Raw genomic sequence first — 115,343 nt, 5'->3', positions numbered from 1 at the left:
CAATAAGATTAAGAAAACGAACCATGGCTTCTTTACCATCGATTAATCCGTCGTCAAAATTGATATCGATTATTTGTGCGCCTCCATCTACTTGATGACGTGCAATATCTAAAGCCTCATCGTACTTCTCTTCTTTAATTAATCGAAGAAATTTACGCGATCCAGCCACATTAGTACGTTCACCTACGTTTATAAAATTGCTATTTTCGTTTAAAACCAATGGTTCTAAACCAGACAATTTCATGTATTTAGATTGGTTGATGGTTACTCGTTTTTGGTTATTGGTTTCACTCATGCCGATAATTTCTTATAGTAATTGATAAATCCATTTAGTAACTTTTTACAAGTTTCTATCTGATTTATTACAACATTTAATTTTTCTTCTGAAATAAATTTCAGATCGTTAATCGTATTCTATTTTTGAAAACGACTCCTAAGAATCTTTATTTCTTTATAGCTTTCTCTTTTCAGACCCTTCAGGTTTTAAAAACCTGAAGGGTCTTTGCCGAGGACTAACAATTACTGCTCACCTTGGCTCCTACAGCTCTGCTTAATGTGATGCTGAAACAAGTTCAGCATGACGGCGTGGTTTATACTTCGCAGCCAAATTTGCAATAACACTGATATGTTCTGGCGATGTTCCGCAGCAACCACCAATAATATTTATTAAATTCTTCTTTAAATACTCTTCTATTTGTTCTCCCATTTCCTCAGGTGACTCGTCATACTCACCAAAAGCATTCGGTAAACCAGCATTTGGATGGGCAGAAATAGCAAAATCTGTTTTATTAGCAATCGCTTCTAAATGCGGTTGTAATAAATTTGCTCCTAAAGCACAGTTAAATCCAACAGATAATAACGGAATATGTGATACTGAAATCAAAAAAGCTTCGGCTGTTTGTCCTGAAAGGGTTCTTCCAGAAGCATCAGTAATCGTTCCACTCAACATGATAGGAATATCAATACCTCTTTCCTCCTTCACTTCTTCAATAGCAAATAAAGCGGCTTTAGCGTTTAACGTATCAAACACGGTTTCAACTAGCAATAAATCGGCACCTCCATCCATTAAAGCTTCCACTTGTTGTTTGTAGGCGACACGCAACTCATCAAAAGTTACAGCACGGTATCCAGGGTCGTTCACGTCTGGCGACATACTTGCCGTACGGTTTGTTGGCCCTATTGAACCCGCTACAAAACGTGGTTTGTGTGGTTCTTTAGCTGTAAATTCTTCTGCGACTTCTTTAGCAATTTTAGCCGATTCATAGTTTAATTCATAAACCAAATCTTCCATTTGATAATCGGCCATAGCGATGGTCGTTCCTGAAAAGGTATTGGTTTCTACAATATCTGCTCCGGCTTCAAAATATTTGGCATGAATGGTTTTGATGGCTTCAGGCTGCGTGATAGAAAGCAAATCATTATTACCCTGTAATGGTGTCGGGTAATCTTTAAAACGCTCACCACGAAAATCATCTTCAGTGAATTTATAGGCTTGTAGCATGGTACCCATCGCACCATCTAAAACCAAAATTCGCTCTTTTAAAGCCTGCTGTATGTTTGACATTTTTTGATATTATTTTTTAAGTATAATATCATCAAGAAAAGTAAAATCACTCTTCGTTATCTTTCCAATAATTTTTAATTATCAGTAGAACGTAGCACCTTCTTTACAAGATAAAGGGTTGCCAAGGTTTCACCGGGTCTAATCCCTCTACCTTTCTTGATAACATTAATACGTTAATGAACAAAAAATCAATAATTTAATATCTATTGATTTGGTGCGCAAAAATACTAACTATATTCCTTTATTCACAGTAATTTTATAAAAATTGCTGCCTTTACTCAAATAGGGTTGATGACAGATAACGATCACCTCTGTCGCAAATTACAGCGACAATAACCCCTTCTTCTAAAGTTTCGGCTATTTTTAAGGCACAAAATACTGAACCACCGCTACTCATTCCAGCAAATACGCCTTCTTCTTTAGCTAAATTAATGGTCGTTTGTTTGGCATCTTCTTCCGAGACATCGACAACAATATCCACTTTTTTAGGATCGAAAAATTTAGGCACGTATTCTGGTGACCATTTTCTAATCCCTGGAATTTTTGCACCATCGGCAGGTTGTGCACCAACAATAGTGATATTTTTATTTTGCTCTTTTAAAAATGTAGAAACCCCTGTTATGGTTCCTGTGGTTCCCATAGCCGATACAAAATGTGTGATTTTATGATTGGTGGCTTCCCAAATTTCTGGCCCAGTTGTTTGGTAATGCGCTTTCCAATTGTCTGGATTTTCAAACTGATTTAAAAGCATAAAGCCTTTTTCATGACGCAGTTTAAAAGCCAAATCGCGAGAACCTTCTATACCCACATCTGAAGGTGTTAAAATCACCTCAGCACCGTAAGCACGCATGGTCTTCACACGTTCCTCGGTAGAATTCTCAGGCATAATCAGCACCATATTTAAGCCCAACAACTTGGCAATAAAAGCTAAGGCAATACCTGTGTTTCCACTTGTGGCCTCTACTAAAGTGCCTCCTTTTTTAATGTCGCCTCGTTTTAAAGCTTCATTAATCATATGAAAGGCAGGACGATCCTTAACGCTTCCGCCAGGGTTATTCCCTTCTAGTTTTAAAAACAAACGCACCCCTTTTTTCGAGATGAGGTGTGTGGCTTCAACGAGTGGTGTGTTACCTATTTGACCAATAATGCTGTTTTTATATTCCATTCTTCTTAGGTCTAATTTTTATTTCGGTTTGATAAGTTACCAACGAATTTTCGGGAACCGATTCTGTAATCCAAACATTCGCTCCAATAATACTGTTTGCTCCAATGACAATATCACCTCCCAAAATAGTTGCATTTGCATAAATGCAAACATTATCCTCAATAGTAGGATGACGTTTTGTAGACGCTAAATTTTTTGACACAGAAATACCACCAAGTGTTACCCCTTGATAAATCTTTACATTTTCACCAATAATACTTGTTTCACCAATCACAATACCTGTACCGTGGTCAATATAAAAGGACTTTCCAATGGTTGCTCCTGGATGAATATCAACCCCTGTAATACCATGAATGTATTCACTCATCATTCGTGGTAAAATATGCACACCGAGTTCATAAAGCGCATGACTTAATCTATAAATTGAAATGGCATGAAACCCTGGATAAGCCATGTAAATTTCCTCTAAGCTATGTGAAGCTGGATCATTACTTTCAAAAGCAATAGCATCTAAATCTAATGTTTTTCGGATTTCAGGCAACTCAGCTTTAAATTTCTTCCAAATTTCCTCTCCATTTTCTACATCTAACTTAGATACAATTTTAAGGAATTTTTTCTCTAAATATTTACCATGTGCTTTTTCTTGTTCACAGTCAAATAAAGAATAAAACAATCTTTTAGTAAATGTTTTTGCGGTGTCTTTAAGGCAAACGTTATAACTTTTCATATAGGTTATATGCTTTATTAATTTTGATAATTTTAGATTATAAATGTAAAACTTATCCTTTTAAATCCCTCCTGTTTTAAACACTAAATCCTACAAGGTTTTTACAAACTTTGTAGGATTAGAATATTATTTTAACAGCCTTTTAAATTCAAATCTAAAAGGTTTCTAGTATGTTAATTAATAGCTTGTACAACTGCTTTTGGAGCCTCTTTACGAGAACCATCAAAACCATCAACACCAGAAACTGTAGTATACTTTAAAATGTTTTTCTTCCCTGGGTGTATAATTTTATATGCTGCTTGACACATGATCGTAGCCTCATGAAAACCACACAGTATTAATTTTAATTTTCCTGGATAGAAATTACCATCACCAATAGCAAATATCCCTGGAATATTCGTTTGATAATCTAAAGCATTATTAACCTTAATAGCATTTTTTTCAATTTCTAATCCCCAGTTAGCGATAGGTCCTAATTTAGGTGACAACCCAAATAAAGGTATAAAGTGATCTGTTTCTAAAGCAAAAGGCTCTTCTCCTTTTTTTGTAACTTCAATAGCTTCAACTTTACCATCTCCTAAGATATTTGTAACCTCAGCAGGTGTAATCAAATTAATTTTACCAGCATCTTTAAGTTCTTGAACTTTTTCAACAGAATCTAAATGTCCTCTAAATTCATTACGTCTATGTATAAGGGTCACACTTTTTGCTACATCAGCTAAAAATATAGACCAATCTAAAGCAGAATCTCCACCACCAGCAATGATTACGTTTTTATCACGATACACCTCTGGTTCTTTAATCATATACTCAACACCTTTGTCTTCATATTGAGCCAGGCTCTCTAGTTGTGGTTTTCTAGGCTCAAAACTACCTAAACCACTAGCAATAGCTACGACTTTAGCGTGATGTTGTGTCCCTTTATTTGTAGTCACTATAAAAGTACCGTCCTCTTGCTTTTCAACCGTATCTGCACGTTCACCTAAAGTGAAGCCAGGTTCAAATTGTTTTGCCTGCTCGAGTAAGTTTTTAGTTAAATCTCCAGCTAAAATTTCAGGAAATCCTGGAATATCATAAATTGGTTTTTTAGGATATAATTCTGAACACTGTCCACCTGGTTGAGGCAACGCATCAATTAAATAGCATTTCAGTTTTAATAATCCAGCTTCGAATACTGTAAATAGTCCTGTTGGCCCCGCGCCAATTATTAGTATATCTGTTTCAATCATTGTATGGTACTTTTACTTATTTTTCAATTAATCCTTTGGTGAATTCATTCAGTTTCTCAACTTTTTGTTCAAAATCACCTTTTATTGTTTTTCTATATTCATTTAGGTTCTGCACGAGGTCGTCTACATTTTCAGGAATCACATCCTCAAAAAACTGACGTAAACGCTTGGCTGTAGTTGGCGATTTTCCGTTTGTTGAAATCGCTACTTTCACGTTTCCTTTGGTTACAATACCCCCCATATAAAAATCGCAATACGGTGGATTATCGGCAACATTCACCAAAAGACTCCTCTTTCTACAGTGTTTATGAACTTTAATATTTACCTTAGGCTTATTGGTGGTTGCCACCACAATATGTTTGCCCTTTAAATATTTTTTCTTGTACTTATCTTCTATTAACGTAACATTTCCTGTTTTGGCTAAGGCTACGGTATCTTCTCTAAACATTTTAGAGACCATAGTCACATTGGCATTGGGACTTGATTTCAGAAGAAAGGTTAATTTCTCTTCGGCCACATAACCACCGCCAACTATAAGTATATTTAAACTTTTAGTTTTAAGGAAAATGGGATATAAATTATTTCTTTCCATACCCTATTCTTCTTGAACTTCAGAACAAATTGAACTTAAAACAGCACGTTCTTTAACCACATTACCAATCACAATAATAGCTGGAGATGACAGGCCTTTTTCAGCAACAACCTGGTGAATCGTTCCAATAGTTCCTATACCTACATTTTGATTGTCTCGTGTTCCGTTTTGAACAATAGCTATGGACATATCTTGTTTATTTTCAGCAGAAAAAATCTTTACAATCTCATCCAACTTACTCATACCCATTAAAATCACCACAGTAGCAGTTGACTTAGCCGCTAAGGCCACATCACCTGATATTTGATGTTTTTTGGTAGTCCCCGTAATCACCCAAAAGCTTTCTGAAGCCCCACGTTTTGTTAATGGAATTCCTTGATAAGCCGGAGCCGCTATAGAAGAAGATATACCTGGTACCACATAAGTTTCTAAACCAAATGGTCTCACATAATCAATCTCTTCAGCACCACGACCAAAAATAAAGGGGTCACCACCTTTTAAACGTACAACATGTCCTTTTTCCTTCGCTTTGGCAACAATCAAATCGTTTATTTGCTCTTGTTGAAATGCGTAACACCCCTTGCGCTTCCCTACAAAAATAAGTTCGGCATCTTTTGAAGCATACTTCAGTAAGGCTTCATTAATAAGTGCATCGTACAGGATAACATCGGCAGACTCAATCGCTTTAATTGCTTTAAGCGTGATTAAGTCTTCGTCGCCCGGACCAGCACCTACAACCGTTAATATGGGTGTTTTTATCTTCATTTATTAAATTTATATTGCTTTTAAACTATTAAGCAACGGTTTCTGATTCTCTGAATGCTCTTACCTTAGTTAAAAACGCGTTAGCATTTTCAATATATTTTGCAGCAAAATCTTCAGTTGGTGCAAATTTATTGATTTGGTAGATCAATTCAGAAAAAGTAGATCCTAAATTAATTTTTTCTGTTTCTACAAATAAGGCATCAAAATCTTTAATGATACCCGCATGTGTATTTGTTTTCTTGTTCTCAGCTAATAATAACGCTTTCGCTGAATTTACTAAAGACTGGTATGCGTAATAAATAGCCCCTGAATACACTTTGTTTTCAAATGATTCTTTCGCATTATCTATTTTCTCTTCACTTTCTAAGAATAAAGTTGCGATTAAATCAATCACTACACCAGCACACTCACCAACTCCAATTTCTTTAACATACTCTTCATTAGTTCCCCAGTCGATAAAATCTTCTGGTTTTAAATCACTAACATCTTGTAGATCTTGTAAGAAATCGTAGAAATACTTTTGTCCTTTTTCTTTATAATAATCTACATAAGATTTTCCACCTGCATTAGCCTCATAATCATCAAGCACACGTCTTAAAGCTTCTGGACCTCTTTTACTAGGTACTTTTACTACTTTATCGGCAAAAACACCGTTTCCATCACCTATGTTACCACCACCTAATAATACTTGTAAAGCAGGCGCTACTAATTTATCTGGCGTACGAACAGACATCCCTTGGAATCCAATATTGGCCATGTTGTGTTGTCCACAAGCATTCATACAACCACTAATCTTAATCACTAAATCTTCATTTTTAAGATATTGTGGATACTCTGCTTTAATCACACGTTCTAACTCGTCAGCTATTCCTGTACTACTTGCAATACCTAAATTACAAGTATCGGTTCCAGGACAAGCTGTAATATCTACGGCTTTATTATATCCCGCTTCCACGAAACCAAGTTTTTCTAATTCTTGGTAGAAAAGTGGTAATAATTCTTCCTTTACAAAAGGAATAACAATATTCTGACGTAACGTCAAGCGTACTTCTCCCGCAGCATATTTATCGACTAAATCAGCTAATAAACGTGCTTTATCCGTATAAAAATCACCTAATAAAACTTTGATTCCGATCGCTACATAACCTTCCTGTTTTTGAGGAATAAGGTTTGTAGATTTCCATAATTCAAAAGCTTCTTGATCTTTAATGCTTACTTCTGGCACTTCAACCGAAACAGGTTTTGAAGGTACATAAGCATCAGCATCAATAGCTACGCTTTTAAATTCGATGGCTTTTTGTTCTTCAGTAATTAATTCTTTAAAAGCTTCTAAACCAATATCTTTTAATAAGAATTTCATACGTGCTTTGGCACGACTTTTACGCTCACCATAACGATCAAAAATTCTTAAGATCCCTTCCATGATTGGAATGATTTTATCAGTTTCAACAAAATCATACAGCACATCAGCATGACGTGGCTGAGAACCTAATCCACCAGCTACAACAACTTTAAATCCACGTACGCCATTTTGTACTTTGGCGATATAACCGATATCATGTAAATAAGACAAGCCTGTATCTTCATCAGTTGAAGAGAAAGACACTTTAAATTTACGTCCCATTTCTTGACAAATTGGATTACGTAAAAAGAATTTATAAAGCGCATCGGCATAAGGTGATACATCAAAAGGTTCTTTAACATCGATTCCAGCCGTTTCAGAAGCCGTTACGTTTCTTACTACGTTACCACAAGCTTCACGAACCGTTACTTCATCTTTTTCAAGTTCAGCCCATAACTCTGGCGTTCTATTCAAATCTACATAGTGGATTTGAATATCCTGACGCGTAGTAATGTGTAAACGACCACGAGAATACTCATCGGAAACCTCAGAGATTCTTCTTAACTGATTCGTTTTAAGTTTCCCGTAAGGCACTTTAATACGAATCATTTGCACGCCTTCTTGACGCTGACCGTAAACCCCACGGGCTAAACGGAGACTTCTAAATTTTTCCTCATCAATTTTACCATTGTTAAAAAGCTCAATTTTATTGGCTAATTCAATGATATCCTTTTCTACAATTGGATTCTCTATTTCTGATCTAAATGTTTGCATGATATGCCCCTCCTAACCTCCCCGTGAGGGGAGGAATTCTTACTCGGGTAGTGCAAGAATATTGTTGTTAAATGCCCCTCCTAATCTCCCCATAATGGAGAAATAATTACTCTAGAGGAGCAAACTCGTTTTATTTTTCAACACTTTACAAAATTTAAATTTTTGTAAGGCTGTTTGGTTTTTTTCACAACCTAGTTAATTCCCCCTTCGGGGGCTAGGGGGCTTCCTTACTGGATAAATCCAGCACCCACCGTATTATTGGTTTGCGGATCGATTAAAATAAAAGAACCGTTCGTTCTGTGGTTTTTAAACTGATCGTAAAAAATTGGTTTGTTCAATTTAAAAGTTACCGAAGCAATATCATTTACGCCTAAAGACGTAGCACCTTCTTCGATTCCAGAATAATCAGGGTGAATTTTATGATTGATTTTATCAACCTTTGCTAATACTTTATTCACACCATGTTGTACTAAGTACTTTCCACCTGCTGTTAAGTTAGAAGCATCCATCCAACATACATTAGCAGTAAATTGCTTTTCAATAGTTGGAAGATCATCAGCCTTGACAATCATGTCTCCACGACTTACATTGATATCATTTTCTAAAGTAATGGTCACTGATGAACGTCTTGAAGCCGTTTCATACTTCTCATCGTAGAAATAGATATCTTTAATTTTCGATTTTGTTTGTGATGGTAAAACAACAATATCATCTCCAACACTTAGGTTTCCACCGTAAACTTTCCCGGCGTATCCTCTAAAATCGTGAAATTCTTCTGTTTTAGGACGAACCACATACTGTACAGGAAAACGTGGTGTACCAACATTAAAAATATCTGACTTATCTAACTCTTCTAAATGCTCTAATAAAGTTTGACCTTTATACCAAGACATTTTATCAGTCTTATTTACAACATTATCACCTTTTAAAGCACTAACAGGAATAAATGTGATGTTCTGATCTTGATAATCTCTCTTCCCCATTAATTCTGAAAAATCAGCTTTAATTTGGTTATAAGTTTCTTCAGAGTAATCAACTAAATCCATTTTGTTAATCGCGACAACAACATCTTTAATTCTTAATAAATTATTGATGAAAAAGTGACGGTTAGTTTGCTCAATCACTCCTTTTCTAGCATCAATTAAGATGATAGAAGCCTGTGATGTTGAAGCTCCCGTTACCATGTTACGTGTATATTCTACGTGACCAGGCGTATCGGCGATGATATAACTTTTCTTTTTAGTTGAGAAATAGATATGCGCCACATCAATGGTGATCCCTTGTTCTCTTTCTGCAACTAAACCATCAGTAGCTAATGAAAAATCTAAGTAATCATAACCACGTTGCTTACTTGTTTTTTCAATAGCCTCTAACTTATCTGTTGTCAATGATTTTGTATCGTAAAGAATACGTCCGATTAACGTACTTTTTCCATCATCTACACTTCCTGCTGTTGCAATTTTTAATACTTCCATAATGAAGCCCCTCCTAACCTCCCCTTGGGAAGGAATCCTTACTCGGGCGTAGTAAGAATATTGTTATTATTTTTTACTTAATATCGATACTTGTAATGGTATCAATTATAAGTTTTTTGTTTAATCTTTTTTATTCGCAAACTTGCTCATTCCCCCTTCGGGGGCTAGGGGGCTTCTTTCTAGAAATACCCTTGTTGTTTACGTTTTTCCATCGCTGCTTCTGATCGCTTATCATCGATACGAGCACCACGTTCTGAAATGGTTGAATCTCTAATTTCTTCTACAACTTTAGAAATGGTTGAAGCTTCAGATAAAACGGCTGCTGTACAACTCATATCACCCACGGTTCTAAAACGTACCATTTCTTCAATCACTTGCTCATGGTCATCTCTGTAAACCACCTCATCTTCTGCAGACCAAATCATACCGTCTCTTAAAAAGACTTTACGTTTGTGTGCAAAATAGATTGAAGGGATTTCAATATTTTCTTGTTCGATATACGACCACACGTCTAATTCTGTCCAGTTAGAAATAGGGAACACACGTACATTCTGACCGTGTTCAATATCACCATTCAACATATCAAACAACTCAGGACGTTGGTTCTTTTCATCCCATTGTCCGAAATCATCACGTACAGAAAAAATACGTTCTTTAGCTCTTGCTTTTTCTTCATCACGACGCGCGCCACCAATACATGCATCAAACTTGAATTCTTCAATAGCATCTAAAAGCGTGGTAGTTTGCAACATATTTCGACTTGCATAACGGCCAGACTCTTCTTTCACCTTTCCTTCATCAATAGAATCCTGAACGTTTCTTACAATCAACTCTAAACCTAACTCTTCACACAAACGATCTCTAAATTCTATCGTTTCTGGAAAGTTATGCCCCGTATCGATATGCATTAATGGAAAAGGTACTTTTGCAGGGTAAAATGCTTTAACCGCTAGACGTACTAGGGTGATCGAATCTTTTCCTCCTGAAAATAATAACACAGGTTTTTCAAACTGTGCCGCTACTTCTCTCATAATATATATCGCTTCGTTTTCTAGCGAGTTTATATTTGATGTGTCTTTTTTCATAATTAAAAGCCCCCTAACCCCCGAAGGGGGAACTCTTACTCGGGCGGGTTAAGAGTTTTGTTATTATTAATTTATTTTTTTACTAGCCAGTTCAACTGCAAACTGTGACTGTGACTGTGACTGAAAACTAAACTAGGCGTGTAAACCACACTCTCTATTTTCTAATGCTTTTGTAGGGTCGAAATATTTAAATTCGTTTGGCAAATTATTATCTTTTAAATAGCCATCTAATTTTTCATCAGACCAATAGTAAAACGGACTCACTTTTAAAACGCCATCTTTACTTAAACTAAAAATGCCGATACTATTTCTAAAGGCTGTTTGCCCCTGACGTAAATTTGTAAACCAAACCTTAGGTTTGTGTTCAGCCATAGCACGTGCAAACGGTTCTAACTTTACTTGCTCTGTAAATAATGCGTGTTCTGGCGCATTTACAGAAGGGATTCCCATAACCACATCACGATGTGCCGAAGTTTGTTTTGGCACATATAAAAACACGTTTAAAGCCAAATCTTTAATTACTTGTTCAGCATGTCTGTAAGTTTGTGGTGTATTATATCCTGTATCACACCAAACCACAGGAAGCTCAGACTTTACCGTACTTACCGCATGTAAAATAGCCGCTTCGTATGGTCTAAAATTAGTTGTAACTACCGCTTCATCATTAAGCGCTATGGCTTTTTTAATGATTTCTGCTGGCGCAGCATCTTTATATGCTTCGTTTAAGGCTTCTATTTGATTTTCTGTAAACATAATTCTTTCTTTATTTTCCCCATTTAATAGAATTCCATGCTCTTTCATGGAAAAAATACAATACCATTTTAGTTACTAATTCAATTCCTCCAATAGAAAAAGCTAAATCTAACTTCCCTGTTACTAAGTAAGAAATTACAATAGTATCTAAAGTACCTATAGTTCTCCAGCTAAGTGATTTCACAACACTTCTAATCGGCTTTTCACTAGTACTATCCTCTTTGTATGTAGACTTTTCTTTATTTTTAATTAACATCTGCGCAATCATTTGTTCATGTGTTATATTATTCCTATCAATTTAGTAGGGATTACAAAAGTAATACATTTTAGCACATAATAAAGTAATTTTCAAACTTTTTAGCATATCGGAATTTTTATAGAGATAAGCCTTAATTTTTATAAGGAAAAGGAAGATATATTAAGAATTTTTCACCCTTTTGGATGAGACAAATCGGCTAACGTCGTATTTCTGAACACATTAAGTGTACTATCACGCACTTGAAGCATCAATTTATTGACACTACAAAGTTCTTCATCCACACAGTCATCACACTTTTCGTAGTAATTTAAGCTCACACAAGGTACCATAGCAATAGGACCTTCCAAAACACGCATTACATCAGTCATTAAGATATCTTCTGGGGTTTCTCTTAAATAATAACCGCCGTGTTTTCCTTTCTTAGAGCCTAAAATACCCGCTTTACGAAGCGTTAATAAAATACTTTCTAAAAATTTTTGAGGAATTTGTTCTTGTTTGGCTATTTCAGCAACCTGCAGTGGCAAATCGCCTTCACTTCTGGCAATAAAGGTGAGTGCCTTTAATCCGTATTTTGTTTTCTTAGATAACATCCCGCTAAGATAGCCTTTTTATTAAAGTGCTAAAATGAAAAAACACCATAGAAAAGAATTCTACGGTGTTTTGTTATCTTAATGAATCGCTGTGACTCAGTAATTAATAGGTTGTATGTGATTTTTCTAATGCATAGAAAGTAGCTTGTACATAATCATCAGCATCACCTGAATTATTTTGATTATACACACCAGCTTTAAAATACATATACTGTCCAGAAACATTAAAACCACTATTTGTCATGTCTACGGTTTTTATCACATCAGCTTTGCCTTCTCTAGAGATAGTCACTGTTAATAAATCACCTTGCACATTAATGGTATAGCTAAATTTCTCACCTAGTGCGATACCATCGGTAGGGTTAGAAGCACTGTTACTTCTAGAACCGATCATCTCATGCCATTGCTCATCGCCATTACCATCGGTTGGTTCGTGCGCAAAATAAATAGATCCTAAGTCATTATTTTTTAATTTCCTGTAGTAGATACGCACAGGCTCATCATCATTAGCGTGAATCTGACCTACAATGACACGACCAATATGACTATTACTCCCAGTAGTTGATACATGGTTTACCGCTAATGTTGCAGTCATTTCACCGTCAAAACCAGCAGCTGCTTTTTTATCAGCTTCTGGCGCTGTACCAAACACCCAGTTGTTTTTGTTCACACCTTGTGTCTTTATACTAGTGTTCGTACCACGCAACATTTCACGAAGTTCCACACGGGTATATTTTGTGTTTTCAGAAGTTTTTGGCCCACTATTCGGACATTTAAAAACCATACCACCGTCATCGGCAGTATAGAAAAAGGCCGAAGTTTCAAAATCATCATTCAACGCAGCAACACCTACAGTAAGCGCGTTTCCTTCACCATTGTCTATAGGAATACTTAAATTCCAGGTTGATAAATCAAAATTTTCAGAAGGGGCTTTTGCTGGGTCCAGTTCGCCATCATTTTCAGGTTCCGGCTCTGGCTCTGGTTCAGGTTCAGGCTCTGGTTCAGGCTTAGGGTCAGTTGGTATTTCTTGCTCAACATCCTCCACATCATCGCTTGAACTGCAACTATAAGTTGTAAAACTTAGAAATAAAACAATAAATAAATATGGTAGTCTCTTCATAAATAGCGCTTTTTAAAATTAAATTAACGCGCTACAAAGATACTTATAACTGGTTAACCAGTTTCTCAATATTCTGTTAAATCTCAAAACTGAGCACCACTTAACCGATTTATCTTCAATAATAACGGTTAATATTTAAACAAATACTAGTTTTCTTAACTCAAGAAAGTAACATCATAAACCAAAAAAAAAATACCTTTACAAACCAATAGTAAAGGTATTTATAAGATTTAAAATAAACTTCAAACCTTTGGTTTAGCCGAACCTAAACCTGAATTAGTAACAAAAAACTAACAAATTAAAATTAATGCCTAGGCAGTCTCTCTTAAGAATTCTTCTTTTATTTGAGCAATCCATGTTGTTAAACGATCATCTGTAAGTTGCGATTCATTATCATGATCTAAAGCTAGTCCATAAAACAAATCCTTCTGCTCGTCAACGATAGCAACCGAATCGGTAAACCGATAGCCTTCAGTTGGCCAATACCCAACAACTTTTCCGCCTTTTTCTAAAACCACTTTCGCCAATAAGCCAATGCCATCAACAAAATATTCAGCATAACCAATTTGATCACCCAAACCGTAAATCGCCACAACTTTATTGCTAAAATCTATCGTTTGGAAATCATCGAAAAATTCCTCCCAATCACTTTGTAAGTCACCATCATACCAAGTGGATAAGCCAAATAACAGCATTTGATACTGCTCTAAATCATCAACCGTCGCATCACCAACTTCCATCACCTCCAAATTATCATCTGCCCAAAAGCTGATTAAATCTCGTGTAATATCATCTGTTACACCAGAGTCCGAACCGTAAAACACACCTATCTTATCATTCATACTTCACACTTTATAAAGATTTCTATTACAAAGTTAAATATTATTTTTATTTATTCTAAATAAAAATAATTAATATATTTGAAAAAATTAAATTCATGTACCTCCTAGAACCCCTCCACAGCAATTTTATAGGTCAAACTTTTGTGTTAAGAAGTTTGGAAAGAAAAACTAGAAAAATACAATTGCAAGTCGCAGACATTGCCATAATACTGAGTATACCCTAATTAAAAAACTTAATCGAGGTCATTTCATCCTACAAAACCAAAAATCATTGCGACTGTGAGAAATGCAACAACGAAGACCATTTACAACCTATAAAATGCACAACAACATACAGCGAAGTCGTATTCAGAATAAAAAAAGACCGCGTTAATCAATTTGAAGCCTTGTTAAGCGAAACCTTATTTAATTTTGAAACACACGATTTACTAGAAGTAAACAATATTAAAATATAGTGCAAAAAAAAGCCCTCACAAACCAGTTGTAAGGGCCAATACTACAGTATTATAATCTCTTAAATATTTTCTAGTGCTTGTTCAATATCAGCAATCACATCATCAACATGTTCTAAACCAACTGACACACGTACTAATCCATCTGTAATTCCTGCAGCAGCCTTCACTTCTGGCTCTACTTTAGCATGAGTTGTACTCGCTGGGTGGGTTACAATAGTTCTAGTATCTCCTAAGTTGGCAGACAACGAACACATTTTAATCGAGTCAAAAAAGGCTTGACCACCTTTAATTCCGCCTTCGACTTCAAAAGCGATAATATTTCCACCCAATTTCATTTGCTTTTTAGCCACTTCATATTGTGGATGCGATTTCAAGAAAGGATACTTCACCCAAGTCACTTTAGGGTGTCCTTCTAGAAAAGTTGCTAGTTTTAAAGCATTTTCACAGTGCTTATCGGTTCTTACCGCTAAAGTCTCTAAAGATTTAGATAACACCCAAGCATTAAAAGCACTCATTGCAGGCCCTGTAAGTCTCGAAAACAAGTAAATTTCACGAATCAATTCCTTATTACCAACCGTAACACCACCAAGCACACGGCCTTGACCGTCCATTAATTTGGTAGCCGAATGAATGACTAAATCGGCACCATGTTTAATTGGATTTTGTAAATACGGCGTCGCAAAGCAATTATCAATCACTAACAACAAACCGTGTTTTTTACAAATCGCGCTCAATAAATCTAAGTCTAAAACATCCACACCAGGGTTAGTAGGCGTTTCAGCATAAATAAACTTCGTATTTGGTTTGATTAAGCTTTCAATCTTATCAACTTCATTTACATTGAAATACGAATACTCAATATTCCATTTCGGAAAATATTTGGTAAACAAACCATGAGTTGCGCCAAAAACCGAACTACAAGACACCACATGGTCTCCGGCATCCAGCAAAGTTCCAAAAGTTGAAAACACCGCTGCCATACCACTCGCGAAGGCAAAACCTGCCTCTGCGCCTTCCATCAAGCACACCTTATCAACAAATTCATTGACATTCGGGTTGCTGTAACGGCTGTATAAATCGCGTTGCTTCTCTTCTGCAAACGAGGCTCTCATTTCCTCAGCATCGTCAAAAACAAAGCCTGATGTTAAGTACAAAGGCACTGAGTGTTCTGAGAATTGAGACGTTTCTGTCTGCGTTCTTACTGCTAAAGTTTCAAATTTCTTGTTATTGCTCATAGTTCATTATAATAATTCTTATTCTGGCATTCCCCTATCGGGTCGGGCTTTATGCTCTATCTGCCTGACGGCAGGCAGTTTTTTTTCGCCTTTTAAAGAGGCAAAAAAAGGATGCCGCTTCAATCCCTAATGCGCTTATCTACAAAGTTAGTTTTTTATAACCCAGCTTAATGTTTATCTAGTTAACCTTTGATATTTTCTAAACCTACTTTGGACTTATATTTTTTACACTTCTTGAGATTCCCGCCTTCTCGGGAATTTTAGTTTATATGTTTAGACAATCTTAATATATCACCAAATACACCTCTAGCCGTTACTTCGGCACCTGCTCCAGCACCCTGAATCACGATAGGCTGTTCGCCGTAAGATTCTGTGAAAATTTCAAAAATGGCATCAGAACCTTTAACATGTCCTAAAGTACTATCTTCTGGAATAGATACCAATTTCACTTCTAGTTTTCCTTTATCTTGAGACAAATCGCCCGATAAATCACCTACATAACGTAAAACGTGATCAGGTTTCTGATTGTCTTTCAACTTTTGGTATTCTTCATCTAAAACATCCAGTTGTTTTAAAAATTCTTCTACCGAAATATCACGATACTGCTCAGGAATTAAATTCTGAACTTCAACATCTTCAAACTCATTATGCAAATCTAACTCTCTTGCTAGAATTAACAATTTTCTAGCCACATCATTTCCTGAGAAATCCTCACGCGGATCTGGTTCTGTAAACCCTTTGTCAATCGTTTCCTGAATGATTTCGCTAAAAGGCTTGTCTTCCACAGAAAAATTATTAAATAAATAACTCAAAGTTCCAGAAAACACCCCACGAATTCTAGTGATATTCTCACCCGATTCATGTAATAATTTAATAGTATCAATTAAAGGTAAACCTGCCCCAACCGTAGTTTCGTATAAATATTGCTTATTGTTTTCATGCAACTCAACACGTAAGTCTTTGTAAAATTTATGTGATACGGTATTTGCTACTTTATTTGAAGACACCAGGTCGAAACCGGCTTCAACTAAAGGCACGTAATTTTCATAAAAATTCGGGCTTGCCGTATTATCAACTGCTATTAAATTCTCTAAATGATGTCTTTTCGCGAAAGCGATAATGTCTGGAAGCGAACTTGCATGATCGGTTGTTTTAATATCATCTTCCCAGGTTAATTCCACACCATCTTTATTTAACAATTGCTTTTTAGAATTGGCAATGGCAAAAATATTGAGGTTAATCCCTTTACGAGATTCAATATCACCTTTCGATTTTAAAATCTGATTGATTAAAGCACCACCAACACCACCATGACCAAAAACAGCAATGTTTATCTTTTTTGAAATCCCGAAAACCTCACCGTGAATCACGTTTACGGCTTTGTGAAGCTGGTCTTTTTTAACCACCAAACTCACATTCTTTCCAGTAACCGTATTGTTAAATAACAATGGTGTAATTTGGTTTTTAATAAGCGCGTTAAAGGGTTTATGGAATGAACTTAACTCAATTCCCACAATAGAAATCACTGTCACATCATCAACCACATCAATTTTATTCACATCTTGCGAATAGAAATCACCTTCAAACTCACGTTCTAAAGCAATCACCGCTTGTGTTGCTTGGTCTGAATCAATAATTAACCCAATACCACGTTCTGATGAACCTTGCGATACAATGCTCACACTAATGCCGTAATTACTTAATGCTTTAAATATTCTGGCATCCACACCAATTTTACCTAGCAACCCACGGCCTTCAAAATTTAAAAGCGCCACATTATCTAAAACCGATAAAGAGGTCACCTCTTTTGTGCTTGGTCTAGCCGTAATTAAAGTCCCTTCATCATCTGGATTAAAGGTATTTAATATACGAAGGCTGATATTTTTCTCCACTAAAGGAATAATGGTTTTAGCGTGTAAAACCGAGGTTCCAAAGTTAGCTAACTCATTCGCTTCACTAAAGGACAACTCTCTAATTTGCTGCGCATCAGCAACCATGTTTGGATCGGCCGTATAAATACCGTTCACATGCGTGTAATTCTGAAGCTCTTCAGCATCTAAAAAATTCGCGATTAAAGCGGCTGTATAGTTGCTTCCGTTTCTTCCTAAAGTCGTCGTTTCATTCTTTAAGTTGGAGGCTATAAAACCAGTAACCACATTTACGGTATCTTTATGCTTTTTGAAATAAGCCTGTGTGTTTTCTTTGGATAATTTCGATAAAGGCTGTGCATTTCCAAATACCTCATCGGTTTTAATAAGCTCACGAGAATCGGTGGCATTAGCCTTAATACCGCGCTCATTTAAAATACCAGTAATTAACTTCACCGAAATCAATTCGCCTTGCGCTAAAATATTATCCTTGGTTTTACTGCTGTAATCTCCCAACAAACTCACCCCTTCAAAAAGTTTGTCTAAGGTTGAAAACTCCTGGGTAAAATCAACGTCTTTAGAAGGCGCGCTTTGGTAAGCTTTAAAGGCTTCTAAATCTTCTTTATAAGGCTTCCCTTTTAAGGCTTTGTTTAAAATAACTTCTAAATCATCGGTCGCGGTGCCTCTTGCAGAAACCACTACACTAATGCGTTCGCCTGCAGCAACTTTATTTTCTATTATGGAAAGTACGGTATTTAAACCTTCTCCGTTTGCTAAAGATTTACCTCCAAATTTTAATACTTTCATTCTTTTTCTTTTAGAATTTGGCACAAAAATGCCTTCTATTATTTTTTCCAATTGGTCATACTCCATTAGAAAGGCATCATGACCGTGCACGGAATTAATTTCGTTATATGTGACATTATGATGTGTTAATGCCAGTTGTTTTTGAGTTTCTCTGTTTTCTTCAGCCGTAAAAAACAAATCAGAATCTACACCTATAATATGGATATTGGCTTCTATGTTTTCTAAAACATTAAAATTCTCAGTGCGCCCTTTGGTCACATCAATGGTTTTAAGCAGCTGATTCATCAATTTATAAGCCGAAAGCTGAAAACGTTCCTGCAGCTTATCGCCGTGATGTAGCAACCAACTTTCCACATTGAAAATCTCTAAATCGTCATTTTTAGAACGCTGAAAACGCTCTTTAAACGACTCTGGTGTACGGTAGCACAGCATGGCATGCATACGCGCATCGTGCACTGGGTGCTTAGAATTCAACAAAAACTGTTCTTGAATTTGGCAGTTGGCAATGAGCCAGTCTGTAGATTTCCAATCGGTTGCAACCACAACTAAATGTTCGGTCAAATCGGGCTTTATTACCGCCATTTCCCATGAAATACCGCCACCTAGCGAACCACCAACTACAGCAAATAATTTTCCTGTGTTTAATTCTTCTAGGCCTATTAAAAATATTCTAGCAATATCTCGCGCTACAAAATCTTTGTAATTATCAATCACAAAGCCATCGTAGCCATTCCCCGGAATGTTAAAAGCTAAAACGGTGTAAAGCTTGGTATCAATAACTTTATCGTCTCCAATTAAATCGCTCCACCAGCCGCCGTTTCCAGCCACATGACTATTCCCCGTAAGTGCATGATTAACCAAAACAACAGGGGCTTCACCAATAGGTTTACCAAAAACTTGATAACTTAAATTGATTTCTGAATTAAGCGTTTGATTTTCCGTTAGGAAATCTTTAATGATGATATGTTGCAATGATTGCTCCAAATTATTCTTCTTTTTTACTTTAAACTAAATAAAAAGTCAAAATACACGATTGTAAACCGTGTGCTTAATAGAAAAATGTTATAAAGAATTTAGAAACTACAGAAAGTAATTTCGTTTCGTTATCTATCCAATCAAGGGTAGAATTTAGCACCTTCTTTACTGGTAAAGGGTTGCTAAGGCTTCATTGGGTCTAATCCCTCTGCCTTTCTTGATAACATTTCAGTAAGTTTTTGAACTTTATGAATGCAAATATTCGTTCAGAAAAAGTTAATATCCAAATTTTTTAGCGGTTATTTTTAAAATTCAAAATAATTAATGAATTATCTCACAAACTAACGCAACCTTATTAAATTTAACGCATCTCCTAAAAAAACCAAACAAATGACACAAAAAGTCCAACTTAGTTTCGCTTTTTTAGCCTTAATTTTAGCTTTCAATTGTAGCAAAAATAACGACGCAGACATTGAAACATCGATACTAGGAAGCTGGCAGGAAACCGGAGGTTACACTAGTGCAGGAGGCCCTCAATTTTATGTTGAAGATGAAAACGGAGAAACCATAACTTTTTCTGAGGACGGCTCCTTTACCTCTAACGCTTACCCAGAATGCAGTACAGGCACATATACTTTAAATGAAAATGATTTAAAACTAACATATGATTGTGAAGATTTTACTTCCCAATTTCAAAACCCTGAAGGCGATGTAACATACAAAATCACCTTTAAACCTGGATATTTCCTTCTCGAATCTACAGTACTTATTTGCACAGATGGCTGCAGTTCTAAATATATAAAACTTCCTTAACAACCTAAATAAAATCGTCCTTTACGATATAGCACGATTCTCCATTAATACAAACTTATTTCTAATGACCTCGCCAATAGGTTTATTTTCAATTTTAGATTCTAACCAAGAAATAATATCTAAATATAAAAAAGCACGACTTTGGTAAGGATCATCTTCAAATTCCTTTAATTTCTTGTGAAGTTTAATGAATTCATTTTTCACCTCATGCGGATAAATATCACCCAAGCCACGTAAAAACTTAATGAACTCTTTTTGCACCTCATATAAATCTTCCATTTTAATTAAGAACTTATAGGTGCTTTTTATTAAGATATCAAGGTTGTAGTCTAAACCAGCTTCATAGTGGGCTACAAGATTTAAAATTCTTGAAAAACACAATAAATCTTCACGCATTTGAAGTGATTTATTGCTTATTATTTTCTCTAAATAATAAATACATTTTCTGTTATCACCAGCACCAAAATAGACGCTCGCTACCTTATAATAAAACACCATAATATGATGTTCATCAATGCGGTCTTTATAATTTTTTAAACGTTCTAAAACCTCATCAACTAAAGGTAGGCCTTCCTTAAAACTTCCTTCTATGAAATGCAGGTTGAACTTATTATTATAAATAAATAAAAAGGTTAAACCTTCAATATTATCATCTACAGGAAACCATTTTTCTTTAGTGATGTCTTCAAAACGTATTAATGCGGCTTTAAATTTCTTGTAATGTCTTAGGTAATAAAGTGATTCTAACAAATAGTTATTCCCTTTAAGGAAAAACACCGGATTTAAAAGAATCATATCCTTATTCTCATAAAATAACTCCACCCATTTTCTAGAGTATTTATAACAAGCCAAAAAGTCCTGGGTTAAAAAGCTATACCAAAGTCTAGATTTATAAAGCCATAATTTCTCACGAAAGCCTAGTTCACTAATGTGAAATTGAGGCAATCTAGCATTAAAATAGTCGGTAATTCTCTTCGTTTCGGCTTCGTTTTTAACATAACCTGTTTTTAAAAACTGACCATATAACTGAAGAGATAAATTAGAAAGCTTACTCGCTAATACATTTTGACGACTTAACTCCTTAGCTTCAATCGATAATTGATCGGCCCTGTTGTTCATACTGCGCGTGATGTATTGCGATTCTATGACTTTTTCAAGATCAACAATCTCATATGCAGCATTCTTTTCTTCATTAGCAATTGCTAAATTCTTGGCTTTATCGAGAATTTTTAAACTCTGCTTATATAAACCCTTATGATAAAGAATGGTCGCAAAATCTAACTGTTCGCGAATTTGAATACGCACATCTTGATGCGATGGGTTTAGACGTAAACTGATTAAGATTTGCTTATAAAGGTGCGCTTTTAAATTCGATAATTGTTGTTTCTTAACAATGCCTTTTTTTAGAATCACGGCCTCATCATAAGTGGTTAACTTATCCAAAATATTGAACAACATTAAAAACTTAGAATCTTCATTCACCCCCAAACGGCCTACGTAAAGCTTAAATTGGCGTTTTTCAGATTTGGATAAGGACTTAATTAAAACAAATAAATTATCTTTTTGATCTCTTGTCATAGTTACAAAAACAGATGTAATTTTCTGTTTTACAGCATTTTAACTGTTATATCAATGTGTTTAACATCGTAAAAAACAAATGTAGAACTGAATTTTTACAAAACCAAAATATACATTCGTAAAACAATACGAAAATATATTTTAATAAATGTCTGATAATAAAGTCCAAATTTTTGATACAACGCTTAGAGACGGCGAGCAGGTCCCTGGCTGTAAACTGAATACTGAACAAAAAATAATCATTGCTGAACAGCTGGATTTTTTAGGTGTTGACATTATTGAAGCTGGTTTCCCAGTGTCTAGCCCTGGAGATTTTAAATCGGTTGTAGAGATTACTAAAATTGTAAAAAATGCTACAGTTTGTGGTTTAACACGTGCCGTAGAAAATGATATTAAAGTTGCTGGTGAGGCCTTAAAACTGGCTAAAACCGGACGTATTCATACAGGTATTGGAACCTCAGAATCTCATATTAAATATAAATTCAATTCTACTCAAGATGCTATTATAGAACGCGCGGTAAAAGCCGTTTCTTATGCTAAGACTTTTGTAGAAGATGTTGAGTTTTATGCTGAAGATGCTGGAAGAACCGATAACGAATACCTTGCACGTATTTGTGAAGCTGCGATTAAAGCCGGAGCTACAGTCTTAAACATCCCTGACACCACAGGTTACTGTTTACCAAGTGAATACGGTGCTAAAATCAAGTACTTAAAAGAAAATGTAAAAGGCATTGAAAAAGCGATTATTTCATGCCACTGTCATAATGATTTAGGGTTAGCGACTGCTAATTCTATTGAAGGCGTTATCAATGGTGCGCGTCAAATTGAGTGTACTATTAACGGTATTGGAGAGCGCGCAGGAAACACTGCCCTTGAAGAGGTAGTTATGATCATGAAGCAACACCCTTACCTAAACTTAGACACAGGAATTAAAACTGAAATGCTTTATGGTTTGAGCCAATTGGTTTCAGATAGTATGGGTATTTACACGCAACCAAACAAAGCGATTGTTGGTGCTAATGCTTTTGCACATAGTTCTGGAATTCATCAAGATGGTATGATTAAAAACCGTGAAACTTATGAAATCATGGACCCTAAAGATGTTGGTGTTACCGAATCTGCTATTGTATTAACAGCACGTTCTGGTAGAGCTGCCTTAGCTTATAGAGCTAAAAAAGTGGGTTATGAACTTACAAAAATTCAATTGGATGAAATTTACAACCTCTTTTTAGATTATGCAGATAAAAAGAAAGAAGTTGATGATGATGACATCCATAAAATAATAGAAAGCAGTAAAGCTTACAAAGAAATTATTTCTGCTTAACTTAGTAGCAACGTTGTTGTTATCGCTTTCGCGGAAGTATTCACTATAAAAAAGTAAGATATGAAGTTAAATATTGGCGTTTTACCCGGAGATGGCATTGGACCAGAAGTTACAGCTCAAGCCGTTAAGGTACTGAAAGCTATTGCCATGGAATTTAATCATGTTTTTACTTTTGAAAAGGCTTTAGTTGGTGGTGTAGCTATTGAAAAGACAGGTACAGCTTTACCTGATGAAACGGTTGAAATCTGTAAAAGAGCGGATGCGGTTTTATTTGGTGCAATAGGTAACACAAAATATGATGAAGATCCTGATGCTGAAGTACGCCCGGAACAAGGTCTATTAGGGCTGCGTAAAGCTTTAGGCTTACATACTAATATCAGACCCGTAATTGCTTATGAAGATTTATTAAACAAATCTTCTTTAAAAGTAAAAGCGATTAAGGATACCAATTTAGTGATTTACAGAGAATTAACCGGTGGTATTTATTTCGGAAAAAGACATCTTAGTGACGATGGCAACACCGCTTCCGATGTTTGTGAATACCAACGTTTTGAAATAGAACGCATTGCTCACGCTGCTTTTAAAGCCGCTCAATCTAGAAAACGCAAATTAACCTTAGTTGATAAAGCGAATGTGCTTGAAAGCTCTAGACTTTGGCGACGCGTCGTTAAAGACATTGCCAAGCAGTATTCTGATGTAAAAATAGAATACACCTATATTGATAATGCCGCGATGGACTTAATCATCAACCCGAAACAGTTTGATGTGATTTTAACTGAAAACATGTTTGGAGATATTCTTTCGGAAGAAGCTAGCGTTATTGTAGGTTCTATCGGCTTATTAGCCTCAGCGTCTATTGGTGACGAGCACGTGATGTTTGAGCCTATTCACGGAGCTTATACTAAGGCCGCTAACAAAGGTATTGCAAACCCTATTGCTTCTATTTTATCGGCAGCTATGTTGTTAGACCATTTCGGATTAGATGAAGAAGCTAACCGCGTGAGAGAAGGTGTAGATAAGTCTTTAAAATTACATATCACCACACCAGATTTGAACAATAAATATGATCATATCAGTACAACAAAAGTGGGTGATTTTATTGAAGATTTCATTCACAATCCTGACGAGACCAATCTAAACTTTACTAATATACATTTAGGGCAATCCACGATTATTTAATTATTTGAGTTAGTCAACAAACCAATTAAACTAAACTAGAAAGTCCTTAAAAGCGTATCTAACCGATACGCTTTTTTAATGGATTGCGGACACCCCAGTGATGCCCTCACAAGGGTATATTGTTTCGTTTATTTAATACGCACAGCTTGGGTTGTAAACGACAGGCCTTGCTGTCCAACGGTTGAATTCATAACGCCATCAAATAGCGGTTCTGAACAGTTGTGAGGAATTTTCCAATCAAAGATAAAATTAGAACCCGTGCCACCTGTGGTATCAACTTCGTCGATTATGATTTCAGCAGTTTCTAGAGGCGCTAAAAAAATAGTATGATCAAAGTAGGTTCTCACTAATTTGCCATGGGTATCGTAGTAATTTGCTTTTTCAATATAAATAGTATCTTCTGTACTGGTATTTCTTAAACTCACCATAGCGGTTAAATTATGCGTTTTCTTTTCAGAAATGCTATAAATTTGAGAGTATATCGAAAGGTATGATTGACCTGACTCAAGGCTGTCCTTTTTACTAATATCAATAGCCCGTTTTGACCAGTTTTCAGGGTGAATTGAACTCATCGGCTTTTGCTCATTACAAGCCAATAAACTAAAAAATAGTACGATGATAAGCAGGTTTCGCTTCATAAATCCAAAGGAAATAAAATGATAATACTGATTGTTATGATATAAAAGCGTTGAGTCTCCTAAATTTAGACGTTCAATTTCGCCTTTAAATTTTCGATTTCAGTATCCTTATCATCAATACTCATTTTATAGTACTTTAAACTACTTACCAAGTAAATGAGTACGAAAATACTTTGTATTTCCACGGTGTTAAAATCAAATTCAACACTGAACTTATTTAAAACCCATAGAACTAAAAATCCAAAAATTGAGACAAGTGAAATAACTTTTAATGCTTTTTTCATATATGAAGGTTTTCTATTTGGTTAAACGCCAATTTACAAAATAAAAATTACACAAATTCTTAAATTATTTTCAACTGGAGTAAGTCCATTTAGTGGCTTGCTAAGCTGTTAAAGTAATTAAGCTCTAAATCTAATCTAAGTACTTTATCCAGGAAACTTATCGCGAATTTTATCTAAACATAAGTTATGAATACTTCCGGCATGAGTATGCTTCTTAGAGGTATCTGGAATATAAGTGCCATCTTGAACTTGCCCGCCAATTTTTTGGTAAGCCTCTCTAAAGGTTTGACCTTCTACCACTAAAGTATTGATATTATCAACGGTAAATAAATATTTGTATTTATCATCGTTAATATCGATATCCTTCACGATAATTTGTTCAATCGAGTAATTAAAAATATCAAGGATATCTTTCATTTCTTCAAAAGCTGCAATGATATTTTCTTTTAACAACTGAAAATCGCGGTGGTAACCACTTGGCAAGTTATTCGTTATCAAAATCATTTCACCTTGTAAAGCCTGAATTTTGTTACACTTACCACGAATTAACTCAAAAACATCTGGATTTTTCTTGTGTGGCATGATGCTGCTTCCTGTTGTTAATTCATCTGGAAAAGATATAAACCCGAAATTCTGGCTCATATACAAACAAGTATCCATAGCAAAACGCGCTAAAGTATTAGCTAAACTTCCTAGAGCGGCTGCAATGGTACGTTCATTTTTACCACGTCCCATTTGAGCTGCAACCACGTTGTATTTCATGGTGGCAAAATCCATTTCTTGAGTTGTAACATCACGGTCAATTGGGAACGAACTTCCGTAACCAGCTGCAGAGCCTAAAGGATTTTGATCTACTGTCTTGATGGCGGCATCTAGTAAAAACACATCGTCAATCATTAATTCTGCGTAAGCCGAAAACCATAATCCGAAAGAAGATGGCATGGCCACTTGTAAATGTGTATAACCAGGAAGCACTTTGTCTTTATAAGTTTCAGCTTGTTTTAAAAGCGTATCAAAAAGTGTTTTAGCTTTAGATTTTACTACGGCCAATTCTTCTTTAAAATACAGATGAAGCGCGACTAAAACTTGATCATTTCTAGAACGTGCGGTGTGTATTTTTTTACCCACATCGCCTAAAGCTTTGGTCAATTCAAATTCTATTTTAGAGTGCACATCTTCAAACTGGGCATCGATAACAAAAGTACCGTCTTCAATCTGGTTGGCTAAAACCTGAAGTCCAGAAAGTAATTTTTCTAATTCAATTTCAGAAAGAATACCAATTTTTTGAAGCATAATCGCATGCGCACGCGATGCGATTACATCATATTTTGCAATGTGAATATCTATTTCTCTATCGTTACCTACTGTAAATTGTTCGATTTTTTTATCGATTGATATGCCTTTATCCCAGAGTTTCATTTTTAAAAATGTTTATGTGTTGAATCGTTGAATTGTTTATACGATAGCACGATTTAACAATTCAATATATATTTTAATACCTTCTTCTATTTCGTTGATGTAAATGAATTCATCTGCTGAATGCGAACGCGTGCTATCCCCTGGTCCTAATTTTAAGGACTTACAGGTTAAAACCGCCTGATCTGATAAGGTTGGTGAACCATAAGTTGATCGCCCCATGGCAATACCTTCTTGAACCAAAGCATGATCCATTGGAATGGATGATGAGTTTAAACGTAAACTACGCGGTGTAATGCTAGTTACCGGCGCATTTTTTTGTAAAATCTCGGCTATTTCAGCATTGCTATATGCATCGTTCACACGAACATCAATAACCAAATCCACATGACCAGGCACTACATTATGTTGTGTTCCAGCATTAATTTGAGTGACTGTTAATTTTACATCGCCTAAAGCTTCAGAGCTCTTGTCGAATTTTAAATCCTTAAACCATTGTAACGCCTCAATACAATTATAAATCGCGTTATTATCATTTGGATGCGCAGCGTGACTAGGCGTCCCTGAAATCACGGCATCAAAAACAACTAAGCCTTTTTCGGCCACGGCCAAATTCATCAGGGTTGGTTCGCCTACAATAGCCACATCAACCTTCGGAATGATAGGAAGCATACTATTCAGTCCGTTTGGACCACTGCTTTCTTCTTCCGCGGAAGCGACCATTACTAAATTGTATTTTAAGTTTTCTTGCTTATAATAGTATACAAAAGTTGCCAAAAGCGACACCAAGCAACCTCCAGCATCATTACTTCCTAAACCGTATAATTTACCGTCTTCAACAATGGCCTTGAACGGATCTTTAGTGTAAGCCGAATTCGGTTTTACCGTATCGTGATGTGAGTTCAATAACAAGGTTGGTTTGCTTTCATCAAAATGCTTATTAAGCGCCCAAATATTGTTTTTTGTACGTGTAAAATCTATATTGTGTTCTGTAAACCAGCCTTCAATAAGTGCTGCTGTATGCTCCTCTTCTGAAGAAAAAGACTGCGTTTCAATTAGCTTTTTTAATAAAGCTATGGCCTTGTTTGTTAGCTGTTCTATCATAAAAATAAGGTGGTAAACTTTTGCTCTTTATTACTTATAATGGTTGGATTCCCGATAAAAACACGAGAAACGCCTTCACTGATCGCGTGATAACAATTTTCTAGTTTTGGAAGCATCCCATCATGAAAAACACCTTTGTGTTTTAAGATTTCATAAGTTCCAGAATCCATGAAATCGATCACCGAATCGTCATCATCAACTTCCATAAGCACACCGTTTTTCTCAAAACAATACACCAATTCCACTTTATATAAGTTGGATAACCCAATAGCTAATTCTGAAGCAATCGTATCTGCATTGGTGTTGAAAAGTTGTCCGTTTTCATCATGGGTAATCGCGCAAAATACAGGTGTAAAATCAGCTTGCATTAATTTATCAATGCTTTTATAATTCACCTTTTTTACGTCACCAACAAAACCATAATCGATGTCTTTTACCGGACGTTTTTTAGAGGCGATGCTATTAATATCAGCCCCCGTTAAACCAATGGCGTCTGTGTTTAAACCTTGTAACTGCGCTACAATGTTTTTATTTACCAATCCGCCATAAACCATTGTAATCACTTCTAGGGTTTCGGCGTCAGTCACACGTCTACCGTTTATCATATTAGATTCAATACCCAATTTTGAAGCGATGTGTGTGGCACGTTTTCCACCACCGTGTACTAATATTTTTTTGCCTTCCAATTTAGAGAATCCCTCTAAAAAAGATGCTAAAGCGTCTTTATCTTCAATAACGTTTCCGCCAACTTTTACTACCGATAATTTCTCTTTAGCCATTTTCTAATATTTTTTTAAGCACCAATTGTGCTGCATAGGTTCTATTGTTGGCTTGCTGAATCACTAAAGAACTGTCACTATCTAAAACCGCATCTTCCACAATTACATTACGTCTTACTGGTAGGCAGTGCATGAATTTAGCGTCGCCTAGCTTTTCTTTGGTAATCATCCAACTTGGGTCTGTGTTTAAAACTTTCCCATAATCGTCATACGAACTCCAGTTTTTCACATAAACAAAATCAGCGTCTTTAAGGGCTTCTTCTTGATTATGAATTATTGGGGTGTCTTTAGTGATTTCTGGACTCAAATCATATCCTTCAGGATTTGTAATCACAAAATCAACATCCATTTTCTGCATGGCTTGTGTAAAGCTGTTTCCAACCGCGTGAGGCAGTGCTTTAACGTGAGGTGCCCAACTTAAAACCACTTTAGGTTTTGATGTTTTGGCGTGTTCAGAAATGGTCAAAGCATCAGTTAACCCTTGTAGCGGGTGTCCTGTAGCACTTTCCATGTTTACAACAGGTACTGAAGCATACTCTACAAAAGCTTTTAAAACCTGTTCGCTTTCATCTTTAGCCTTATCGGTTAAGGTTGGAAAGGCTCTTACGGCGATAATATCACAATACTGAGACACTACTGCTGCAGCTTCTTTAATATGTTCGGCAGTGTTACCATTCATAACAGTTCCATCACCAAACTCGATACCCCAAGCATCACCAGAAACATTCATTACGATAGGATTCATACCCAAGTTTAAAGCGGCTTTTTGCGTGCTTAAACGGGTACGTAAACTCGAGTTAAAGAACAATAGTCCTAAGGTTTTGTCCTGCCCTAGGGCTTTATGTTTTAGAGGGTTTTCTTTTATTTCTTTTGCTTCGGAAATCCAAGTGTCGATGTTGTCGATATCGTTTATGGATGTATAATTTTTCATCTGAACATTATTTTATTTTAGTAAACGGCACTTTGTTTTCCATGGCATTGACTATGAAATGGTCTTCTAGTCCGTTTACAATCCAAGTTTCAATATTGGCATTTTTGGCTAAGGCTGCTGCTTCAATTTTAGAAGCCATACCTCCACTGCCGTGTGAAGACTTGGTATTTACTACTTCTGTTTTTAAGGCATCAAAATCTACGACTTCTGCAATGGTTTCAGGCTTGTTATTTTGAATGGAAGCTTTGGTGTAAATGCCATTGGTGTTGGTGGCAATTATGTATAAATCAACTCCCAAAAGCGCCGCCGTTAAAGCGCCTAGTTTATCATTGTCACCAAATTTAATTTCATCGGTGGCAACGGTATCATTTTCGTTGATGATAGGGATGTAGTTGTTATTTACCAAGACATTGATGGTATTCACAATGTTTGTTTTACTTTCCTGTTTTTCAAAATCTGAATAGGATAACAAACATTGTGAACTCAACAAACCGTATTCTCTGAAAATTTCCTGATAAATACGTATTAAATGCGGTTGTCCAATAGAAGCTAAAGCTTGTTTTACAAAAAGTTCTTCACGTTGACTTTCCAGCTTTACAAACTGTTTAGCCACCGCAATGGCCCCTGAGCTTACAATAATAAACTCGTATGAATCTTGAAGTTGCGCAATTTGATTGGCGATATCTTCAATTTTACCTCTGGAAATATTATCGGTTTCCTTGGTAAGTGTATTAGACCCTACTTTTAATAAAATGCGTTTTTTCTTCATGTATTGAAAACCTCACTAACAATAATCAGTTATTGTTATTAGCAAGTACTCGCTTAATTATCTAATTTGTCCATTTCCATGAACATACCACTTGTTTGTTACTAAATGCTGTAAACCAATTGGTCCACGTTGGTGTAATTTATCAGTACTAATCGCTAATTCACCACCTAAACCTAATTGACTACCATCGGTAAAACGTGTTGAAGCATTGTGATAAACGGCAGCTGTATCAACATTTTCCATAAAGGTTTTTGCTACAGCGTCATCAGTTGTTATGATTGATGAAGAGTGTCCGCCAGAATATTTATTGATCATAGCAATTGTATCTTCAACTGAATCAATCTCACCAATCACAATTTTATAATCTAAGAACTCTTCGTACCAAATATCATCAGATTCAAACTGAGAAATCCCATCATATTTAGAAGTTTCAGCGTCTCCTAAAATTTCAACATCAAATTCTTTTAATTTTGAAATTAAGCGTTTTATGAAATCTTCTTTGTTTGGAAGATTTTTATCGATTAAGACTTTATCAAGGGCATTACAAGCGGAAATTTTTGCCGTTTTCGCATTAATAATCACCTTCATAGCAAGATCTAAATCGGCTTTAGGATGTACATACACAAAGTTATTTCCACGACCACTAATAATCACAGGGCAATTGGCGTGTTTTTTCACGAAAGCGATTAAACGCTCACCACCTCTAGGCACCATTAAATCCACTTGCTGTGTAGGATTTTCAAGGAAGGCTTGTGTTTCTTCTCTGTTGAACTGTAAATATTCTACCCAATCAGTAGACGCACCATGCGCTTCAAGCGCTGCGTGCCATAATTCAACAATTTTTAAGTTTGACCTTAAAGACTCTTTACCTCCTTTAAGCAAAATTTTATTTCCAGACTTAAAAGCAATTCCAGCCGCCTCAACAGTTACATCAGGACGTGATTCATAAATAATTAAAACCGTACCAAAAGAGGCTGTTTTATTATATACCTGCATCCCATTGTCGTGCTTAAACGCAAAGCGCTCAACACCAACAGGGTCATCTTGAGAAGCTAAGTGGGTTACCGACTTAATCATTTCATCTACTTTTGAATCGTCTACTTTTAAACGATCGTACATAGATTTATCGTCACCATTATAAGCGTCTAAATCTTCTTTATTGATATTAATTATAGCTTCGCGTTCTGCTTCTAATAGCTCTCCCATTTTAAGCAATACGGCATTTCTTGTTTCTATAGTTAATAATGTGTTCATTGTAATTTTTTTTTAAATGTTTTGTGTCTGCAGTTCTTCTGCAGCTTCAACCTCAGGTAATGCTTCTATTAGGGCTTCATAAAACATATTGATATGCTCTTTTCTAACAGTTAACGGAGGCAGAATTCTTAATAATTTTTTATTTGAAGCGCCACCAGTAAAAATATGATTGTCATAAATAAGGCGTTTTCTTAAGTCGCCAACTTCAAAGTCAAATTCTAATCCGAGCATTAAACCTTTTCCTTTAATCTTTTTGATATGCGGAATGGTTTTAGCAATTTTTACAAAATACTCAGACATCACTTTGGCATTTTCCATCAGTTTTTGGTCTTCTATAACCTCTAAAACCGATATACCTGCTGCACATGCTAGGTGATTACCGCCAAAAGTGGTACCTAACATACCAAATTTAGCTTCTATGTTTGGGTGAATTAAAATGCCTCCAATCGGAAAGCCATTACCCATGCCTTTTGCCATCGCAATAACGTCTGGTGTTACATTATAATGTTGATATGCAAAAAACTTACCTGAACGCCCGTACCCCGATTGTACCTCATCGGCGATAAAAAACGTATTGTTTGCTTTACAAAGTGTATCGACTTTTTCAAAAAACTCAGCGGTTCCTTGATCTAGGCCTCCTATGCCTTGAATAAACTCTACAATAACCGCACAAACATCACCTTTTTCTAGTTCAGCTTGAACACCTGCGATGTCGTTCAATTCTAGAATCGTGACTTTCTGTTGTGCATTAATTGGTGCAACAATATTTGGGTTATCGGTGGCTGCAACAGCTGCCGATGTACGTCCGTGAAAACCATTTTTAAACGCTACAACACGTGATTTCCCTGTTTTAAACGATGCTAATTTTAAAGCATTCTCATTAGCTTCAGCTCCAGAATTACATAAAAACAATTCGTAATCTTTACAACCTGAAAGCGCCTCTAGTTTATTGGCTAACTTCACTTGCAAAGGATTTTGAATCGCGTTTGAGTAAAATCCAAGTGCTTCAACTTGTTTTGAAATCGCTTTCACATACTTAGGATGTGAATGTCCGATGGAAATTACAGCGTGCCCCCCGTACAGATCTAAATATTCTGTACCATTCTCATCATAGACGTAAACACCTTTTCCTGAAACTGGCGTTACATCATAAAGCGGGTAAACGTTAAATAATGGCATAATTATTACTTTAATTAATTAGTTAGATATCTATCAAAAGCAGCCGAGACCACTTTTAAAGTGAGATTTTGGCTAAAATCCCGAATTTTATTTAGTTGTTGTACAAAAATAACCATTTTTGATACCTTTATCGCTAAAAGACTGTGTTTCCTTATGTTAACATTATCAAAAATCATTATTTAAAACCTTAAAAGCCTCTTAAAAATAAGTCGCTTTTAAAGCTAATCCTGTGGTTTCTTCTAAACCAAACATTAAATTCATGTTCTGAACCGCTTGTCCAGAGGCCCCTTTTAAAAGGTTATCAATAATGCTTGTTACTAAAAGTTTCCCGTTGTGTTTATGCAAATGAATTAAACACTTCGTTGTATTCACCACTTGTTTAAGGTGTAAAAAATCATCTGAAACAAAGGTAAAAGCCGCATCTTTATAATAGGCATTAAACAAGTCTTTGGCTTCTTCAACCGAGCCTTCATAATCGGTATAAACCGTTGCAAAAATTCCTCTTGAGAAATTTCCGCGATTTGGCATAAACAGGATTTCCGATGAAAAATTGCTTTGTAATTGTTTCACCGACTGGTTAATTTCCCCTAAATGCTGATGCGTAAAAGGCTTGTAATACGAAAAATTGTTATCACGCCAGGTGTAATGCGTTGTAGCAGATAATGACGTTCCTGCGCCTGTAGCACCAGTAACCGCATTAATATGCACATCATTGTTCAACTTATTAGCTTCAGCCAGCGGTAAAAGCGCCAACTGAATAGCTGTTGCAAAACAACCAGGATTTGCTAAATAATTAGCTTCTTTAATCGCTTCGCGTTGTAATTCTGGCAATCCATAGACAAAGGTTTTCCCTTTGAAAACCTTATCGGCTTCCAATCTAAAATCGTTTCCTAAGTCAATAATTTTTGTGTTTTCAGAAAAGGTATTAGCTTCTAAAAACTTCACAGAATTTCCATGACCTAAACATAAAAACAGCACATCAACATCTGGATTTACGGTGTCTGTAAATTTTAAATCTAAATCGCCTACTAAATCCTGATGTACTTTGCTTATTTGGTTTCCAGCGTTACTGGTACTAAAAACAAAGTTAATTTGAGCTTCTGGATGATTGATTAATAATCTAATCAATTCTCCTGCCGTGTAGCCTGCGCCACCTATGATACCAACTTGAATCATTATTTTGAATTTACTTGTTGATAGATTTTATTTTGATTACCTAAGATTTTGATAAATCCTTTAGCGTCATCTGCAGTCCATGCTTTGTTTTCTTCACCATAGGTACTAAACTTACTAGACATTAAATCATGACTAGAAACAATACCGTCTAATGAAAAGTGATATGGTTTTAATGAAACCGTCACATCACCCGAAACCATGTTTTGAGAACTCTGTAAAAACGCTTCCATATCTCTCATTACTGGGTCTAAATACTGGCCTTCATGTAAATGCATGCCGTAAAAACTAGACAAATATTCTTTGTGTTGTAGTTGCCATTTTGTTAGAGTGTGTTTCTCTAATAAATGGTGCGCTTTTACAGTAATTAACGCTGCAGCAGCCTCAAAACCGACACGTCCTTTAGTTCCAACAATCGTATCACCAACATGAATATCTCTACCAATTGCATATTTAGAAGCGATATCATTTAGTTTTTCAATATTTATTTGAGGTTCATTTTCACCCCCATTTAAAGCCGTTAACTCACCGTTTTTAAAAGTCAGCACAACTTTTTCTTCCCCTTCTTTTTCTAATTGAGATGGGTAAGCTTCACTTGGTAATGGTTTTTCAGATTCTAAGGTTTCAACACCTCCAACACTGGTTCCCCAAAGTCCTTTATTTACAGAATATTTTGATTTCTCCCAAGGCATATCAATACCTTCAGATTTTAAATAATCAATTTCTTCTTGTCTTGTTAATTTTTCATCTCTAATTGGGGTGATAATTTTAATACCAGGTGCCAATGTTTGAAAAATCATATCGAAACGTACTTGATCATTCCCTGCTCCTGTACTCCCGTGAGCAATATATTCTGCACCAATGCTTTTTGCATATTCTACGATTTCAATCGCTTGAATAATACGTTCTGCACTTACAGAAAGTGGGTAAGTACTGTTTTTTAATACATTTCCAAAAATTAAATACTTCACAACTTTCTGATAAAAAGTTGCTACCGCATCAATACTTTTATAACTTGTAACCCCCATTTTATAAGCGTTACTTTCTATGTGCGTAATTTCTTCTTTAGTAAAACCGCCTGTGTTTACACTTACCGCATGAACGTCGTACTCCTTTGATAAACTTACTGCACAGTATGAGGTATCTAATCCACCACTGTATGCTATTACTAATTTTTTCATTTTACTAACTCTATTTATATAACTTATTTTTTATTTTATTTGTCCTATTTCTGCTGCAAAGCAAGCATTAACATAATACCTGTAATTGAGTTCATCTCTTAATTTCCCTAATTTCTCAAGCTCTTCAACCAAGACTTTAGACATTTTAGATAGCGACACATGGGTCATTCCTAACAACTCATTGTAATGATGTACCTTGGTTGTTTGCGCAATTGATATTAGAAATGTATCGCTAAACAACTCGGTCATTTTATACATTAATAATAAACCAAGGTTGCAGCTTCTATAGATATTGTCTACCCATAGCGATGAACGTTCGTATACAAAATGCCCTTTAACCTGGTGCTCATGAACAAAAATATGGCCATAAATTACTCCAGATTTTTTTAAAACAAAACACCCATTCCCAACTCGTTTTCTAAGCATTTCTACATTTACATAATATAATGTAGGCAACTCTTTAGATCGTTCTGAAATCGTTTCTAATGATTTATTTGAAAGCTTGTAAACAAGTTCTATTTCTAGTCCTTCCTTTTCGCAGTAAGCTTCCGCTTCTTCAATCACGCCTTCTAGTTCAATGTCCAATATTGTCTCCATTTTTAATTCATGCTTACTACAGCACAATTACATAATTAGTAAAACACGAGCCAATCAGCTCAATATGGGGCTAAATAACACACTAAAACACGCAGGTTTCAACATAAAAACTTAACCAAAATTACACTTTAATAAATAACGAAAATCCGAAAGCGAACCGCTTTCTTAAACTGACTAGCCCCTAGGGGCGGTTTTGAGGAATACGCGCAACAACTGGTTTAGTAAACATGACTAAAACACAAGAGATAAGAGATATGTTGCTTCCTGTTTTCACTGAATAACTACCTTAACTATTAACTCTAAATCGTCGGCAAAAGCCCCTTTCGTTAATATAAGGCGTAAAATTACAACTTATTATGAACAATGCAACAAAAAAAAGATGAAATTGTATAATTATTACTAATTGAATGCGTCATCCATAATAAGTCAAAATTTTGCAAGACTTTTTTATCATTTACAAATTATAGCTTTAAGGAAAATACACCTTATAAAATATAATCTGTACTGATAAAATTAGAGGTCTTTTTCTCTAATAATTCTGTAAGAATGGCATTATTATATTCGTTGTCTTTTGATGCTACAAAGGTTCTAATTGAAAAAGAACGCAAAGCATCATGCACACTTAAAGTTCCTGATGCCGAATCTTTACGCCCTGTAAAAGGATAAACATCTGGGCCACGTTGGCATGAACTGTTTAAGTTTACACGACATACTAGGTTAACTAAAGTGTCAATTAATGGAGACAAAGTATGAATGTTTTTACCAAACAAACTCACTTGCTGACCATAATCTGATTCTGCCATATCGTCTAAAGGCTCTTCAATATCTGAAAATGGAATCACAGGAATTACCGGTCCGAATTGCTCTTCCTCATAAACACGCATATCTTTAGAAACAGGATATAAAACAGCAGGGAAAATATAGTTCTTGCATGTTTCACCTCCTTTTTTATTTAAAACCGTTGCACCTTTTTCTAAGGCATTATCAATTAATTCTTGAATGTACGCCGGTTTATCTACTTCTGGAAGCGGTGTTAATTTTACACCTTCTTCCCAAGGGTTACCAAATTTAAGTTGATCTACTTTATAGGCAAAACGTCTGTTAAATTCTTCAACAACAGATTCATGAACATAAAGTACTTTTAAAGCTGTACAACGTTGCCCGTTAAAAGACAAGGTTCCTGCGATACATTCATCAACGGCTAAATCTAAATCGGCATCTGGCAATACAATCGCTGGGTTTTTAGCCTCTAGACCTAAAACCATGCGCAACCTATTTCCTTTTGGGTGTTGGGCTTGAAGAATGTTAGCGGACTTACTATTCCCTATTAAAGCAAGTACATCGATGGCTCCAGATTTCATTATTGGCGCTGCTAATACACGTCCGCGACCATAAACAATATTCACAACACCTTCCGGAAAACTGCTTTGAAAAGCTTCTAAAAGTGGAGATATTAATAACACCCCATGTTTAGCAGGCTTAAAGATTACAGGGTTTCCCATAATTAAAGCTGGAATTAACAAGGCAAACGTTTCGTTTAATGGGTAATTATATGGTCCTAAACATAAAACCACCCCTAATGGCCCGCGACGAATATGTGCATAAACACCAGCTGATTTTTCAAATTTAGCTGAAGATCTATCTATTTGCTTGTAAGCTTCAATCGTATCGTAGATATACTCTACCGTTCTATCGAATTCCTTTTCTGAATCTGGTAAATTCTTGCCAATCTCCCACATTAAAAGTTTTACAACTTCTTCTCGCTTAAGTTTCATTTGCTCTACGAAAGCTTCCATACACGCAATTCTATCGGCTACTTTCATAGTTGGCCATAGTCCTTTACCATTATCATAGGCAGCTGTCGCAGAATCTAAAACTTCTAAAGCTTCTTTCTCCCCTAACTGCGGAATCGTTCCTAAAAGTGTTGGCTTATACTCTGGAGTTGATGAAATGGTTGAATATACTTCGGCCGTATCGCCTTCCCAAGCTTTTAGCTCTCCATTAACGAGATAGGTATTTTGATGAAATAGTGATGTTATTTTGTAGGCTTCTGGAATTTCCTGGAAACTGGTTTTCATGATATTTTATGTTTAGCATGCCTGATGGTGCTCTATTAATTTAAATATAATAGCAGACATTACATTTAACCCAAAGTAACTGAAATTTGCCTTAAATCGACAGATAAACCTTTGATATTTTGAAGGAATGAAACGAAAACGTTTTCGAGGAATTGAAGCTTTTTAAACCAAAAACTGAAACAAGTCGGGCTTATCATTGAGGTAATCACCAAAAAAATTACGCTGTTTCATTTTAGCAATGAGCGGCTCTAAATCTGCTGATGATTTTAACTGCACACCAACTACTGCCGAACCGTTTTCTCGATTGGTTTTTTTAGCATATTGGAAGTAGGTAATATCATCATTTTCACCTAAAATATCCACCACAAATTCTTTTAAAGCTCCGGCACGTTGCGGAAAATTCACAATAAAATAATGCTTTAAATTGGCGTATAATAAAGCGCGTTCTTTAATTTCTGGTGTTCTGGTGATATCATTATTACTACCACTTACCACGCACACAACGTTTTTACCTATAATGTCTTCCGCATAGAAATCTAAAGCAGAAATACTCAAAGCACCAGCGGGTTCAACCACAATAGCATCTTTATTGTAAAGCTCTAATATAGTTTCACAAACTTTACCTTCCGGAACAGTTAGCGTCGCATCTAAATTTTCTTTACAGATGGTAAAATTTAAATCACCAACTCGTTTTACAGCAGCTCCGTCAATAAACTTTTCGATATAATCCAGCTCGGTATTCTTATTATTTTCGATAGAAACCGTCATAGAAGGCGCGCCTTGAGGCTCTACTCCTACAATTTTTGTGTTTGGAGAAAGCTCCTTAAACACGGAAGATAATCCTGAAGCCAAACCGCCACCACCAATGGGAATGAACACATAATCGATAGGTGTTTTAGCTTGCTCTAAAATTTCTAAAGCTACTGTAGCCTGACCTTCAATGACTTTTTTATCATCAAAAGGATGGATGAATGTTTTGTTTAGAGCGTCACATTCTTCAATAGCTGCCTTACTCGCATCATCAAAAGTGTCACCAACTAATTTGATTTCAACAAAATCATCACCAAACATCGCTACCTGCTCTACTTTCTGTTTAGGCGTTGGTGTAGGCATAAAAATGGTGCCTTTAATTTGAAGTAATTTGCATGACAAAGCCACACCTTGAGCATGATTTCCGGCGCTGGCACATACCACTCCATGTTTAGCTTGATCTTTAGTAAGCGAACTGATTTTATTATAAGCGCCTCTAATTTTATAAGAACGCACTTGCTGAAGGTCTTCACGCTTCAAATAAATGTTTGCGTCAAACTGTTTAGAATACCTTAAGCTATGCCCTAAAGGCGTAACTGCCGATACGTTTTTAATCGTATCGGCAGCTACCTTTATATCACTTAACTTAGGAAAATATGTGTTTTCCTTGTTCATAAGTTGAAATTTAAACTATTGGCTTCATAGCCGTCATAGAAGATCTTAAGAACTCACCTACTTTTTCAACTGGGTGATTTCTTAATGCTTTGTTTACTGCAATAAGTTTAGCGTTATCTACAGCTTCACCGTTATCTTTAGCGTAAGCTTTACCAATAACATCTGTACTCACTGTTTTCATGAAATCAGCTAATAAAGGCTTACAAGCGTGATCAAATAAGTAACATCCGTACTCAGCAGTATCAGAAATCACAGCGTTCATTTCGTATAATTTCTTTCTTGCAATCGTGTTAGCAATTAATGGTGTTTCGTGTAAAGACTCGTAGTAAGCAGAAGCATCAATAATTCCAGAATCTACCATAGCTTCGAAAGCTAATTCAACACCAGCTCTTACCATAGCAACCATAAGCAATCCGTTATCGTAGTACTCTTGCTCTGAAATCTCAACATCTCCAGCAGGTGTTTTTTCAAATGCTGTTTCAGCTGTAGCAGCTCTCCATCCTAATAAATCTTTATCATCATTAGCCCAGTCTGCCATCATTCCTGCAGAAAAACGACCTTCAATGATATCATCCATATGCTTTTGGAATAACGGACGCATGATATCTTTTAATTCTTCTGATAATTCAAAAGCTTTAATTTTTGCTGGGTTAGAAAGACGATCCATCATGTTAGTTACCCCACCATATTTAAGACCTTCAGTTACAGTTTCCCAACCATATTGAATTAATTTAGAAGCATAACCTGGCTCGATACCTTCTTCAACCATTTTATCGAAACATAAAATAGAACCAGTTTGTAATAAACCACAAAGAATAGTTTGCTCACCCATTAAATCAGATTTCACCTCAGCAATAAAAGAAGATGCTAATACACCAGCTCTATCACCACCAGTTGCAACTGCATAAGCCTTCGCTTGTGCCCAACCTTTTCCTTCTGGATCGTTTTCTTCGTGAACCGCGATTAATGTTGGTACACCGAAACCTCTTTTATACTCTTCACGAACCTCTGAACCTGGAGACTTAGGCGCCACCATAATTACAGTTAGGTCTTCACGAATTTGCATCCCTTCTTCAACAATATTGAAACCATGAGAATAAGCTAAAGTCGCTCCTTTTTTCATTAAAGGCATAACGGCCTTTACCACATTGGTATGTTGCTTATCTGGCGTTAAGTTTAATACTAAATCAGCTTTTGGAATTAACTCTTCGTAAGTTCCTACTTCAAAACCGTTTTCTGTTGCGTTAACAAAAGAAGCACGTTTTTCAGCAATAGCAGCATCACGTAAAGTATAAGAAATATCTAATCCAGAATCTCTCATGTTTAAACCTTGATTTAAACCTTGCGCCCCACAACCTACAATGACAACTTTCTTGCCTTTTAAAGCGTCTACTCCATCAGCAAACTCTGAAGTGTCCATGAATCTACACTTCGATAGTTGATTTAATTTATCTCTTAACGATAAGGTGTTAAAATAATTTCCCATTTTTAATTTAATTGTTATTATTGATTATTGAATGCGCTAAGCAATTCGGTTATTTTCATTTCATCTTTAGTTACAGCAATACGTCCTGAACGTACAAACTGCATAATACCAAACACATTTAAATCGCGACGTAAAGCTTCTATTTCGTTTCTTCTTCCTGATTTTTCAAGAACAAAAAACTCTTTGTTTACGGTTACAATACGTGTGTTACTTTCTTTGATTATATTTTGAATTTGAGGCTCCTCAAATAACAACTCTGATTTTATTTTGAACATACAAGATTCTGTAAAGATAGTCTCTTCATCGGTGTGATAATATGCTCTTATAGTCTCAACTTGTTTTTCAATTTGCTTTACAATTTTCTCTGCTCTTGATTTTGTTAAATTCACTACAATAACAAAACGGTTTACCCCATCGATTTCTGATTGCGATGTGGTTAAACTTTCAATATTGATATGTCTACGCTGAAAAATTGCTGAAATACGATTTAATAAACCGATGTTATTTTCGGTGTAAACAGAAATCGTAAATGTTTTTATATCTTCACTCATGTCTTTTCTTTATTTAGCTTAATCGTACATCTGAAACGGATGCTCCAGAAGGAATCATTGGAAATACATTATCTTCCTTTTCAACACAAACTTCTAAGAAATAAGAGTCTTTTGAAGCGATCATTTCTTTCACTGCAGCTTCCATATCCTTACGATTGGTCACGCGTTTTCCTTCAATGTGATAGCCTTTGGCGATGGTTACAAAATCAGGGTTGGTCATTTCAGTAGAAGCATAACGCTTATCGAAAAACAGTTGCTGCCACTGACGCACCATTCCTAAAAACTCATTGTTTAAAACCACAACTTTCACTGGTACTTTCTGTTGAAAAATGGTTCCAAGCTCTTGAATGTTCATTTGAAAACCACCATCACCAATAATTGCAACAACCTCACGGTTAGGCGCTGCCATTTTAGCACCAATAGCTGCTGGAAGCGCAAAGCCCATAGTTCCTAATCCGCCGGAAGTAATATTACTTTTAGATACATTAAAATCGGCATAACGACAAGCAATCATTTGGTGTTGTCCTACATCAGAAACAATAGCCGCATTCCCTTCAGAAGCGATATTGATTTGTTTGATCACCTCACCCATGGTTAAACCTTCTTTGGTTGGGTTCACATCTTTATCAATAACCGCATCATATTCTATTTGATACAAGTCTTTAAATTCTTTTAACCAAGATTCATGGCTTTTTTCCTCTAAAGCTTCAGCTAACATGGCTAAACTTTCTTTAGAGTTTCCTAAAACAGCTACATCAGACTGCACATTTTTATTAATCTCAGCAGGGTCAATATCAAAGTGAATTACTTTAGCCTGCTTCGCATAAGTGTTTAAATCGCCAGTAACACGGTCGTCAAAACGCATACCGATGGCAATTAATACATCACATTCATTGGTTAATTTATTTGGCCCGTAGTTACCGTGCATCCCTACCATACCTACGTTTAAAGGATGAGTTGATGGTAATGCAGAAGCTCCTAAGATGGTCCATGCAGAAGGAATCCCTGCTTTTTCAACCACTGCTTTTAATTCTGCTTCAGCTTCACCAAGAATAACACCTTGCCCCCAAACAATCATGGGTTTTTTAGCACTATTAATTAATTCCGCGGCAGCGTTAACAGCATCTTGACTTGTTTTTGGAATTGGGTTATAACTTCTAACCCCTTTACATTTTTCGTAGTTGAAGTCTAACTCACCAAACTGTGCATCTTTAGTAATATCAACTAACACAGGCCCTGGTCTTCCGCTTTTAGCGATATAAAAGGCTTTAGCAATAGCTGCTGGAATATCTTCAGACTTAGTAACTTGTACGTTCCATTTTGTAACTGGTGTAGAAATACCAACAATATCCGTTTCTTGAAAGGCGTCGCTACCTAATAAGTGCGAAGCCACCTGCCCTGTAATACATACTAAAGGCGTAGAATCGATTTGCGCATCGGCAATTCCTGTAATTAAATTTGTTGCTCCTGGACCTGAAGTTGCCAAAGCCACACCTACACGTCCTGAAATACGCGCAAAACCTTGAGCAGCGTGTGCAGCTCCTTGTTCATGACGCGTTAAGACATGATGAATTTGATCTTGAAATTTATATAATTCGTCATAAACCGGCATAATAGCACCTCCTGGATACCCGTAAAGAATATCAACACCTTCGGCTATTAAAGACCTTACAACTGCTTCGCAACCTGTAATTCGTTGTGTTTTATTTGCCACTTCTTCTTTGTTTAATGTTTTTGTTTCCATAATTCACAATTTTTAATTTGTGAGATTCCCGATGACTCGGAAATGAAAATATCTTTTTATGCGTCTGTAACACAGCCTTTAGATGCTGAAGCTACAGATTTGGCATACTTATATAGAATTCCTTTTTTATGTTTTAATTCTGGTTGAACCCATTGTGCTTTTCTTTCAGCTAATTCTTCATCAGAGATAAGTACATTAATTGAATTATCTTCAGCACTTATTCTAATTTTATCACCTGTTTTCAAGATACCAATAGTTCCTCCATTTTGTGCTTCTGGCGTTATGTGACCTACAACAAACCCGTGTGTTCCTCCAGAAAAACGACCATCTGTAATTAAAGCTACAGATTTCCCTAAACCAGCACCCATAATTAACGAGGTTGGTTTAAGCATTTCTGGCATCCCTGGACCACCTTTAGGACCAACATAACGGATGACGACGACATCTCCTTTTTCAACTTCCCCGTTAGAAATTCCTGTATTTGCAGCTTGTTCACCATCATAAACCACCGCTTTTCCTTCAAAAAGCAAACCTTCGTTTCCTGAAATTTTTGCTACAGCGCCTTCTTCAGCCAAGTTTCCGTAAAGGATTTGTAAATTCCCTGAAGATTTTAAGGCCTTATCTTTTGGATAAATAACGTCTTGATCATTTTCAAATTCTAATGGTTCTACATCTTTCAAGTTTTCAGCTAAAGTTTTACCAGTAACCGTCATACAATCACCATGTAAATAGCCATTATCTAATAGATATTTCATAACCGCTGGCGTTCCACCAATACCGTGAACATCTTCCATCAGGTATTTACCACTAGGTTTTAAATCGGCTATTAACGGTGTTCTATCACTAACACGTTGAAAATCCTCTAATGTAAATTCAATATCTGCCGCATGAGCAATCGCTAAAAAGTGTAGTACCGCATTGGTAGAACCTCCTAAAGCGTTTACAATAGCAATAGCGTTTTCAATAGACTTTTTAGAAATGATATCTAAAGGCTTTAAATCTAACTCTAATAGATTTTTAACCGCTCTTGCTGTTCTTTCACTTTCAGAAAGTTTGTTTGGGTTTTCAGCAGGAATCGATGAGTTATACGGTAAAGCAAAGCCCATACATTCTATCGCCGAAGCCATCGTGTTTGCTGTGTACATCCCTCCACAAGCTCCCGCTCCTGGAATGGCACTTTTTATAATTTCTCTGTATTCCTCTTCATCAATTTCTCCAGCCACTTTCTGACCTAAAGCTTCAAAAGCAGATACAATATTTAATTTTCTTCCTTTATATTTTCCTGAAGCAATCGTACCACCGTACATCATAACAGATGGACGATTTAAACGCAACATCGCGATAACTGCTCCTGGCATATTTTTATCACAACCTACAATAGAAATTAAGGCATCGTAGCTTTGCGCATTCATGACCGTTTCAATAGAATCGGCAATGATATCACGAGAAGCCAATGAATAATTCATTCCTGAAGTCCCCATAGAAATACCATCACTAACACCAATAGTATTAAACCCTAAACCAACGAGTCCTGCAATGTTACATTCAATTTTGACCTCATCTTTCAACCCGTTTAAGTGCATGTTACATGGATTTCCATCATAACCGGTACTTGCAATACCTACCTGCGCTTTATTCATGTCTTCATCAGTCAATCCTACCGCATATAACATGGCTTGAGATGCTGGTTGAGATTCATCTTGAGTAAGCCTTCTACTATGTTTATTAAGTTCTTTCATGTTTGTTGCAAATAATTTTATGCTTTTTCTTAATTTATATGATTATTCTAAGTTTTATCAACTTATCAATACATATTCTTTAAAATCTTAAATAAGATTCGAAAGTAATTTATTAAGGCGTCATCAGCCCTTATATTTATTATTTCTGGTTAAATTCACAATCATAAAAAACAATTCAACGAACTGATATTCAGCTATTTAAACCGATATTTTTATGATGTTCAAAAATGAAAAAAAATGGCATAAAAAAAGCCTTCCATTTTGGGAAAGCCTATAAAGTTTATTTCAATTAAATTATAGCATTCCCTAGCCTTGTGAGATAATCACAATGACAATAATAGAGATGACTTGGATAATTTGATTTTTCATATTGAAGCGACAAATATTCGTAAATTAAATTTAAATAGCAATTATTTCTTAAAAAATAAAAAAGCCCTGTTCATTTTCTTTATTTTTTTTACTTTTGCGGCACAAAACAACAGAGGAAAGATTTGACTGATTGCAACCTCTTTATGTTGAGCATGTTTCAACATAAATAAAAATGCTAAAGGCAGTGTAAACTTCCTTCGACGTATTCGTCAAATCTTACTGTAATTTAATATTTTATGGCTTATTTATTCACTTCGGAAAGTGTTTCTGAAGGGCACCCAGACAAAGTAGCAGATCAAATTAGTGACGCTTTAATAGATAATTTTTTAGCTTTTGATACCGAATCGAAAGTGGCTTGTGAAACTTTAGTAACTACAGGGCAAGTTGTTCTTGCAGGAGAAGTAAAATCGACCACTTATTTAGATGTTCAAAAAATTGCTAGAGACACCATCAACAAAATTGGTTACACCAAAGGCGAGTATATGTTTGATGGCAATTCATGTGGTGTATTATCGGCAATTCACGAACAATCGGAAGACATCAACCAAGGTGTAGACCGTGGCAGTAAAGAAGAGCAAGGTGCGGGTGACCAAGGAATGATGTTTGGTTACGCGACCAACGAAACTGAAAACTTCATGCCTTTAGCTTTAGATTTGTCGCACTTAATTTTACAAGAACTTGCTGAATTAAGAAGAGAAAATAAAGACATCACCTATTTAAGACCAGATTCTAAAAGTCAGGTGACTATTGAATATGACGATAACAATGTACCTCAGCGCATAGAAGCGATTGTTGTTTCAACCCAGCATGATGATTTTGACGAAGATGAAGCGATGCTTGCGAAAATTAGAAAGGATATTGTTGATATTTTAATTCCTCGTGTCATCTCAAAACTTCCTGAAAGTTTGCAGAAATTATTTAACGATGATATTAAATACCACATCAACCCTACAGGGAAATTCGTAATTGGAGGTCCTCATGGTGATACCGGTTTAACGGGACGTAAAATTATTGTAGACACCTACGGTGGAAAAGGTGCTCATGGTGGTGGTGCTTTCTCTGGAAAAGACCCAAGTAAAGTAGATAGAAGTGCTGCTTATGCTACAAGACACATTGCCAAAAACCTTGTTGCGGCAGGTGTTGCCGACGAAGTTTTAGTACAAGTAAGTTATGCAATTGGTGTTGTTGAACCTATGGGAATCTTTATTGATACTTATGGAACTTGTCCGTTTAACATGACCGATGGTGAAATTGCTGAAAAAGTAACTCAAATTTTCGATATGCGCCCATTTGCTATTGAAGAGCGCCTAAAATTACGTGCTCCTATATATAGTGAAACTGCGGCTTACGGACACATGGGTCGTAAAAATGAAACGGTTACTAAAACCTTTTCTCAACCGTTTGGTGAAACCGTTACTCTAGATGTAGAATTATTTACATGGGAAAAACTAGACTATGTTGATCAAGTAAAAACTGCTTTCGGATTGTAATTCGGAATGTTTTAAAAATAGATATTAAAAAAAGCCTCACATTTTTGTGAGGCTTTTTTCGTTTTATATATGAGTTGAAAAATTCACTAAAACCATCAATCTATTAATAATGGAATTATATTCTAGAATTTGAACAATGCTACAGTACCATTAATCATCTCTAGTTAAAACATTAAACAACTCTTGTTTGAATTCATGTTTTCTAAATATCTCAAACCCTATTCTCTAAACGAACGAATACTCTAAGTGAAATTCTTTTAAATTATTCAAAATGTTATCTAAATTCAATTATTCATCTTTACTTTAATGTATTAAAAATTATTAATTAGTCTAGATCTGTTATTATATTAAAAACCCATCAAATAAATGAATATATTTGTTTAGACCTACTTAAAAGAATTTTATAAAAAATCATATTAAATCATCTGTGATTTTTAAAAACGACTTCAAACCTACATAAACACAACGACAAGTTGGTGCTGAACTAGCTTTAATATTAATTAAATTTAATAACTACTAACACTCTAAACTAGAATAAATATAAATCCAGTGAATATGAAAACCAAAAACTTCTCTTTAGTAACCCTCATGATGCTATTGAGCTTTTTAAGCCTAGAAGCACAAGAGAAAATTAACCGTGAAATCCTTCCTGTAGTGCCACCAGAAGCAAAGACCTATACAGAGTTGGATGTACGAAATACAAAACCTCCTAAACCATTCAATGTAGCTGCCCCCGAAGGCGCTCCTAACGTTGTAATCGTATTGATTGATGATTTAGGTTTTGGTGCAACTTCTTCGTTTGGAGGTCCTATCAAAACACCAACTATGGACAAACTAGCCAATAACGGTTTGCGTTACAATAATTTCCATACCACATCCTTATGTTCACCTACAAGGATGGCAATAAAAACAGGAAGAAACCACCATACTTGTAACACTGGGTCTATTATGGAATCTTCAACGGCTTATCCTGGTAATACAGGCTCTCTACCTAAAAGTGTAGCGCCGCTAGCTGAGATGCTTAGACTGAATGGCTATAGCACTGGTGCTTTTGGAAAGTGGCACGAAACTGCAGCTTGGGAAACTTCTGTATCTGGACCTTTTGACCGTTGGCCAACATACCAAGGTTTTGATAAGTTCTATGGATTTATTGGTGGAGAAACCGATCAATGGGCGCCACTAATTTATGATGGGTTAAAAAAAGTAAACCCTCCAAAAACGGAAAATTACCACTTTACTACAGACATGACCAACCAAGCGATCAACTGGGTAAAAGCACAGCAGTCGATGACGCCAGACAAACCTTTCTTTATGTACTTTGCAACGGGGGCTGTTCACGCACCACACCATGTGTCTAAAGAATGGTCTGATAAGTATAAGGGACAGTTTGATAAAGGTTGGGATGCTATCCGTAAAGAAACAGTAGCAAAAATGAAGCGTACAGGAATGATTCCTGAAAACACCAACTTAACTCCAAAACCAAAAGATATTAAGGATTGGGATAAGTTAACAGCAAACGAAAGAAAATTATTTGCACGCCAGGCAGAAGTATTTGCTGGATTTATGGAAATGACAGATTATGAAGTAGGTCGTTTAATGAATGCCGTGGCCGATATCGGTGAATTAGATAATACCTTATTTATTTTTGTTGCAGGAGATAATGGAACTAGTGCCGAAGGCGGAATGGTTGGAATGTATAATGAGATGACCTACTTTAATGGTGTAGAAGAAAAAGTAGAAGACTTATTACCTCTAATGGATGAATGGGGTGGCCCAGGAACATTTCCGCACATGGCAGCTGGTTGGGCGGTAGCTTTTGATGCGCCATTTAAATGGACCAAGCAAGTGGCTTCAGACTTTGGTGGTACGCGAAATGGTATGATTATCCACTATCCAGAAGGTATAAAAGACAAAACAGGTTTAAGAACGCAATTCTCTCACGCCATTGATATTGCCCCTACTATTTTAGAAATCGTTGGACTTCCAGAACCAAAAGTAGTAAACGGCGTACCGCAAATCCCGATTGAAGGAACCAGTTTTGCCTACTCATTTAACGATGCCAAAGCAGCTGAAAGACATACCATTCAATACTTTGAAATGTTTGGTAATCGAGCCTTATACAACAATGGTTGGTTTGCACGAACCATTCACAGAGCGCCTTGGGAGATGACCAACTTACCTAATTTAAATGACGATGTTTGGGAGCTATACAACGCAAGAAAGGATTTTAGCTTATCAAAAAATTTAGCAGCTCAATATCCAGAGAAAGTAAAAGAGATGAAGAGCTTGTTTATGGCTGAAGCCGAAAAATACCATGTATTACCAATTGACGACAGAACCATCGAAAGAATGAACCCAGCTCTAGCTGGACGTCCAGACATTATGGGTGGTAGAAAATCGTTAAAGTTATATGAAGGTATGGAAGGTATGATGGAGAATACCTTTATTAACATCAAGAATAAATCATTTTCAATAACGGCTGATATCGAAGTACCAAAAGATGGTGCTAACGGCGTTATTCTTACTCAAGGTGGTCGTTTTGGAGGATGGTCTATGTACATGAAAGATGGCATACCTGAGTTTACCTATAACTTCCTCGGACTAGAACGTTATGTAATTTCAGGAAAGAACAAGTTAGCACCAGGGGCTACTACAGTTAAAGTTGACTTTAACTATGATGGAAATGGTTTAGGTAAAGGTGGTGTCGCTACTATTTTTGTTGACAATAAAGAAGTTGGAAATGGGCGTATTGAAAAAACGCAACCTAACATATTTTCGGCAGATGAAACAGCAGATGTAGGTCTTGATAACCAAACTCCAGTAGCTTTAGGTATTGGTTATGGTCCAGAGGAAACTACTTTTACAGGTAAAATTAAAGAAGTGATAGTTAGTGTAGAGTAGTTATATATTTAGTCACTTATAACCAAAATTGTAATTGAATAAAAACTAGAAACAAAAGCAAAGCATAACAAACTATTAAGTAAAATTTATATTGGCAGAAGCTATAAACTCTCGCAGTTTATAGCTTCTACCTGTTTTGCAAGAAAAAGTTAAAGAAATTTTTGACATACAACCATTTGCTTACGTGACGTCCCTTTCTGTAGCTTTATATTTTGTAGACATCTCTTATTTATTTTCAGGAACTTTCTTGGGGTGCTGCTTTTATATTTTAGGCATGGCACGAACTACAAGTCCACGATATCGGGTTAAACCATACAACTCCATTCAAGAATTGGAATCACACCTATATTAAGTATTATACAAATATGTATTTTAATTTAATACCCCATCTACCGCTTTAATAGGTTCGGGAAGATTTTTCTCACACAACATTTCACGTAAATCTATTTCAATAGTGCGACATAGAGAAAGCATAGGAATGTCATTTACTAGACCCTGAAAAGGATTTTCAGAGGTATCACCAACAACTTCCATCATAATATAAACCCAACCAATTAAAGCTGTTATTGGCACAGAAAGCCAAATAATCCATTTATCAAAAGCCATCAATTCTGGAACCATACTAAAAGGCAACAGGAATAGAAAAATGGCAACAAAATAATCACTTATAGAGGAATACTGCCTTGGTAAAGGAAATTTCTTAATTCTTTCATTTTTACCTTGCAATTCTATAAGAGTTCTTAACAAATCTTCTAATTGCATATGTCTGAAATCATCAATAACATTTTCTTGTCGCAAAACCTGTAAATCCCTAGACTGTGCGTTCATAATTTGGGTCGCTGGGTTGGCATAACCAATTAAGGTATCGTACTCATCATTTGGAAAATAATCTTTTAATTCGCCTTCACTAATTTCATTATTCAAAAGTCGTTTTCCTAAGTTTTTTCTGAAATAACCTGCAATTATTCTAGATTTATGGGTATCTTTTTTATGCTCCCAAGTTGTTGGTGTTAGAAGTTGATTTCTATGAATATATAACCATCCTATATGTCGATAAATGAGTCGTTGCTTAATTTGATGAATATCAGAACTACTTTTATCAGTTACAGTAAACTGATTGCTAATATAACTATCTAAAAGCATCCCCCAACTACGACTTGTATTTACAATGCCACCCCATATTTTTCGAGCTTCCCAAATTCTCTCATAAGCATTGTTGTTTTTAAATCCGAGATAAAACGCAACCGCAGTACCAATAATTGAAACAGGTAACCAAGGAATAATTATGTTTATCACTTTAAAATGATAGAGAGATGCCACTATACCATTAAAAACTAGAAGCCAAAAAAAATAACCTCCAGACCATTTAAAAAGTCTTATAAATCCAATGTTTTTAGATTCTATCATATTGTTCTTTTATGTTATTTGGTTTAAAACGCCTCCATTCAAATTTATTGATTGAACTATTATTACTACTTAATTTTAAGAAACCTATGCGATACAGAATACTTGGAAACACGCAGATATACAATAAATAATTTTGATCCAAATATAACGAATTATTGAGCTATACATCTTAAATTTATAATTCCATAGCGTTTATCCAAAATTATGTGCTTTTGAAAAACATTTCAAATTTCATAGATTAAAATAGTTTTGATTATAACCTATCAGAAAAAAAACATACAATTGAATGTAAATCGACCCCATTTAAATCTGGTTTTCTACCATTTTTCACTGACACCTTGAGCTACCAAATAAATAAATTTCAAGGCTGTACCATCATTGGGAAATACCTTTTTGTTTCTTGTTTATTTATGCAGACTTGCATTAAAACTTTCAATATATTGGTGGCGTAAAGGAGTTTCCTAATTTCTTTAGGGTAGATTAAAAATGTGGTTAGGTTTTGCCAGTTATTTCCCCAAGACTTTACGGCAGATAGGTATTTGCCTCCAAGTTTTGTTTAAACACCTCAAAAGCTTCTATTGTAAATCCCTTATTGTCTGCTTGATAAATAGCCTTAATATCTACCATTATTGCCTTTCGGTCGTTGTAACTTACATAGTTTAACGATTTTCTAATTTGATATACAGTACCGATCTGACGAATGCCATCTGGGGAAATAGCCTCTACCATCTTTTCCAGGCTAGGCAAATTGTCGGAGCACAAAAAAGTAGACATCTTTCACCCGATAGCGCGGACTTGTAGTCCGTGCCATACTAATAACTCAAAACAAATCTAATGCAACAACATCTAGTCAACTTACTGTCGTTATTGTTATAAAATACGCGACATCCTTTTCTGTAGCCTTATATTTTGTAGACAACTCTTATTTATTTTTAGAAACATTTTTATGATACCTCTTTAATATTTCATGAATGGCATGGACTACGAGTCCTCGCTATCGGAAACTTACATAATTTAGTTTTCTTCCAAAATAATCTTACCACCATCATTTACTGTAAATCTATGCCAATCAACAACATTTACACCGTCTTCATCAATATTAAATTTTAATATCCACAAATTATTATCCTTTATATAAAAATATTCATTTTTTTGAGCTAAAGCCTCTATATAGTTTTCATAACTATACATTCTGATTGAATCGGTTAAAACTCCTTCTTTCTTTAAAATTAAATTCTTTATAACAAAATCATCAGCATCAGATGTTTCTTTAGATTGTTTAATACTATAGTTTATATTTTTAAAATTTTGAATCACCTCATTATTTATACCATTTAAGTTTTCATAAATAAATTTTATTTTAAAAAACTCGCATTTCATTTTGTAAGAATCAGAAATCTCCAAATCTCCACCCGAAACACATGTTGTATTAATTTTATCAATAAAATTTCCATCAGAAATTAAAGAATCACCCATTAACTGAATACCCTTTTCCTTAGGACTTATAGTATTTTTTAACATGTCACTAACAGTATCTTTCTTATTGTAACACGTCGTGTCTTCTGATTTATTACTTAAAGTTTCTTTACATGATATCAGCCCTAATGCAACTACCATGACAAGAATAAATATCACTTTTTTCATAATTATTTTATAATTTGAATTTTATTATTATCAAACTCTCCAGAATGTAAATGCGAGTTATGAAGTGAACCTCCATCAGATGCATTATTGAAATTTTCAAAATATTTTTTTGAACCAATTAACCTTTCGTTAAAATGAAACTTTTTCATAGCATCAATTATTTTTTGATCTTTATTTTGGTCCCATTTGTATATTGTATCTACGCTTTCTCCGTTGACGTGTTTTGAACTAGGAAAACAAGAGCCTTCATTAAAGCAACTTCCTGTCGTCTTTATTCCCTCCTGATGTTCAGCTAATGCACCAATAAAACCTGCTAAAGACCCAGAACCTGTAAATCTTCTTTTTGTACTAGTAAATTGATATTTAATTATTACTCCATTTTTTGAATAATTTAGGTTATCGGGCATTTTAACAATTTCAACATCTTCATCTAAGGCTTCATATAATCTCCAAATCTTCCCCTTTGTTGGATGCTCTCCATATTCCGCTATATCATTATTAACATACTTAACTCTTCTTGACGTACTACCTTCACTTACATTTTCATCATAAATTATGGCAGCATGAGTAGGTTTCGAATAATGTACTACTCCATATTTTTTCTTTTTAATAACAAAGAATTCAGTAGTACAAATTTCGTGATGACTCCCTTTATCATCAACATAAACATATTTATACTTATTTACTTCTAAAGAAGAAGATAGATGTTTTTCTATATTTCCATTATAGAAAATAAAATAAGTGGTAATATTAACCCCTACAATCATCTTCATCTGCTCCACAAAAGCAATAGGATGAAAATGATACACATTTGATTCTTTTGGGAATTGACGTTTTATGCGTTTTTTATCTAAGATTTCAAAATCATAAGCTAAACCCTGTTCTTCAACAGTAAGGTTATCGGTTATTCTGATTACTGGTGTATACTTGCGATGGGCAGCAATATAGGTTTGTTTACGTTCTTCTTTAGAGCGTAAATCACCTGTGGTTATTTCATCCCAGAAACATAAGTTTCCTGTTTTGTTTGTTATGACCTTTATTTTTTTGTCCCGCTGGGTTTCTAGCTCCTGCTTCCTTTCAGGATCAGAGGCCTCATCGATGCCTTTTTGAAACAAGCTTTTCAGTTCTCTTTCAAATATATCTATATTTTTCCAAGTATTCCACTCACTCTCATGTTTACAAATTAACTTACTAACGTGATGTAGGGATGCCTTATTTCGCATGACCTGCTGTAATTCAAAATTAGATAACACCTTATCTCCGTCGGTATCGGCCTGTGTCCAGATATCTTCGACGAATTTATGCGGACTGCTTTTTTCAACAAACTCACCGAACATATAAAAATATTGATCACCAGTATCATCTAATAGCTTCCAGCCAAAATCAGTCCAATTGTAGGGGTTCTTTTCTGTGAGTTCCGATTTTTTAATCCAACCAGCTTCCTGTTTCGTTTTGACATGCCACCACAGCACGCCTTGACTATCTTTAGCTTCTGCTGTTTTTATTATTTTGGAGGTTTTCAAAACCTCAACAGTTTCAGAATGATTACTAGGTTTATTCTCAAACACCGTATTGATAGCAGCCCTTAAACTTACCCAAGCACCAGAATCTCCAGTAACTTCTATAGATTTCACCCAAAACTTTTTTCCTGAATATTTCATACCATAACCTATGGTTCTGTTCACATTGTCAGCTCCTGTTTTATTTATATAATAGACTTCAGATTGCTTATTTGGTAAAACATGGTTTAATTGGGAATTGATTTCGTCAAAATCTGCCTCTTTAATGGTGTAAACATTGTTTCTTACTTTAACTCCATTAACATAGGTCTTAATTTTTTTATTTTCATCATTCAGTATAACATAGGGCACAACAGCGGTTTCATCTTCAAACCCGATTTGTGTATAATCCCCATCACATTCAAAAATTTTTACATTGGTATTTGTTAGTAATAAATCACAAGGCTTTCCTTTATGAAGTTTTTTACCTTTGTCAACCTCATATGTGATCCGATCCTTATCTTTAGTATTATTTATAAATTCAGAAAGATTGGCATCATCTGTAAACACTTCTAAATGTAACGCATTATACGATTTACAGTTTTCAGAGTTATATTGACCAAGGTTACCTATAATTTGTCCTGCCTTTATAGGCACGTCAACATTTTCAACCGTTTTAAAAAAGACATCATCTTTTATTTTCTTGAAAATTTTGCTACAGTCTTGGGCTAAAACGTAGTGGTCAGTACCTTTAACTTTATACCAGGCTTTATCTTTTGTTTTTTCTATTTCCAATTCTGTATTATAACATTCCATTCCGACAAAATTGCCGTTAACAGCGTCAAACAACATGGTTCCCTTATAATCGGCTTCCCCAAAAACATTAACCTCTTTAGCTTTATAATGATCTACTTTAACAAACTCATCAACCTCATCAGTTAAGTAGCCTTTGTATACACAGAAAACTTTATTGTTATGAGAACAAAACACATATGAAGCATTGCCACACATCCAATGTTCTGGAGGCAAGCATACATCATACTCCATTTTCAGAGTGGTTCCTTTAGCGAAAAAATGAGTTTCCTTTTTCTGTTTTTCTAAAACCTCGGATTTATACTCACGAACTTTCAATCCCATTTCCCTTGAATTCGTTTTTATTTTTACCACATACTTCGCGTACAAATCAGGAATATTTTGACCGTCCTTACTAGCAACCATCTCCTTTTTAGGCTGCAAGTGCATGTACAGACTATAAAAACGAAATTTTATTTTTTCAGGAGTTTCAAAATCATGCTGTATTAACATAAAACTATTGGAATATTTAGCCGTTTCACTATCTTTTTCAGGTAAATAATCTTCCGCAAAACGGTAAGCAATAATACGACCGTCGGCTATCGCACAAACCTTGGTACCAAGACCTTCAATGTGTATACCCCCGTGCCAAGAATTATTTATACCAAGTGGAAAAAAACCGTTTCTGTTATTATGGCCAAAATGATAAGCATTGGTCTTTTCTTTTTCAATTTCGTCGGGATGGTTTCCGTAAGATGGTATGATGGGGTACTCTACTCTCATTTCCTTAAAATCTAAACACTAAAATCAATTTGAATGAGGTATCCCTGCTTTTTAGCTTCTTCCTGTTTTTTTCTAGCTTCTTTTAGGTTTTCACCTTGGCCAATAACCGTCGATTTGATTCTATCTAATGAAGTGATTTTCGGAAAAGGAATTTTTTCGGCAGGCAGGGCTTCAGAAGGTACTGTCGCAGAACTACTTACTATAATATTTGGTTCGCCTACGGTAATCACCCCACCATGAGCCGTGGAATCTCCCAAACAAGAAATCGGTTTCCCATTTACAAGTACCGATGGATTCCCGCTAATAACCGTATCTGGACCACCATTACAGGTGCACATGCTCCCCATAGTAGCCACAGGCTTTCCGTTAAATAAAACATTAGCTTCACCTTTAATTATTGGTCCGCCAACATGGGGCGTAGTGCCACTGCACATGGGGCAAGTATGATGACTTCCTAAAGTCGCTGCAGGTTTTCCAGACATATAGAATACACTTTATAGATTTGAGAAGTACCAAATGTAAGTATTATTCTTTTTGTTTGTACGATTTAACTTTCTTTTTTAAATAGAAATTTTTTATTTAGTTGAAGTTTTTTTATTCTATTGGAAAAGATTCGTCCTATTGTCGGAATGACATCTAAATTTTTAATTGAGCTAAACAAACACTACACATATGACTAACCAACCCAAATCGGCACATCAATGTTAATTGAAAAAATGTATTAAATTGTGAAAGAAAGAAAAAGAGATGCTTCCTAAAAACTAAAACCAAAAGCCCCTGTAATCCCAAAAGGTCGGGCATTAGGGTTTTCAACCTCATCCATGTAGTTCCCGCGGAAGTTGAAATCGATTCGGAAAACCTTAAAAATATTACCTATACCAAAACTGTATTCGTAGTAAGGGTCTTTAGACGGTGCAACGTAGTTTAAGCCAGAAGCATTCAGGTCTATATTTTCTTGAGATATACTTCCCATAACCGTTCTAAAGCCAGCTATAGCCCGTAAATTAAACTTTTTAATTAACGGAATTCGAGAAAACAAGCGTCCGTTAAAATTATGTTCTACATGTAAAGAGGCATATTCATCGGTAACAAACTCATAAAAATCTATTTGAGAAAAAGTGTTATAAATAGAAAAATAACTTTGGTTACCCGGAATAACACTTAATAAACCTAAAGGCACAGCTCCAAAGGTTTTCCCAGCTTCAATCGTGGTAAACAACCTTCCGAAACCACCTACTTGCCAAGGCTGCACATATCTAAACTGTAGTTTAGTATAATCAAAATTATCATTATGCCTTCCTTTTAAACCTTTACTGATTAAGGCATAAATTTGAGCATAATCGTCATTTGCTGCAGAGCGCTCTACACCAAATCCTGTCATTTTTCTATTCGGAAAATAAGACATTAAAATTTCGGTTTCGTATTGTTTGATTTCAGAAGACACTCCCGTTGGAGAATTGGGGTCATAGTAATCTAAACTGAAGGTTTCTGAAGCCGACTCTAAAGTTCTATAACTTCCGCCCAGTCTGAAAATTAAATTTCTTGCAGGCTCAAACTGAAGCGATAAGGTGCTTAAATTAATATTGGTTAGTTTATCATTAGTGGCCGTTGTAAATATTCCAGACGACGCAAAGCTTCTTCCTAAAACATCAGTAGAATTGGTTAAACTCGCCCCTATCTGTTCGATATCACGACGATTTCCGCCGGCTATAATCAATCGGGTTTTCTTATCTATAAGCCATTTTCCAGATATACCGTATTTAAATTTATCATCACGAAATCCGTAGGCCATAAACCCTTCAATACGCCATAAATCGTTTCTCCCAAAATAGGTGCGCCCACCGGCACGTAAACGTACACCTTCCACTTCATTGTATCCAAAGGAAGAAAACACCGGTCCGTAATCTAGCGGTAAAGTATTAAACTCATAGTAACCCGAAGCTAAAACAGTACCAGCACTGTAGAGATTTTTAAACTTCTTAACCGTTTTTAAGGTGTCCAACATTTTGTAAACGCCTTTTTCGTCTTCGCTAAGTTTTTCCATCCTTTTGGCTTCCCAAAAGGCATCATCACGATCAAAGGCAGCTGTATCATAGAAGTTTACCTCTTTTTCATAAAACTTCTTATCTCTTTTAATATCGAATTTATAATTATCATAAAGGGTTGTTCGCTTTCCGTAGAGTCCGCGGGACTTTTCCTTTTTATTAGGCGCAAAATCAGACATCATATAATCACGCTTCACAAGGAAAAGGGAATCATTTAATACCTCAAACTCTTGTTCGATATATATTTCCTTAACCCAGTTAATATTGGCACTTTTTGAGGCCTGCATATTAATTTCCTTAATGGCATAAGTAGTATCAGCAACCCAAAAATCGCCTTTAAAAGTGAGTTCGTTTTTTCGTCGTGGGTAATAAATAATATTGTAGCACCACTTATTATCAATGTAAGCACTATCGGCCAGCACATAATTATAGGTATTGATGCCCGTTCGCGATAGAGGACTCACAAAACTTTTATCAAAAAACTTCAGGAAATTATCATAGACATTGATATCTGCATAGAGGTCTTTCACAAAATCAATAAGACTTTGGTTATCGCTAAATCCTGAGTTTTTATTACCCTGTAAGATTTCTTTGTTTTTGTTAAGCTCATTATCACCGTATACTTTTGATGCAGCTTCATTAACAAAAATAGGCAGGTAGGTTTTTCCAGTAACCCTAGAGGTATCTACTTCATCAAACACGAATTCCATCCCTTTAAACAGTTTACTATTTATAAGTGTACTGTCTATGGTATTGATATCGAATTCTAATTTTTCGTATTTATCATATTCGTATTGCTTAAATTGCTTTAGCCCGTTACTACGTTTGTGTTCCCAAATTTTCCGCAGCAAATCTATAGCGGGATTATTTTTTTTAGGTTGCTTACCGGATACAATAAAAACCTCATTTAATTGAGAAGTGGCTTCAACAAGTGTAAACTTTAAATCGTAGTTGATTTTTTTTTGCAAAGGCACCGTTAAAGTTTCATAGCCAATAAAAGACACGGTAAGCTCGGGCCAAGTCTCATCAGACTCTAAGTAAAACCGTCCTTCTTCATTAGTAATTGTCCCTTGAGTGGAGCCTTTAAAAATGACATTAGCAAAAGATACGGCTTCATCATTTTCATCAAAAACATAACCACTCACTTTTGTTTGCGCAAAAGCTGCACAAAAACTTAGTAGAAATAAAAAAAGTGAGCATCTTATATTCATAATAAAAAAAACTTCATCAACAAGGTTGTTGATGAAGTTTATATAACGTAAAAAAATACAGTTTATTTATACATTACCTTTTTTACCGCTTTAATTACCTCGTCTTTGTTAGGTAACCATTCTTCCAATAATACTGGAGAATACGGTGCAGGGGTATCTGCAGTGTTTATTTTTACAACAGGCGCATCAAGGTAATCGAAAGCTTCAGATTGTACTAAGTAAGTAATCTCAGTAGCAACACTACCAAACGGCCATGCTTCTTCTAAAACAACTAAACGATTTGTTTTCTTAACTGATTCGATAATCGCTTTTCTATCCATTGGACGCACTGTACGTAAGTCGATAATTTCACAAGAAATACCTTCTTTCTCTAATTCGTCTGCTGCCTTGTAAGCTTCTTTAATGATTTTTCCAAAAGAAACGATAGTTACATCGGTTCCTTCACGTTTGATATCAGCAACTCCTAATGGAATGATGTATTCTCCTTCTGGAACTTCACCCTTATCACCATACATTTGCTCACTTTCCATAAAAATAACCGGATCATCATCACGGATAGAAGCTTTTAATAAACCTTTAGCATCGTAAGGGTTTGAAGGTACAACTACTTTTAAACCTGGCGTGTTAGCAAACCAGTTTTCAAAAGCTTGTGAGTGTGTTGCTCCTAACTGTCCAGCAGAAGCTGTAGGCCCACGAAATACAATCGGACATTTAAACTGCCCACCAGACATTTGTCTGATTTTTGCTGCATTATTTATAATTTGATCAATTCCAACTAATGAAAAGTTAAACGTCATATATTCTACAATCGGTCTATTACCTGTCATTGTAGAACCAATAGCGATACCAGCAAAACCAAGTTCTGCAATTGGTGTATCAATAACACGTTTAGCACCAAATTCGTCTAACATGCCTTTTGATGCTTTATAGGCACCATTATACTCCGCTACTTCCTCTCCCATAAGGTAAATGCTCTCATCTCTGCGCATTTCTTCGCTCATGGCTTCGCAAATAGCTTCTCTAAATTGAATTGTCTTCATTAAAGTTTATTTTTATTCGAGTAGCAAAAATAACAATTATTGCTAAAAGTATCCTATAAAATGTGAAATGAAAATTCAGGAATATTTGGTTTTTGCCATCTTTACAGTAAAAACCTACTATTTATGCGGATACATTAATAATAGTGCATAATAAAACCGCGGACTTTAATCCATTTCACACTAAAGGCTCATACATTATCATTTTGTAATATTTATCATTAATTTTTTGATTAATTATTATGCATGCATAGCAATTTTTACGAATAAAATAATTAACTTCGTCTCCTGAAAATCTCAGACGATTTTGCTAAAAAATTAAGATGATGACCTTATTAATGTCTGTTTCTTAACAACATTAGTACTGGTTTTACATATATCTAATCATTATAAAAATTATACAAATGAAAATATTAGTGTGTATCAGTCATGTTCCAGACACTACTTCAAAGATTAATTTCACTGAAGACAACACGAAATTTGACGCCAATGGTGTACAATTTGTAATTAATCCGAATGATGAATTTGGATTAACACGTGCCATGTGGTTTAAAGAAAAACAAGGTGCTCACGTTACTGTAATTAACGTTGGAACTACAGAAACTGAGCCTACTTTACGTAAGGCCCTTGCGATTGGAGCAGATGAAGCCATTCGTGTAAATGCTGAAGCTACTGATGGTTTTTCAGTTTCTAAACAACTCGCCGAAGTCGCAAAAGATGGTGCTTACGACCTTATTATTGCTGGAAGAGAATCTATTGATTATAATGGTGGTATGGTACCTGGTATGCTTGCTGGATTAACCGATGCCAATTTTGTAAATAACTGTATAGGTTTAGAAGTTGAGGGGACTTCCGCGAAAGCGATAAGAGAAATAGACGGCGGAAAAGAAACCGTTTCTACGTCACTACCATTAGTTATAGGGAGCCAGAAAGGCTTAGTTGAAGAAAGTGATTTACGCATTCCAAACATGCGAGGTATTATGATGGCGCGTAAAAAACCCTTAAAGGTTGTTGATGCTATCGAAACGCAGGTTGAAACAAGCTCTACTTCATTTGAAAAACCTACTCCAAAAGGCGCTGTGACTTTAGTTGATGCCGATAATTTAGATGAATTGGTCAACTTGCTTCACAACGAGGCTAAAGTGATTTAGACCTCCTCTAGCCCCTGTATTGGAGGCGTAATGATTGCGGAGAGGTTCGTTGAAATACCGAAATCACCATGAGATCCTGAAATAAATTCAGGATGACAAAACAAAAACTCATTAATGAGATTTCTACTTTCGTGGAAATTAAAAAAAATTTAATATGTCCGTTTTAGTATATACAGAATCAGAACAAGGCACCTTTAAAAAAGCAGCTTTTGAAGTTGCTTCTTATGCCAAAGCCGTGGCCAACCAATTAGGAACAAGCGTTACAGCCATTGCTATAAACGCCAACGACACTTCGGCTTTAGGGCAGTATGGTGTTGATAAAGTTTTAAACGTAAGCAACTCACAACTTGATGCTTTTAATGCCAAAGGCTATGCCGCAGCCATCAAACAAGCTGCTGAAAAAGAAGACTCTAAAGTTGTGATATTAAGCTCAAGTGCCAATAGCAAATATTTAGCACCACTTTTAGCGGTGAGTTTATCAGCTGGTTACGCTTCCAATGTGGTTGAAGCACCGTCAAGCACGAGCCCGTTTACTGTTAAACGTACCGCTTTCACCAACAAAGCTTTTGAGGCAACTCAAATAAACACCGATGTTAAAATCATAGGTGTTTCTAATAATGCATTCGGATTGGTCGAAAATACGGGTAGCGCTTCCGCGGAAGACTTCTCACCTGAAATACCAAGTTTAGGAGTTAAAGTTGAATCGGTAGACAAAGCCAGTGACAAGGTGAGCATTGCTGATGCCGAAATTGTAGTGTCTGGAGGAAGAGGCTTAAAAGGACCAGAAAACTGGGGCATGATTGAAGAATTAGCCGAAGTTTTAGGTGCAGCGACAGCATGTTCTAAACCGGTATCTGATTTAGGGTGGCGCCCGCATGGTGAACACGTTGGTCAAACCGGAAAACCTGTAGCATCAAACTTATACATTGCTATTGGAATCTCTGGAGCCATTCAGCATTTAGCTGGTGTTAGTGCTTCAAAAACAAAAGTAGTCATCAACACAGACCCCGAAGCACCTTTCTTTAAGGCTGCAGATTATGGCGTAGTTGGCGATGCCTTTGAAGTGGTTCCTGCCCTAATTGAAAAATTAAAAGCTTTTAAAGCACAACAATAATTTATTTTTTATAAATTGTGTAGTCCTAAAGAACTGCTTAATTTAGCATTTTATACCTTTTCTGAATATTCAGAAGGTTAAGTTCTAAATTAAGCGGTTTTTTACGTTTTAAATATATGAGTTTAGTAAGATTAAATATAAAGGGGATTTCCTATAGCCAAACACAAAATGGTGCTTATGCGTTAATTTTGAATGAAGTAGATGGCGACCGTAAACTCCCTATCGTAATTGGTGCTTTTGAGGCACAATCTATTGCCATCGCATTAGAAAAAGAAATTAGCCCACCCCGCCCATTAACTCACGATTTATTTAAAAATTTTGCCGACCGCTTTGATATTGTGGTTAAACAAGTGATTATTCACAAACTTGTAGACGGTGTTTTTTATTCCAGTTTAATTTGCGAACGCGATAAAATTGAAGAAATCATTGATGCTAGAACTAGTGATGCTATTGCTTTAGCCCTTCGTTTTCAAGCACCTATTTTTACCTATAAAAACATTCTTGATAAAGCTGGAATCTACTTAAAAGTAAACCCAAAGCAAGAAGATGAATCTCAAGAGGATAGTGTTTTATTAGATGAATTGGTAGCTAATGAAATTGAAACCGATGAGCAAGACGAGACTTACAAAGGCAAAACCCTAGAAGAACTTCAAAAATTATTAGAAGAAGCTGTTGCTACAGAAGATTACGAAAAAGCAGCGCATATTAGGGATGAAATTTCTAAACGCGAATAACCTTATTTTTAGACTATGAAAAAGTTGTTTCTGTGTATTGCTGCAATCTGTTTATTCTCATCTTTAAATACTTTTGCTCAAGACACAGAAACCCATGCTGTTGTTGATTCTGTAACACAAGGCATCACAACTGATTCCATTTATTTACCGGCTGGTGATGAAATGGTTGAAATTAGTACTTCAGATTCTGCATCAAGTCAGGAACCTAAAACTAAAGCCTCCATCCACCCTAGTGAAGGATTCTCTTTTAATAGCTTATGGCGTGGCATTTTAGGAATGATTTCACTCATTCTACTTGCTTATTTATTCAGTAGCAATAAAAAAGCCATCAATTGGAAGACCGTAGGCATGGGACTAACTTTTCAACTGCTAATTGCTATTGGTGTTTTAAAAGTGCCTTTCATACAAAACATATTCAAGTACCTTGGTAAAGCTTTCAATAAAGTTTTAACCTTTACGGAAGCTGGCACCGAATTCTTATTTAGCTCTTTTATATCGGGCACGATTGAGAGTCCGCTTATCAATTTCGCTGTGACCATTCTACCTACTATTATTTTCTTTTCAGCATTAACCTCAGTTTTATTTTACTTAGGAATCATTCAAAGAGTAGTCAAAGGCATGGCCTGGTTACTCACCAAACTTTTGGGCATTTCTGGCGCTGAAAGTTTAAGTGTTGCCGGGAACATCTTTCTCGGGCAAACAGAGGCCCCATTGATGATTAAGGCCTATTTAGAAAAAATGAACAAGTCTGAGATTCTCTTGGTGATGATAGGGGGTATGGCCACCGTAGCTGGAGGTGTTTTAGCCGCATACATTCAGTTTTTAGGTGGTGATGATATGGTTTTACGTGAATATTTCGCCAAACATTTGTTAGCGGCATCAGTCATGGCTGCACCTGGAGCTATTGTGATTTCAAAAATTTTATATCCGCAAATCGACGCCGTAAACACCGAAGTTGCTGTGTCAAAACAAAAAATTGGCGATAATATATTAGATTCTATTGCTACTGGGACTACCGAAGGTTTCAAATTGGCTGCCAACGTCGCTGCCATGCTTCTGGTGTTTGTTGCTTTTATAGCAATGATTAACTACTTTTTCTTAAAAATAGGGTCTATTGGAAACTTCAACCTTTGGGTTAGTGAAAATTCACCATACCAAGCCTTGTCTTTAGAAGCCATTTTAGGAACCGTATTCGCTCCACTTATGTGGCTTATTGGTGTTGCTAAAGAAGATGTCATGATGATGGGGCAACTCCTAGGAATTAAACTCGCAGCTAGTGAGTTTGTAGGTTACATTCAATTAGCCGAATTAAAAAACACAGCTAATACCATACATCTTAATTACGAAAAATCGATAATCATGGCAACCTATATGCTTTGTGGCTTTGCAAACTTTGCATCCATAGGCATTCAAATAGGTGGTATTGGATCCCTAGCACCTGGGCAGAGAAAAACCTTATCTAAATTTGGTATGAAAGCTTTAATTGGCGGGACCATTGCTTCTTTAATTTCAGCGACTATTGCCGGAATGATTATAGGCTAAATTCCTGGGAAAGCAGGAATCTTAAGAGTATATCGAAGAACATATTACAACAAAAAAGCATTACCTAATCACTTTAATCTAGCTCTAAACTTGCAGGTTTTAGCCTGTTGGAATAACAAGATTCCTGCCTGCGCAGGAATAGGGCTAAATTCCTACGAAAGCAGGAATCTTAAGAGTATATCGAAGGACAACATGCCACAAACAATCTCCTCAGTTACCCATTTCATCATATTAACACCTTAGAAATCGCCCCTTGTAGACTTATCGAAATCTAATTCCAACCAATTGTTAGATGAATTTTAATGATTTTCACTAAATTCGCCGTTGGAATATGTATTCAAATTTCCAACGAAATTTTCACTTAAAAAACAGATTCCTGCCTGTACAGGAATGAGGCCTATGAAACAATATCACGACCTAGTAAAACACGTTTTAGAGAACGGAAATGAAAAAGGAGACCGCACTGGAACCGGAACAAAAAGTGTTTTTGGTTATCAAATGCGCTTCGATTTAAGTGAAGGGTTCCCCATGGTAACCACCAAAAAATTACACTTAAAATCTATTATTTACGAACTACTGTGGTTTTTAAAGGGTGATACAAACATTGATTACCTTACTGAAAACGGTGTGAAAATCTGGAATGAATGGGCCGATGAAAATGGTGATCTAGGCCCCGTTTACGGTTACCAATGGCGCAACTGGAATGGTGATGATATTGACCAGATTAAAGAAATTATTGAAACCTTAAAGACCAACCCGAATAGCAGACGCATGTTGGTCTCGGCATGGAATCCTTCGGTTTTACCGGACACTTCAAAATCCTTTAGTGAAAACGTTGCCAATGGCAAAGCAGCTTTACCACCTTGCCACGCGTTCTTTCAGTTTTACGTGGCTAACGGAAAATTATCTTGCCAGTTATACCAACGCAGTGCCGATATCTTTTTAGGCGTGCCTTTCAACATTGCCTCTTATGCCTTATTTACCTTGATGATGGCTCAAGTTTGTGGTTATGAAGCCGGAGATTTTATCCACACTTTTGGTGATGCGCATATTTACAGCAACCACTTCGAACAAGTGGAACTGCAATTATCAAGAGACCCAAGACCACTTCCTAAAATGATACTCAACCCAGAAGTCAAAGATATTTTCGACTTTAAATTTGAAGATTTCACCTTAGAAGATTACAATCCGCACCCACACATAAAGGGTAAAGTTGCTATATAATTAAGAATAATCACGTAAAAAGCGAACTATACGTCAACCTGAACTCCTGCCTGCCGACAAGTACGATGGATGATTCAGGTTCTCATTACTACTAGTTAACAGCCTGATGAGATTCTGAAATCGAAGATTCAACACAGTTAAACAAATTCAGAATGACCCCTTTGTTTTTAAAGACAGATTCTTTTATACTATTTCTATAAATTCAGCACGCTATTCTCAGCGCCTGCAAAATCGCTCCAAGCATAAGCATCGGCAGCTTCGTCGTTTTCATAAACACCATCTACCACATATTTAAACTCGTAGCTACTTCCTGCGTCAAGGTTTACAGTGCCTTTAAACGTTCCGCTTTTTAACTTTTTTAATTCGGTTTCTTCAGTACTCCAATCATTAAAACTTCCAACTAAAGCTACTTTTTCAGCCTCAGCAGCATCAATTGAGAAAGTTACTTTACAAACCGGTTTGCTCTTTAAGTATTGTTTTTTTATAGCCATAATCTTATTTTTTTCGTTGCTGTTATAGCTACTAATTTATAAAGTTTTTATCACAATTAAGCATTTAAATTTCTCATATTGAAAGAATTATCATTTTAATAATTTGGCTTCTAAAAAAATAATACTAACTAAATAATTCATTCATATAATTATTGTATTTTTAATTAATACGCTACTTTACAAACTGATAATCAACACATACTGTTACAGGCTTCATTTGATAATATCGAAAAAAGTCTTCCTAAATTAAATGATTTTAATCTCAATAAAAAAGCAGTAACTTTACCTTCATAATTAAACCACTATGTTCGGCAAAAAAAAACCAACTCCACAAATAGACAAAGAACAATTAGAGCTTATTAAAAATGCTCAAAAACGCATTAAACAAAAGAAGCGACTCTATTTTCATTTTGTATTATTCCTTATTGGAAGTGCTTTTTTAATCCTAGCCAATACGGTTTTAGGTATGGGTACCCGATTGAATGAAATACTAGGTGCCGAGTGGTTTTTATACGCGATTTTAATTTGGTTATTCTTTTTGTTATACCACACGTTTAATGTCTTTGTGACTTATAAGTTTATGGGCAAAGACTGGGAACAAAAACAACTAGCAAAATTAGTAGATAAACAGAAAAAGCGCATTGAACAACTTCAAGAAAACCTACCTAAAGTTGCACCAGTAACGCCACAACCTACAACCAAAGAGGTCTTAACTACAAAAACATTAAACACAAATCAAGAACTTACTGTTATTGTCGCTGCCGCGGAAAACAACGCTATTGGAAAAGACAATAAACTCATTTGGCATTTAAGTGATGACTTAAAACGTTTTAAAACATTAACCAACGGACACCATATTATCATGGGACGTAAAACTTTTGAAAGCTTCCCAAAACCATTACCTAACAGAATTCATGTCGTGATAAGCAGACAACAAGACTATGAAGTACCTGAAGGTGTGATTGTAGTGAACAGCCTTCAAGACGCTATCGATTTTTGTAAAAATGATGAGCAACCCTACATTATTGGCGGTGGAGAAATTTATAAACAAGCCCTGCCTTTGGCTGATAAAATTGAACTCACTCGTGTACATGACAATTTTGAGGCTGACACCTATTTCCCTGAAATAGACACGAAAATATGGAAAGAAAGTGCTCATAAATTTCATCTAAAAGATGATAAGAATGATCATCAATTTTCTTTTATTACTTATGTTAGAAAATAGACAGCTTTAAATGACGAGACTGTTCACCTTGCTTTTTTTCTTTTCAAGCTTTGCGTATTATGGCCAATCAAACAATATAAATACTAGCGCTAATACCGCTAATCCTTCAAAAGAAACCATGCCATTAAAAAAAGCTGAATTAATTACAAGAGCTAATAAAATACTCAAGACTAAATACCCGGATTTTAAATTCCTTCTAGATGATTATGATATTACCGCATGGTCAAACTCAAAAAAAACAATCGTTAAATATAGGCGTATTATTAGGTTTACACCGTTAAACAAAAATGACGGGCGTTTAGCAAACCACCTCAGGTATGATTTTGAAGTGAACCTAACCAACCAACGCATCTCCCCTTTTGACACTTTGGGAATGACCGATTTTTACATTCCGACTGCAGAAGAACAAGAAAAAATAGACTTTGTGATAGACGCTTTTAGTTTACCACGATTTGGTTTTAATAACAGTATTGTGGAAGACGCTAAAATGTATCGTATTCATATAGATAACGATGTTGCTTTTGGTAAATATTTTATCGATAAAACCACGGGAGAAGAATGCATGGGCTCTATAGAAGGTAGTTATGCCCCTATGCCCGAAATACCAGGAATGACAGAGTTTCCGGATCCACTTATAGAAATATCAGAATAAGCACTTACCTATGCTTAATAGGTTTTATGCTAGCTGACCGAATCAAGAGAAGTATATTGAAAACTCTAAATCAGCAGAACAATTTAAAGCAACTGGTTACCTTTTCTTCACAATAATCTTTAATAAAATAAGAGCCGTAATAGCTTTAATGTAGGAATGATTAGTTCTATGAAGATATACATCCTTAGTATTAAAAAAGGTTAGAATTTTAATGCCGTATTGGTACAACAATTTTCATTAATTTCGCAGTATGGTAAAAGAAATTCAACTTCGTATTACGCTTAAAGAGGAAGAGCGCAGTGATATTTTAGTCTTAAAATCGGCGTTAAAACTAGATATAGACCGTGAGGATATTACAGGCGTAAAAGTTCTACGGAAATCTATTGATGCTCGAAAACCTAAAATTATATTCAATTATAAGGTAGCTGTTTATATTCGTGAAGTGCTTCCTAAAACTTCAGAATATCAATTTGACTATAAAGATGTTTCAAAAGCTAAACCAGTCCATATTATTGGTTTTGGCCCTGCCGGTATGTACGCCGCTTTACGTTGTATAGAATTGGGTTATAAACCCATTGTTTTAGAACGTGGTAAAAATGTTCAAGACCGCCGTCGCGATTTAAAAGCCATTAATCAGGATCATCACGTTAATGAAGATTCCAACTACTGTTTTGGCGAAGGTGGTGCAGGAACCTACAGCGATGGTAAATTATACACACGAAGCTTAAAGCGTGGTGATGTACGTCGTATTTTTGAAAACCTTGTTTTTCATGGGGCTACAGACCAAATTTTAATCGATGCCCACCCACATATTGGTACTAACAAACTCCCAAAAGTGGTTCAAAATATTCGAGAAACCATTTTAAATTATGGTGGTGAAGTACATTTTGAAACCCGTGTTACCGATTTCAAATTAAAAAATAATGCGATAAGTGCGATTCAGCTTAAAAACGGAGAAGAATTAGCCGTTGACAAAGTCATTTTAGCCACAGGCCATTCGGCTAGAGATATCTTTTATTTACTTCATGATAAAGAAGTGGCCCTTGAAGCCAAATCGTTCGCTATGGGTGTTCGTGTGGAACATCCGCAACATATTATTGATTCGATCCAATACCATTGTTCTGGGGAACGCAGTGAATTACTTCCTGCAGCTTCCTACGGATTGGTTCAACAAGTGAATAACCGTGGAGTTTACTCCTTTTGTATGTGTCCTGGTGGATTTATTGTACCAGCAGCTACCGCCAATGGCGAAGTGGTGGTAAACGGTATGTCTCCTTCAAAACGTAATAATTTATATGCTAATTCGGGTATTGTTGTTGAAATAAATGTTGATACCGATTTAGCAAAATATGAAAAATTCGGAGTTCTAAAAGGCTTGGAATATCAAAAAAACTTAGAACGCTTAGCCTTTACCGCTGGCGGAAGAAGTCAGGTGGCACCTGCACAACGTTTAACTGATTTTGTTGAAGGCAGACTATCAAACGACCTCAATGATACTTCATACCAGCCAGGATTAAAATCGGCACCACTACATTCGCTTTTACCTAAATTTATTGGCGGAAGATTACGTAAAGGTTTTGAGGCCTTCGGACAAAAAATGAAGGGCTATTACACTGAAGAAGCTAATATTGTAGGCGTAGAATCTAGAACATCTTCACCCGTTTCAATTCCTAGAACAGATACTTTAGAGCATCCACAAATAACGAACTTATACCCTTGTGGTGAAGGTGGTGGCTATGCTGGTGGTATTGTTTCTGCGGCAATGGACGGTGAACGCTGTGCGGAAGCTGCTGTTTCGAGACTTTAAAACGTTAATAACTTATGTCTGAAAAAGAGAAAATGCTTGCTGGAGAAATGTATAACCCTTCAGACCCTGATTTAGCTAAAGAACGCCACAATGTTCGCTTACTGTTTCATAAATTTAATAGTTTAAGTGAACTTGATTTAGAGGAGCGTCAAAAAGTTTTATATCAAATCATTCCAAATTCCGGAGAAAACTTATTTGTAGAGCCGCCGTTTCATTGTGATTACGGCAGCAATATCAAAGCGGGAAACAATCTGTTTATGAATTTTAACTGCTGTATATTAGATGTTGCAGAAGTTACTATTGGAGACAATTGTATGTTTGGTCCGCATGTTCAAATTTATACAGCAACGCATCCCTTAGAATTTAAGGCTCGAAATAGTGGTAAAGAACTTGGCAAAGCGATTTCAATTGGACACAATGTTTGGATTGGTGGTAATGCCACGATTTGCCCTGGAGTTTCTCTAGGAAACAACGTTGTGGTTGGCTCAGGGGCTGTGGTTACCAAAAGTTTTCCAGACAATGTGGTTATTGCAGGAAATCCTGCTAAAATTATCAAAACCATAGATAACGACTAAATTTATAATTCTTATTTTTGCAGCGCTAAAAAACAAAAACAATGAACGCATATATATTTCCTGGTCAAGGGGCTCAATTCTCTGGAATGGGCTTAGACCTTTATGAAAACTCACAACTCGCACAAGAATTATTCGAAAAAGCGAATAAAATTTTAGGTTTTAACATTACTGATATTATGTTTCAAGGTTCTGCTGAAGACCTTAAAGAAACTAAAGTAACACAACCCGCTATCTTTTTACACTCTGTAATTCTAGCAAAAACTTTAGGCGATAGTTTTAAACCAGATATGGTTGCAGGACACTCTTTAGGGGAGTTTTCAGCATTAGTTGCTAGTGGCGCTTTAACTTTTGAAGACGGATTAAAACTGGTTTCACAACGTGCTTTAGCTATGCAAAAAGCTTGTGAGTTACAACCAAGTACTATGGCTGCTGTTTTGGGCCTAGAAGACCAAGTTGTTGAAGATGTATGTAAACAAATTGATGGTGTTGTTGTAGCTGCCAACTACAACTGCCCAGGTCAATTAGTCATCTCTGGAGAAATTGAAGCCATCAATAAAGCCTGCGAAGCTTTAAAAGATGCGGGAGCTAGACGCGCTTTAGTGTTACCGGTAGGTGGAGCTTTCCACTCACCAATGATGGAGCCTGCTCGTGAAGAGCTAGCAGCTGCTATTGAAAACACAACATTTAGCAAACCTAACTGCCCAATATATCAAAATGTAACGGCTTCTGCAGTTACTGATGAAACTGAAATTAAAGCGAATTTAATTTCACAACTTACAGCGCCAGTACGCTGGACACAGTCAGTAGAGCAAATGATTGCCGATGGTGCTACTTTATTTACTGAAGTTGGTCCAGGTAAAGTATTGCAAGGTTTGGTTAAGAAAATAAACAGAGCTTCAGAAACGATTTCTGCAACTCTTGAATCCAACAATTAATGAAACTTAGCAAACGTTCCATTTATATTTTCACGGTTATTATTCTAACCATTGCTGCCGATCAGATTTCAAAAGTTATCGTTAGAGCTAACGTGGCAGGAAGAACCGCAAACAATCCTGGCGAGCGCATCCCTATTATTGGTGATTATTTCACCCTAATGAATGTTGAAAATACAGGCGCTTTTTTAGGTATGGGCAGTGATTTGAATCCCACACTACGCCTTATCTTTTTGTTAATCGTTCCTATTTTAGTTTTAGGCTTTGTACTAAGACATATTTTAAAAGACAAAAGCTTAGACAACTGGAGTTTATTTGCCTTTGCAAGTATTATTGGAGGTGGCGTAGCCAATGTTTACGATAGAATCGTTTATGGTTCGGTAACCGATTTTTTATTCATAGATTTAGGCGGTTTTTTCAGAACTGGTATTTTTAACCTCGCCGACATGTCTGTAAGCGCCGGTATGATTATTTTACTTTTTGTAAGTTTAAAACAAAAGAAAACAAGCTAAGCTTTAATAATCTTCTTTTGCTAAAAAAAAGGCTACAAGACGTGATTTACGTGTTGTAGCCTTTTTTGACTAACCAAACTAAACTTATGAAAAATCTTTACTTCTAATTATCTATTCAAAGATACACGGCTTTAGCTCTATTTTATACGACATCTCATGTCCGTTTTGCCATCATGAGGAGACAACAAATTAAAAACATCACAAAAAAGGCTACATAATGTCATTTCAAACATTTTGTAGCCTTCTCAATCTAACCAAACTAAACTTATGAAAAATCTTTACTTTTAATTAACTATTCAAAGATACTAACCTTCCCCCTCGCTCTATACGACATGCGGTGTCTTCATTTTTAATCGTCAATAAATCAAATAAAAAAGGCTGCTAATTTCAGCAACCTTTTCTCTGTACTTTTAATCTTTTTAAGAATTATTTATCCACGTACTTTTTGCTCCCATTTCCAGGCGGAACGCATCGCGTCATCTAAAGTTAGAGTCGTTTTCCAACCCAATTCATCATTAGCTTTATTAGTATCGGCATAGGCTGAAATAATATCACCTTCACGTCTGCCAACAATTTTATAATTTAACTTTTCATCTGAAACTTTCTCAAAAGATTTCACCACTTCTAATACAGAACTTCCTGTTCCTGTCCCTAAGTTAAACGTTTCAAAATTGGATTTGTTTTTACCTTGCAATAGACGCCCTAGAGCCACGACATGGGCCTTCGCTAAATCAACCACATGAATATAATCTCTTATGCAAGTACCATCTGGTGTTGGATAATCATCTCCAAAAACAGATAATTCTTCGCGTAACCCTATAGCGGTCTGCGTAATAAAAGGTACTAAATTTTGAGGCACACCAATTGGCAGTTCACCAATTTCAGCAGTCTCATGAGCACCTACAGGGTTAAAATAACGTAAAGCAATAGCTTTTAAGTTCGGTACGACCCTACAGGTATCTTTAATAATTTCTTCACCAATTTGCTTGGTATTACCATAAGGTGACTCAGCTTGCTTAACCGGTGCATTTTCTGTGATTGGTAGTTCATCAGCCTGACCATAAACCGTACATGAAGAACTAAAAATAAAGGCCGCCGAAGGCAACTTTTTTAATTCTTTAAGAATGTAAACTAAAGTTCCAATATTGTTTTCATAATACAACAAAGGCTCTTGTACACTTTCACCAACAGCTTTACTCGCTGCAAAATGAATGACCCCTTTTATGTCATTATGTTTAGCAAAGAAAGCTTCAACGCCCCCTTTGTCTTTTAAATCTAATTTTTCAAAAAGCGGTGTTTTTCCGGTAATGGTAGTAATACCGTCTAACACCTTTTCTGATGAGTTTGATAAATCATCAATAATTACGACTTCGTAGCCTTCGTTTTGTAATTCTACAACGGTGTGGGATCCAATAAATCCCAGTCCGCCTGTGACTAAAATTTTATCCATCAATAAAGTTAGTTATAGTTGTTGTTATATAGTTAATTTGTTCGTTATCTAATTCCGTATGCATAGGTAAAGATATCACTTCTTTTACCAATTGATTGGTTACTTCAAAATTGGATTCCACATAACGTTCATCCAAATATGCTTTTTGCTTGTGAAGTGGAATCGGGTAATAAACACCACAAGGAATTTCTTTTTCATTTAAATGCTTCACTAAAGCATCACGATCAACACCCTTAACTTTTAAGGTGTATTGATGAAACACATGATTATCAACATCTCCATAACGGAAAGGTATTTCAATACAATCAATGTCTTTAAATGCTGCATCATATTTGTTGGCTGCCTCAATTCGGCGTGCATTATAAGCATCGAGAAGTGGTAGCTTCGCATCTAATACAGCCGCTTGAATACTATCTAATCTTGAATTCACACCAACAACATCATGATGATAACGTTCATACATACCATGATTGACAACACCTCTAATCGTGTGTGCCAATTCATCATCATTGGTAAAAATAGCACCACCATCGCCATAACATCCTAAGTTTTTTGAAGGAAAAAATGAGGTTGCCCCAACATTTCCAATGGTTCCAGCTTTTACTTTTCTACCATCTTTAAAAGTGTAGTTCGCACCAATAGCTTGAGCATTATCTTCAATGACAAATAAATCATGTGCTTGGGCTATTTCCATGATCGCTTCCATGTTAGCACATTGTCCAAACAAATGCACAGGAACAATAGCTTTGGTTTTTGGCGTAATAGCATTTTTAATGGCTTCAATATTGATGTTGAAATCATTTGGATTAACATCAACTAAAACAGGAGTTAGTTGCAATAAAGCAATCACCTCCACAGTGGCAGCAAAGGTAAAATCAGCAGTGATTACCTCATCACCAGGTTTTAAACCCAAACCCATCATAGCAATCTGTAAAGCATCTGTACCATTCGCACATGGGATAACATGCTTGACATCTAAATAATTCTCTAATTTTTTTTGGAAATCGTGAACTTTTGGTCCGTTAATAAACGCTGTATTTTCTATGACCTCTTGTATGGCAGGATTAACCGTATCTTTAATCTCATTATACTGACCTTTAAGGTCAACCATTTGAATTTTCTTCATCTAAAAAAAAGATTAATGCCTACTATAAAACACTATAGCAAAGACAAATTTTAAATAAGCCCTAATCGGCTTCACAACCAACAAATTTACAAAAATGATTGCTGTTTAAGCATCAAAGTCTTAGGAATAATAAGGTGATTTTTATAACAGAACCTCATCTCCTAACAACAATTAAAAATATAACTTCTGAATTATTTTAAAAGAAACGTATTTTAGCATAAAGAAATGATAGTGGGCTTAATTTACAACATAGGAATACAACTTACTGATGCCGCTCTACATGGTGGCGCTTTAATGAATGATAAACTCAGAAAAGGGGTTGAAGGCCGAAAAAACACCTTTAATATCCTAGAAAAGCAAATCAAACCATCAGACAAAACCCTTTGGTTTCACTGCGCTTCATTAGGTGAATACGAACAGGGACTTCCAGTTTTCAAAGCGCTTAGAACCCATTACAAAACACATAAAATTGTTTTGAGCTTCTTTTCCCCTTCTGGTTATGAGATCAGAAAAAACACCGCCATTGCCGATGTGGTGGTATACCTCCCATTAGACACCAAAAATAACGCTAAGCGATTTTTAGACATTGTCAATCCAGAACTCACCATTTTTGTGAAGTATGATATTTGGCCTGTATTTTTAAAGGAACTCAAAAAAAGGAAGCAACGTGCCATTTTAATATCAGCTGCTTTTAGAGAAAATCAATCATTTTTTAAATGGTATGGCAAACCACTTCGTGAAGCATTATTTGCTTTTGAACATATTTTCACCCAAAACGAAAGTTCTAAAGCATTATTAAACAGTATAAACTACGACAAGGTCACCGTTTCTGGGGACACCCGTTACGATCGTGTGACCAGTCAGCTAGACATAGACAACACCTTAGATTTTATTGCAGAATTTAAAGATCAAAAGTTATGTATTATTGCCGGAAGCACTTGGTCGGAAGGAGAATCTATGTTAATTAATTTCATTAATGAGCAAGCTGATAAAGATTTAAAATTCATCATTGCTCCACATCAAATGAAGGCTGAAAAAATAGAGCAACTTCAAAGGCAGCTTCAAGTGCCTACAGTTTTATTTTCAGAAATGGAAAATCACAAATTATCTGAAGCCAAAGTATTTATTGTAAACACCATAGGTCTCCTGACAAAGATTTACAGTTATGCTGATATTGCTTATGTAGGAGGTGCTCTAGGATCAACGGGACTACACAATACCTTGGAACCAGCTGTTTTTGGCATACCTATAATTATAGGCAATCACTTTGACAAATTTCCAGAAGCGAAAGCCCTTATCGACCATGGTGGGATGTTCTCAATTTCCAATCAAAAAGCTTTTAATGAGATCCTTGGCAAACTCATTTCAAATAAGGATATTCGGCTTGAAGCCGGTCATAAAAACGAGGCTTTCATTAAAAAGAATACAGGTGCCGTAGTCCAAGTTTTAAATTATCTACGTATATTATAGCGTTTAATACGTTGATAACGTAATGTCAAGTATGATTAATTACATTAAAACTAATAAATAACATCAAAACCAGTAAAAATGAAAAAAGTAATTTTAAACACCGTTTTAGTTATCATTTTAAGTTTAAGTTTCACATCATGTAGAGATTCTAAGAAAGCTGATTCTGCTAATGACGCCATACACGAGTCTGCAGACAAAACTGAGGAAGCGATTGAGGATGCAGCTGATGCCACGAAGGAAGCTGTTGAAAATGCCGTAGATGCTACAGGAGATGCTATAAAAAATGCAGCTGATGCCACAGAAGACGCTATAGAAGAAACTTCTGATAAAGTAAAAAAAGATTTAGAATAAAAAATCTAAGTATTTAGCTTACAACAGCCATAATACACTTGTTTTAAACAAACAATATATCCACTTTAGACAAACATAAAGACGTGTAAGGACAAGCCCCAGCTATGGGATTTTATTGCTTTTACTCGCAAAAAAACACATACAAGTGCGTAGTATATCCTAAAAAGTTGTTAAATTCGTCATAACTAATAATCAATTCATTAATACAAAATCCAAAATCATGAAAAAATCATTTTTAAGTTCTTTAGCGCTTGCAGCTTTACTTGTTTCTTTTACATCTTGTAAAGATAATGCAAAAGCTGACGAAGCATCGTCATCAGAAGACACGACTGAAGAAGTTGTTGTTGTAGAGGAAGAAGTTGTCGTAGAAGAAGCTACTGAAGACACTGAGACTGAGGCTGAAGCTACACCAGCAACTGGATCAACTAAAGTTTCAGGAGGTTCAACTGACAATGTAGAGTTAACAGAAGACGGTTCTAACGGCGATGTTAAAGATACTGAAACTGTTGAAGTAGTGTACTCTTATACCGTAATGGGAAAAGTACTTACTGGATCTAAGACTTTTTCAGGTCACCAAGATGAAGTTGAGGCTAGTGTTAAAAAACTAGAAGATTCACTTACTAAAATTGATCCAAACTTAAAGATCTCTACAAAATAAGCCTTAAATCAATTAATTTTAAGTATAGAAAAGCCCCTATAAATTAGGGGCTTTTCTATACCTATATGTAGGACTAAACTTCCGACTTTTGCTACTCAATAACTATTAACTTTCTGGAGCTAATTCAACCTCAAGACCTTCCATTTCTGGTGTCATTTGAATTTGACAACCTAAGCGGCTGTTATCTTTAACATCAAAAGCTTCTGAAAGCATCGCTTCTTCATCATCTCCCATTTCAGGCAAGTCTGTATCGCTAAGAACGTAACACTGACAAGAGGCACACATCGCCATACCACCACAAACACCAATAGTTCCTTCAGGTGCTAATTCATAAGACCTTACCACCTCCATAAGATTCATTGCCATATCTGTTGGGGCAACAATCTCGTGTGTTACGCCATCTCTATCTGTTATTTTGATATTAATATCTTCCATCACTTAATTTTTATTCGCTTTAACTTAAGCTCCTTAATTTTTTAATGACACAAATTTAAACGAAGTACCTTGATTTTAATAAATTTTAAGACCCTAATTAAAAAAAGTTTCTAAAAAATATTAAATTTTTAAAATTCTATATTTTTTAGAAACCCTTTTGCATTGAAGTCACAATTTAAATATAACTTTTACAGTTATTCTTTAAACTAACCTTCTATATTAATAACCTGCTCAATTTGAGGGGCATATTTCTTAATGGTCATTTCTACACCAGATTTAAGTGTCATTTGATTCACACTACACCCAACACAAGCACCTTCTAAACGCACTTTAACCACACTATCATCTTCAATTGAAAGCAATGATATATCACCGCCATCACTTTGTAAAAAAGGACGAATCTCTTCGAGTGCTTTTTCAACATTAATTTTTAACTCTTCTGATGTCATATTTTATTTTTTAACCGCTGAACAACCAGCCATTGTTGTTATTTTTATAGCCTCTGTAGGCGGTAAATCATCATTTCTTTTAACAACTTCTTGAACCACATTCTGAGTAATTTTCTCAAATGCTTTTTCTAAAGGGGTATCAGTTTGCAAAGCTGCTGGACGACCAATATCACCTGCTTCTCTAATACTTTGTACTAACGGAATTTCACCTAAGAATGGTACTTTTAAATCTAAAGCCAAATTTTTAGCACCTTCCTTTCCAAAGATAAAATACTTATTATCTGGTAATTCTGCCGGTGTAAAGTACGCCATATTTTCAATCAATCCTAATACAGGCACATTGATACTCTCTTGTTGAAACATCGCTACACCTTTTTTAGCATCTGCTAAAGCCACATTCTGCGGGGTACTAACAATAACCGACCCCGTGATAGGAAGCGATTGCATGATACTTAAATGAATATCACCCGTTCCAGGAGGCAAGTCTAATAATAAGAAATCTAATTCTCCCCAATGGGCATCAAAAATCATCTGATTTAAAGCCTTAGCTGCCATAGGCCCTCTCCAAACCACCGCTTGGTTAGGTTGGGTGAAAAAACCGATAGATAAAACTTTAACACCGTAGTTTTCGATAGGCTTCATTTTAGATTTCCCTTCCACATTAACTGCTAAAGGTTTCTCTGCTACCACATCAAACATAATTGGAATAGATGGCCCGTAAATATCGGCATCTAGAACCCCTACTTTAAACCCCATCTTAGCTAAAGACACCGCTAAATTTGCCGTTACCGTAGATTTCCCTACACCACCTTTTCCTGATGCTACAGCAATAATATTATTAATTCCAGGTACTGGCTTCCCTTTGATTACATTTGCTTTTGGTTTTTCAGGCGCATCTACTTTAACGTTTACCGTAATTTTAGCCTTTTCGTAAACCTTCTCATGGATGGTTTTCAAAATATCGACTTCAGTACGTTTTTTTGCTTGTAAACTCGGGTTGTTGATGGTTATTTCAACGATAACTTCATCACCAAAAGTCACTACGTTTTTAACCGCTCCACTTTCCACCATATTTTGTCCTTCACCAGGAACTGTAATACTTTCAAGTGCGGTTAATATATCTTTTTTATTAAGCTTCATCTATTGCGTTTAATTCTAGGTGCAAAGATAATTAATAATGCGTTAAGACGGAAACCGGCTTCTATAAGATTTGCTTATAATTAACATAGCAGTAATGTTATAAAGCAGTGTTTTTTATATTCAAATTACTATAAACGGGTCTCAATTTTTTAAAGAAACCACCAAAAAGAAAGACAAAAAGCTGATAAATCAGGCCCTTTTTAGGCTTATTCAACTTACAACATGTGAATTTCATCGGCTCAAAAAAGTCGTATATCGTAAAACATTGAAGAAACCTTTTTTTTATGTACGCATAACATATTTCTTGCTGAAATTTCGTATCTTAGTAAGGCTCAATCTAGTACAATAGCATGTTTTCAATATTCTCCCTAATCGTATGTTGAAGTTATTGATATTAGCATAGACTTTTTAAGTCTAAGACACCTACATAATAACAGTTTAATATAACTCATTATGTTTAAGATGTTTAAATTTGACAGTAAGGCGACCCGAGAAGATTGTAAATTCATAATTGATATTATAAAGAACTATTCGGAAGACTCATCTATTAAAAAATTAATTTCTCCAATTTCTGATGAATACTATCTATTGGATGAAAAAAATCAAGTTTCAATCTGTATTGCCGATGATGAAATAATACTCGCAAATCACGTTTACCTTTACAAAAAGACTTTCAATTTGTCCTTCACTAGTAATCTGAAGAAAATTATAAAAAAGCAGATGGAAAATGAAATGCAGGCATTAAAAAAGACGCTCTTTAAGAATGAAATTGACCTTTTAGATAAAATTCTGAATGTTTCAGCGCGAAAGAAAAAATCACTTTCAATTACGCCTAATTTAAAATCAAGCTAAAAATTTAATGTAATGCTTCAGAAGGACTCCAAAAGACATCATCAAAATTCTGAATTTGGTTTTCAACAACCTCAACACCTTCATTCTCTAGAAGCTGTTGCATTAAATTGGTGCCTTCAAAATGATGCTTGCCCGTTAGCAACCCTTTTCGGTTCACAACACGGTGTGCAGGTACGTCTTTCCCGTGCGCATTATTCATAGCGTACCCAACCATTCTTGCTCCGCGCTGAGCGCCTAGATACACAGCAATTGCTCCGTAACTTGTTACCCTTCCGTAGGGGATTTTTTTAGCAACTTCATACACACGTTCGAAAAAATTGAGTGTTTCCGGCTTCATTAACTTCTAAAATAAATATTTAGCAGTGTGACTACCGAAATAACTCCAGTGATGCCTCCTATGATCAGGTTCATATTTTTTTGCGAGGTTATGGTTTTTCCTTTTATTTTTTCAAAGAAGAAAATATAGGCGTATAGCACCACAAAAGACCCTATTACAGCGCCCGATACATAAGATATAATGCTTATGGGTTCAAAATCCATAAGGCCATATGATGACAAAGTTACCGTCATATAAGACTGAAAAGGCACAGGAAAAACATTTAAAACAGACATAAACATACCTTGAAAAAAGCGACTATGTTTACTTTTTATTTTGGGATCTACCTGCTTTTTAGGGGTTCCTTTGGCTATAAATAAAAAATATATCGTAATTATTATAAAAATACCTGCTGCTACCTGTCTTAGCACATCAACAACGTCGGGATTTTCACTTAAATAACGTGCTAAAAGTGTAGCGATATAAGTTTGGAAAAGCACCACCAAGCAAGCTCCCATAGCAAACATAATACCACGAACATGTCCCTCATTTAAGCTGATTTTTGCTGCTGTCATATTCAGTAATCCTGGCGGCACAACCGCTAACATAGCAAAGACAAAGCCCAATAAAAAAATAACAGCATCCCCCACAATTACTTAATTTTAAATCGGATATAAGTAATCGGTTTGTTTTGCTCTAAATACTGAGACTCGTAATACGTTTGAATTGAAGTCACTTCTTCAGGACTCCCCTCTTGTTTGTAGACATTGTGGTTAGCATAAAGCACCTCATGCCCGGCACCATGCAATAATCCTAAGGTGTAACCGTGCATAAATTCACTATCTGTTTTTAGATTTACCACACCTTCTGGTTTTAAAACTTTCTTATAGCGCTCTAAAAACACGGCATTAGTCATGCGGTGTTTGGTACGTTTATACTTTATTTGAGGATCAGGGAAAGTAATCCAAATTTCATCAACTTCGCCTTCCGCGAAAGCGTGATCAATAAGCTCAATTTGCGTACGTAAAAATGCTACATTAGGAATATGCTCTTCAATCGCTGTTTTAGCACCACGCCAGAAACGCGCGCCTTTAATGTCTACACCTACAAAGTTTTTATTAGGGTATTTTTGAGCTAAAGCTACCGAATACTCACCTTTACCACAGCCAAGCTCTAGAACTAAGGGGTTAACATTTTTAAAAACCTCTTTTCTCCATTGCCCTCTATACTTGAATTTTGAGTCAACAAGTTCACTTCTAGTAGGCTGAAACACATTTGAAAATGTTTCGTTTTCTCTAAAACGCTTAAGTTTATTTTTACTTCCCAAGGTATACTAACTATTTATAATTATTTAATTTCACCGCTATAATAGCTTGCAAAAGTAAGACATACTTAAGCCATTTTAAAACAATGAATTAACAATTAATTATTATTTGAAATAGATTTGATAAAATTAAGGAAATATAAAAGAGTGGTCATAGTTATATCTTTGATTTTATCAAAACTTTCACAGGAACTTAGCCTGTCTAAAAAATTAATTCAAGCATTGCTGTAAACGATAAAAAGCACTTAACTTACCGCAATATGAAAATGTAACATCAACCTATGAAGAAGCAAATTTTAGTTGCACCACTAAACTGGGGACTAGGTCACGCTACACGATGCATCCCTATCATCCACGCCTTAATAGCTCAAAACTACATGCCTATTATTGCTAGTGATGGCGATGCTTTAGCTCTATTACAAAAGGAGTTCCCAACTTTAACCTCTATAGAACTCCCTTCATACAATGTTACCTATGCAAAAAAAGGGAAAAACTTTAAGTTGAAACTTATTAAAGATTCGCCTAAACTTTTAAAGGCCATAAAAAATGAAAAAAAAGCTATCGCTAAGATCTTGGAAGACCATGATATTGCAGGTATCATCTCAGACAACCGCATGGGCGTTAGAAATAAAAAAATACCTTCAGTTTTTATCACACACCAACTCTATGTGTTAAGCGGAAGCACCTCATGGCTAAGCACTACAATGCATCAAAAATTTATTCAGAAGTTTGATGTTTGCTGGGTACCAGATGTGCCTGGTGAAATTAATTTAAGTGGCAAATTAGGACACGTAAAATCATTTGACATTCCAACAGAATATATTGGTCCGTTAAGCAGATTTACCTCAAACAACGCTGTAATAAAGAATGATTTGTTGGTACTACTTTCAGGTCCAGAACCACAGCGTACATTTTTAGAAGAAAAACTCTTAGCTGAACTTAAAAATTATCAGGGTAAGGTTGTTTTTGTAAAAGGCCAAATGCAAGCAGAACAAACCACGGAATGTTTTGGAAACATTAGTATTTACAATTTTATGACTTCAGCCATGCTCGAAAAAACCATTAGCGAAAGTGCTTTAATTCTATCACGATCAGGCTATACTACGGTGATGGATTTGGCGAAACTCAATAAAAAAGCTTTTTTCATCCCTACGCCCGGGCAATTTGAACAAGAATATTTAGCAAAACGACTTTGGGAACTTAGTATGGTTCCAACCTGTAATCAAGATGATTTTACTATTGAAAAACTAGAGGATGTCATTGCCTTTGAAGGTTTAAAAGCCTTTGATTATGCCCCAGACTACAAAAGCTTATTCAGCCTTTTCTAGAGTAAAAGAAAATTCGCTTCCAATTCCGGACTCACTTTCAACGTAAATTTTTTCGCGGTGGGCTTCAAGTATATGCTTAACAATAGACAAGCCTAATCCAGAACCACCTTCTCGTCGTGAGCCACTTTTATCTACGCGGTAAAAACGCTCAAATAATCGCGGTAGGTGTACTTTTTCAATACCTTCTCCATTATCAGTGATTCGTACAATGACTTTATTCTTAATGAGGTTTTCTATACTGACTTCGGTGGTACCTCTTTCGCTTCCGTACTTAATAGAGTTTACCATTAAATTCGCCAAAACCTGTTGAATACGCTCTTTATCGGCACGTACTAAAACAGGCACTGAATATTTTCGGTCAAAAGCTAAAGTAATATCTTTTTTATTAGCCTTCATTTCTAACATATCAAACACCTGTTTGGTTAATTCGATGATATCAAAAACTTCTGGTTCTAACCTTAAATCACCAACTTCTAATTTGGTGATCATATCTAAATCCTTAATGATAAAACCTAGCCTCTCGATACCCTTACTGGCACGTGCTAAATATTTTTCTCGAAGTTCTTTATTCTCAGAAGCCCCATCTAACAAGGTCAAAATATAACCTTGCACTGTAAACAACGGCGTTTTCAACTCATGGGAAACATTACCAATAAATTCTTTTCGGTATTCTTCTCTTACACGAAGGGATTCAATTTCAATCTTTTTTTCTTTCGCATAGCGATCGATGTCTTCGGTAAGCGTTTTTATATTGGTGGTGATTGGTCCCTTAGTTAATCGTGTCGATTCTAAAAGTGTTAATTCATCGTATATTTTCTTAATACGATTATAAATATAACGCTCTACATTATACTGAATAATCACAAAAGAAAATGAAAACACAACTAAGCTAAACACGAGTAACCAATACCACTGAAGACCACCTAAATAATGCAAAAAAACACTCAAAACGAGTGTTGTAAACAAAGTTATGGAAAGCGATGTTCTTGCCGAAAAACGATATGATTTCTTAAACTGAGAAGGCATTAATCTACAAACTTGTATCCAACCCCTTTAATGGTTTTAAAACTTTCATCACCTAATTTTTCACGAAGCTTTCTAATGTGAACGTCAATAGTTCTACCACCAACTACGACTTCATTACCCCAAACCGCATCAAGAATCTCGTCTCTTTTAAAAACTTTTCCTGGTTTAGAAGCTAATAATGATAGCAATTCAAACTCTTTACGAGGTAAAACGATTTCAACACCTTTAGACGTAATTTTATACTCGTCGCGGTTAATGACTAAGCTTCCTATTTTCATAGTATCAGCAACATCTTCCTCTTTAAAGCGTCTTAAAAGTGCTTTTACCTTACTCATTAAAACTTTCGGCTTGATAGGTTTGGTGATATAATCATCGGCACCAGCATCAAAACCAGCAACCTGAGAATAATCTTCACCTCTAGCAGTTAAAAAGGTAACAATGGTATTTTTTAAATCAGGATTTTTTCTGATGATTTCACAAGCTTCAATACCATCCATTTCTGGCATCATCACATCTAAGATGATTAAGTGTGGCAATTCTTTCTTCGCCTTCTTAACACCTTCTTGTCCGTTTTCAGCAGTAATAACTTGATAACCTTCGCTAGATAAATTATATCCAACAATCTCTAAAATATCTGGTTCATCATCAACCAGTAAAATTTTAATATCCTTTTTTTTCATTATATATACGACATTTGTCGAGGTAAAGATAAAGCTATTAACACAATCTAAGGAAAATTACATTATTAATAACATTAAGATAACAATAGTGTTACAAAAATTTAAATTGCACCCGAATACCCTAGATTTTTAACAAAAATACGGCATCAATTTTGCTGTAAAATACTACCTTTGTACTACCAAACAAAACAGATGAAAAAAAAATACTTTTTCTTTTTATTTATTGCATTTTCCTTGCTTTTAGCCTTCCCTACTGAAGCGCAAAATAAGGGAGCATTTTCGTCTGTAGAAGAAAATATACCTGGATTAAACATTTACCCAAATCCCGTAAATTCTCAAACAACTTATATCAATATCGTCTCAACGATGAACGCCACTAAAAACATTGAAATTTACAATGTGCTGGGCAAGCGTTTATTTGCAACAAAACTTAGTGGTCGAGAATTGAATATTTCCCAGTTAAACAAAGGCATTTACATCCTAAAGATAACCGAAAACGAGTTTAGCGAAACACGTAAACTGGTTATTAAATAAGATACTTCATACTGAAAATCAAAAGCATTTATAAGCGTTGCCTCTAGCAACGCTTTTTTATTTTACATACTTTAGTGCTTTATTAAATAACAATGGACACAAACACTATTTTCGACATAAAAAACAATGCTGAATTTGAAAGCTTAGCGCTGAAAGTTTTTAGATTTCAGTTTGAAAACAACAGGGTTTATCGGTCTTTTTGCGATTTATTATACAAGCACCCTGCAGAAGTTAAATCAATAAACGACATTCCGTTTTTACCTATTCAGTTTTTTAAAACACGAGATGTTTTAAGTTCTAAAGCCGAAATTCAAGCCACTTTTACGAGCTCAGGAACCACAGGAAGCGAAACGAGTAAACACCATGTTACTAACATAGAACTCTACAATACGAGTTTTACGCAAGGTTTTGAGCAATTCTACGGAAACATTGAAGACTACGTGATTCTAGGTTTATTACCCTCATATTTAGAACGACAAGGGTCGTCATTAATTCACATGGTTGATGCCATGATAAAAACCTCTAAACATCCCGAAAGTGGTTTCTATTTAAATAACCTATCGGAATTAAAAGAACAATTGATTAAGTTAGATGCTGAAGGTAAAAAAATCCTTTTAATCGGGGTGTCTTTTGCTTTGTTGGATTTGGTAGAATCGTTTAAGTTTCAACTGAAAAACACCATTATCATGGAAACCGGAGGCATGAAAGGCAAACGCAAAGAACTTATTCGCCATGAACTTCACGCCATTTTAAAACAAGGTTTTGGTGTTGAAACCATTCACAGCGAATACGGCATGACCGAACTTTTAAGTCAGGCCTACTCTAAAGGCCATGGTATTTTTGATTGCCCTCCTTGGATGAAAGTTTTAACCCGCGACACTGAAGACGCCCTAAGTATTCAAGAACCAGGAAAAGCTGGCGGATTAAACATCATCGATTTAGCCAACATAAACTCGTGCTCCTTTATAGCGACCCAAGATTTAGGTCGTATAGGTGCAGATGGCTCTTTTGAGGTTATTGGCCGTTTTGACAACTCTGATATTCGTGGGTGTAATTTGATGGTGTTATAAAAAAATTAATTAAAAAACAGCGCTTCGGTGTAAAGTCACCTAATTCTATACGACTAAAGAACAGATAGAAAAAGAAAAATTATATCTATACCATTTTAACCATATAATGTCGCATATAATTTGTTTCTTTTTCGCCCATATTTCAATATAAAATTAAACCGTAGCTAATGCTATGCTTAAATTTTCTATTTCATATGAGCAAAAAATAATTCAAATTATAAATACGACATTATACAGTTAAATTGGTATTATTGGTTAAAACAAGAAGGCCTGATTTTAAAAAATCAGGCCTTTTTAATAATGATACTTTCTAAAAAACTTTCAATCTAATCCACCACTTGCAAAACGAAGTAATTCTTTTTACCACGTTGTAAAAGCACAAATTTATTGTTGATTAAATCTGCTGTGGTAATTTGATAATCGTCTTTCACTTTTTCTTTATTTACAGAAATTGAGTTTTCTTTTAATGCACGTCTCGCTTCACCGTTAGATTTTAAAAACCCTCCTTTTTCAGCAAGCGCCCCAATAATATCGAGACCGTTTTCAACTTCCGCTTTAGCGATTTGCGTTTGAGGCACCCCATCAAAAACATCCAAAAATGTTTTTTCATTAAGCGCTTTTAAATCTTCACTCGTTGATTTTCCGAATAAAATACTACTGGCTTTAATCGCGTTATCTAAATCTTCCTTAGAGTGCACCATTGTAGTCATCTCTTCTGCTAAACGTTTTTGTAAAGCGCGTAAATGCGGTGCTTCTTTATGCGTTTCAATTAAAGATTCTATATCTTCTCTAGTTAAAAAGGTGAAAATTTTGATATACTTTTCAGCATCAACATCACTGGTATTTAACCAATATTGGTAAAATTTATAAGGGGAAGTTCTTTCGGCGTCAAGCCAAATGTTACCACCCTCAGTTTTTCCGAATTTTGTGCCGTCAGCTTTAGTGATTAAAGGCCATGTTAAAGCGTAACCTTTACCTGCATCGACACGACGAATTAACTCCGTTCCTGTGGTAATGTTACCCCATTGGTCACTACCACCCATTTGAAGCGTACATTTTTGGTCACGGTATAAGTGCAAAAAGTCATAACCCTGAACCAATTGATAGGTGAATTCTGTAAAACTCATCCCTACCGATGACTCGGAAGACAAACGTTTCTTTACAGAATCTTTAGCCATCATATAATTTACGGTAATATGCTTACCCACATCACGAATAAATTCTAAGAATGAAAACTCCTTCATCCAATCGTAGTTATTTACCAAAATTGCAGCGTTTTCCGCATCACTATCAAAATCTAAAAAACGAGATAATTGTTCTTTAATCGCGTTTTGATTGTGTCTTAAGGTTTCTTCATTAAGCAAATTACGTTCGGCCGATTTCCCTGACGGGTCACCAATCATCCCTGTAGCTCCACCTACAAGAGCAACAGGTTTATGGCCAGCTAATTGAAAATGCCTTAACCCCATAACACCTACTAGATGTCCAATATGCAGAGAGTCTGCCGTAGGATCAATACCCACGTAAGCCATACGCATAGCTTCTAATAAATGTTCTTCTGTTCCAGGCATACTGTCTTGGATCATGCCTCTCCATGTTAATTCTTCAACAAAATTCTTTGTCATTTTAGCTCAATTTTAAAAACCTAGGCAAAGATAAAAATACAAGCATAATAAGGGAGCAATTATGAATAATTCTTTATTTTAGTTCCATGATTTTAGTAACAGGAGGAACTGGTTTGGTTGGCGCACATTTACTTTACAAACTTGTCAGCGACAAACAAAACGTGAGAGCCATTTTCAGGAATGAGGAAAAGAAGACGCATACAAAAAATGTTTTTTCTTGTTATTCTGAAAATTCTGAAGCTCTTTTTAATAAGATTGAATGGGTTAACGCTGATATTTTAGATATTCCAGCTTTAACAGATGCATTTAAAGACATCACGCAGGTTTACCATTGCGCTGCTTTAGTTTCCTTTGACCCCAAAAACTATCAGCTCTTACGACAAACGAATATTGAAGGCACGGCTAATTTGGTAAACTTTGCACTGAGCCATTCGGTTGAAAAATTTTGCTACGTTAGCTCCGTTGCTACACTGGGAAGTACTTTAAACCAAGCCCCTATAACTGAAGACACCATTTGGAATCCCGAAGATGACAATAATGTTTATGCCATAACTAAATACGGCGCCGAGATGGAAGTTTGGCGTGGTACTCAAGAAGGGTTAGACGCTGTCATTGTAAATCCAGGAGTGATTTTAGGCCCTGGTATTTGGAACAAAGGCACTGGCCACTTGTTTAAAAAAGCACAAAAAGGTTTTAAATATTATACCGCTGGCACGGTAGCTCTAGTTGATGTAGGAGATGTTGTGGCTATCATGATCTCACTTACCAATAGCCCGATTAAAAATGAGCGTTTTATTTTAGTCTCTGAAAACATCCCCTACAAAATCTTCCTAGAAACTCTTGCCCAATCGGTAAATGCCGAAGCACCCAAAAAACTAGCCTCTAAAAAATTACTAAATATCGCTTGGCGATTAGACTGGCTCAAACGTAAACTTGCAGGAAAAGAGCGCCAACTCACAAAACACTTAGCCAGCTCATTAGACACGATAACAAACTACAACAGCAATAAAATAAAAACCGCCTTAAATTATAAATTTAAAGCCGTTAATCAATCTATTTCAGAAACCGGGAAGCATTATCTTAACAAGTAAGCTTTACTTTTTAAGGTGCTTTGGTAATTCTAAAGTATCTTTTACTTGCACTCTTTTTTTTATTGATTCCTCGGCATCTTTTGTGTGCGACTTCCATTCTTCAGCCTGCTGAGCCTTTAAGGCCTCATGAAGGTTTTCTAAACTATCAATAGCCTTTGTATAAATAGCATCATATACCTCGACATGAAAGGCATAATAAGCATTACTTTCAGCAAATTGCAAACTGTCAATATTATATTTCTTGTAAACATAATTATTTACATCTACCATACTATCACGCATCACTTTTTTATTGGCTGAATTGGCCGAAGTCAATAACTTCGAATCTATTAAAATGGCAACCATTTTATCTTCAGGAATTAAATTTTCAGGCTTTTCAGGACCATTAAATCGCTTGCATGCCAAAACCGACAGCAATATTCCTAAACATAATATTATGCGTTTTAAAATCATCTTGTAAACGTTAATCGTTTTGCAGCTTTTACATCTTTAAATTCAGCATTTTGATACACCAAACTTCCGTTTAAAAAAGTATGAGTAATTCTAGATTTGAAAGTAGTCCCTTCAAAAGGTGACCAACCACACTTATATAAAATATTATCTTTTGTAACGGTCCAAGGATTATTTAAATCTACTAAAACGAGATCGGCAAAATAACCTTCTTTAATATAACCACGTTTTTCAACTTGAAATAAAATCGCTGGATTATGACACATTTTTTCTACGACTTTTTCAATGGAGATTTTACCGCGGTGATACATTTCCAATAAAGCAGGTAAAGCATGTTGAACAAGCGGTCCACCAGAAGGTGCCTTAGTATAAACATTATCTTTCTCTTCTTTAGTATGTGGTGCATGATCAGTGGCAATCACATCAATTCTACCATCTAACAAGGCCTTCCAAAGCTGCTCTCTATCTGATTTTTTCTTAACCGCAGGATTCCATTTAATTAAGGTACCTTTTTTTTCATAATCTTCATCAGAAAACCATAGGTGGTGCACACAAACTTCGGCTGTTATTTTTTTATCCTTTAGAGGAATTTTGTTTGAAAACAAACTAGTTTCCTTTCCTGTAGACAGGTGAAAAATATGTAAGCGTGCTCCAGTTTTTTTAGCCAATTCTATAGCTTTTGAAGAGGACAGATAACAGGCTTCTTCACTTCTAATTTCAGGATGAAACTTCACCGGAATATCATCACCATACTCGTCATGATACTTTTTAAAGTTGGCTTTAATCGTGCCTTCATCTTCACAGTGTACAGAAATTAATAAATCGGTACTACTAAAAATTTTCTCTAAAACCTCTGGGTTATCAACAAGCATATTTCCTGTTGACGACCCCAAGAACAACTTTAACCCAGCCACATTGGTTTTATCAACCTTTAAAACTTCTTCTAAATTATCATTGGTACCACCAAACATAAACGAATAGTTTGCAGAAGAGGTTTCAGCAGCTATAGCAAATTTTTCTTCTAACTTTTCAATCGTCGTAGTTTGAGGATTGGTATTTGGCATTTCTATAAAAGAGGTGATCCCTCCAGCTATCGCTGCCTTTGATTCGGTTGCAATTGTTGCTTTTTCTGTTAAGCCTGGCTCTCTAAAATGCACTTGATCATCAATTACCCCTGGCAAAACATATTTACCTTCGGCATCAACAATATTCACATCGGCAGATTTAGCGCTTATAGACGAGTCAATTTGTTTGATGTACTCACCTTCAATTAATATATCTCCGCTAAAAACTTTACCTTCATTAACAATTTTCGCGTTTTTTATTAGTGTAGTTTTCTCTTTCATTGGTTTCTACTTTTTAAATAGATTTTTTATTTTCATGGAAATTACTCCAAATATAGCTTCAGAAATAATACTTGAACTCAGCTTAGATTCACCGCGTGTTCTATCAGTAAATATAACAGGAACTTCAATAATTTTAAAACCTTTTAAATAGGCTTTAAATTTCATTTCAATTTGAAAGGCGTAACCAATAAATTTAATTTTATTTAAATCTATAGTTTCCAGCACCTCGCGTTTATAACATACGTAACCTGCCGTGGTGTCTTGAATATCCATTCCTGTAATAAAACGCACATATTTGGAGGCTAGATACGACATCAACACACGCCCCATAGGCCAATTAACCACATTGACACCGGTAACATACCTAGAGCCAATTGACAAACTCGCTCCTTCCAAATGACAGGCATTATATAACCTAATAATATCCTTAGGGTCATGTGAAAAATCAGCGTCCATTTCAAAGATATACTGGTAGTTTCTTTCCAAACACCACTTAAATCCATGAATATAGGCCGTACCCAATCCCGATTTCTCTTTCCTCGTTTCTAAAAACAGTTTCCCGTCGAATTCCGTCTTTAACTCCTTAACCTTTGCCCCTGTTAAATCAGGCGAATTATCATCTACAATAAGAATATGCAAATCCTGTGATTGCGAAAACACAGTCCTTATTATGGCTTCTATATTTTCAATTTCATTAAAAGTCGGTATAATAACAACCGTATTCAGCATATTCTTAATTTAGAGCAAGTTTCTTATTTTGACAAATGTACATTATTAAGACTTTATTTTTTTTAAATAATCCCTAATAATAGCTTATAAAACTAAATTTTATAATAATTTTATACCATGCTTCGTAACATTGTTTCAAACGAGATTTTTACAATATTAATTGTTGTTGGTTTAGCCATTGTGGCAACTGCTAAATTATTGGCTCCAAAACGATTTCATGATTTTATGTTGGTTATAGGAAACGACCGCTACCTAAAAATCTATGCACGAGATCAAAAGTTTTTTGATCAATTTGACGCCTTACTTTTTGGCAACCTTACGGTTTCATTAGGTCTATTTAGTCTGATTATTTTCAGAAAAATCACCGAAGCGAATAGCGTCCCTATTAACGACATGCTAAAACTTTTGATTTGCATTGCTGTTTTTATTCTTATCAAGGTGTTATTTGAGCGCTTAATTGGAAGTATTTTTGAAATTGACAAACTCACAGATCACTATCTATTTCAAAAAATCACCTTTAAAAATCTCTTAGGCGTTTTATTACTACCTATAAACGCCATCCTGCTTTTTAGCTTTCAATCCACGTTACCTATTATTTATGGGATCATTATTTTTTTGTTAATTATTAATATTATAGGCTTAATCAGTTCATTCAAAACGCATCAAAGCGTAATTAAATCAAACTTGTTCTATTTTATTTTGTATCTTTGCACTCTCGAAATCGCACCCTATATCATTTTATATAAGGTGTTTGTTTCACAATAATGACAATCGACCGATTCCCTTATGAAAGTAAAAACAATTTTAGTATCTCAACCAGAACCTAAAATAGAGAATTCTCCCTACTTTGATTTACAACAAAAGCAACGTGTAAAAATAGATTTCAGACCTTTTATTCACGTTGAGGGCGTTTCATCTAAAGAAATTAGACAACAGAAAATAGACTTAAAAAATTACACTGCAATCATCTTAACCAGTAGAAATGCGGTAGATCATTTTTTTAGAATTGCAGATGAAATGCGTTTTAAAGTCCCTGATACTTTAAAATATTTTTGTCAATCTGAAGCTGTTGCTTACTACTTACAAAAATACGTGGTTTACAGAAAACGTAAAATTTATGTGGGTAAACGTACATTCGCCGAGCTTTCACCACTTATTAAGAAGTATAAGGATGAAAAATTCTTACTTCCAAATACAGATAAAGTAAAACCTGAAGTGCCTAATACTTTAGATGCTCTAGGTGTAGATTGGAAACAAGCTACTTTTTATAAAACTGTAGTAAGTGATTTATCTGATTTAGCTAATGTATCTTACGATATACTGGTGTTTTTCAGCCCGTCTGGAATCGAGTCTTTATTTAAAAACTTTCCTGAATTCAAGCAAAATGACACACGCATTGCTGTTTTTGGAAATACAACTATTAAAGCTGTTGAAGAGAAAGGGTTACGTGTAGATATTGCCGCACCAACACCTGAAACACCTTCTATGACAATGGCTTTAGAAAAGTACATTGAAAAAGCAAACAAAGGAAAATAATTAAACTCAAGTTTAATTCTCATATAAAAAACGGGCTGATTTTAAAAAATCAGCCCGTTTTATTTTATAACAATTTAATTTTTGCTTCTAAAAAGCATAACGTTGTGGTCCTCCACGTCTAATTTCTTCCGAACAATGGGCTTCAAACTTTTTAAAGTTTTCACGAAATGCATTCGTCAGTTTAAAAGCCGTTGTGTAATAAGCTTCATCGTCGCTCCAAGTGGCTCTTGGACTTAAAACTTCGGCTGGAACGCCTGGACAACTTCTTGGCTGCGCCACACCAAAAACAGAATGAATGTGATAATCGTCGTAATTATACAAGCCTAAATCGCCATTCAGCACCGCATTAATCATAGCACGAGTATATTTGAGTTTCATACGCGTACCAACACCGTATGGTCCACCAGTCCAACCTGTGTTTACTAACCATACATTAACTCCGGCATCAGTCATTTTCTGACTTAGCATTTCAGCATATTTAGCAGGATGCAGCGGCATGAAAGGCGCTCCAAAACAAGCTGAAAAAGACGGCACCGGCTCTACAACTCCAGCCTCGGTACCTGCCACCTTTGCCGTATAGCCAGAAATGAAATGATAGGCCGCCTGACTTGGCGTTAATTTTGAAATTGGCGGTATCACACCAAAAGCATCGGCCGTTAAAAAGAAAATATTTTTAGGGTTTTTACCTATAGATGGCACCTGAATATTTTCTATATGATGAATAGGATAACTCACTCTAGTATTCTGTGTGATACTCGTATCTTTAAAATCAACAACTCCTTGATCGTCTAAAATGACGTTTTCAAGAATAGCTCCTTTTTTAATGGCATCAAAAATCTCTGGTTCCAGATCCCTCGATAAGTTGATTACTTTGGCATAACAACCGCCTTCAAAATTAAAAATGGTGTTTTCTTTGGTCCAACCATGCTCATCATCACCGATTAAACTTCTATCGGGATCGGTAGACAACGTGGTTTTACCAGTTCCTGACAGGCCAAAAAACACGGCTGTATCACCTTCTTTCCCCACATTAGCACTACAGTGCATCGGCATGGTTTCCTTAAAAACAGGTAAAATAAAATTTAAAGCTGAAAAGATACCTTTCTTGATTTCGCCAGTGTAACCTGTTCCTCCTATGAGAGCGATTTTTTTAGTAAAATCTAAAATAGCGAAATTGTGTTGTCTCGTGCCATCTACTTCCGGTTCTGCCATAAAACCAGGTGCGTTTACAATAGTCCATTCTGGGTTAAAATGTCCTAATTCTTCTTCTGTAGGACGCAAAAACATATTATAAGCAAACTGATTACTCCATGGGTATTCATTAATAACACGAATATTTAGCTTGTAGTTTTCATCAGCACAAGCGTAACTATCTCTCACAAACACCTCTTTACCCGATAAATAATCAACAACTTTATTATACAGTTTATCAAACTTTTCGGGTTCAAACGGAATATTAACATCGCCCCACCAAATACGGTTTTTAGTCACGTCATCTTTAACGATAAAACGATCTTTGGGTGAACGCCCTGTAAACTCCCCGGTGTTCACTGCAAGAGCACCTGTACTCGCTTCCACACCTTGCCCTTTTTCAATAGCAAGGGCTTGTAGTGCTTCCGGCGTTAACTGATAATGAATTTTAGCATTTTTAATACCATATTGATCTAAAGAAATGATTTTTTTAACCTGATTAGCTTGCCCCATATCATATAAGAATTTAATTATTCCATAAAATTAATATATTTATTTTAAATTATATTTAATTTAATCTAGTTTTTAGACTTATTTTTTATCAAATCAACAAAAGAAACTCCCCAAGCCATAATCAAAAACAAGCCACCAATAGGCGTTATAAAGCCAATGCTTTTAAAATCGAAACCAGTCAAGGCATTGGTTGCCAATCCGTAGATGGATCCAGAAAAAAATAAAACGCCAATTAACACAAAATAATAAATCAAATTTTGTGATTTTAAACTCACAATTGATGTTCCTCCAACGATTAGCAGGAAAAAGGCATGATACATTTGATAACGCACGCCAGTTTCAAAAGTTTGTATCGCTTCCGCGGAAATTAAAGCCTTTAATCCATGTGCTCCAAAGGCTCCCAAAATGATACTTAACAAACCTAAAACAACCCCAGCAACTAACATTTTCTTATTCATACGCTTAAATAATTATTTACGATTTATTTTAATATTTATAAATTAGTAAAACCCAAGTTATAGAAAACACCTGCGTCTAACAAAATTACCGAAACCCTAGTTAATATGAGACAGATTTTAGTAATAGGTTCAGGAAAATCTTCGGCATTCCTCATCAAGTATTTATTAGACCAATCCGCCGTAGAATCACTAAAGTTAACCGTAGCTGATAAATATATTGAAAACGCTTCACGTTTAATGAATAATCATCCCAATGGGAAAATAATTCCACTTGATATTTTCAATGAAAACGCTCGGTACAATTTAATCAAAAAATCAGATATCGTGATTTCCATGCTTCCAGCCCACCTGCATATAGACATTGCAAAAGACTGCTTGAAATTAAACAAAAACTTAGTAACAGCCTCCTATGTTAGTGACGACATGCAAGCTTTAGATGAAAAAGTCAAAGCGAAAGGCCTTATCTTTTTGAATGAAATGGGGCTAGACCCCGGCATAGACCACATGAGCGCCATGAAAGCTTTAGATACCATCCGCGAAACAGGTGGCGACATTCATACTTTTGAATCTTACGCTGGCGGACTTGTAGCTCCTGAAAGTGACAACAACCTATGGAACTACAAATTCACATGGAACCCTAGAAATGTCGTACTCGCAGGACAAGGGGGAACCGCTAAGTTTTTAGAGGAAGGACAATACAAACATGTAGCTTACCAGCAATTGTTCAAGCGCTATAAAACTTTAAATATTGAAGAATATGGCCATTTTGAAGTATATGCTAACCGTGATGCTTTGAAATATCAAAACATCTATAAACTTGAAAACATTAAAACGTTATATCGTGGCACCTTAAGACGTGCTGGGTTTTGCCAAGCATGGGATATCTTTGTAAGTTTAGGCATGACTGATGACAGCTGTATTATAGAAAACAGTGCTGACTTAAACTATCGTGAGTTCGTTAATACTTTCCTGCCTTATCATCCTAGTGATACGGTAGAGCACAAACTACAAAAGCAATTTAATATGGACAGCGAACACCCCGTGTGGAAAAAGCTTGAAACCCTAGACCTGTTCAACAGTAATAAATATTGTGGACTCAAAAAAGCTACTCCCGCTCAAATACTTCAAAATATCCTTATGGATACTTGGTCACTCTCAGAAAACGATAAAGATATGGTAGTCATGTATCATAAATTTGGCTACACCTTAGCCGGAAAAAATCATGAGATCATATCGACTATGGTAGCCACTGGAGCAGACAGTACCTATACTGCCATGGCGAAAACCGTTGGACTACCTCTGGGCATTGCAACATTAGCCATCTTAAATAAAAGGATAAAACAAACAGGCGTTCAAATTCCAATATCAAAAAATATTTACGACCCCACTCTAGCAGAGCTTGAAAAAAATGGTATCATTTTTAATGATACCGTAATATTTTAACACGAATAATCTCTCCAAACACCTTGTCTCTACTAGGGTTTCACAAATACTCAGTACGAATACAATATTTAACATTTGTTAAAATAAGCGCAATACCTCCTGTAAACCAACAACTTACAACTACAAACAATTTCACTCCACTCCCTAGAACGAAATAAAAGTTTCAATTTAAAATCAAATGTTTACATTTACGCCCTAAATCATAACCAAAATGAGCACTAAACAAAAAACTATAGCTATAGATGGCATCGACAAGAAGATTCTGCGTGTTTTAACCGAAGACGCTAGAACACCTATTCTTGAGATTGCTAGAAATGTAGGGATTTCAGGCGCAGCTATACATCAAAGACTAAAAAAACTTGAAAAATCTAATTTATTATCTGGATCAAAATTCATCATCAACCCAAAAGTATTAGGATATTCGACCATGGCATTTGTTGGTATTTATTTAGATAAAGCCGCTAATACCGATGAAGTAATTAAAGCCTTAAAACGTTACCCTGAAGTTTTAGAATGTCATTTCACCACAGGAAATTACAATTTATTTATAAAATTACTATCTGTAGACAATGCACACCTAATGCATTTACTTAACAAAAACATACAATCCATTGAAGGTGTTTTAAGAACGGAATCACTGATTTCACTAGACCAACAAATAGACAGACAAATATTGGTATAACACCTACTCACATTTAAAATGATAAAAAAAGAGGCTATAAAAGCCTCTTTTTTCTTATCATTTCCAGTAAAGTTTACAAAATTACTGCATTTTCCTCAACCAGTTACATACTTCCACTTCACTCTTAATAATGTTTCTTAAGTCTGAAATCTTAACACGTTCTTGAGCCATAGAATCTCTATGACGAATGGTTACCGATTGATCTTCTAAAGTGTCATGATCTACAGTAATACAGAATGGCGTTCCGTTTGCATCTTGACGTCTGTAACGTCTACCAACAGCATCCTTTTCATCATAAATCACATTGAAATCCCATTTTAAATCTTCTAGAATTTCTTTAGCAACTTCTGGTAAACCGTCCTTTTTTACCAATGGCAAAATTGCTGCTTTTACAGGTGCTAAAACACTTGGTAATTTTAATACCGTTCTTGTGGTCCCGTTTTCTAATTCTTCTTCTTGTAAAGCATTAGAGAAAACCGCTAAAAACATACGATCTAAACCAATAGAGGTTTCTAATACGTAAGGTACATAGCTTTTATTTTCTTCATGATCGAAATATTGTAATTTCTTCCCTGAGAATTTTTCGTGCTGTGATAAATCAAAATCGGTTCTTGAGTGAATCCCTTCCAACTCTTTAAAACCGAATGGGAATTTAAACTCAATATCGGCAGCTGCATCAGCATAATGTGCTAATTTCTCATGATCATGGAAACGGTAGTTATCAGCGCCCATGCCTAATGATAAGTGCCATTTTAATCTCGTTTCTTTCCAGTGCTCGTACCACTCTTTTTGAGTACCTGGCTTAATAAAAAACTGCATTTCCATTTGTTCAAACTCACGCATTCTAAAAATAAACTGTCTTGCAACAATTTCATTTCTAAAAGCTTTTCCTGTTTGCGCAATACCGAAAGGAATCTTCATTCGCCCCGTTTTCTGAACATTTAAAAAGTTCACAAAAATACCTTGAGCGGTTTCCGGACGTAAATATAAATCCATCGCAGTTTCCGCCGAAGCGCCAAGTTTTGTTCCAAACATTAAGTTGAATTGCTTAACATCGGTCCAATTCTTACTTCCTGATAACGGACAAGCGATTTCTAATTCTTCAATTAGTGCCTTAACATCGGCTAAATCTTCATTTTCAAGAGATTTACCCATACGTGAAAGAATCGCATTGATCTTTTCTTGATAGCCCACAACACGGCCGTTTGTTGAAATAAATTCCTCTTTATTAAAAGCCTCGCCAAAACGTTTTTCAGCTTTCTTAACTTCCTTTTCTATTTTTGTTTCAATTTTAGCACAATAGTCTTCAATTAAAACATCGGCTCTATAACGTTTTTTAGAATCTTTATTATCAATTAAAGGATCGTTAAAAGCGTCAACGTGGCCAGAAGCTTTCCAGGTTGTTGGATGCATAAAAATTGCAGAATCTAAACCTACAATATTATCATTCATTTGCACCATGGCTTTCCACCAGTAGTTGCGTATATTTTTCTTTAGCTCAACGCCGTTTTGAGCATAGTCGTAAACTGCACTTAACCCATCGTAGATTTCACTACTCTGGAACACGTAACCATACTCCTTCGCGTGAGAGGTTACTTTTTTAAATTGATCATCTTGATTTGCCATGCTGCAAAAATAAAAAACCGCATTAAACTAATAGCGTGTTTATTAAAAAATAACACCCTAAATCCTGTAATTTTTAATTAAGTTTACCGGAAAGATTTTTCATACACATGCTTAATCATCTGGTTGACTTATTTTTTCCTAAAATCTGTGCCGCTTGTCAGCTTCAATTACCCGACAATGTAGAAACCATTTGTCTAGATTGCCGACATGATTTACCGGTCACCAACTTTCATTTTACCCATGATAAAAGTGTTAAAAAAGTCCTTTACGGAAGAACAAAACTTGAAAATGCTACAGCACTTTTCAGATTTGACAAGAAAAGCCCCGTACAAGAGCTTATTCATAATTTAAAATATAGAGATCAAGAAAATATCGGGAAAGTTCTAGGTGATTGGTTGGGTAGTGAATTACAAACTATTGAAGCTTATCAACACATTGACCTCGTCATTCCTGTGCCCCTTCACAAAAAGAAGCTTAAAAAACGTGGCTATAACCAAGTGAGTAAATTTGGAGAACAAATTGCCAAGGCCTTACATGCAAGCTATCGTGAAGACTTACTTTTAAAAATTTCATCAAGTGAGTCGCAAGCGCATAAAAAACGATTTGCGCGTTGGCAAAACAACAGCGAACAGTTTACATTGAACTACTTAGAAGGCTTAGAAAACAAACATATTTTGTTAGTAGATGATATCATTACTACCGGAGCCACCTTAGAATCTTGTGCTACGGTTTTAAATCAAGCTAAAAATATTAAAATTAGTATCGCTACCATGGCAATAGCCTCATGACTTATCTATTATATCTTTAAAATTATGTAGGTTTGTATAAATTTTTAAATCTTTGATGAAGAAGACCGTTTCTAATTTTGTTCTAGCCCTTTTTATTGCTGCTATTTTTATCAATTGTGCCAATCGAGGAACACCTAGTGGTGGCCCAAAAGATGAAACCCCGCCTACAATTATTAAATCTGAACCAGAAAATTTTTCTACCAATTTTACGGGTAATGAAATAGAGATCACTTTTGATGAATTTATAAAAATAAAAGACATACAAAAGCAGTTGATTATTTCACCGCCAATGGAATATCAACCGGACATCACACCGCTTGGATCGGCAAGTAAGCGTGTAACCATTAAAATATTAGATACTTTAGCTCCAAATACCACTTACGCATTTAACTTTGGAAATAGTATCACCGACAACAACGAAGGAAACCCGTATCCGTATTACCGATATGTCCTGTCTACTGGCGACTATATCGACTCGTTAAAAGTAGCAGGTACCATAATAGATGCTATTAAAAAGAAACCAGAAAATTTTATCAATGTCGGACTTTATGAAGTAGACACCACGTTTACAGATTCTATTGTTTTTAAAAAAAGTCCGAAATACATAACCAATACCTTAGACAGTATCACTACGTTTTCCATTGAAAATGTAAAGCCAGGAAAATATTTGCTTATGGCTTTAAACGATGGCAATGGTGATAATAAATTTCAGCAAAAAACAGATCAGATTGCCTTTCATAAAGAACTTATAAATGTTCCTACCGATAGTTCATACACTTTAAAACTATTTAATGAGCAATTAGATTACACAGCCACCAGACCAAAATTATTATCGGGTGAAAAAATTGCTTTTGGTTACGAAGGGAATTACAAAGGCATGGATATTGAAATTTTATCAGACACCCCTGAAGATTTTAAACACCGGATTACCAAAGACCCGAAAACAGATTCGTTGCTTTATTGGTACACCCCAAGAATGAAAGTAGACTCCCTACTTTTTAAAGTTACCAAACAAGATTACGAAGAAGATTTTACGGTAAGGATTAGCGAACAGCCTAGGGATTCTATTAAGTTAAGAATCATTACGGGTACAACCATGAGCCTTCAAGAACCATTTCAAATTACAGCCAATACGCCAATCACAAAATTTGACGCTTCAAAAATAGCGTTAATAGATAAGGACTCTATGGACATAGCCTTCAAAACAGAATTTGACACCTTAAATAATACTTACGATTTCAACTTCGATAAAACCGAAGACAACAGTTATAAAATGCGCATTCTCCCTGAAGCTTTTGTTGATATTTTCGATTATAAAAACGACACAATAAATGTTTCAGTAAAAACGAAAAAAGCTTCAGACTATGGCTATGTGCGTTTCTCTTTAGTTAATGCCACCTACCCCATTATTGTACAACTAACCGATAAAGAAGGTGAAGTAAAATATGAGCAGTTTGTTTCTGAAGAGGGCTCTGTAGATTTCTACGACCTAAATCCTGCTGTTTACGCCATTCGTATTATACACGACGCTAATGGTAATGAGCAATACGACACCGGAAGCTACTTAAAAAAACGTCAACCTGAAAAGATAACGCATTTTCCAGATGTTGAAATTAGAGCCGATTGGGGTGTGAAAGAAACTCTAGAGTTTAAGTAATTGAAAACTGGTCTCTATCGTTTAAGAATTTGAATTTGTTTCGATAAGCCTCAATATGTCGTTTTTCTAAAGTTACGGTCTTTACCTGTTCTTGGTTTGGGGTAATTTCAGAAATACGATTACCCAGCACATCATAAGCGGCTGAATGACCAGAATACACACTATTCACACCATCAATACCCACACGATTTAAACCAATACAGTAGGCCATATTTTCAATGGCACGGGCCTGTAAAAGCGTATCCCAAGCAGCTATTCTTGGTTTTGGCCAATTGGCTACATACAGCAGTACATCGTAATCTTCGCTGTTTCTAGCCCAAACTGGGAAACGCAAATCGTAACATACTAACGGACAAATTTTCCAGCCTTTATAATCAACAATCACCTTTTTAGTTCCTGCGGAATAGGTTTGCTCTTCGCCTACTAGAGTAAAAGCATGCCGCTTATTATAAACACTTATTTTCCCTGAAGGCTCTACAAACAATAAACGGTTATAAAACTGGTCATTTTCTGAAATCACTAAACTACCTGTAATCGCAGCATCATGTCTTTTAGCCATATCCTGCATCCAACTCACCGTGTCACCTGTCATGGTTTCAGCGACTTTTTCGGCATTCATGGTAAAACCAGTTGAAAACATTTCGGGTAGCATGATAACATCAGTCGCTTCAGAAAGATTTTCAATTTTATCAGTGAAATTAATGCGATTTTGCTCGGGATTTTCCCAAACTAAATCGGCTTGAATCCATGTTACTTTTAATTCTTTTTGCATAAGTTTATACCAATTTAACCATATAATGTCATATTAAAGATAAAAAACTTCTAAGGAACCTTGTTTTTGATTTCTGAAATACATCAAGCTACACAATCTCCATCTTCTTCAGTAAAAAGGAGGCATTCATGTTCTGGCAAACGCCTTTTTTCAGCCTATAATCAAAATGCAGTTCGTCATTAATAATTTCAGCATCAAAATAATAATTTTTCACTTCTGGAAGTTCCTTTTCAATCTCACACAAACTCAAATCGTGGGTTGCGATAATACCTGTAGCATTTGAAGCTACCAATTTTTCAACAAACTTCTTAGAGCCAATGGCTTTATCGGTACTGTTCGTTCCTTTTAAAATTTCATCAAGAATAATAAAGTGCGGTTCTTTTTTAATGGCATCAACAATATATTTTAAACGTGTTAACTCTGAAAAGAAATACGAACTCTCATCGGTTAAAGAATCGGTGGTACGCATGCTTGTAATTAATTTTACTGGCGAATAGACACTAGCTTTTGCACAAACGGGTAAACCTGTATTCGCCATAACAATATGCAAAGATATGGTTCGTAAAAAGGTACTTTTTCCAGCCATATTGGCACCAGTAACGATAAAAAACTGTTCATCGTCAATGGTGACATCACTATCTACACGTTTCGTTTTATTCAATAAAGGATGTCCTAAACCGTTGGCTTTTATCACGGGTCCAGAAGCTTTAATTTCAGGAAACACAAATTCAGGATGATTGTAGGCATAGGTTCCCAAACTATTGTAGGCATCAAAGAAAGCTACGACTTCAAACCATTCGGAAACAATTTTTCCGTATTGCGTCATCCATTGTTCGATACGGTAGGCATTTTTAATATCAATTAAGAAAAGTCCGTTTCCGAAGATAGCACCTATTAAATTATTACGATTATCAAGGGCGTCCAATTGTTTTGAAAACGTCTTAAAAATCCCTGATGCTTTTTCGGCTTCCGCCTGAATATGCTGTTGTTTTTCTTTAAGTAATGCTGAAGTAAAAGTTTCCTTTTCAATCAAATCCAATAAAGTCGCATACTGACGAAAGGTATCTCGAACTTTATCCGTTTTGGAAGCCAGAACGTTAACCTTTTTTAAATAAATGGCAGAAAACCCTAAACCTAAAAACATCCAATAGGCAAGTAATGGTTTATAAGTAATCACATTAAAAACGGTTAGCACAAAGATGAGTATGGAAATCATTCCAAAACCTTGAGCCAGCCTAAAAACGGTTTTGTTTAAAAAGAGTTTATGGTTTTTAATCCAATTAACAATGAATTCAGCTGGAGTTTCAACTTTAATTAAGCTTGACGTTGCCCCATAAAACTGTCGGAACTCTGTTTTTTCAGCCAATTCTTTTATGGCTTCCTGACGTAAAGGAATACCTGAAACATGGTTTGCCTTTAATAGGTCTGCCAAGGTTTTTGCTCCCTCACGACTCGTGGCACGATTCATAAACTGATAAAACGAACCTCTCCCAAACAAATCGATATCCAAGCTATAAAAATGATTCGGGTCTTGAAATTCAAGCCCTTCCTCGCGATTATAAAAATCCCCAGCAGCGATTTTAATTTCTTCCTGATTAAGGGCTACTAGCGCCTTATTAAATTCGCGTTTTTGCTTGACATCGGTGTATTTTGAAAGCAAATACAGAAATATAGCAATACCAATAACAGCAACTAGCAATGCGACTTGCCATTGTTGAAAAAACAAATAAACACCGAAACCAGTAGCCACAAAAACAGCCAAACGCAGCACACTCAAACTGGCCATTTTCTTGTAAAGTTTTTTAACTTCTAATTGATAGGATTCTAGGTGGTTTTTATAGTACTCTAAAGGTGATTTCATTTAAAAAATTTGTTGCGTATAAAGTAACAAAAAAGCCCTGAAATAGTTCAGAGCTTTTAGTTTGTATTTTATTCTTGAATGATTTAATCGCGACCTCCAAAAAGTTGAAGTGCCCAGTACAGTAAATTTGCTAAAGCACCAATGGCAGCAACTAAATAGGTTCTAGCCGCCCATTTAAGCGAATCTTCTGCTCCGGCATATTCTTCTGGAGCCAGCATATTTTTATTTTTCAGCCATGCCAAGGCACGGTTACTCGCATCGTATTCTACAGGTAAAGTGATAAAGCTAAAAAGCGTAGCAAAACCCATAAATACAACACCTAAAACGGCAACCCACCAGCCTAATCCAACGCCAGCGGCACCACCTAAAACAAGTCCACCAATAATAAGCCATTGCGACATACCAGAGGTCACGCTCACTACAGGTACTAGCGCCGAACGCATTTGCAACCAGTTATAAGCTTGAGCATGTTGTACGGCATGACCACATTCGTGTGCTGCAACAGCGGCAGCAGCCGCATTTCTTTGGTTGTAAACCGACTCACTTAAATTTACCGTTTTATTTTTTGGGTTATAATGGTCCGTTAATTGCCCTGGTGTAGAAATCACTTCAACATCATAAATACCGTTATCAGCTAACATTTTTTTAGCGATTTCAGCACCACTCATACCGTTTCTTAAGTGAACCTTAGAATACTTTTCAAACTTACGTTTAAGTGTATTACTCACTAACCAGCTTACTAAAGCTACAGCTCCAATAATTATATAATATCCAAACATGGTTTCTTTTAAATTTAAAATGTACTATAAAGATAGCAAAAATAAAGCCATAATTACATCATGAATATTTGTCAGTACGCCTCATAAAAAAACGCCCAGACTTAAAAATTAAGCTCTAGGCGTTTCAGTATATTAAAAATCATGTTGACTTAAGCCATTTCCATATCAAAAGCTTCAGCGATTTCTTTATAAACAATATCACCTTTAACAATGTTTAAACCTCTAGCTAATGGTGGGTTATTCTCGCAAGCGGCTTCCCATCCTTGGTTTGCTAACTTAATCACATACGGCAAAGTCACATTTGTTAAAGCCATTGTAGATGTGTAAGGTACCGCACCAGGCATATTCGCCACAGTGTAATGTACCACCTCATCAATAATATAGGTTGGATCTTGGTGTGTTGTTGGTTTTGTCGTTTCAAAACAACCACCTTGATCTACAGCAACATCAACCATAACAGTTCCTGGCTGCATCTCTTTCAACATATCTCTAGTGATTAATTTTGGTGCTTTTGCCCCTTTAATTAATACACCTCCCACAATTAGATCTGCGTCTTTAATATGTTTTCTAATATTATATTCACTTGAAAACTCACTAATCACGTTGTTTGGCATAGAATCACTAACATAACGTAAAGCCTTCATATTAATATCCATAATTACCACGTGTGCCCCTAAACCAGCAGCCATTTTGGCCGCTTGATATCCTACAATACCAGCTCCTAAAATAAGTACTTTTGCAGGCGGTACTCCAGGAACACCACCGAGTAAAATACCACGTCCTTTAATTGGTTTTTCTAAATATTTAGCACCTTGCTGAATAGACATTCTTCCTGCTACTTCACTCATCGGTATTAACAATGGTAATGTACCATCAGCATCTTCAACCGTTTCATAAGCAATACAAATCGATTTACTTTCAATCATCGCATTGGTTAGCGCTTCACTAGAAGCAAAGTGGAAATATGTAAATACCACTTGATTTGGCTGTATTAACTTGTATTCTGGCTCGATTGGCTCTTTTACCTTCACGATCATTTCTGCCACAGCATATACTTCTTCAATCGTATCTAAAATAGTTGCGCCAACCTCAATATAATCTTCATCTAAAAAACCACTGTTAAAACCAGCATTTTTCTGAACAAAAACCTCATGGTCTCTCTTCGTTAATTCAAACACCCCAGAAGGCGTCATTCCCACTCTATTTTCGTTGTTTTTAATCTCAATAGGAACACCAATTTTCATAAGCCTAATTTTTAAAAAAAGTTAATATGTTAAACCGCCAACAAAGCTAAATTAAATGATTGACAAAAAAAACCTAAAATCTAATTTTCGCTATACTTTCAATAACACATTTAACTTTTTGTTAAGAATAAAATAATACACATCGATTTACTAGGGATTAAATGAAGATTCAATAATTCAAAATCATATAGCTTAACTTCTCACATACCCAAACGATGAACCTCTTAGGTTTTTGGGTCAGGCAGGCAGGTTATCACAAAGTTCAGGCTATCTACTGCAATCTTTTTTATTGAGTTGTTGGCTGTTAGTTATTGGTTTCAAAAAAAAGGATTTTTGCTTCTATCCTTATCGCGAAACCCTCTTAAAAACAGAAGCTCAGCACGCCTTTTAAATACTTCTGTTAAAATTGGTTAAATAAGTTAAAACTATGGTAAACAGAAATCGTAAAACCAGTAAAACACCTTTTTTTGACCCAACTTAAAAACAAATTATATATTATGAAAAAAATTTTACTAAGCAGCTTATTCCTTTTAGGACTAGCAAACCTTAACGCACAAAACATTCAATATGGAATTAAAGGCGGACTCAACTTTGCTAATGTTTACGGTGATAACACAGAAAATATTGATATGGTTACCGCCTTTAACTTTGGGGCTATGGCAGAAATACCATTTTCGGAAAAATTTTCATTTCAACCCGAACTCCTATTTTCTGGGGCAGGGTTTAGTATTGACGAAGATGTGACAGCTTTAAACTATATAAACCTGCCATTAATGGGAAAATACTATATAACAAACAGGTTAAGCCTTGAAGCAGGCCCACAAATAGGGTTTTTAGTCTCAGCAAAACACGAAGACCTTGATGTAAAAGACGCTTACAACACTGTAGATTTTGGATTAAGTGCAGGCTTGGGCTACAAACTTAACAACGGACTTAACTTTGGAGTACGATATAACTATGGTCTAACTGATATTAATAATATAGAAGGTTTGTCAAGCAAAAATAATATTGGCGCTTTACAACTTTCTATTGGCTATTTTTTCAATTAAAACACAGTAGTTACAAAACAACAAACCCGAAACTAATAAGCCTCGGGTTTGTTCTAGTTATTTCAATTTTATACTTAGGACCATTTCTAAAGACAAGCTACCCAATAACGAATAACCAGTAACCAAAAACTACCCTACAATATTCACAATTTTACCAGGCACTACAATCACCTTTTTAGGTGTTCTGCCCTGTAATTGCTCTTGTGTTTTTTCATGAGCTAAAACTGTGGCTTCAATATCTTCCTTGCTCATATCTAATGGCAATTCTAAAGTGAAACGCATTTTTCCGTTAAAGGAAATAGGATAATTTTTAGCACTTTCAACCAAGTGACTTTCATCAAACTCAGGGAAAGGCGCTGTAGAAATCGATTCGTCATGCCCTAATAAACTCCATAATTCTTCTGCAATATGTGGTGCATAAGGCGAAATTAAAACCAATAACGGCTCAAGTACATCCTTAGAAGTACATTTTTGCGCGCTTAACTCGTTTACAGCAATCATAAAGGTAGATACCGACGTGTTAAACGAAAAGTTCTCGATATCTTCTTGAACCTTCTTTATGGTTTTATGTAAAGTTTTTAAAGACTCTTTAGAAGCCTTGGCATCGTTTACTTTCAGTCCTTGATCTCCTACATATAGTTTCCACAATTTTTTAAGGAAGTTATGCACACCGGTAATTCCAGCAGTATTCCAAGGTTTGTATTGTTCTAATGGCCCAAGAAACATTTCGTATAATCGCAAACTATCGGCTCCATAATCGGCAACAATATCATCTGGATTTACCACGTTATATTTCGACTTCGACATTTTTTCAACATCGCGACCAACTTTATACACGCCGTTTTCTAAAATAAACTCAGCATCTTTATAATCTTCACCAAATTCGCCATCGGCTTTCAAACCTTCAATATCTAACTCATCAGAAGCATTAACATACTGCACTTTTACGTGGATAGGCTGTACATTTTTATCTTTTGCTAACCCAGCAGAATAATAAGTTTGCGTACCTTCTTCTCTATAAATAAAAGCACTCGTTCCTAAAATCATCCCTTGGTTAATCAGTTTTTTAGCAAACTCATCAACTGGCACTAAACCTTTATCGAATAAGAATTTTTGCCAAAAGCGAGAATATAGCAAGTGCCCTGTAGCGTGCTCACTTCCGCCTATGTATAAATCGACATCTTTCCAGTAGTTCAAAGCCTCTTGACTCGCGAATTCCTCCGTGTTTGTAGAATCCATATAGCGGTTAAAATACCAAGAACTTCCTGCCCATCCTGGCATGGTGTTCAATTCTAAGGCCCCTCCTAGCCTCCCAGAAGGGAAGGAACTCTCAAATTCTTCTTTAGATACAATGTTCGCCTCATCACCATATTGCAACCAGTACCATTTTTTTGCATTTCCTAACGGGGGCTCTCCGGTTTCAGTAGGTAAATATTTTTCTACTTCAGGTAATTCAATAGGCAGAAATCTATCTTCAATCATTTGCGGCATACCATGCTCATCGTAGTACACTGGAAATGGTTCACCCCAATAGCGCTGACGTGAAAATACCGCATCACGCAGGCGGTAATTGGTTTTTCCTTCACCACAACCTAATTGCTCCAATTCGTAAATAGCACGTTTTGTTGCTTTTTTATAGTTCATGCCGTTAAGGAAATCACTATTTGCAATCACGGTATTGTCTTTATCTGAAAAAGCTTCTTCAGAAATATCAACACCTTCAAAAATACTTATAATTGGAATATTAAAATGCTTCGCAAAATCGTAATCGCGTTGATCTCCACAAGGTACAGACATCACTGCTCCTGTACCGTAGCCCGCTAAAACGTAATCGCCAATCCAAACAGGAATAGGTTCTTTAGTAAAAGGGTGTTCCGCGTAAGCGCCAGTAAAAGCACCAGAAATGGTTTTTACATCGGCCATTCTATCGCGTTCGCTACGTTTTGCTGTAGCTAAAATATAAGCTTCAACTTCTTCTTTTTGCTCTGGTGTCGTGATTTTAGACACCAATTCATGTTCTGGTGCCAGAGTCATAAAACTCACACCAAAAATAGTATCAGGGCGCGTAGTGAAGACATCGATAACGGCATCATGATCTTTCACATTAAAAGTCACACTGGCTCCAACCGATTTCCCAATCCAGTTACGCTGACTTTCCTTTAAAGAATCCGTCCAATCAATCGTGTCAAGACCTTGCAACAAACGCTCGGCATAAGCTGAAATTCGCATGCTCCATTGGGTCATTTTTTTACGAATCACAGGATGTCCACCGCGTTCTGAAACGCCGTTTACAATCTCGTCGTTTGCTAAAACCGTTCCTAATGCAGGGCACCAGTTTACTTCTGTTTCAGCTAAATAAGTTAAACGGTATTGTAATAACACCTCTTGTTTTTCTTTATCTGAATAGGCATTCCATTCCTTTGCTGAAAAAACACCAACATGATCAGCACAAACCGCTTCTACATTTTTATTGCCTTCTCCTTCAAAAACTTTTACCAATTCTGAAATAGAAAAAGCCTTTTGTTCATTTTTACAATACCACGATTCGAACAATTGAATAAAAATCCACTGTGTCCATTTATAATAACTCGGATCTGAGGTTCTTACTTCACGCGACCAATCGAATGAAAAACCAATTTGATCTAATTGGCGACGGTAAGTTTTTATATTTTCTGCAGTGGTAAGCGCAGGGTGTTGCCCAGTTTGAATCGCATACTGTTCGGCAGGCAAACCAAAACTATCATAACCCTGAGGATGTAATACATTAAATCCTTGATGACGCTTGTAACGTGCATAAATATCAGAAGCAATATAACCTAAAGGATGCCCAACGTGTAAGCCCGCTCCACTAGGATAAGGGAACATATCCAAAACATAGAATTTTGGTTTTTCACTGTTGTTTTCGGCTTTAAAAGTTTGGTTCTCGGCCCAATATTTTTGCCACTTGGCATCGATCTCGTTGAAATTATAGGTCATTATCATCCTTATTTTAAGAAGTTGCAAATTTACGTTTTAATTAGAAAATGGAAGACTTAAAGCATAAAAAATGAATTTCTAATCAATTACCATTAAATACATTTACTTTTGCCGCAAATTTAACCTTCGATAAAAAACTTATTTTTTTGACAAAAAGCAATATTATAAAAGCCCACCTTGCCTTATTTGGTACACACGTCATCTATGCGGCCAATCATTTCATTGCCAAAGGCATTATGCCTGAAAAGCTTGAGCCCAGACCTTTTGTACTGTTTCGTGTTATAGGTGCTGGTCTTTTATTCTGGTTTATTAAGATTTTTATTAAGGAAAACGTAGAGAAAAAAGATTTCTTGCGCTTAGTGCTTTGCGGACTCTTTGGAGCCTCTTGTAACCAACTCTTCTTTTTTGAAGGTTTGAGTTTGACTTCGCCTGTAGACACCTCAATTATCATGACTTCCTCACCGACTGTGGTCTTTATTTTAAGTATGATTTTCTTGAAAGAAAAAACATCCACCAATAAACTCATTGGTTTAAGCCTGGGTGCTATAGGAGCGATAGGTTTAGTTTGGTACGGCCATGTCGCAGAAGGCACCTCTAGTTTTTTAGGAAATCTCTTTGTTTTTCTAAATGTGGTGTTCTTCTCCCTGTACCAAGTGGCTGTAAAGCCGCTCATGAAAAAATACCACTTTATCACTATCATTAGTTGGGTGTTTTTATTCGGACTACTATTTGTAATTCCTGTAAGCTTGAATGATGCGATATTTAATACAGACTATGAGTTATTTAACCTGAACACCTGGTTAACGGTTGCCTATGTGATTATTTTTACCACGTTTTTGACCTTTCTGTTTAATATTTATGCGCTTCGACAAGTTTCGCCATCGGTTGCTGGTAGTTACACTTACATTCAACCAGCGGTTAGTTTTGCCATTGTTTTGATGCTCAGTTATTTTTTAAATGACAATAGATATAGTGAAGACATCAATGGTATTAAAATATTGTCCTGTTTGTTGGTGATTATTGGGGTGTATCTCATCAGTAAAAAATCAAAAAAAGCTTTAAACTAAGCTTTCATTTTACAACAAAACGTATTTATTTGAGTTCCTATAACCAAAGTTATTATTAAGAACGTATTAGCGTATTTTAACCTGAAACTATAAAGACTTAAAAGCTTTTGAAGTTTTCTTAAATTACTTTAGTATTTTTACCTCATTAATCCGAAATTTTTTATGAGTTCATCTTTTGAAAAACACCAAAAACGCCGACTTATTTCCTCTTATTTCTCTGTAGTATTAAGTATTGCACTGGTTTTATTTTTGTTGGGTTTATTAGGGTTATTAATCCTTAACGCTAAAAAAGTATCTGATCATTTTAAAGAACAAGTGGTGGTGACTATTTATTTAAAAGATAGTGCCAAGGAAGTAGAAACCAAGCAGCTTGAAAAAAGTTTAGCCATGGCTGATTATGTAAAATCTACCGAATACGTTTCTAAAGAACATGCTGCCGAGTTGATGAAAGCAGAAAACGGCGAGGATTTCATGGATTTTGTAGGTTATAACCCTTTACAAAACTCCATTGACGTTTACCTAAAAGCAGATTATGTGACTTCTGAACATCTTGAAAAAATTTCAGCGGAAGCTTTAAATAAAAATTTTGTTGAAGAAGTAACCTATGACAACGACCTCGTGAACCTCATGAACGATAACGTTAAGAAAATTAGCTTCTGGGTACTTATCATCAGTGCTATTTTCACAGTCATTGCCGTTTTACTTATAAACAGCTCCATTCGTTTAGCCGTTTACGCCAAACGATTTACAATTAAAACCATGCAAATGGTAGGTGCAACGAAACAGTTTATTAGACGTCCGTTTGTCTGGCAAAGTGTAAAATTAGGTATTATTGGCGCTATTTTAGCCCTTATAGGTATGGCCATTGTTTTGTATTATTTAAACAAAACCTTCCTAGAACTAAACCTCTTAGGTGAACCGATACATGTAGGCTTACTTTTTGCCTTAATTTTTGGCTTGGGTATTGTTATCACTTGGATAAGCACACATATTGCCACCCAGCGTTTCTTAAATTTAAAAACAGACCAGTTGTATTACTAGGTCTTTTAAAATCTTAAAACAATAATTTAGAACGTCATTAACAGGATATTTTCAAATAAATCTTTTACTTTGCCTAAAATATAGGCCTCAGTATTTTAACTATGGGAGAACAAAAACGTAAAGAAGCAGGAAAACCAGGTTTTATCTTCGGAAAGAAAAACTATAAATTCATGTTTATCGGTTTAGCCGTTATTGCTCTAGGTTTTATTTTAATGTCTGGCGGCGGAAGCGACGATCCTAACGTGTTTAACCCGGAAATCTTCAGTTGGAGACGCATACGCTTAGCCCCAACTTTAGTACTCATTGGCTTTGGTGTTCAAATTTACGCCATTCTCTTAAATCCGGATAAATAGTAGATTCCCTAAAAATTAAAGCTTATTCTTAGCGAAGTTTTTTGCCATTAATTGAACATACTCAAAAGCATGTTTCATGGCATCACTTAAGTTTTCAGCATGCCGTAAAACCGCATCGCTATATGGAATCCCGAAGTCTTTTAATTCAATTTCATCTAAATCAACAGCCCCACATAAAGCAGCTACTTTTATTTTTTTCGCTTTCGCGGAATCAAGCACGCCACGAATCGACTTCCCCGATAGCGTTTGAATATCTAGCTTACCTTCACCGGTGATAATCCAATCGGCATTGGTAATTTTAGCATCAAAATCGGCAATAGATTTCAACAGCTGAATACCTGGCATCAAAGAGCCGTTTAAAAACAATTTGGAAGCGATTCCCATGCCGCCAGCAGCTCCCGCGCCTTTTACTTTTTGCACCTCTACATCATAGGAAGCTTCCAAAATCCTTGAAAAATCTTTCATACCCTGCTCTAGCATTATTAAATCACTTTCAGCAGCACCTTTTTGAGCTGCATAGGTATGGACAGCACCGCGTTCTCCACACAAAGGATTCTCAACATCACATGCTATTTGAAAATTTACTTGCTTTAATCTCGGGTGTATTTTAGAAGCATCAACTGTTTTAATTTGTGATAAATGGGCTCCAATGGGTTTTACTTCGTTATTATTTTTATCTAAAAAACGATAACCCAAAGCCGTCGCCATGCCTATTCCACAATCATTAGTTGCGCTTCCGCCGAGGCCAAGAATTATGGTTTTAGCATCTCGATTTAAAGCATCTACTATCAAATCGCCTGTTCCTAAAGTCGTCGTGTTTTTACAATCCAATGAGTTTTGGTGTAACAATTTAAGCCCTGAAGCTTCAGCCATTTCAATAAACGCAGTTTTAGAAGCTTCAGAAAACAAATAACTCGCTGAAATTTTTTCAAAAAACGGATTATGAACCTCAATATTGACGAACTCTGCTTTTAGATAATATTTAATGACTTTAATAGTACCGTCTCCACCATCAGCAAGTGGTAGTTTTACAATATCTGCCTGTGGGTAAATCTCTTTTATACCAGCTTCAACCGCTTTACAAAACTGCAAAGCAGACAGGCTATTTTTAAATTTATCGGGTGCTAATACCAATTTCATAAGGATTCTAAAATAACGCTTTATTATTTAGCAAGTCATGTTGAATGTTGCAGTATTTTAATATTTTAGCGCCATGGAAATTATAGACGCAATCATTTTAGGCATCATTCAAGGCATTACCGAATTTTTACCGGTGTCTTCAAGCGGGCATTTAGAAATCGGAAAAGCCATGCTAGGTGAAGACCTGGAAGCTGAAACCAGTTTACTTTTTACCGTAGTACTGCATTTTGCAACAGCCTTAAGCACACTTGTGGTTTTTAGAAAAGATATTTTCGACCTCATAAAAGGCGCGCTTAAATTTGAATGGAATGATGATTTACAGTTCATTACCAAAATTGCAATTTCTATGGTGCCAGCCGTAATTGTTGGCTTATTTTTTGAAGAACAATTAGAACAATTATTTGGCGGAAACATCATTCTTGTTGGGTTTATGCTCATCGTAACCGCTATTTTGCTATACTTCGCGGATCAAGCCAAAGACACTGATAAAAAAGTAACTTTTAAAGATGCCTTTATCATAGGAATTTCACAAGCTATTGCCATGCTTCCTGGTATTTCACGTTCAGGAGCAACCATTTCAACTTCTGTTTTATTAGGAAACGATAAAACTAAAGCAGCTCGTTTTTCATTTTTAATGGTGGTTCCATTAATTTTTGGAAAAATCGCTAAAGATGTGTTAAGTGGTGATTTAGCTTATGACAGCGGAAATTTCACTGCCCTTTCTGTTGGATTTATCGCAGCTTTTATTGCTGGATTATTCGCTTGTACATGGATGATTTCTTTGGTTAAAAAAAGTAAACTCATTTATTTTGCAATATACTGTGCCATTGTTGGTATTATTGCCGTGATCTTTTCAATGTTAAATGCCTAATGAAAACGCTAGAAGACTATCTTACTGGAGAAGTTTTATTGATTGATAAACCTTTGCATTGGACCTCCTTTCAGGTGGTAAACAAACTGCGCTGGGAGATTAGACAGGCTTTCAATATAAAAAAAATAAAGGTTGGTCATGCCGGAACTTTAGACCCTTTAGCAACCGGGCTTTTAGTGATTTGCACCGGAAAAATGACTAAGCAAATAGACACTTTTCAAGGTCAGATTAAAGAATACACCGGCACAATCGTTTTAGGAAGCACAACCCCTTCTTTTGATTTAGAAACTGAAATCAACGAAAGCTTCCCTACCGAACACATTACAGAAGAACTGATTCAAGAAGCCACCAAAGGCTTTATTGGTGATATTGAACAATACCCTCCGGTATTTTCAGCATTAAAAAAAGACGGTAAACGCTTATATGAATTTGCTAGAGCTGGTGAAAATGTAGAAATTAAACCTAGAACGGTATCAATTTCAGAATTTGAAATTACCAATATTGATGGTTTAAATGTTGATTTTAGAGTGGTTTGTAGTAAAGGAACCTATATTCGTTCTTTAGCTAACGATTTTGGCAAGGCTTTACAATCTGGAGGTCACCTTTCTGCGCTTAGACGCACCAAAATTGGTGATTTTAAGGTTGAAAACGCTATTAGCCTAGAAACCTTTATAGAAAATCTAAAAACTAGTTAATTTTAAATTACGTATATTAAGTAAACACAACCCTATTAAAATCATAGATTTGAACCTAACAAATCAACATAGAGCCCTACTGATTACCCTCCTTATTACAGGAACAGTCCTCCTTATGGTTTTTAATTTAAGTTTGGATAAACAAAAAGTTTTTGCTTCTGAAAGTTATT

At 35.7% G+C, this 115,343-nt stretch carries 103 protein-coding genes, 1 pseudogene and 2 riboswitches (2 of these 106 cut by a window edge); of the genes and pseudogenes, 38 read left to right on the top strand and 66 right to left on the bottom strand.

Annotated features, from left to right (window positions below):
- The 17 genes from metH to thrA form a co-directional block, all read right to left on the bottom strand.
- Window positions 1-295, bottom strand: partial view of a methionine synthase gene (gene metH, locus F6U93_RS07010; RefSeq protein WP_150938225.1) — the 5' portion only. It extends 2,405 nt beyond the left edge of the window; only the first 295 of its 2,700 coding nucleotides appear in the window; its start codon is at window positions 293-295; the stop codon falls past the left edge of the window.
- 255 nt (window positions 296-550) lie between these two features.
- Window positions 551-1,564 (bottom strand): homocysteine S-methyltransferase family protein, encoded by a 1,014-nt coding sequence (locus F6U93_RS07005; protein WP_150938223.1) that lies wholly within the window; start codon window positions 1,562-1,564, stop codon window positions 551-553.
- A gap of 53 nt (window positions 1,565-1,617) precedes the next feature.
- Window positions 1,618-1,730, bottom strand: a riboswitch (SAM riboswitch).
- Between the two features lie 108 nt (window positions 1,731-1,838).
- Entirely contained in the window at window positions 1,839-2,729 is an 891-nt protein-coding gene (gene cysM / locus F6U93_RS07000; RefSeq protein WP_150938221.1) for a cysteine synthase CysM, read from the bottom strand.
- On the bottom strand, window positions 2,719-3,456 hold the full coding sequence (epsC, locus tag F6U93_RS06995) for a serine O-acetyltransferase EpsC (protein ID WP_150938219.1): 738 nt from the start codon (window positions 3,454-3,456) through the stop codon (window positions 2,719-2,721). Before epsC ends, cysM begins: the two co-directional genes overlap by 11 nt.
- Window positions 3,457-3,629: 173 nt before the next feature.
- On the bottom strand, window positions 3,630-4,685 hold the full coding sequence (locus F6U93_RS06990; protein WP_150938217.1) for an NAD(P)/FAD-dependent oxidoreductase: 1,056 nt from the start codon (window positions 4,683-4,685) through the stop codon (window positions 3,630-3,632).
- Window positions 4,686-4,701: 16 nt separating this feature from the next.
- The gene (locus F6U93_RS06985; protein ID WP_150938215.1) at window positions 4,702-5,277 is read right to left on the bottom strand and encodes a precorrin-2 dehydrogenase/sirohydrochlorin ferrochelatase family protein; all 576 of its coding nucleotides are present in this window, start codon (window positions 5,275-5,277) and stop codon (window positions 4,702-4,704) included.
- Between the two features lie 3 nt (window positions 5,278-5,280).
- Entirely contained in the window at window positions 5,281-6,042 is a 762-nt protein-coding gene (gene cobA, locus F6U93_RS06980; RefSeq protein WP_150938213.1) for a uroporphyrinogen-III C-methyltransferase, read from the bottom strand.
- Window positions 6,043-6,070: 28 nt separating this feature from the next.
- A complete protein-coding gene (locus F6U93_RS06975) occupies window positions 6,071-8,158 on the bottom strand; it encodes a HEPN domain-containing protein (protein ID WP_150938211.1) in 2,088 nt (695 codons plus the stop codon).
- 227 nt (window positions 8,159-8,385) lie between these two features.
- Window positions 8,386-9,633, bottom strand: coding sequence for a sulfate adenylyltransferase subunit 1 (locus F6U93_RS06970; protein ID WP_150938209.1), 1,248 nt, complete (start codon window positions 9,631-9,633; stop codon window positions 8,386-8,388).
- A gap of 179 nt (window positions 9,634-9,812) precedes the next feature.
- Complete coding sequence (gene cysD / locus F6U93_RS06965) at window positions 9,813-10,718, bottom strand: sulfate adenylyltransferase subunit CysD (RefSeq protein WP_150938207.1); 906 nt, start codon at window positions 10,716-10,718, stop codon at window positions 9,813-9,815.
- Between the two features lie 132 nt (window positions 10,719-10,850).
- Entirely contained in the window at window positions 10,851-11,471 is a 621-nt protein-coding gene (locus F6U93_RS06960) for a phosphoadenosine phosphosulfate reductase domain-containing protein (RefSeq protein ID WP_150938205.1), read from the bottom strand.
- A gap of 10 nt (window positions 11,472-11,481) precedes the next feature.
- Window positions 11,482-11,739, bottom strand: coding sequence for a DUF2061 domain-containing protein (locus tag F6U93_RS06955; protein WP_150938202.1), 258 nt, complete (start codon window positions 11,737-11,739; stop codon window positions 11,482-11,484).
- Between the two features lie 161 nt (window positions 11,740-11,900).
- A complete protein-coding gene (locus F6U93_RS06950; RefSeq protein ID WP_150938199.1) occupies window positions 11,901-12,320 on the bottom strand; it encodes an RrF2 family transcriptional regulator in 420 nt (139 codons plus the stop codon).
- Window positions 12,321-12,423: 103 nt separating this feature from the next.
- Window positions 12,424-13,440, bottom strand: coding sequence for a polysaccharide lyase family 7 protein (locus F6U93_RS06945; protein ID WP_150938197.1), 1,017 nt, complete (start codon window positions 13,438-13,440; stop codon window positions 12,424-12,426).
- Window positions 13,441-13,751: 311 nt separating this feature from the next.
- A complete protein-coding gene (locus F6U93_RS06940; protein WP_150938195.1) occupies window positions 13,752-14,282 on the bottom strand; it encodes a flavodoxin in 531 nt (176 codons plus the stop codon).
- 514 nt (window positions 14,283-14,796) lie between these two features.
- The gene (locus F6U93_RS06935) at window positions 14,797-15,972 is read right to left on the bottom strand and encodes a trans-sulfuration enzyme family protein (protein ID WP_150938193.1); all 1,176 of its coding nucleotides are present in this window, start codon (window positions 15,970-15,972) and stop codon (window positions 14,797-14,799) included.
- Window positions 15,973-16,232: 260 nt separating this feature from the next.
- Window positions 16,233-19,631, bottom strand: coding sequence for a bifunctional aspartate kinase/homoserine dehydrogenase I (gene thrA / locus F6U93_RS06930; RefSeq protein ID WP_150938192.1), 3,399 nt, complete (start codon window positions 19,629-19,631; stop codon window positions 16,233-16,235).
- Window positions 19,632-19,747: 116 nt separating this feature from the next.
- A riboswitch (SAM riboswitch) is annotated at window positions 19,748-19,849 on the bottom strand.
- 163 nt (window positions 19,850-20,012) lie between these two features.
- Here thrA and F6U93_RS06925 point away from each other — a divergent pair.
- Window positions 20,013-20,435, top strand: coding sequence for a lipocalin family protein (locus F6U93_RS06925; RefSeq protein WP_150938189.1), 423 nt, complete (start codon window positions 20,013-20,015; stop codon window positions 20,433-20,435).
- 21 nt (window positions 20,436-20,456) lie between these two features.
- Here F6U93_RS06925 and F6U93_RS06920 read toward each other — a convergent pair whose 3' ends face one another.
- Entirely contained in the window at window positions 20,457-22,013 is a 1,557-nt protein-coding gene (locus tag F6U93_RS06920; RefSeq protein WP_150938187.1) for a hypothetical protein, read from the bottom strand.
- Window positions 22,014-22,161: 148 nt separating this feature from the next.
- Here F6U93_RS06920 and F6U93_RS06915 point away from each other — a divergent pair, with 148 nt between their 5' ends.
- Together F6U93_RS06915 and leuB are read left to right on the top strand one after the other, a co-directional pair.
- A complete protein-coding gene (locus F6U93_RS06915; RefSeq protein ID WP_150938185.1) occupies window positions 22,162-23,337 on the top strand; it encodes a 2-isopropylmalate synthase in 1,176 nt (391 codons plus the stop codon).
- A 60-nt stretch (window positions 23,338-23,397) separates the two neighbouring features.
- Entirely contained in the window at window positions 23,398-24,516 is a 1,119-nt protein-coding gene (gene leuB, locus F6U93_RS06910; RefSeq protein WP_150938183.1) for a 3-isopropylmalate dehydrogenase, read from the top strand.
- A gap of 128 nt (window positions 24,517-24,644) precedes the next feature.
- Here leuB and F6U93_RS06905 read toward each other — a convergent pair whose 3' ends face one another.
- The 17 genes from F6U93_RS06905 to ilvD all read right to left on the bottom strand — a co-directional run bounded on the left by F6U93_RS06905 (window position 24,645) and on the right by ilvD (window position 44,844).
- A complete protein-coding gene (locus F6U93_RS06905) occupies window positions 24,645-25,154 on the bottom strand; it encodes a DUF3124 domain-containing protein (protein WP_150938181.1) in 510 nt (169 codons plus the stop codon).
- Between the two features lie 428 nt (window positions 25,155-25,582).
- A complete protein-coding gene (gene argH / locus F6U93_RS06900) occupies window positions 25,583-26,857 on the bottom strand; it encodes an argininosuccinate lyase (RefSeq protein WP_150938179.1) in 1,275 nt (424 codons plus the stop codon).
- Between the two features lie 36 nt (window positions 26,858-26,893).
- On the bottom strand, window positions 26,894-27,958 hold the full coding sequence (locus F6U93_RS06895; protein WP_150938177.1) for a M20 family metallo-hydrolase: 1,065 nt from the start codon (window positions 27,956-27,958) through the stop codon (window positions 26,894-26,896).
- Window positions 27,955-28,737 (bottom strand): acetylglutamate kinase, encoded by a 783-nt coding sequence (argB, locus tag F6U93_RS06890; protein WP_150938175.1) that lies wholly within the window; start codon window positions 28,735-28,737, stop codon window positions 27,955-27,957. The genes F6U93_RS06895 and argB overlap by 4 nt, the downstream gene beginning before the upstream one ends.
- The gene (locus F6U93_RS06885) at window positions 28,730-29,668 is read right to left on the bottom strand and encodes an N-acetylornithine carbamoyltransferase (protein ID WP_150938173.1); all 939 of its coding nucleotides are present in this window, start codon (window positions 29,666-29,668) and stop codon (window positions 28,730-28,732) included. Before F6U93_RS06885 ends, argB begins: the two co-directional genes overlap by 8 nt.
- Before the next feature lie 7 nt (window positions 29,669-29,675).
- Window positions 29,676-30,437 (bottom strand): glutamate 5-kinase, encoded by a 762-nt coding sequence (gene proB, locus F6U93_RS06880; protein ID WP_150938171.1) that lies wholly within the window; start codon window positions 30,435-30,437, stop codon window positions 29,676-29,678.
- Between the two features lie 57 nt (window positions 30,438-30,494).
- Window positions 30,495-31,691 carry a glutamate-5-semialdehyde dehydrogenase gene (locus tag F6U93_RS06875; RefSeq protein WP_150938169.1) on the bottom strand — a complete coding sequence of 399 codons (1,197 nt, stop codon included), beginning with the start codon at window positions 31,689-31,691 and terminating at the stop codon, window positions 30,495-30,497.
- A 12-nt stretch (window positions 31,692-31,703) separates the two neighbouring features.
- Window positions 31,704-32,870 (bottom strand): aspartate aminotransferase family protein, encoded by a 1,167-nt coding sequence (locus F6U93_RS06870; protein WP_150938168.1) that lies wholly within the window; start codon window positions 32,868-32,870, stop codon window positions 31,704-31,706.
- A gap of 198 nt (window positions 32,871-33,068) precedes the next feature.
- Window positions 33,069-34,046, bottom strand: coding sequence for an N-acetyl-gamma-glutamyl-phosphate reductase (gene argC / locus F6U93_RS06865; RefSeq protein WP_150938166.1), 978 nt, complete (start codon window positions 34,044-34,046; stop codon window positions 33,069-33,071).
- Window positions 34,046-35,224 carry an argininosuccinate synthase gene (locus tag F6U93_RS06860; RefSeq protein WP_150938164.1) on the bottom strand — a complete coding sequence of 393 codons (1,179 nt, stop codon included), beginning with the start codon at window positions 35,222-35,224 and terminating at the stop codon, window positions 34,046-34,048. The genes argC and F6U93_RS06860 overlap by 1 nt, the downstream gene beginning before the upstream one ends.
- Window positions 35,225-35,254: 30 nt before the next feature.
- On the bottom strand, window positions 35,255-35,821 hold the full coding sequence (locus F6U93_RS06855; protein WP_150938161.1) for a hypothetical protein: 567 nt from the start codon (window positions 35,819-35,821) through the stop codon (window positions 35,255-35,257).
- A 485-nt stretch (window positions 35,822-36,306) separates the two neighbouring features.
- The gene (locus F6U93_RS06850; RefSeq protein ID WP_150938159.1) at window positions 36,307-37,899 is read right to left on the bottom strand and encodes an NADP-dependent glyceraldehyde-3-phosphate dehydrogenase; all 1,593 of its coding nucleotides are present in this window, start codon (window positions 37,897-37,899) and stop codon (window positions 36,307-36,309) included.
- Window positions 37,900-38,061: 162 nt separating this feature from the next.
- Entirely contained in the window at window positions 38,062-39,324 is a 1,263-nt protein-coding gene (gene ilvA / locus F6U93_RS06845; protein ID WP_150938157.1) for a threonine ammonia-lyase IlvA, read from the bottom strand.
- Between the two features lie 10 nt (window positions 39,325-39,334).
- Window positions 39,335-40,810, bottom strand: coding sequence for a ketol-acid reductoisomerase (ilvC, locus tag F6U93_RS06840; RefSeq protein WP_150938155.1), 1,476 nt, complete (start codon window positions 40,808-40,810; stop codon window positions 39,335-39,337).
- A gap of 17 nt (window positions 40,811-40,827) precedes the next feature.
- Window positions 40,828-41,361, bottom strand: a complete 534-nt coding sequence (ilvN, locus tag F6U93_RS06835; RefSeq protein WP_150938153.1) for an acetolactate synthase small subunit — start codon at window positions 41,359-41,361, stop codon at window positions 40,828-40,830.
- Between the two features lie 13 nt (window positions 41,362-41,374).
- On the bottom strand, window positions 41,375-43,105 hold the full coding sequence (gene ilvB, locus F6U93_RS06830; RefSeq protein WP_150938151.1) for a biosynthetic-type acetolactate synthase large subunit: 1,731 nt from the start codon (window positions 43,103-43,105) through the stop codon (window positions 41,375-41,377).
- Window positions 43,106-43,161: 56 nt separating this feature from the next.
- On the bottom strand, window positions 43,162-44,844 hold the full coding sequence (gene ilvD / locus F6U93_RS06825) for a dihydroxy-acid dehydratase (RefSeq protein ID WP_150938148.1): 1,683 nt from the start codon (window positions 44,842-44,844) through the stop codon (window positions 43,162-43,164).
- A gap of 605 nt (window positions 44,845-45,449) precedes the next feature.
- On the opposite strand from ilvD, the gene metK reads away from it, so the two are divergent.
- From metK to F6U93_RS06810, 3 genes are all read left to right on the top strand, one after another.
- The gene (gene metK, locus F6U93_RS06820) at window positions 45,450-46,703 is read left to right on the top strand and encodes a methionine adenosyltransferase (RefSeq protein ID WP_150938146.1); all 1,254 of its coding nucleotides are present in this window, start codon (window positions 45,450-45,452) and stop codon (window positions 46,701-46,703) included.
- Between the two features lie 555 nt (window positions 46,704-47,258).
- Window positions 47,259-49,604: an arylsulfatase gene (locus F6U93_RS06815; RefSeq protein WP_150938144.1), complete on the top strand. Its 2,346-nt coding sequence runs from the start codon at window positions 47,259-47,261 to the stop codon at window positions 49,602-49,604.
- A gap of 136 nt (window positions 49,605-49,740) precedes the next feature.
- On the top strand, window positions 49,741-49,956 hold the full coding sequence (locus F6U93_RS06810; RefSeq protein ID WP_150938142.1) for a hypothetical protein: 216 nt from the start codon (window positions 49,741-49,743) through the stop codon (window positions 49,954-49,956).
- Between the two features lie 20 nt (window positions 49,957-49,976).
- On the opposite strand, the gene F6U93_RS06805 is transcribed toward F6U93_RS06810, so the two are convergent.
- The 7 genes and pseudogenes from F6U93_RS06805 to F6U93_RS06770 form a co-directional block, all read right to left on the bottom strand.
- Window positions 49,977-51,011 carry a bestrophin family protein gene (locus tag F6U93_RS06805; protein ID WP_150938140.1) on the bottom strand — a complete coding sequence of 345 codons (1,035 nt, stop codon included), beginning with the start codon at window positions 51,009-51,011 and terminating at the stop codon, window positions 49,977-49,979.
- Between the two features lie 320 nt (window positions 51,012-51,331).
- Window positions 51,332-51,776: pseudogene (locus F6U93_RS15000) on the bottom strand (transposase); the annotation flags it as partial.
- Between the two features lie 249 nt (window positions 51,777-52,025).
- Window positions 52,026-52,655 (bottom strand): hypothetical protein, encoded by a 630-nt coding sequence (locus tag F6U93_RS06790; RefSeq protein ID WP_150938136.1) that lies wholly within the window; start codon window positions 52,653-52,655, stop codon window positions 52,026-52,028.
- Between the two features lie 2 nt (window positions 52,656-52,657).
- A complete protein-coding gene (locus F6U93_RS06785) occupies window positions 52,658-55,729 on the bottom strand; it encodes a hypothetical protein (protein ID WP_150938135.1) in 3,072 nt (1,023 codons plus the stop codon).
- A gap of 11 nt (window positions 55,730-55,740) precedes the next feature.
- Window positions 55,741-56,211 carry a PAAR domain-containing protein gene (locus tag F6U93_RS06780; RefSeq protein WP_150938133.1) on the bottom strand — a complete coding sequence of 157 codons (471 nt, stop codon included), beginning with the start codon at window positions 56,209-56,211 and terminating at the stop codon, window positions 55,741-55,743.
- A 272-nt stretch (window positions 56,212-56,483) separates the two neighbouring features.
- Entirely contained in the window at window positions 56,484-58,985 is a 2,502-nt protein-coding gene (locus F6U93_RS06775) for a DUF5686 and carboxypeptidase-like regulatory domain-containing protein (protein WP_150938131.1), read from the bottom strand.
- Between the two features lie 62 nt (window positions 58,986-59,047).
- Entirely contained in the window at window positions 59,048-60,025 is a 978-nt protein-coding gene (locus tag F6U93_RS06770) for a pyruvate dehydrogenase complex E1 component subunit beta (RefSeq protein WP_150938129.1), read from the bottom strand.
- Between the two features lie 401 nt (window positions 60,026-60,426).
- Between F6U93_RS06770 and F6U93_RS06765 the strand changes: the two genes are divergently transcribed.
- From F6U93_RS06765 to F6U93_RS06745, 5 genes are all read left to right on the top strand, one after another.
- Entirely contained in the window at window positions 60,427-61,173 is a 747-nt protein-coding gene (locus F6U93_RS06765; RefSeq protein WP_150938127.1) for an electron transfer flavoprotein subunit beta/FixA family protein, read from the top strand.
- A gap of 154 nt (window positions 61,174-61,327) precedes the next feature.
- The gene (locus tag F6U93_RS06760; RefSeq protein ID WP_150938125.1) at window positions 61,328-62,287 is read left to right on the top strand and encodes an electron transfer flavoprotein subunit alpha/FixB family protein; all 960 of its coding nucleotides are present in this window, start codon (window positions 61,328-61,330) and stop codon (window positions 62,285-62,287) included.
- Window positions 62,288-62,403: 116 nt separating this feature from the next.
- On the top strand, window positions 62,404-63,021 hold the full coding sequence (locus F6U93_RS06755) for a bifunctional nuclease family protein (protein WP_150938122.1): 618 nt from the start codon (window positions 62,404-62,406) through the stop codon (window positions 63,019-63,021).
- 15 nt (window positions 63,022-63,036) lie between these two features.
- Window positions 63,037-64,563 (top strand): NupC/NupG family nucleoside CNT transporter, encoded by a 1,527-nt coding sequence (locus F6U93_RS06750; protein WP_150938120.1) that lies wholly within the window; start codon window positions 63,037-63,039, stop codon window positions 64,561-64,563.
- Window positions 64,564-64,962: 399 nt separating this feature from the next.
- Window positions 64,963-65,787, top strand: coding sequence for a thymidylate synthase (locus F6U93_RS06745; protein ID WP_150938118.1), 825 nt, complete (start codon window positions 64,963-64,965; stop codon window positions 65,785-65,787).
- 194 nt (window positions 65,788-65,981) lie between these two features.
- On the opposite strand, the gene F6U93_RS06740 is transcribed toward F6U93_RS06745, so the two are convergent.
- Entirely contained in the window at window positions 65,982-66,278 is a 297-nt protein-coding gene (locus tag F6U93_RS06740; RefSeq protein WP_150938116.1) for an isoamylase early set domain-containing protein, read from the bottom strand.
- Window positions 66,279-66,582: 304 nt separating this feature from the next.
- On the opposite strand from F6U93_RS06740, the gene F6U93_RS06735 reads away from it, so the two are divergent.
- From F6U93_RS06735 to lspA, 6 genes are all read left to right on the top strand, one after another.
- Window positions 66,583-67,503, top strand: a complete 921-nt coding sequence (locus tag F6U93_RS06735; RefSeq protein WP_150938114.1) for a dihydrofolate reductase — start codon at window positions 66,583-66,585, stop codon at window positions 67,501-67,503.
- Window positions 67,504-67,621: 118 nt separating this feature from the next.
- Window positions 67,622-68,155 carry a hypothetical protein gene (locus F6U93_RS06730; protein ID WP_191963465.1) on the top strand — a complete coding sequence of 178 codons (534 nt, stop codon included), beginning with the start codon at window positions 67,622-67,624 and terminating at the stop codon, window positions 68,153-68,155.
- A gap of 250 nt (window positions 68,156-68,405) precedes the next feature.
- Window positions 68,406-69,962, top strand: a complete 1,557-nt coding sequence (locus tag F6U93_RS06725; RefSeq protein ID WP_150938111.1) for an NAD(P)/FAD-dependent oxidoreductase — start codon at window positions 68,406-68,408, stop codon at window positions 69,960-69,962.
- Window positions 69,963-69,976: 14 nt separating this feature from the next.
- Window positions 69,977-70,537, top strand: coding sequence for a sugar O-acetyltransferase (locus F6U93_RS06720; protein ID WP_150938109.1), 561 nt, complete (start codon window positions 69,977-69,979; stop codon window positions 70,535-70,537).
- Window positions 70,538-70,578: 41 nt separating this feature from the next.
- The gene (gene fabD, locus F6U93_RS06715) at window positions 70,579-71,472 is read left to right on the top strand and encodes an ACP S-malonyltransferase (protein WP_150938107.1); all 894 of its coding nucleotides are present in this window, start codon (window positions 70,579-70,581) and stop codon (window positions 71,470-71,472) included.
- On the top strand, window positions 71,472-71,981 hold the full coding sequence (gene lspA / locus F6U93_RS06710) for a signal peptidase II (RefSeq protein ID WP_150938105.1): 510 nt from the start codon (window positions 71,472-71,474) through the stop codon (window positions 71,979-71,981). The genes fabD and lspA overlap by 1 nt, the downstream gene beginning before the upstream one ends.
- Window positions 71,982-72,411: 430 nt before the next feature.
- Here lspA and galE read toward each other — a convergent pair whose 3' ends face one another.
- Together galE and F6U93_RS06700 are read right to left on the bottom strand one after the other, a co-directional pair.
- Window positions 72,412-73,431, bottom strand: coding sequence for a UDP-glucose 4-epimerase GalE (gene galE / locus F6U93_RS06705; protein ID WP_150938103.1), 1,020 nt, complete (start codon window positions 73,429-73,431; stop codon window positions 72,412-72,414).
- Window positions 73,424-74,557: a DegT/DnrJ/EryC1/StrS family aminotransferase gene (locus F6U93_RS06700; RefSeq protein ID WP_150938101.1), complete on the bottom strand. Its 1,134-nt coding sequence runs from the start codon at window positions 74,555-74,557 to the stop codon at window positions 73,424-73,426. Before F6U93_RS06700 ends, galE begins: the two co-directional genes overlap by 8 nt.
- Before the next feature lie 225 nt (window positions 74,558-74,782).
- On the opposite strand from F6U93_RS06700, the gene F6U93_RS06695 reads away from it, so the two are divergent.
- From F6U93_RS06695 to F6U93_RS06685, 3 genes are all read left to right on the top strand, one after another.
- A complete protein-coding gene (locus tag F6U93_RS06695; protein WP_150938099.1) occupies window positions 74,783-76,027 on the top strand; it encodes a 3-deoxy-D-manno-octulosonic acid transferase in 1,245 nt (414 codons plus the stop codon).
- 78 nt (window positions 76,028-76,105) lie between these two features.
- Entirely contained in the window at window positions 76,106-76,378 is a 273-nt protein-coding gene (locus F6U93_RS06690; protein WP_150938097.1) for a hypothetical protein, read from the top strand.
- Window positions 76,379-76,598: 220 nt separating this feature from the next.
- Window positions 76,599-77,036, top strand: coding sequence for a hypothetical protein (locus tag F6U93_RS06685; protein WP_150938094.1), 438 nt, complete (start codon window positions 76,599-76,601; stop codon window positions 77,034-77,036).
- Between the two features lie 105 nt (window positions 77,037-77,141).
- Here F6U93_RS06685 and F6U93_RS06680 read toward each other — a convergent pair whose 3' ends face one another.
- The 3 genes from F6U93_RS06680 to F6U93_RS06670 form a co-directional block, all read right to left on the bottom strand.
- Window positions 77,142-77,471, bottom strand: coding sequence for a 2Fe-2S iron-sulfur cluster-binding family protein (locus F6U93_RS06680; protein WP_150938093.1), 330 nt, complete (start codon window positions 77,469-77,471; stop codon window positions 77,142-77,144).
- A gap of 206 nt (window positions 77,472-77,677) precedes the next feature.
- Window positions 77,678-77,920 carry a NifU family protein gene (locus tag F6U93_RS06675; RefSeq protein ID WP_150938090.1) on the bottom strand — a complete coding sequence of 81 codons (243 nt, stop codon included), beginning with the start codon at window positions 77,918-77,920 and terminating at the stop codon, window positions 77,678-77,680.
- 3 nt (window positions 77,921-77,923) lie between these two features.
- Window positions 77,924-79,060: an Mrp/NBP35 family ATP-binding protein gene (locus F6U93_RS06670; RefSeq protein WP_150938088.1), complete on the bottom strand. Its 1,137-nt coding sequence runs from the start codon at window positions 79,058-79,060 to the stop codon at window positions 77,924-77,926.
- A 462-nt stretch (window positions 79,061-79,522) separates the two neighbouring features.
- Between F6U93_RS06670 and F6U93_RS06665 the strand changes: the two genes are divergently transcribed.
- Entirely contained in the window at window positions 79,523-79,912 is a 390-nt protein-coding gene (locus F6U93_RS06665) for a hypothetical protein (RefSeq protein WP_191963464.1), read from the top strand.
- Between the two features lie 4 nt (window positions 79,913-79,916).
- On the opposite strand, the gene F6U93_RS06660 is transcribed toward F6U93_RS06665, so the two are convergent.
- From F6U93_RS06660 to trmB, 3 genes are read right to left on the bottom strand one after another with little or no spacing between them, the layout of a single operon-like run.
- A complete protein-coding gene (locus F6U93_RS06660; RefSeq protein WP_150938084.1) occupies window positions 79,917-80,249 on the bottom strand; it encodes an MGMT family protein in 333 nt (110 codons plus the stop codon).
- Window positions 80,249-80,878, bottom strand: coding sequence for a LysE family translocator (locus F6U93_RS06655; protein WP_225312596.1), 630 nt, complete (start codon window positions 80,876-80,878; stop codon window positions 80,249-80,251). Before F6U93_RS06655 ends, F6U93_RS06660 begins: the two co-directional genes overlap by 1 nt.
- Before the next feature lie 2 nt (window positions 80,879-80,880).
- Window positions 80,881-81,555 (bottom strand): tRNA (guanosine(46)-N7)-methyltransferase TrmB, encoded by a 675-nt coding sequence (gene trmB / locus F6U93_RS06650; protein WP_150938082.1) that lies wholly within the window; start codon window positions 81,553-81,555, stop codon window positions 80,881-80,883.
- A gap of 278 nt (window positions 81,556-81,833) precedes the next feature.
- On the opposite strand from trmB, the gene F6U93_RS06645 reads away from it, so the two are divergent.
- Window positions 81,834-82,880, top strand: coding sequence for a glycosyltransferase (locus F6U93_RS06645; protein ID WP_150938081.1), 1,047 nt, complete (start codon window positions 81,834-81,836; stop codon window positions 82,878-82,880).
- On the opposite strand, the gene F6U93_RS06640 is transcribed toward F6U93_RS06645, so the two are convergent.
- Complete coding sequence (locus tag F6U93_RS06640) at window positions 82,863-83,906, bottom strand: sensor histidine kinase (protein ID WP_150938079.1); 1,044 nt, start codon at window positions 83,904-83,906, stop codon at window positions 82,863-82,865. The two genes, F6U93_RS06645 and F6U93_RS06640, sit on opposite strands and share 18 nt — an antisense overlap.
- The gene (locus tag F6U93_RS06635; protein WP_150938077.1) at window positions 83,906-84,586 is read right to left on the bottom strand and encodes a response regulator transcription factor; all 681 of its coding nucleotides are present in this window, start codon (window positions 84,584-84,586) and stop codon (window positions 83,906-83,908) included. The genes F6U93_RS06640 and F6U93_RS06635 overlap by 1 nt, the downstream gene beginning before the upstream one ends.
- Window positions 84,587-84,778: 192 nt before the next feature.
- Between F6U93_RS06635 and F6U93_RS06630 the strand changes: the two genes are divergently transcribed.
- Together F6U93_RS06630 and F6U93_RS06625 are read left to right on the top strand one after the other, a co-directional pair.
- Window positions 84,779-85,120, top strand: coding sequence for a T9SS type A sorting domain-containing protein (locus F6U93_RS06630; RefSeq protein ID WP_150938075.1), 342 nt, complete (start codon window positions 84,779-84,781; stop codon window positions 85,118-85,120).
- 92 nt (window positions 85,121-85,212) lie between these two features.
- The gene (locus F6U93_RS06625; protein ID WP_150938072.1) at window positions 85,213-86,190 is read left to right on the top strand and encodes a LuxE/PaaK family acyltransferase; all 978 of its coding nucleotides are present in this window, start codon (window positions 85,213-85,215) and stop codon (window positions 86,188-86,190) included.
- A 326-nt stretch (window positions 86,191-86,516) separates the two neighbouring features.
- Here F6U93_RS06625 and tyrS read toward each other — a convergent pair whose 3' ends face one another.
- On the bottom strand, window positions 86,517-87,815 hold the full coding sequence (tyrS, locus tag F6U93_RS06620) for a tyrosine--tRNA ligase (RefSeq protein ID WP_150938070.1): 1,299 nt from the start codon (window positions 87,813-87,815) through the stop codon (window positions 86,517-86,519).
- Between the two features lie 86 nt (window positions 87,816-87,901).
- On the opposite strand from tyrS, the gene F6U93_RS06615 reads away from it, so the two are divergent.
- A complete protein-coding gene (locus F6U93_RS06615) occupies window positions 87,902-88,906 on the top strand; it encodes an NAD-dependent epimerase/dehydratase family protein (protein WP_150938069.1) in 1,005 nt (334 codons plus the stop codon).
- Window positions 88,907-88,909: 3 nt separating this feature from the next.
- Here the strand turns inward: F6U93_RS06615 and F6U93_RS06610 are convergent, their stop codons facing one another.
- The 3 genes from F6U93_RS06610 to F6U93_RS06600 are packed head-to-tail and all read right to left on the bottom strand — an operon-like array spanning window position 88,910 to window position 91,431.
- Window positions 88,910-89,359: a DUF4296 domain-containing protein gene (locus F6U93_RS06610; RefSeq protein ID WP_150938067.1), complete on the bottom strand. Its 450-nt coding sequence runs from the start codon at window positions 89,357-89,359 to the stop codon at window positions 88,910-88,912.
- Window positions 89,356-90,702: a dihydroorotase gene (locus tag F6U93_RS06605; RefSeq protein ID WP_150938065.1), complete on the bottom strand. Its 1,347-nt coding sequence runs from the start codon at window positions 90,700-90,702 to the stop codon at window positions 89,356-89,358. The genes F6U93_RS06610 and F6U93_RS06605 overlap by 4 nt, the downstream gene beginning before the upstream one ends.
- A gap of 6 nt (window positions 90,703-90,708) precedes the next feature.
- Window positions 90,709-91,431 (bottom strand): polyprenol monophosphomannose synthase, encoded by a 723-nt coding sequence (locus tag F6U93_RS06600; protein WP_150938064.1) that lies wholly within the window; start codon window positions 91,429-91,431, stop codon window positions 90,709-90,711.
- Window positions 91,432-91,548: 117 nt separating this feature from the next.
- Here F6U93_RS06600 and F6U93_RS06595 point away from each other — a divergent pair, with 117 nt between their 5' ends.
- Together F6U93_RS06595 and F6U93_RS06590 are read left to right on the top strand one after the other, a co-directional pair.
- Window positions 91,549-92,196: a DUF4271 domain-containing protein gene (locus F6U93_RS06595; protein ID WP_150938062.1), complete on the top strand. Its 648-nt coding sequence runs from the start codon at window positions 91,549-91,551 to the stop codon at window positions 92,194-92,196.
- A 21-nt stretch (window positions 92,197-92,217) separates the two neighbouring features.
- Window positions 92,218-92,967 (top strand): uroporphyrinogen-III synthase, encoded by a 750-nt coding sequence (locus tag F6U93_RS06590; RefSeq protein ID WP_150938060.1) that lies wholly within the window; start codon window positions 92,218-92,220, stop codon window positions 92,965-92,967.
- Window positions 92,968-93,054: 87 nt separating this feature from the next.
- Here the strand turns inward: F6U93_RS06590 and pckA are convergent, their stop codons facing one another.
- Both pckA and F6U93_RS06580 read right to left on the bottom strand, forming a co-directional pair.
- Window positions 93,055-94,671: a phosphoenolpyruvate carboxykinase (ATP) gene (gene pckA, locus F6U93_RS06585; protein ID WP_150938058.1), complete on the bottom strand. Its 1,617-nt coding sequence runs from the start codon at window positions 94,669-94,671 to the stop codon at window positions 93,055-93,057.
- Between the two features lie 65 nt (window positions 94,672-94,736).
- Complete coding sequence (locus F6U93_RS06580) at window positions 94,737-95,129, bottom strand: DUF423 domain-containing protein (protein WP_150938056.1); 393 nt, start codon at window positions 95,127-95,129, stop codon at window positions 94,737-94,739.
- Window positions 95,130-95,234: 105 nt separating this feature from the next.
- Between F6U93_RS06580 and F6U93_RS06575 the strand changes: the two genes are divergently transcribed.
- Together F6U93_RS06575 and F6U93_RS06570 are read left to right on the top strand one after the other, a co-directional pair.
- Window positions 95,235-96,572 carry a saccharopine dehydrogenase family protein gene (locus F6U93_RS06575; protein WP_150938054.1) on the top strand — a complete coding sequence of 446 codons (1,338 nt, stop codon included), beginning with the start codon at window positions 95,235-95,237 and terminating at the stop codon, window positions 96,570-96,572.
- A 211-nt stretch (window positions 96,573-96,783) separates the two neighbouring features.
- The gene (locus F6U93_RS06570; RefSeq protein ID WP_150938052.1) at window positions 96,784-97,254 is read left to right on the top strand and encodes an Lrp/AsnC family transcriptional regulator; all 471 of its coding nucleotides are present in this window, start codon (window positions 96,784-96,786) and stop codon (window positions 97,252-97,254) included.
- 81 nt (window positions 97,255-97,335) lie between these two features.
- Here F6U93_RS06570 and F6U93_RS06565 read toward each other — a convergent pair whose 3' ends face one another.
- Window positions 97,336-98,880 carry a glycine--tRNA ligase gene (locus F6U93_RS06565; protein ID WP_150938050.1) on the bottom strand — a complete coding sequence of 515 codons (1,545 nt, stop codon included), beginning with the start codon at window positions 98,878-98,880 and terminating at the stop codon, window positions 97,336-97,338.
- Between the two features lie 107 nt (window positions 98,881-98,987).
- Between F6U93_RS06565 and F6U93_RS06560 the strand changes: the two genes are divergently transcribed.
- Window positions 98,988-99,668 (top strand): ComF family protein, encoded by a 681-nt coding sequence (locus F6U93_RS06560; RefSeq protein WP_150938049.1) that lies wholly within the window; start codon window positions 98,988-98,990, stop codon window positions 99,666-99,668.
- Window positions 99,669-99,723: 55 nt separating this feature from the next.
- Window positions 99,724-101,325, top strand: coding sequence for an Ig-like domain-containing protein (locus F6U93_RS06555; RefSeq protein ID WP_150938047.1), 1,602 nt, complete (start codon window positions 99,724-99,726; stop codon window positions 101,323-101,325).
- Here the strand turns inward: F6U93_RS06555 and F6U93_RS06550 are convergent.
- The 4 genes from F6U93_RS06550 to ald all read right to left on the bottom strand — a co-directional run bounded on the left by F6U93_RS06550 (window position 101,318) and on the right by ald (window position 105,981).
- Window positions 101,318-102,097, bottom strand: coding sequence for an amidohydrolase (locus F6U93_RS06550; RefSeq protein ID WP_150938045.1), 780 nt, complete (start codon window positions 102,095-102,097; stop codon window positions 101,318-101,320). The two genes, F6U93_RS06555 and F6U93_RS06550, sit on opposite strands and share 8 nt — an antisense overlap.
- A gap of 88 nt (window positions 102,098-102,185) precedes the next feature.
- On the bottom strand, window positions 102,186-103,958 hold the full coding sequence (locus F6U93_RS06545) for a MutS-related protein (RefSeq protein ID WP_150938042.1): 1,773 nt from the start codon (window positions 103,956-103,958) through the stop codon (window positions 102,186-102,188).
- Window positions 103,959-104,041: 83 nt separating this feature from the next.
- Window positions 104,042-104,737, bottom strand: a complete 696-nt coding sequence (locus tag F6U93_RS06540) for a zinc metallopeptidase (protein WP_150938040.1) — start codon at window positions 104,735-104,737, stop codon at window positions 104,042-104,044.
- Window positions 104,738-104,886: 149 nt separating this feature from the next.
- A complete protein-coding gene (ald, locus tag F6U93_RS06535) occupies window positions 104,887-105,981 on the bottom strand; it encodes an alanine dehydrogenase (RefSeq protein ID WP_150938038.1) in 1,095 nt (364 codons plus the stop codon).
- A 497-nt stretch (window positions 105,982-106,478) separates the two neighbouring features.
- Here ald and F6U93_RS06530 point away from each other — a divergent pair, with 497 nt between their 5' ends.
- Window positions 106,479-107,030 (top strand): porin family protein, encoded by a 552-nt coding sequence (locus F6U93_RS06530; RefSeq protein ID WP_150938036.1) that lies wholly within the window; start codon window positions 106,479-106,481, stop codon window positions 107,028-107,030.
- 129 nt (window positions 107,031-107,159) lie between these two features.
- On the opposite strand, the gene leuS is transcribed toward F6U93_RS06530, so the two are convergent.
- Complete coding sequence (gene leuS / locus F6U93_RS06525; RefSeq protein WP_150938034.1) at window positions 107,160-110,006, bottom strand: leucine--tRNA ligase; 2,847 nt, start codon at window positions 110,004-110,006, stop codon at window positions 107,160-107,162.
- Window positions 110,007-110,152: 146 nt separating this feature from the next.
- On the opposite strand from leuS, the gene F6U93_RS06520 reads away from it, so the two are divergent.
- From F6U93_RS06520 to F6U93_RS06510, 3 genes are all read left to right on the top strand, one after another.
- Complete coding sequence (locus F6U93_RS06520) at window positions 110,153-111,073, top strand: DMT family transporter (RefSeq protein ID WP_150938032.1); 921 nt, start codon at window positions 110,153-110,155, stop codon at window positions 111,071-111,073.
- Window positions 111,074-111,235: 162 nt separating this feature from the next.
- Complete coding sequence (locus F6U93_RS06515) at window positions 111,236-112,114, top strand: cell division protein FtsX (RefSeq protein WP_150938030.1); 879 nt, start codon at window positions 111,236-111,238, stop codon at window positions 112,112-112,114.
- A gap of 101 nt (window positions 112,115-112,215) precedes the next feature.
- Window positions 112,216-112,467, top strand: a complete 252-nt coding sequence (locus F6U93_RS06510) for a DUF3098 domain-containing protein (protein WP_150938028.1) — start codon at window positions 112,216-112,218, stop codon at window positions 112,465-112,467.
- Window positions 112,468-112,482: 15 nt separating this feature from the next.
- On the opposite strand, the gene F6U93_RS06505 is transcribed toward F6U93_RS06510, so the two are convergent.
- Window positions 112,483-113,607, bottom strand: a complete 1,125-nt coding sequence (locus F6U93_RS06505) for a glycerate kinase (RefSeq protein ID WP_150938026.1) — start codon at window positions 113,605-113,607, stop codon at window positions 112,483-112,485.
- Window positions 113,608-113,680: 73 nt separating this feature from the next.
- On the opposite strand from F6U93_RS06505, the gene uppP reads away from it, so the two are divergent.
- The 3 genes in view from uppP to F6U93_RS06490 are tightly spaced (at most 49 nt apart) and all read left to right on the top strand, a layout consistent with a single transcriptional unit that may run on beyond the window.
- A complete protein-coding gene (gene uppP, locus F6U93_RS06500; RefSeq protein ID WP_150938024.1) occupies window positions 113,681-114,478 on the top strand; it encodes an undecaprenyl-diphosphatase UppP in 798 nt (265 codons plus the stop codon).
- On the top strand, window positions 114,478-115,173 hold the full coding sequence (gene truB / locus F6U93_RS06495; protein WP_150938022.1) for a tRNA pseudouridine(55) synthase TruB: 696 nt from the start codon (window positions 114,478-114,480) through the stop codon (window positions 115,171-115,173). The genes uppP and truB overlap by 1 nt, the downstream gene beginning before the upstream one ends.
- Window positions 115,174-115,222: 49 nt before the next feature.
- Window positions 115,223-115,343 carry the start of a hypothetical protein gene (locus F6U93_RS06490; protein ID WP_150938020.1) on the top strand. The gene runs 596 nt beyond the window's last position, so only the first 121 of its 717 coding nucleotides appear in the window; its start codon is at window positions 115,223-115,225; its stop codon lies off the right edge, out of view.

Source organism: Pseudotamlana haliotis (assembly GCF_008806375.1).
Taxonomy (GTDB): Bacteria; Bacteroidota; Bacteroidia; order Flavobacteriales; family Flavobacteriaceae; genus Pseudotamlana; species Pseudotamlana haliotis.
Note: the sequence above shows the minus strand (reverse complement) of the source record. Positions and strands in the feature narration are given on the sequence as shown.

Bases quoted from the DNA above. Each gene is read 5' to 3' on its own strand.
- F6U93_RS07005 (WP_150938223.1), bottom strand. From the start codon at position 1,564: ATGTCAAACATACAGCAGGCTTTAAAAGAGCGAATTTTGGTTTTAGAT.
- cysM (WP_150938221.1), bottom strand. From the start codon at position 2,729: ATGGAATATAAAAACAGCATTATTGGTCAAATAGGTAACACACCACTC.
- epsC (WP_150938219.1), bottom strand. From the start codon at position 3,456: ATGAAAAGTTATAACGTTTGCCTTAAAGACACCGCAAAAACATTTACT.
- F6U93_RS06990 (WP_150938217.1), bottom strand. From the start codon at position 4,685: ATGATTGAAACAGATATACTAATAATTGGCGCGGGGCCAACAGGACTA.
- F6U93_RS06985 (WP_150938215.1), bottom strand. From the start codon at position 5,277: ATGGAAAGAAATAATTTATATCCCATTTTCCTTAAAACTAAAAGTTTA.
- cobA (WP_150938213.1), bottom strand. From the start codon at position 6,042: ATGAAGATAAAAACACCCATATTAACGGTTGTAGGTGCTGGTCCGGGC.
- F6U93_RS06975 (WP_150938211.1), bottom strand. From the start codon at position 8,158: ATGCAAACATTTAGATCAGAAATAGAGAATCCAATTGTAGAAAAGGAT.
- F6U93_RS06970 (WP_150938209.1), bottom strand. From the start codon at position 9,633: ATGGAAGTATTAAAAATTGCAACAGCAGGAAGTGTAGATGATGGAAAA.
- cysD (WP_150938207.1), bottom strand. From the start codon at position 10,718: ATGAAAAAAGACACATCAAATATAAACTCGCTAGAAAACGAAGCGATA.
- F6U93_RS06960 (WP_150938205.1), bottom strand. From the start codon at position 11,471: ATGTTTACAGAAAATCAAATAGAAGCCTTAAACGAAGCATATAAAGAT.
- F6U93_RS06955 (WP_150938202.1), bottom strand. From the start codon at position 11,739: ATGATTGCGCAGATGTTAATTAAAAATAAAGAAAAGTCTACATACAAA.
- F6U93_RS06950 (WP_150938199.1), bottom strand. From the start codon at position 12,320: ATGTTATCTAAGAAAACAAAATACGGATTAAAGGCACTCACCTTTATT.
- F6U93_RS06945 (WP_150938197.1), bottom strand. From the start codon at position 13,440: ATGAAGAGACTACCATATTTATTTATTGTTTTATTTCTAAGTTTTACA.
- F6U93_RS06940 (WP_150938195.1), bottom strand. From the start codon at position 14,282: ATGAATGATAAGATAGGTGTGTTTTACGGTTCGGACTCTGGTGTAACA.
- F6U93_RS06935 (WP_150938193.1), bottom strand. From the start codon at position 15,972: ATGAGCAATAACAAGAAATTTGAAACTTTAGCAGTAAGAACGCAGACA.
- F6U93_RS06925 (WP_150938189.1), top strand. From the start codon at position 20,013: ATGACACAAAAAGTCCAACTTAGTTTCGCTTTTTTAGCCTTAATTTTA.
- F6U93_RS06920 (WP_150938187.1), bottom strand. From the start codon at position 22,013: ATGACAAGAGATCAAAAAGATAATTTATTTGTTTTAATTAAGTCCTTA.
- F6U93_RS06915 (WP_150938185.1), top strand. From the start codon at position 22,162: ATGTCTGATAATAAAGTCCAAATTTTTGATACAACGCTTAGAGACGGC.
- leuB (WP_150938183.1), top strand. From the start codon at position 23,398: ATGAAGTTAAATATTGGCGTTTTACCCGGAGATGGCATTGGACCAGAA.
- F6U93_RS06905 (WP_150938181.1), bottom strand. From the start codon at position 25,154: ATGAAGCGAAACCTGCTTATCATCGTACTATTTTTTAGTTTATTGGCT.
- argH (WP_150938179.1), bottom strand. From the start codon at position 26,857: ATGAAACTCTGGGATAAAGGCATATCAATCGATAAAAAAATCGAACAA.
- F6U93_RS06895 (WP_150938177.1), bottom strand. From the start codon at position 27,958: ATGATAGAACAGCTAACAAACAAGGCCATAGCTTTATTAAAAAAGCTA.
- argB (WP_150938175.1), bottom strand. From the start codon at position 28,737: ATGGCTAAAGAGAAATTATCGGTAGTAAAAGTTGGCGGAAACGTTATT.
- F6U93_RS06885 (WP_150938173.1), bottom strand. From the start codon at position 29,668: ATGAAAAATTATACATCCATAAACGATATCGACAACATCGACACTTGG.
- proB (WP_150938171.1), bottom strand. From the start codon at position 30,437: ATGAAGAAAAAACGCATTTTATTAAAAGTAGGGTCTAATACACTTACC.
- F6U93_RS06875 (WP_150938169.1), bottom strand. From the start codon at position 31,691: ATGAACACATTATTAACTATAGAAACAAGAAATGCCGTATTGCTTAAA.
- F6U93_RS06870 (WP_150938168.1), bottom strand. From the start codon at position 32,870: ATGCCATTATTTAACGTTTACCCGCTTTATGATGTAACGCCAGTTTCA.
- argC (WP_150938166.1), bottom strand. From the start codon at position 34,046: ATGATTCAAGTTGGTATCATAGGTGGCGCAGGCTACACGGCAGGAGAA.
- F6U93_RS06860 (WP_150938164.1), bottom strand. From the start codon at position 35,224: ATGAAAAAATTAGTAATAGCATACAGTGGTGGATTAGATACCTCATAC.
- F6U93_RS06855 (WP_150938161.1), bottom strand. From the start codon at position 35,821: ATGGAGACAATATTGGACATTGAACTAGAAGGCGTGATTGAAGAAGCG.
- F6U93_RS06850 (WP_150938159.1), bottom strand. From the start codon at position 37,899: ATGAAAACCAGTTTCCAGGAAATTCCAGAAGCCTACAAAATAACATCA.
- ilvA (WP_150938157.1), bottom strand. From the start codon at position 39,324: ATGAACAAGGAAAACACATATTTTCCTAAGTTAAGTGATATAAAGGTA.
- ilvC (WP_150938155.1), bottom strand. From the start codon at position 40,810: ATGGGAAATTATTTTAACACCTTATCGTTAAGAGATAAATTAAATCAA.
- ilvN (WP_150938153.1), bottom strand. From the start codon at position 41,361: ATGAGTGAAGATATAAAAACATTTACGATTTCTGTTTACACCGAAAAT.
- ilvB (WP_150938151.1), bottom strand. From the start codon at position 43,105: ATGGAAACAAAAACATTAAACAAAGAAGAAGTGGCAAATAAAACACAA.
- ilvD (WP_150938148.1), bottom strand. From the start codon at position 44,844: ATGAAAGAACTTAATAAACATAGTAGAAGGCTTACTCAAGATGAATCT.
- metK (WP_150938146.1), top strand. From the start codon at position 45,450: ATGGCTTATTTATTCACTTCGGAAAGTGTTTCTGAAGGGCACCCAGAC.
- F6U93_RS06815 (WP_150938144.1), top strand. From the start codon at position 47,259: ATGAAAACCAAAAACTTCTCTTTAGTAACCCTCATGATGCTATTGAGC.
- F6U93_RS06805 (WP_150938140.1), bottom strand. From the start codon at position 51,011: ATGATAGAATCTAAAAACATTGGATTTATAAGACTTTTTAAATGGTCT.
- F6U93_RS06790 (WP_150938136.1), bottom strand. From the start codon at position 52,655: ATGAAAAAAGTGATATTTATTCTTGTCATGGTAGTTGCATTAGGGCTG.
- F6U93_RS06785 (WP_150938135.1), bottom strand. From the start codon at position 55,729: ATGAGAGTAGAGTACCCCATCATACCATCTTACGGAAACCATCCCGAC.
- F6U93_RS06780 (WP_150938133.1), bottom strand. From the start codon at position 56,211: ATGTCTGGAAAACCTGCAGCGACTTTAGGAAGTCATCATACTTGCCCC.
- F6U93_RS06775 (WP_150938131.1), bottom strand. From the start codon at position 58,985: ATGAATATAAGATGCTCACTTTTTTTATTTCTACTAAGTTTTTGTGCA.
- F6U93_RS06770 (WP_150938129.1), bottom strand. From the start codon at position 60,025: ATGAAGACAATTCAATTTAGAGAAGCTATTTGCGAAGCCATGAGCGAA.
- F6U93_RS06765 (WP_150938127.1), top strand. From the start codon at position 60,427: ATGAAAATATTAGTGTGTATCAGTCATGTTCCAGACACTACTTCAAAG.
- F6U93_RS06760 (WP_150938125.1), top strand. From the start codon at position 61,328: ATGTCCGTTTTAGTATATACAGAATCAGAACAAGGCACCTTTAAAAAA.
- F6U93_RS06755 (WP_150938122.1), top strand. From the start codon at position 62,404: ATGAGTTTAGTAAGATTAAATATAAAGGGGATTTCCTATAGCCAAACA.
- F6U93_RS06750 (WP_150938120.1), top strand. From the start codon at position 63,037: ATGAAAAAGTTGTTTCTGTGTATTGCTGCAATCTGTTTATTCTCATCT.
- F6U93_RS06745 (WP_150938118.1), top strand. From the start codon at position 64,963: ATGAAACAATATCACGACCTAGTAAAACACGTTTTAGAGAACGGAAAT.
- F6U93_RS06740 (WP_150938116.1), bottom strand. From the start codon at position 66,278: ATGGCTATAAAAAAACAATACTTAAAGAGCAAACCGGTTTGTAAAGTA.
- F6U93_RS06735 (WP_150938114.1), top strand. From the start codon at position 66,583: ATGTTCGGCAAAAAAAAACCAACTCCACAAATAGACAAAGAACAATTA.
- F6U93_RS06730 (WP_191963465.1), top strand. From the start codon at position 67,622: ATGCCATTAAAAAAAGCTGAATTAATTACAAGAGCTAATAAAATACTC.
- F6U93_RS06725 (WP_150938111.1), top strand. From the start codon at position 68,406: ATGGTAAAAGAAATTCAACTTCGTATTACGCTTAAAGAGGAAGAGCGC.
- F6U93_RS06720 (WP_150938109.1), top strand. From the start codon at position 69,977: ATGTCTGAAAAAGAGAAAATGCTTGCTGGAGAAATGTATAACCCTTCA.
- fabD (WP_150938107.1), top strand. From the start codon at position 70,579: ATGAACGCATATATATTTCCTGGTCAAGGGGCTCAATTCTCTGGAATG.
- lspA (WP_150938105.1), top strand. From the start codon at position 71,472: ATGAAACTTAGCAAACGTTCCATTTATATTTTCACGGTTATTATTCTA.
- galE (WP_150938103.1), bottom strand. From the start codon at position 73,431: ATGGATAAAATTTTAGTCACAGGCGGACTGGGATTTATTGGATCCCAC.
- F6U93_RS06700 (WP_150938101.1), bottom strand. From the start codon at position 74,557: ATGAAGAAAATTCAAATGGTTGACCTTAAAGGTCAGTATAATGAGATT.
- F6U93_RS06695 (WP_150938099.1), top strand. From the start codon at position 74,783: ATGATAGTGGGCTTAATTTACAACATAGGAATACAACTTACTGATGCC.
- F6U93_RS06690 (WP_150938097.1), top strand. From the start codon at position 76,106: ATGAAAAAAGTAATTTTAAACACCGTTTTAGTTATCATTTTAAGTTTA.
- F6U93_RS06685 (WP_150938094.1), top strand. From the start codon at position 76,599: ATGAAAAAATCATTTTTAAGTTCTTTAGCGCTTGCAGCTTTACTTGTT.
- F6U93_RS06680 (WP_150938093.1), bottom strand. From the start codon at position 77,471: ATGGAAGATATTAATATCAAAATAACAGATAGAGATGGCGTAACACAC.
- F6U93_RS06675 (WP_150938090.1), bottom strand. From the start codon at position 77,920: ATGACATCAGAAGAGTTAAAAATTAATGTTGAAAAAGCACTCGAAGAG.
- F6U93_RS06670 (WP_150938088.1), bottom strand. From the start codon at position 79,060: ATGAAGCTTAATAAAAAAGATATATTAACCGCACTTGAAAGTATTACA.
- F6U93_RS06665 (WP_191963464.1), top strand. From the start codon at position 79,523: ATGTTTAAATTTGACAGTAAGGCGACCCGAGAAGATTGTAAATTCATA.
- F6U93_RS06660 (WP_150938084.1), bottom strand. From the start codon at position 80,249: ATGAAGCCGGAAACACTCAATTTTTTCGAACGTGTGTATGAAGTTGCT.
- F6U93_RS06645 (WP_150938081.1), top strand. From the start codon at position 81,834: ATGAAGAAGCAAATTTTAGTTGCACCACTAAACTGGGGACTAGGTCAC.
- F6U93_RS06640 (WP_150938079.1), bottom strand. From the start codon at position 83,906: ATGCCTTCTCAGTTTAAGAAATCATATCGTTTTTCGGCAAGAACATCG.
- F6U93_RS06635 (WP_150938077.1), bottom strand. From the start codon at position 84,586: ATGAAAAAAAAGGATATTAAAATTTTACTGGTTGATGATGAACCAGAT.
- F6U93_RS06630 (WP_150938075.1), top strand. From the start codon at position 84,779: ATGAAAAAAAAATACTTTTTCTTTTTATTTATTGCATTTTCCTTGCTT.
- F6U93_RS06625 (WP_150938072.1), top strand. From the start codon at position 85,213: ATGGACACAAACACTATTTTCGACATAAAAAACAATGCTGAATTTGAA.
- tyrS (WP_150938070.1), bottom strand. From the start codon at position 87,815: ATGACAAAGAATTTTGTTGAAGAATTAACATGGAGAGGCATGATCCAA.
- F6U93_RS06615 (WP_150938069.1), top strand. From the start codon at position 87,902: ATGATTTTAGTAACAGGAGGAACTGGTTTGGTTGGCGCACATTTACTT.
- F6U93_RS06610 (WP_150938067.1), bottom strand. From the start codon at position 89,359: ATGATTTTAAAACGCATAATATTATGTTTAGGAATATTGCTGTCGGTT.
- F6U93_RS06605 (WP_150938065.1), bottom strand. From the start codon at position 90,702: ATGAAAGAGAAAACTACACTAATAAAAAACGCGAAAATTGTTAATGAA.
- F6U93_RS06600 (WP_150938064.1), bottom strand. From the start codon at position 91,431: ATGCTGAATACGGTTGTTATTATACCGACTTTTAATGAAATTGAAAAT.
- F6U93_RS06595 (WP_150938062.1), top strand. From the start codon at position 91,549: ATGCTTCGTAACATTGTTTCAAACGAGATTTTTACAATATTAATTGTT.
- F6U93_RS06590 (WP_150938060.1), top strand. From the start codon at position 92,218: ATGAAAGTAAAAACAATTTTAGTATCTCAACCAGAACCTAAAATAGAG.
- pckA (WP_150938058.1), bottom strand. From the start codon at position 94,671: ATGGGGCAAGCTAATCAGGTTAAAAAAATCATTTCTTTAGATCAATAT.
- F6U93_RS06580 (WP_150938056.1), bottom strand. From the start codon at position 95,129: ATGAATAAGAAAATGTTAGTTGCTGGGGTTGTTTTAGGTTTGTTAAGT.
- F6U93_RS06575 (WP_150938054.1), top strand. From the start codon at position 95,235: ATGAGACAGATTTTAGTAATAGGTTCAGGAAAATCTTCGGCATTCCTC.
- F6U93_RS06570 (WP_150938052.1), top strand. From the start codon at position 96,784: ATGAGCACTAAACAAAAAACTATAGCTATAGATGGCATCGACAAGAAG.
- F6U93_RS06565 (WP_150938050.1), bottom strand. From the start codon at position 98,880: ATGGCAAATCAAGATGATCAATTTAAAAAAGTAACCTCTCACGCGAAG.
- F6U93_RS06560 (WP_150938049.1), top strand. From the start codon at position 98,988: ATGCTTAATCATCTGGTTGACTTATTTTTTCCTAAAATCTGTGCCGCT.
- F6U93_RS06555 (WP_150938047.1), top strand. From the start codon at position 99,724: ATGAAGAAGACCGTTTCTAATTTTGTTCTAGCCCTTTTTATTGCTGCT.
- F6U93_RS06550 (WP_150938045.1), bottom strand. From the start codon at position 102,097: ATGCAAAAAGAATTAAAAGTAACATGGATTCAAGCCGATTTAGTTTGG.
- F6U93_RS06545 (WP_150938042.1), bottom strand. From the start codon at position 103,958: ATGAAATCACCTTTAGAGTACTATAAAAACCACCTAGAATCCTATCAA.
- F6U93_RS06540 (WP_150938040.1), bottom strand. From the start codon at position 104,737: ATGTTTGGATATTATATAATTATTGGAGCTGTAGCTTTAGTAAGCTGG.
- ald (WP_150938038.1), bottom strand. From the start codon at position 105,981: ATGAAAATTGGTGTTCCTATTGAGATTAAAAACAACGAAAATAGAGTG.
- F6U93_RS06530 (WP_150938036.1), top strand. From the start codon at position 106,479: ATGAAAAAAATTTTACTAAGCAGCTTATTCCTTTTAGGACTAGCAAAC.
- leuS (WP_150938034.1), bottom strand. From the start codon at position 110,006: ATGACCTATAATTTCAACGAGATCGATGCCAAGTGGCAAAAATATTGG.
- F6U93_RS06515 (WP_150938030.1), top strand. From the start codon at position 111,236: ATGAGTTCATCTTTTGAAAAACACCAAAAACGCCGACTTATTTCCTCT.
- F6U93_RS06510 (WP_150938028.1), top strand. From the start codon at position 112,216: ATGGGAGAACAAAAACGTAAAGAAGCAGGAAAACCAGGTTTTATCTTC.
- F6U93_RS06505 (WP_150938026.1), bottom strand. From the start codon at position 113,607: ATGAAATTGGTATTAGCACCCGATAAATTTAAAAATAGCCTGTCTGCT.
- uppP (WP_150938024.1), top strand. From the start codon at position 113,681: ATGGAAATTATAGACGCAATCATTTTAGGCATCATTCAAGGCATTACC.
- truB (WP_150938022.1), top strand. From the start codon at position 114,478: ATGAAAACGCTAGAAGACTATCTTACTGGAGAAGTTTTATTGATTGAT.